Origin of the sequence: Methylobacterium nodulans ORS 2060, assembly GCF_000022085.1 — a bacterium.
GTDB lineage: Bacteria > Pseudomonadota > Alphaproteobacteria > Rhizobiales > Beijerinckiaceae > Methylobacterium > Methylobacterium nodulans.
In genome coordinates this window covers 326643-438693 of sequence record NC_011894.1, presented here as the reverse complement: position 1 = coordinate 438693, position 112051 = coordinate 326643, and the positions used below count along the sequence as shown (strand labels likewise).

103 protein-coding genes and 2 pseudogenes (2 of these 105 only partly in view) are annotated in these 112051 nt (G+C 70.7%); 34 read left to right on the top strand and 71 right to left on the bottom strand.

Annotated features, from left to right (window positions below; all coding sequences use genetic code 11):
• The 3 genes from MNOD_RS01930 to ileS all read right to left on the bottom strand — a co-directional run.
• A protein-coding gene (locus MNOD_RS01930; RefSeq protein WP_015927146.1) for a hypothetical protein crosses the window boundary here: on the bottom strand, positions 1–425 show its 5' portion. Its footprint begins 238 nt before the window's first position; 425 of the gene's 663 nt are visible here — the first part of the coding sequence; its start codon is at positions 423–425; its stop codon lies beyond the left edge, outside the window.
• Between the two features lie 141 nt (positions 426–566).
• Complete coding sequence (gene lspA, locus MNOD_RS01925; RefSeq protein ID WP_015927145.1) at positions 567–1064, bottom strand: signal peptidase II; 498 nt, start codon at positions 1062–1064, stop codon at positions 567–569.
• Between the two features lie 71 nt (positions 1065–1135).
• Entirely contained in the window at positions 1136–4105 is a 2970-nt protein-coding gene (ileS, locus tag MNOD_RS01920; RefSeq protein WP_015927144.1) for an isoleucine--tRNA ligase, read from the bottom strand.
• 332 nt (positions 4106–4437) lie between these two features.
• Here ileS and MNOD_RS01915 point away from each other — a divergent pair, with 332 nt between their 5' ends.
• The gene (locus MNOD_RS01915; protein WP_015927143.1) at positions 4438–4713 is read left to right on the top strand and encodes a hypothetical protein; all 276 of its coding nucleotides are present in this window, start codon (positions 4438–4440) and stop codon (positions 4711–4713) included.
• A gap of 152 nt (positions 4714–4865) precedes the next feature.
• On the opposite strand, the gene MNOD_RS01910 is transcribed toward MNOD_RS01915, so the two are convergent.
• Positions 4866–5882 carry a bifunctional riboflavin kinase/FAD synthetase gene (locus MNOD_RS01910; RefSeq protein ID WP_015927142.1) on the bottom strand — a complete coding sequence of 339 codons (1017 nt, stop codon included), beginning with the start codon at positions 5880–5882 and terminating at the stop codon, positions 4866–4868.
• A 443-nt stretch (positions 5883–6325) separates the two neighbouring features.
• Between MNOD_RS01910 and MNOD_RS01905 the strand changes: the two genes are divergently transcribed.
• Both MNOD_RS01905 and MNOD_RS01900 read left to right on the top strand, forming a co-directional pair.
• On the top strand, positions 6326–6709 hold the full coding sequence (locus MNOD_RS01905; RefSeq protein ID WP_015927141.1) for a response regulator: 384 nt from the start codon (positions 6326–6328) through the stop codon (positions 6707–6709).
• Positions 6710–6850: 141 nt separating this feature from the next.
• The gene (locus MNOD_RS01900; protein WP_015927140.1) at positions 6851–7441 is read left to right on the top strand and encodes a protein phosphatase CheZ; all 591 of its coding nucleotides are present in this window, start codon (positions 6851–6853) and stop codon (positions 7439–7441) included.
• On the opposite strand, the gene MNOD_RS01895 is transcribed toward MNOD_RS01900, so the two are convergent.
• The 5 genes from MNOD_RS01895 to fabA form a co-directional block, all read right to left on the bottom strand.
• Positions 7442–8347 carry a TIGR01459 family HAD-type hydrolase gene (locus MNOD_RS01895; protein WP_015927139.1) on the bottom strand — a complete coding sequence of 302 codons (906 nt, stop codon included), beginning with the start codon at positions 8345–8347 and terminating at the stop codon, positions 7442–7444.
• Between the two features lie 103 nt (positions 8348–8450).
• Entirely contained in the window at positions 8451–10148 is a 1698-nt protein-coding gene (gene ade / locus MNOD_RS01890) for an adenine deaminase (RefSeq protein WP_015927138.1), read from the bottom strand.
• A 374-nt stretch (positions 10149–10522) separates the two neighbouring features.
• Positions 10523–11350 (bottom strand): enoyl-ACP reductase FabI, encoded by an 828-nt coding sequence (fabI, locus tag MNOD_RS01885; protein ID WP_015927137.1) that lies wholly within the window; start codon positions 11348–11350, stop codon positions 10523–10525.
• 39 nt (positions 11351–11389) lie between these two features.
• On the bottom strand, positions 11390–12616 hold the full coding sequence (gene fabB / locus MNOD_RS01880) for a beta-ketoacyl-ACP synthase I (protein ID WP_015927136.1): 1227 nt from the start codon (positions 12614–12616) through the stop codon (positions 11390–11392).
• A 72-nt stretch (positions 12617–12688) separates the two neighbouring features.
• Entirely contained in the window at positions 12689–13240 is a 552-nt protein-coding gene (gene fabA / locus MNOD_RS01875) for a 3-hydroxyacyl-[acyl-carrier-protein] dehydratase FabA (RefSeq protein WP_015927135.1), read from the bottom strand.
• 238 nt (positions 13241–13478) lie between these two features.
• Between fabA and irrA the strand changes: the two genes are divergently transcribed.
• Complete coding sequence (gene irrA, locus MNOD_RS01870; RefSeq protein WP_015927134.1) at positions 13479–13973, top strand: iron response transcriptional regulator IrrA; 495 nt, start codon at positions 13479–13481, stop codon at positions 13971–13973.
• Positions 13974–14064: 91 nt separating this feature from the next.
• Here the strand turns inward: irrA and MNOD_RS01865 are convergent, their stop codons facing one another.
• Together MNOD_RS01865 and MNOD_RS01860 are read right to left on the bottom strand one after the other, a co-directional pair.
• Entirely contained in the window at positions 14065–14490 is a 426-nt protein-coding gene (locus tag MNOD_RS01865) for a DUF2267 domain-containing protein (RefSeq protein WP_015927133.1), read from the bottom strand.
• Positions 14491–14507: 17 nt separating this feature from the next.
• Positions 14508–15071, bottom strand: coding sequence for an SH3 domain-containing protein (locus MNOD_RS01860; protein ID WP_015927132.1), 564 nt, complete (start codon positions 15069–15071; stop codon positions 14508–14510).
• A gap of 289 nt (positions 15072–15360) precedes the next feature.
• Between MNOD_RS01860 and MNOD_RS01855 the strand changes: the two genes are divergently transcribed.
• Positions 15361–16365, top strand: coding sequence for a 2-hydroxyacid dehydrogenase (locus MNOD_RS01855; protein ID WP_015927131.1), 1005 nt, complete (start codon positions 15361–15363; stop codon positions 16363–16365).
• A 168-nt stretch (positions 16366–16533) separates the two neighbouring features.
• On the opposite strand, the gene MNOD_RS01850 is transcribed toward MNOD_RS01855, so the two are convergent.
• Genes MNOD_RS01850 through MNOD_RS01840 form a run of 3 tightly spaced genes read right to left on the bottom strand, consistent with a single transcriptional unit; the run spans position 16534 to position 20248 of the window.
• Positions 16534–17907 carry a flavin monoamine oxidase family protein gene (locus MNOD_RS01850; protein WP_015927130.1) on the bottom strand — a complete coding sequence of 458 codons (1374 nt, stop codon included), beginning with the start codon at positions 17905–17907 and terminating at the stop codon, positions 16534–16536.
• Positions 17904–18437 (bottom strand): DUF1499 domain-containing protein, encoded by a 534-nt coding sequence (locus tag MNOD_RS01845; protein WP_015927129.1) that lies wholly within the window; start codon positions 18435–18437, stop codon positions 17904–17906. The genes MNOD_RS01850 and MNOD_RS01845 overlap by 4 nt, the downstream gene beginning before the upstream one ends.
• Positions 18434–20248: a hypothetical protein gene (locus MNOD_RS01840; protein ID WP_015927128.1), complete on the bottom strand. Its 1815-nt coding sequence runs from the start codon at positions 20246–20248 to the stop codon at positions 18434–18436. The genes MNOD_RS01845 and MNOD_RS01840 overlap by 4 nt, the downstream gene beginning before the upstream one ends.
• 148 nt (positions 20249–20396) lie before the next feature.
• Here MNOD_RS01840 and MNOD_RS01835 point away from each other — a divergent pair, with 148 nt between their 5' ends.
• On the top strand, positions 20397–21899 hold the full coding sequence (locus MNOD_RS01835; RefSeq protein WP_015927127.1) for an NAD(P)/FAD-dependent oxidoreductase: 1503 nt from the start codon (positions 20397–20399) through the stop codon (positions 21897–21899).
• Between the two features lie 491 nt (positions 21900–22390).
• Here the strand turns inward: MNOD_RS01835 and MNOD_RS01825 are convergent, their stop codons facing one another.
• On the bottom strand, positions 22391–23437 hold the full coding sequence (locus MNOD_RS01825) for an IS110-like element ISMno22 family transposase (protein WP_015927379.1): 1047 nt from the start codon (positions 23435–23437) through the stop codon (positions 22391–22393).
• 380 nt (positions 23438–23817) lie between these two features.
• On the opposite strand from MNOD_RS01825, the gene MNOD_RS01820 reads away from it, so the two are divergent.
• The 3 genes from MNOD_RS01820 (at position 23818) to MNOD_RS01810 (ending at position 27088) form a co-directional block, all read left to right on the top strand.
• A complete protein-coding gene (locus tag MNOD_RS01820) occupies positions 23818–25119 on the top strand; it encodes a DUF2157 domain-containing protein (RefSeq protein ID WP_043750150.1) in 1302 nt (433 codons plus the stop codon).
• Entirely contained in the window at positions 25116–25751 is a 636-nt protein-coding gene (locus tag MNOD_RS01815) for a GDYXXLXY domain-containing protein (RefSeq protein ID WP_015927124.1), read from the top strand. Before MNOD_RS01820 ends, MNOD_RS01815 begins: the two co-directional genes overlap by 4 nt.
• A gap of 191 nt (positions 25752–25942) precedes the next feature.
• Positions 25943–27088, top strand: a complete 1146-nt coding sequence (locus MNOD_RS01810; RefSeq protein ID WP_015927123.1) for a complex I NDUFA9 subunit family protein — start codon at positions 25943–25945, stop codon at positions 27086–27088.
• Positions 27089–27103: 15 nt separating this feature from the next.
• On the opposite strand, the gene MNOD_RS01805 is transcribed toward MNOD_RS01810, so the two are convergent.
• Positions 27104–27820, bottom strand: coding sequence for a sulfate transporter family protein (locus MNOD_RS01805; protein WP_015927122.1), 717 nt, complete (start codon positions 27818–27820; stop codon positions 27104–27106).
• A gap of 123 nt (positions 27821–27943) precedes the next feature.
• On the opposite strand from MNOD_RS01805, the gene MNOD_RS01800 reads away from it, so the two are divergent.
• Positions 27944–28333 (top strand): DUF3775 domain-containing protein, encoded by a 390-nt coding sequence (locus MNOD_RS01800; protein ID WP_015927121.1) that lies wholly within the window; start codon positions 27944–27946, stop codon positions 28331–28333.
• 297 nt (positions 28334–28630) lie between these two features.
• On the opposite strand, the gene MNOD_RS01795 is transcribed toward MNOD_RS01800, so the two are convergent.
• Positions 28631–29764: a carboxylate-amine ligase gene (locus MNOD_RS01795; RefSeq protein WP_015927120.1), complete on the bottom strand. Its 1134-nt coding sequence runs from the start codon at positions 29762–29764 to the stop codon at positions 28631–28633.
• 82 nt (positions 29765–29846) lie between these two features.
• Entirely contained in the window at positions 29847–30650 is an 804-nt protein-coding gene (locus MNOD_RS01790) for a 16S rRNA (uracil(1498)-N(3))-methyltransferase (RefSeq protein WP_015927119.1), read from the bottom strand.
• Positions 30651–30877: 227 nt separating this feature from the next.
• Here MNOD_RS01790 and MNOD_RS01785 point away from each other — a divergent pair, with 227 nt between their 5' ends.
• Entirely contained in the window at positions 30878–31348 is a 471-nt protein-coding gene (locus MNOD_RS01785) for a hypothetical protein (protein WP_043747839.1), read from the top strand.
• On the top strand, positions 31345–32319 hold the full coding sequence (gene ubiA, locus MNOD_RS01780) for a 4-hydroxybenzoate octaprenyltransferase (protein WP_015927117.1): 975 nt from the start codon (positions 31345–31347) through the stop codon (positions 32317–32319). Before MNOD_RS01785 ends, ubiA begins: the two co-directional genes overlap by 4 nt.
• Positions 32320–32324: 5 nt before the next feature.
• Here ubiA and MNOD_RS01775 read toward each other — a convergent pair whose 3' ends face one another.
• On the bottom strand, positions 32325–32846 hold the full coding sequence (locus MNOD_RS01775) for a DUF6101 family protein (protein WP_015927116.1): 522 nt from the start codon (positions 32844–32846) through the stop codon (positions 32325–32327).
• A 358-nt stretch (positions 32847–33204) separates the two neighbouring features.
• Here MNOD_RS01775 and MNOD_RS01770 point away from each other — a divergent pair, with 358 nt between their 5' ends.
• Positions 33205–34017 carry an inositol monophosphatase family protein gene (locus MNOD_RS01770; RefSeq protein ID WP_015927115.1) on the top strand — a complete coding sequence of 271 codons (813 nt, stop codon included), beginning with the start codon at positions 33205–33207 and terminating at the stop codon, positions 34015–34017.
• 202 nt (positions 34018–34219) lie between these two features.
• On the top strand, positions 34220–34966 hold the full coding sequence (locus MNOD_RS01765) for a hypothetical protein (protein ID WP_015927114.1): 747 nt from the start codon (positions 34220–34222) through the stop codon (positions 34964–34966).
• 115 nt (positions 34967–35081) lie between these two features.
• Here MNOD_RS01765 and rpsD read toward each other — a convergent pair whose 3' ends face one another.
• The 3 genes from rpsD to murI form a co-directional block, all read right to left on the bottom strand.
• Positions 35082–35699, bottom strand: a complete 618-nt coding sequence (gene rpsD, locus MNOD_RS01760; RefSeq protein ID WP_015927113.1) for a 30S ribosomal protein S4 — start codon at positions 35697–35699, stop codon at positions 35082–35084.
• 177 nt (positions 35700–35876) lie between these two features.
• Entirely contained in the window at positions 35877–36689 is an 813-nt protein-coding gene (locus MNOD_RS01755) for an alpha/beta hydrolase (protein WP_015927112.1), read from the bottom strand.
• Between the two features lie 11 nt (positions 36690–36700).
• Positions 36701–37576 carry a glutamate racemase gene (gene murI / locus MNOD_RS01750; protein ID WP_043750138.1) on the bottom strand — a complete coding sequence of 292 codons (876 nt, stop codon included), beginning with the start codon at positions 37574–37576 and terminating at the stop codon, positions 36701–36703.
• Positions 37577–37816: 240 nt separating this feature from the next.
• Between murI and egtB the strand changes: the two genes are divergently transcribed.
• From egtB to MNOD_RS01730, 4 genes are read left to right on the top strand one after another with little or no spacing between them, the layout of a single operon-like run.
• Positions 37817–39073, top strand: a complete 1257-nt coding sequence (egtB, locus tag MNOD_RS01745; protein ID WP_015927110.1) for an ergothioneine biosynthesis protein EgtB — start codon at positions 37817–37819, stop codon at positions 39071–39073.
• A 41-nt stretch (positions 39074–39114) separates the two neighbouring features.
• Positions 39115–40107: an L-histidine N(alpha)-methyltransferase gene (gene egtD / locus MNOD_RS01740; protein WP_015927109.1), complete on the top strand. Its 993-nt coding sequence runs from the start codon at positions 39115–39117 to the stop codon at positions 40105–40107.
• A gap of 15 nt (positions 40108–40122) precedes the next feature.
• Positions 40123–40824 carry a vWA domain-containing protein gene (locus MNOD_RS01735; RefSeq protein ID WP_015927108.1) on the top strand — a complete coding sequence of 234 codons (702 nt, stop codon included), beginning with the start codon at positions 40123–40125 and terminating at the stop codon, positions 40822–40824.
• 45 nt (positions 40825–40869) lie between these two features.
• A complete protein-coding gene (locus MNOD_RS01730; RefSeq protein WP_015927107.1) occupies positions 40870–41595 on the top strand; it encodes a DnaJ domain-containing protein in 726 nt (241 codons plus the stop codon).
• Positions 41596–41776: 181 nt separating this feature from the next.
• Here MNOD_RS01730 and MNOD_RS01725 read toward each other — a convergent pair whose 3' ends face one another.
• Positions 41777–43273, bottom strand: a complete 1497-nt coding sequence (locus MNOD_RS01725; RefSeq protein ID WP_015927106.1) for an SPOR domain-containing protein — start codon at positions 43271–43273, stop codon at positions 41777–41779.
• Between the two features lie 291 nt (positions 43274–43564).
• Here MNOD_RS01725 and MNOD_RS01720 point away from each other — a divergent pair, with 291 nt between their 5' ends.
• The 4 genes from MNOD_RS01720 to MNOD_RS01705 all read left to right on the top strand — a co-directional run bounded on the left by MNOD_RS01720 (position 43565) and on the right by MNOD_RS01705 (position 47543).
• A complete protein-coding gene (locus MNOD_RS01720) occupies positions 43565–43903 on the top strand; it encodes a phasin family protein (RefSeq protein WP_015927105.1) in 339 nt (112 codons plus the stop codon).
• 321 nt (positions 43904–44224) lie between these two features.
• Complete coding sequence (clpS, locus tag MNOD_RS01715) at positions 44225–44632, top strand: ATP-dependent Clp protease adapter ClpS (RefSeq protein ID WP_015927104.1); 408 nt, start codon at positions 44225–44227, stop codon at positions 44630–44632.
• A gap of 21 nt (positions 44633–44653) precedes the next feature.
• Positions 44654–47107, top strand: coding sequence for an ATP-dependent Clp protease ATP-binding subunit ClpA (gene clpA, locus MNOD_RS01710; protein ID WP_015927103.1), 2454 nt, complete (start codon positions 44654–44656; stop codon positions 47105–47107).
• 166 nt (positions 47108–47273) lie between these two features.
• On the top strand, positions 47274–47543 hold the full coding sequence (locus tag MNOD_RS01705; protein WP_015927102.1) for a hypothetical protein: 270 nt from the start codon (positions 47274–47276) through the stop codon (positions 47541–47543).
• Here the strand turns inward: MNOD_RS01705 and MNOD_RS42555 are convergent.
• Both MNOD_RS42555 and MNOD_RS49845 read right to left on the bottom strand, forming a co-directional pair.
• On the bottom strand, positions 47509–47811 hold the full coding sequence (locus tag MNOD_RS42555; protein ID WP_015927101.1) for a hypothetical protein: 303 nt from the start codon (positions 47809–47811) through the stop codon (positions 47509–47511). The genes MNOD_RS01705 and MNOD_RS42555 overlap by 35 nt on opposite strands.
• Before the next feature lie 8 nt (positions 47812–47819).
• On the bottom strand, positions 47820–48548 hold the full coding sequence (locus MNOD_RS49845; RefSeq protein ID WP_015927100.1) for a cold-shock protein: 729 nt from the start codon (positions 48546–48548) through the stop codon (positions 47820–47822).
• A gap of 298 nt (positions 48549–48846) precedes the next feature.
• Here MNOD_RS49845 and MNOD_RS01695 point away from each other — a divergent pair, with 298 nt between their 5' ends.
• Positions 48847–49533, top strand: a complete 687-nt coding sequence (locus tag MNOD_RS01695; protein ID WP_015927099.1) for a nitroreductase — start codon at positions 48847–48849, stop codon at positions 49531–49533.
• A gap of 69 nt (positions 49534–49602) precedes the next feature.
• Entirely contained in the window at positions 49603–51042 is a 1440-nt protein-coding gene (locus tag MNOD_RS01690) for a protein adenylyltransferase SelO (RefSeq protein WP_015927098.1), read from the top strand.
• Between the two features lie 296 nt (positions 51043–51338).
• Here MNOD_RS01690 and typA read toward each other — a convergent pair whose 3' ends face one another.
• The 4 genes from typA to MNOD_RS01670 form a co-directional block, all read right to left on the bottom strand.
• Entirely contained in the window at positions 51339–53162 is a 1824-nt protein-coding gene (gene typA / locus MNOD_RS01685; protein ID WP_015927097.1) for a translational GTPase TypA, read from the bottom strand.
• Positions 53163–53347: 185 nt separating this feature from the next.
• Positions 53348–54619, bottom strand: coding sequence for a TAXI family TRAP transporter solute-binding subunit (locus MNOD_RS01680; protein WP_015927096.1), 1272 nt, complete (start codon positions 54617–54619; stop codon positions 53348–53350).
• 46 nt (positions 54620–54665) lie between these two features.
• Positions 54666–54863 carry a hypothetical protein gene (locus MNOD_RS01675; protein WP_015927095.1) on the bottom strand — a complete coding sequence of 66 codons (198 nt, stop codon included), beginning with the start codon at positions 54861–54863 and terminating at the stop codon, positions 54666–54668.
• Between the two features lie 448 nt (positions 54864–55311).
• On the bottom strand, positions 55312–55611 hold the full coding sequence (locus MNOD_RS01670) for a hypothetical protein (RefSeq protein ID WP_050783263.1): 300 nt from the start codon (positions 55609–55611) through the stop codon (positions 55312–55314).
• A 595-nt stretch (positions 55612–56206) separates the two neighbouring features.
• Between MNOD_RS01670 and MNOD_RS48680 the strand changes: the two genes are divergently transcribed.
• Both MNOD_RS48680 and MNOD_RS48675 read left to right on the top strand, forming a co-directional pair.
• Positions 56207–57364, top strand: coding sequence for a recombinase family protein (locus MNOD_RS48680; protein WP_015927093.1), 1158 nt, complete (start codon positions 56207–56209; stop codon positions 57362–57364).
• Positions 57321–58265 (top strand): hypothetical protein, encoded by a 945-nt coding sequence (locus MNOD_RS48675; protein WP_244424549.1) that lies wholly within the window; start codon positions 57321–57323, stop codon positions 58263–58265. The genes MNOD_RS48680 and MNOD_RS48675 overlap by 44 nt, the downstream gene beginning before the upstream one ends.
• A 77-nt stretch (positions 58266–58342) precedes the next feature.
• Here the strand turns inward: MNOD_RS48675 and MNOD_RS42550 are convergent.
• The 7 genes and pseudogenes from MNOD_RS42550 to MNOD_RS01630 all read right to left on the bottom strand — a co-directional run.
• Positions 58343–59137, bottom strand: a pseudogene (locus tag MNOD_RS42550) (IS481 family transposase); the annotation flags it as partial.
• A 138-nt stretch (positions 59138–59275) separates the two neighbouring features.
• Positions 59276–60025, bottom strand: a complete 750-nt coding sequence (locus MNOD_RS01655) for an ABC transporter ATP-binding protein (RefSeq protein WP_015927090.1) — start codon at positions 60023–60025, stop codon at positions 59276–59278.
• Complete coding sequence (locus MNOD_RS01650; protein ID WP_015927089.1) at positions 60022–60822, bottom strand: ABC transporter ATP-binding protein; 801 nt, start codon at positions 60820–60822, stop codon at positions 60022–60024. Before MNOD_RS01650 ends, MNOD_RS01655 begins: the two co-directional genes overlap by 4 nt.
• A complete protein-coding gene (locus MNOD_RS01645) occupies positions 60819–61664 on the bottom strand; it encodes a branched-chain amino acid ABC transporter permease (protein ID WP_015927088.1) in 846 nt (281 codons plus the stop codon). The genes MNOD_RS01650 and MNOD_RS01645 overlap by 4 nt, the downstream gene beginning before the upstream one ends.
• Positions 61665–61669: 5 nt before the next feature.
• Positions 61670–62551, bottom strand: coding sequence for a branched-chain amino acid ABC transporter permease (locus tag MNOD_RS01640; RefSeq protein ID WP_015927087.1), 882 nt, complete (start codon positions 62549–62551; stop codon positions 61670–61672).
• Between the two features lie 222 nt (positions 62552–62773).
• Positions 62774–63907 (bottom strand): ABC transporter substrate-binding protein, encoded by a 1134-nt coding sequence (locus tag MNOD_RS01635; protein WP_015927086.1) that lies wholly within the window; start codon positions 63905–63907, stop codon positions 62774–62776.
• 252 nt (positions 63908–64159) lie between these two features.
• On the bottom strand, positions 64160–64633 hold the full coding sequence (locus tag MNOD_RS01630; RefSeq protein ID WP_425277494.1) for an META domain-containing protein: 474 nt from the start codon (positions 64631–64633) through the stop codon (positions 64160–64162).
• A 286-nt stretch (positions 64634–64919) separates the two neighbouring features.
• On the opposite strand from MNOD_RS01630, the gene MNOD_RS01625 reads away from it, so the two are divergent.
• Entirely contained in the window at positions 64920–65222 is a 303-nt protein-coding gene (locus tag MNOD_RS01625) for a helix-turn-helix domain-containing protein (protein ID WP_015927084.1), read from the top strand.
• Positions 65223–65229: 7 nt separating this feature from the next.
• Here the strand turns inward: MNOD_RS01625 and MNOD_RS01620 are convergent, their stop codons facing one another.
• From MNOD_RS01620 to MNOD_RS01575, 10 genes are all read right to left on the bottom strand, one after another.
• Complete coding sequence (locus MNOD_RS01620; protein ID WP_015927083.1) at positions 65230–66453, bottom strand: NAD(P)/FAD-dependent oxidoreductase; 1224 nt, start codon at positions 66451–66453, stop codon at positions 65230–65232.
• A gap of 140 nt (positions 66454–66593) precedes the next feature.
• A complete protein-coding gene (locus MNOD_RS01615) occupies positions 66594–67388 on the bottom strand; it encodes an ABC transporter ATP-binding protein (RefSeq protein ID WP_015927082.1) in 795 nt (264 codons plus the stop codon).
• 11 nt (positions 67389–67399) lie between these two features.
• Complete coding sequence (locus MNOD_RS01610) at positions 67400–68173, bottom strand: ABC transporter permease (RefSeq protein ID WP_015927081.1); 774 nt, start codon at positions 68171–68173, stop codon at positions 67400–67402.
• A gap of 5 nt (positions 68174–68178) precedes the next feature.
• Positions 68179–69120, bottom strand: a complete 942-nt coding sequence (locus tag MNOD_RS01605; RefSeq protein ID WP_015927080.1) for an ABC transporter substrate-binding protein — start codon at positions 69118–69120, stop codon at positions 68179–68181.
• A gap of 182 nt (positions 69121–69302) precedes the next feature.
• Positions 69303–70499 carry a sensor histidine kinase gene (locus MNOD_RS01600; RefSeq protein WP_015927079.1) on the bottom strand — a complete coding sequence of 399 codons (1197 nt, stop codon included), beginning with the start codon at positions 70497–70499 and terminating at the stop codon, positions 69303–69305.
• A 41-nt stretch (positions 70500–70540) separates the two neighbouring features.
• Positions 70541–71317, bottom strand: coding sequence for an HAD-IA family hydrolase (locus tag MNOD_RS01595; protein WP_015927078.1), 777 nt, complete (start codon positions 71315–71317; stop codon positions 70541–70543).
• 94 nt (positions 71318–71411) lie between these two features.
• Positions 71412–72251 (bottom strand): methyltransferase domain-containing protein, encoded by an 840-nt coding sequence (locus MNOD_RS01590; protein ID WP_198157574.1) that lies wholly within the window; start codon positions 72249–72251, stop codon positions 71412–71414.
• A 46-nt stretch (positions 72252–72297) separates the two neighbouring features.
• On the bottom strand, positions 72298–73110 hold the full coding sequence (locus MNOD_RS01585) for an AraC family transcriptional regulator (RefSeq protein WP_244424642.1): 813 nt from the start codon (positions 73108–73110) through the stop codon (positions 72298–72300).
• 57 nt (positions 73111–73167) lie between these two features.
• Positions 73168–74028: a phosphoribulokinase gene (locus MNOD_RS01580; RefSeq protein WP_015927075.1), complete on the bottom strand. Its 861-nt coding sequence runs from the start codon at positions 74026–74028 to the stop codon at positions 73168–73170.
• Between the two features lie 92 nt (positions 74029–74120).
• Positions 74121–75113 carry an FIG domain-containing protein gene (locus MNOD_RS01575; protein ID WP_015927074.1) on the bottom strand — a complete coding sequence of 331 codons (993 nt, stop codon included), beginning with the start codon at positions 75111–75113 and terminating at the stop codon, positions 74121–74123.
• A gap of 200 nt (positions 75114–75313) precedes the next feature.
• Between MNOD_RS01575 and MNOD_RS01570 the strand changes: the two genes are divergently transcribed.
• Entirely contained in the window at positions 75314–76270 is a 957-nt protein-coding gene (locus MNOD_RS01570; RefSeq protein WP_015927073.1) for a LysR family transcriptional regulator, read from the top strand.
• 63 nt (positions 76271–76333) lie between these two features.
• Here MNOD_RS01570 and MNOD_RS01565 read toward each other — a convergent pair whose 3' ends face one another.
• Complete coding sequence (locus MNOD_RS01565) at positions 76334–77506, bottom strand: class I SAM-dependent methyltransferase (protein ID WP_015927072.1); 1173 nt, start codon at positions 77504–77506, stop codon at positions 76334–76336.
• Positions 77507–77912: 406 nt separating this feature from the next.
• Here MNOD_RS01565 and MNOD_RS01560 point away from each other — a divergent pair, with 406 nt between their 5' ends.
• The gene (locus tag MNOD_RS01560; RefSeq protein WP_015927071.1) at positions 77913–79031 is read left to right on the top strand and encodes a transglycosylase SLT domain-containing protein; all 1119 of its coding nucleotides are present in this window, start codon (positions 77913–77915) and stop codon (positions 79029–79031) included.
• A gap of 115 nt (positions 79032–79146) precedes the next feature.
• Here MNOD_RS01560 and MNOD_RS01555 read toward each other — a convergent pair whose 3' ends face one another.
• The 4 genes from MNOD_RS01555 to MNOD_RS01540 form a co-directional block, all read right to left on the bottom strand.
• Positions 79147–80877 (bottom strand): adenylate/guanylate cyclase domain-containing protein, encoded by a 1731-nt coding sequence (locus MNOD_RS01555; RefSeq protein ID WP_244424641.1) that lies wholly within the window; start codon positions 80875–80877, stop codon positions 79147–79149.
• Positions 80878–80999: 122 nt separating this feature from the next.
• The gene (locus tag MNOD_RS01550; RefSeq protein WP_015927069.1) at positions 81000–81947 is read right to left on the bottom strand and encodes a cation diffusion facilitator family transporter; all 948 of its coding nucleotides are present in this window, start codon (positions 81945–81947) and stop codon (positions 81000–81002) included.
• A gap of 77 nt (positions 81948–82024) precedes the next feature.
• A complete protein-coding gene (locus tag MNOD_RS01545) occupies positions 82025–83620 on the bottom strand; it encodes a DHA2 family efflux MFS transporter permease subunit (protein ID WP_015927068.1) in 1596 nt (531 codons plus the stop codon).
• The gene (locus MNOD_RS01540; RefSeq protein WP_015927067.1) at positions 83617–84819 is read right to left on the bottom strand and encodes an HlyD family secretion protein; all 1203 of its coding nucleotides are present in this window, start codon (positions 84817–84819) and stop codon (positions 83617–83619) included. Before MNOD_RS01540 ends, MNOD_RS01545 begins: the two co-directional genes overlap by 4 nt.
• A 214-nt stretch (positions 84820–85033) precedes the next feature.
• Between MNOD_RS01540 and MNOD_RS01535 the strand changes: the two genes are divergently transcribed.
• Positions 85034–85657, top strand: a complete 624-nt coding sequence (locus MNOD_RS01535; protein WP_015927066.1) for an HdeD family acid-resistance protein — start codon at positions 85034–85036, stop codon at positions 85655–85657.
• Between the two features lie 24 nt (positions 85658–85681).
• Here MNOD_RS01535 and MNOD_RS01530 read toward each other — a convergent pair whose 3' ends face one another.
• Positions 85682–86605, bottom strand: coding sequence for an ROK family protein (locus MNOD_RS01530; RefSeq protein ID WP_015927065.1), 924 nt, complete (start codon positions 86603–86605; stop codon positions 85682–85684).
• Positions 86602–87963 carry a dicarboxylate/amino acid:cation symporter gene (locus tag MNOD_RS01525; protein WP_015927064.1) on the bottom strand — a complete coding sequence of 454 codons (1362 nt, stop codon included), beginning with the start codon at positions 87961–87963 and terminating at the stop codon, positions 86602–86604. The genes MNOD_RS01530 and MNOD_RS01525 overlap by 4 nt, the downstream gene beginning before the upstream one ends.
• A 379-nt stretch (positions 87964–88342) precedes the next feature.
• Between MNOD_RS01525 and MNOD_RS01520 the strand changes: the two genes are divergently transcribed.
• Complete coding sequence (locus tag MNOD_RS01520) at positions 88343–89677, top strand: IS1182-like element ISMno8 family transposase (protein WP_012631188.1); 1335 nt, start codon at positions 88343–88345, stop codon at positions 89675–89677.
• 545 nt (positions 89678–90222) lie between these two features.
• On the opposite strand, the gene MNOD_RS01515 is transcribed toward MNOD_RS01520, so the two are convergent.
• Both MNOD_RS01515 and MNOD_RS01510 read right to left on the bottom strand, forming a co-directional pair.
• Positions 90223–91029 carry a CYTH domain-containing protein gene (locus MNOD_RS01515; protein ID WP_015927063.1) on the bottom strand — a complete coding sequence of 269 codons (807 nt, stop codon included), beginning with the start codon at positions 91027–91029 and terminating at the stop codon, positions 90223–90225.
• Positions 91030–91231: 202 nt separating this feature from the next.
• Positions 91232–91792 (bottom strand): TetR/AcrR family transcriptional regulator, encoded by a 561-nt coding sequence (locus MNOD_RS01510; RefSeq protein ID WP_015927062.1) that lies wholly within the window; start codon positions 91790–91792, stop codon positions 91232–91234.
• A gap of 124 nt (positions 91793–91916) precedes the next feature.
• Here MNOD_RS01510 and MNOD_RS01505 point away from each other — a divergent pair, with 124 nt between their 5' ends.
• Positions 91917–93215: an MFS transporter gene (locus MNOD_RS01505; RefSeq protein ID WP_015927061.1), complete on the top strand. Its 1299-nt coding sequence runs from the start codon at positions 91917–91919 to the stop codon at positions 93213–93215.
• Between the two features lie 126 nt (positions 93216–93341).
• On the opposite strand, the gene MNOD_RS01500 is transcribed toward MNOD_RS01505, so the two are convergent.
• From MNOD_RS01500 to MNOD_RS01460, 9 genes are all read right to left on the bottom strand, one after another.
• The gene (locus tag MNOD_RS01500; RefSeq protein ID WP_015927060.1) at positions 93342–93602 is read right to left on the bottom strand and encodes a DUF6894 family protein; all 261 of its coding nucleotides are present in this window, start codon (positions 93600–93602) and stop codon (positions 93342–93344) included.
• 252 nt (positions 93603–93854) lie between these two features.
• Positions 93855–94856, bottom strand: a complete 1002-nt coding sequence (locus tag MNOD_RS01495; RefSeq protein WP_015927059.1) for an asparaginase — start codon at positions 94854–94856, stop codon at positions 93855–93857.
• A 284-nt stretch (positions 94857–95140) separates the two neighbouring features.
• Positions 95141–95386, bottom strand: a complete 246-nt coding sequence (locus tag MNOD_RS01490; protein ID WP_015927058.1) for a hypothetical protein — start codon at positions 95384–95386, stop codon at positions 95141–95143.
• Between the two features lie 74 nt (positions 95387–95460).
• Positions 95461–96297 carry an ABC transporter ATP-binding protein gene (locus MNOD_RS01485; RefSeq protein ID WP_015927057.1) on the bottom strand — a complete coding sequence of 279 codons (837 nt, stop codon included), beginning with the start codon at positions 96295–96297 and terminating at the stop codon, positions 95461–95463.
• Positions 96298–96421: 124 nt separating this feature from the next.
• Complete coding sequence (locus tag MNOD_RS01480) at positions 96422–97702, bottom strand: ABC transporter substrate-binding protein (protein WP_015927056.1); 1281 nt, start codon at positions 97700–97702, stop codon at positions 96422–96424.
• A 58-nt stretch (positions 97703–97760) separates the two neighbouring features.
• The gene (locus tag MNOD_RS01475; RefSeq protein ID WP_015927055.1) at positions 97761–98834 is read right to left on the bottom strand and encodes a branched-chain amino acid ABC transporter permease; all 1074 of its coding nucleotides are present in this window, start codon (positions 98832–98834) and stop codon (positions 97761–97763) included.
• Positions 98835–98841: 7 nt separating this feature from the next.
• Entirely contained in the window at positions 98842–99735 is an 894-nt protein-coding gene (locus tag MNOD_RS01470; protein ID WP_015927054.1) for a branched-chain amino acid ABC transporter permease, read from the bottom strand.
• Positions 99736–99747: 12 nt separating this feature from the next.
• A complete protein-coding gene (locus MNOD_RS01465; protein WP_015927053.1) occupies positions 99748–101679 on the bottom strand; it encodes a long-chain fatty acid--CoA ligase in 1932 nt (643 codons plus the stop codon).
• The gene (locus MNOD_RS01460) at positions 101679–102488 is read right to left on the bottom strand and encodes an ABC transporter ATP-binding protein (protein ID WP_015927052.1); all 810 of its coding nucleotides are present in this window, start codon (positions 102486–102488) and stop codon (positions 101679–101681) included. The genes MNOD_RS01465 and MNOD_RS01460 overlap by 1 nt, the downstream gene beginning before the upstream one ends.
• A gap of 195 nt (positions 102489–102683) precedes the next feature.
• Between MNOD_RS01460 and MNOD_RS01455 the strand changes: the two genes are divergently transcribed.
• Positions 102684–103346 carry a TetR/AcrR family transcriptional regulator gene (locus MNOD_RS01455; RefSeq protein WP_015927051.1) on the top strand — a complete coding sequence of 221 codons (663 nt, stop codon included), beginning with the start codon at positions 102684–102686 and terminating at the stop codon, positions 103344–103346.
• Here the strand turns inward: MNOD_RS01455 and MNOD_RS01450 are convergent.
• The 7 genes and pseudogenes from MNOD_RS01450 to MNOD_RS01425 all read right to left on the bottom strand — a co-directional run bounded on the left by MNOD_RS01450 (position 103318) and on the right by MNOD_RS01425 (position 111030).
• Complete coding sequence (locus tag MNOD_RS01450) at positions 103318–104550, bottom strand: phenylacetate--CoA ligase family protein (RefSeq protein WP_015927050.1); 1233 nt, start codon at positions 104548–104550, stop codon at positions 103318–103320. The genes MNOD_RS01455 and MNOD_RS01450 overlap by 29 nt on opposite strands.
• 66 nt (positions 104551–104616) lie before the next feature.
• The gene (locus MNOD_RS01445; RefSeq protein WP_015927049.1) at positions 104617–105492 is read right to left on the bottom strand and encodes an HpcH/HpaI aldolase/citrate lyase family protein; all 876 of its coding nucleotides are present in this window, start codon (positions 105490–105492) and stop codon (positions 104617–104619) included.
• Positions 105492–105992, bottom strand: coding sequence for a MaoC family dehydratase (locus MNOD_RS01440; protein ID WP_015927048.1), 501 nt, complete (start codon positions 105990–105992; stop codon positions 105492–105494). The genes MNOD_RS01445 and MNOD_RS01440 overlap by 1 nt, the downstream gene beginning before the upstream one ends.
• Positions 105989–106195: an acyl-CoA carboxylase biotin carboxyl carrier protein subunit gene (locus MNOD_RS48670; RefSeq protein ID WP_244424640.1), complete on the bottom strand. Its 207-nt coding sequence runs from the start codon at positions 106193–106195 to the stop codon at positions 105989–105991. The genes MNOD_RS01440 and MNOD_RS48670 overlap by 4 nt, the downstream gene beginning before the upstream one ends.
• A gap of 148 nt (positions 106196–106343) precedes the next feature.
• A pseudogene (locus MNOD_RS01435) lies at positions 106344–107945 on the bottom strand (acetyl-CoA carboxylase biotin carboxylase subunit); the annotation flags it as partial.
• Between the two features lie 292 nt (positions 107946–108237).
• Positions 108238–109845: a carboxyl transferase domain-containing protein gene (locus tag MNOD_RS01430; protein ID WP_015927046.1), complete on the bottom strand. Its 1608-nt coding sequence runs from the start codon at positions 109843–109845 to the stop codon at positions 108238–108240.
• A 9-nt stretch (positions 109846–109854) separates the two neighbouring features.
• Positions 109855–111030 (bottom strand): isovaleryl-CoA dehydrogenase, encoded by a 1176-nt coding sequence (locus MNOD_RS01425; RefSeq protein WP_015927045.1) that lies wholly within the window; start codon positions 111028–111030, stop codon positions 109855–109857.
• A 177-nt stretch (positions 111031–111207) separates the two neighbouring features.
• On the opposite strand from MNOD_RS01425, the gene MNOD_RS01420 reads away from it, so the two are divergent.
• Positions 111208–112051, top strand: partial view of an AMP-binding protein gene (locus tag MNOD_RS01420; RefSeq protein WP_015927044.1) — the 5' portion only. The gene runs 851 nt beyond the window's last position; only the first 844 of its 1695 coding nucleotides appear in the window; the start codon lies at positions 111208–111210; the stop codon falls past the right edge of the window.

Below are 112051 nucleotides of genomic sequence, written 5' to 3'. Positions count from 1 at the left end.
TCGCCCGGCTTGTAGACCGGCTCCTTCGGGATGCCGGCGCCCTCGCGGCGGCCTCCCCGCATCTCGTGGATCGACAGCGTGGTGTTGTTGTCGCTCATGCGGCCCTGCTCGCCGCGCATGCCCCGCGGCTTGCGGTCGTCCTCGGCCCGGCGCGCGCGGGCGACGGCCTCGGGATCGGTCGGCCATTGCGGGGCCACCTCCCGCACGGCGCTGCGCGGCACCGGCGGCGGCAGCGCGGCCTTGTCCATCTTCGGCGGCAGCACGAGGGGGGCCCGCTCGCGGTAGGTGATGGTCGGCCGCTCCGGCTCGATCAGCCCGATGGACGACAGCGCCTTCTTCATGAACACGCCGTCCTCCGCCTGGGCGCCCGGCGCCGCGCCGCAGAGGATCGCCGTGAGGGCGAGGATCGTGCGCTGGTTTCTCATGCTGTCTCCCCGAAACCCGCCGGCTCGACGGTCGGTCCGGCCTGGGCGCGGTTTCGGGCGAAGGTATGGCGCCGCAGGTGTGTGACGCAACGGCGCGCCGGCCCTGTGTCGGGCGAAACACACAAACGTTCGCGCCTGCGCTCAGGCGTCGGAGCGGATCTCCCGGGCGTTCCGCCTCTCGGCCCGGACCGCGTCGTAGAGCAGCCCGGCGACGCCGAGGACGATGCCCGCATCCGCGACGTTGAACACGTACCAGGACCAGCCGCCCGCATGCAGGTGGACGAAGTCGAACACCGCCCCGTAGGCGATGCGGTCGATGGCGTTGCCGATCGCCCCGCCGACGATCAGACCGAGCGCGCCGGCGAGGAGCCGCGTGCCCGTCCGCGCCATCCAGGCCGTGAGGGCCACGGCGGCGAGGACCGAGACCGCCACGAGCAGCCAGCGCCCGAGTTCGGTGTGCTGCTGGAAGAGGCCGTAGGACACCCCGCGATTCCAGACCACGACGAGCTGCGCGAAGGGAGCGAGCACGATCGGCTGGCGGATCGGGAGGTCAGTGAGGAACAGGAGGCCGAGCTTCGTCGCCTGGTCGAGGACGAGCGTCGCCGCCGCGACGAGAAGGCCGAAGGGAAGGGGGCGCATTCAGCGGGGATCCGGATGCCCGGCGGGGCCCCGCTCCCGCTCGGGAGAGAGGCCCCGCCTCGGAAATGAGGTCATTCCGCGGCCTTGGCGTGCAGGGCATCCCACTCGCGCAGGGCCTGCGCGTCGCGGGGCGTCACGTCCGGATAGTCCGGATCGCTGCCGACGCTCGGCAGCACCTTCCACGAGCGGGCGCATTTGCGGCCCTCGGCCAGGGCCGGGACCACGGCGACGCCGCCGACGTCGTCGAGCCGGAAGGCGTCCTGCGGGCCCTCGCCCGCCTCGATCCGGATATCCGAGGTGATGCAGATCTCCGCGAAGTCGATGCCGTCGAGCGCCGCCTGCAGATCGGGATCCGCCAAGTAGACGATTGGGGCCGCCTCCAGGCTCGCACCGATGCGCTTCTTCGCGCGCTCGATCTCCAGCGCCCCGGTCACCACCCGGCGCACGCGCCGGATCCTCGCCCAGCGGGCCGCCAGCGCCTCGTCGCGCCAGTCCGACGGCGTGTCCGGCAGGGTCTGCAGATGGACCGAGCCGTCCTCGGAGGGATAGCGCGACAGCCACGCCTCCTCGGCCGTGAAGGCGAGGACGGGGGCGAGCCAGACCACCACGCGCCGGAAGGTCTCGTCCACCACCGTGAGCGCGGCCCGGCGCACTGTGCTGGAGAGCGGATCGCAGTAGAGCGCGTCCTTGCGCACGTCGAAGTAGAACGAGGAGAGATCGCCGGTCATGAAGCCGTTGAGGAGCGCCACGACCCGCTTGAAATCGTAGGTCCGGTAGGCCTCGCGGATCTCCCCGTCGAGCTCGGCGAGCCGGTGCAGGATGAAGCGCTCCAGCTCCGGCATGGCCTGCGGCGCGACGCGGTCCTCCGGCCGGTGATGGGCGAGCGTGCCGAGCATCCAGCGTAAGGAATTGCGCAGCTTCCGGTAGGTCTCCGAGAAGGTCTTGATGATCGGCGGGCCGATGCGCAGGTCGTCCGTGTAGTCGGAGGCGGCCACCCACAGGCGCAGGATGTCGGCGCCCGAGGCCGCGATCACGTCCTGCGGGGCGACCACGTTGCCGCGCGACTTCGACATCTTCTCGCCCTTGGGGTCGAGGACGAAGCCGTGGGTGAGCACCACGTCGTAGGGCGCGCGGCCGCGGGTGCCGCAGGATTCGAGCAGCGAGGAATGGAACCAGCCGCGGTGCTGGTCCGAGCCCTCCAGGTACATCACCGTGTCGTCGCCGCCGTCGCGGCGGCGGCGGATGCCGGCGAGCCCCGGGAAGGCGACCGGATCCTCCAGCGTGAAGGCATGGGTCGAGCCCGAATCGAACCAGACGTCGAGGACGTCCGTGACCTTCTCGTAGGCGGCCGGGTCGTGGTCGGGGGCGAGGAAGCGGGCGCCGTCCGGATCGGCGAACCATGCATCCGCGCCCTCTTCCGCGAAGGCCGCGACGATGCGGGCATTGACCCGCTCGTCGCGCAGGATCTCGCTCGTGCCCTTCTTCACGAAGACCGTGATCGGCACGCCCCAGGCGCGCTGGCGGGACACCACCCAGTCCGGCCGGTTGGCGATCATGCCGGTGATGCGGTTCTGCCCCTGCGGCGGCACCCATTCGGTGGCGGCGATCTCGCGCAGAGCCACCTCGCGCAGGGTCTTCGACCCGAGCGACGCCACGGGGGCGTCGAGGGCGATGAACCATTGCGGCGTGTTGCGGAAGATGACGCGCTTCTTCGAGCGCCAGGAATGCGGGTAGCTGTGCTTCAGCGTGCCGCGCGCGACAAGCGTGCCGGCCTCGGCGAGGGCCGCGATCACCGCCTTGTTGGCATCGCCCTTCTCGCCCTTCTCGGTCAGCACCCGCCGGCCGGTGAAGCCCGGCGCCTCGACGGTCAGCACGCCGTCCGCGTCGACCGTGTAGGGGATCCTGACATCGATGCCGCGCTCGCGCAGGGCGCGGCTGTTCGCCATCCAGACCTCGAAGTCCTCGCGGCCGTGGCTCGGCGCCGTGTGGACGAAGCCCGTGCCGGCCTCGTCGGTCACGTGCTCGCCCTCCAGCATCGGCACCGGGAAGCGGTAGCCCTCGTTCCACCCGCCGAGCGGATGCGCGAGCGTCAGCCCCGCCAGCGCCTCGGGCGCCACGTCGGCCAAGCGCTCCACAGCATCGACCCGAGCAGCCTTGAAGACGTCGCCCGCGAGTTCGTCAGCAACAATGCAACGAAAATCAGGTTGGACCCAGTTCTCTTCAGGAGCGGCGGAAACACGATAAAGTCCGTACGAAATCTTGCGGGAATAGGCCACGGCCCGGTTGGCCGGGATGGTCCAAGGGGTGGTGGTCCAGATGACGACGTGGGCGCCGGCGAGGGCCGGGTCGGCGGAGGTCACGACCGGGAAGGCGGCCCAGATCGCGTCACTGACGATGTCCTCGTACTCGACCTCGGCCTCGGCGAGCGCGGTCTTCTCGACCACCGACCACATCACCGGCTTGGAGCCGCGATAGAGCTGGCCGGTCATCGCGAAGGTCATCAGCTCGCGGGCGATCTGCGCCTCGGCCGGATAGGCCATGGTCGAGTAGGGATGGTCCCAGTCGCCGGTGACGCCGAGCCGCTTGAACTCCTCGCGCTGCACCGACAGCCAATGCTCCGCGAAGGCGCGGCACTCGCGGCGGAACTCGATGACCGGCACCTCGTCCTTGTTGCGCCCCTTGGCCCGGTACTGCTCCTCGATCTTCCACTCGATCGGCAGGCCGTGGCAGTCCCAGCCCGGGACGTAGTTGGCGTCGGTGCCGAGCAGGCCGGCGGCCCGCACCACCACGTCCTTCAGGATCTTGTTCAGCGCCGTGCCGATATGGATGTGGCCGTTGGCGTAGGGCGGCCCGTCGTGCAGGACGAATTTCGGGCGCCCCGCCGCGGCGGCGCGGATGCGGCCGTAGAGGTCGATCGCCTGCCAGCGCTTCAGGATCTCCGGCTCGCGCTCGGGCAGGCCGGCCCGCATCGGGAAGTCGGTGCGGGGCAGGAACAGCGTCTCGGAATAGTCGCGCCCGGAGGCGGGCTTGGTCTCGGTCATGGTCGAGGGCTCGTGTGGCGGGCGCCGCGGGCTTCAAGGCCGGGGCCCTTGTCGTGCAATCGGTCAGCGAACGGCATCCCGACCCCCGCAGGGCCGCCGTCGCGGCCCTCAGGCGGAAGCCGGGCTCGTAATTCGCCGCAGAGGGCTCGGCCGGTGACGCGATTCGGACATCCGACCCTCTTAGCAGGGGCGGGGCGGCGGGGGAAGCGCTCCCGCCATCCGGCGCATGCGCAGGCCGCGTCGCGGCCTGCCGTCCCGGGCGCACCGGGGAACGCCGGCCGGTCTCGCGACTTGACGCTGCGGAGGCTCCATTCGGACCGAAGGAGGCCGTCATGCGCACCCTCGTCCCCATCCTCGTCCTCGCGGTGTCACTGAGCGCCCCGGCGCTCGCCGCCGAGGCCAGGGGCTCGGCCGTGCAGCCGCGGGCCGCAGCGCCCTATAGCGGATCGCCCCAGGTCGGAACGCCCTACGACGACATCGACGCCACCGGCAGCGTGGGACCGACCGACCCGATCCTGATCCCGGATTACGACGGGCCCGAGATCGATGTCGACCGGCCGCGCCGCGACGAGACCGAGCGGGCGCTGCGCGAGTTCATTCCGGAATAGGGAGCGGACATGATCCCAACGGCCCAGGCTGCTGACGCAACAGGCGCTGACGCATCGGGCCGTTGACCCACCTCGAATTGTCGATATCAAGCCACAGGCTTGGCGACAATGCGAGAGCGGAACCAACGGTCACATGAAAATGACCGTTGGTATTAGCCGAGCATCGACGGAACCTCGTCGCGCGCCAGCAGGGCACGGGCCTGCGCCGCGTCCTCGTGCATCTGCGCAACCAGCGCCTCGGCGCTATCGAAGCGGGCCTCGCCGCGGAGGAAGCCGACGAACTCCACGGCGATCCTCTGCCCGTAGAGGTCGCCCGAGAAGTCGAACAGGGTCGTCTCGAGGAGGGGAGCACCGTTGTCGAAGGTCGGGCGCCGCCCGTAGCTTGCCACACCCTCGCGCAGGGCGCCGTCCGCGAGGCGCACCCGCACCGCATAGATGCCGTGGGCCAGGCCGCAGGCCGGCAGCGCCACGTTGGCGGTCGGGAAGCCGAGGGTGCGCCCGCGCTTGTCGCCGTGGCGCACCACCCCCTGCACGAACCAGCGGAAGCCGAGCAGACGGTTGGCCCCGGCCACGTCGCCCGCCTCCAGGGCCGCCCGGATGGCGCTCGACGAGACCGGCACCTCGCCGCACTCGGCCGCGACCGGCTCGATCACCCGGCAGGTGAGGCCATGCTCCGCGCAGAGGGCCTGCAGCACCGCGGGCGTTCCCTCCCGCCCCCGCCCGAAGTGGAAGTCGTGCCCGATCACCACTCCGGTGAGGCCGAGCTCGTCCTTGAGGAGCCGCCCCACGAAAGCGGCCGCGCTGGTGCCGGCGAGCGCCGCGTCGAAGCGGCGCACGAAGACGCCGTCGATGCCGAGCCGCGCCAGCACGGCGAGTTTCGCGCCCTCGTCGGTCAGCCGGAACATGCCGACGTCGGGCGCGAAGAACTCGCGCGGATGCGGCTCGAAGGTCAGCACGGCGCTCGGGCGGCCGGCGGCAGCGGCGATCTCCCGCACGGCCGCAATCAGGGCGCGATGCCCCCGATGCAGGCCGTCGAAATTGCCGATCGCCGCGACCGCGCCGCGCAGGCCCTCGGGCACCGGTTCGCCGTCTCGGTTGACGATCAGCACGGAACGCGGCGGGGCGGACGCCGCGGAACCTGTCGCGGCGGTCTCGTCGCTCGGCGGCATGGGGATCCGATCGTGTCTGCGCGGCAGTTGCGGTCACTCCGCGGCCGGAGGCCGGGACGCCTCGGGCCGAGGCGGCGCGACCCTGTCGAAAAGCGCCCGACGGGTCAAGCCGGCGCAAGCCCGCCCGCCACGGATCGCCGGGAGGCACGCGGCGTCCTCCGGCTGGGCGGCTGCGTGCAGCGGCCGGCGGCCGCAGAGTCACTCTCGGACAGATCGCCTCAAGGGTCCGGCCAAGCGGTGCACCGCATTGAGCGGCCAGTGATTCCGCACAACGGCAGGGAGGCCACCGACCGGGTTCGATTGGTCGGATACCCGATTAACCGCTTCGCAACGGGGCGGGACTACACGTAGAGGTCAGAAGCGCCGCCCGGTGCTTCCCCTCATCATCGCTGCGGGCCCCGGTGTGCGCCGAATGCGCCTTGCCCGCCAATGGAGCCGGACTGATGGCCCTCGACCTCAGCATGCCGATCCTCGTGGTAGACGACTACCAGACGATGGTCCGCATCATCCGCAACCTGCTCAAGCAGCTCGGTTTCGAGGAAGTCGACGATGCGTCCGACGGCACCGGCGCGCTCGCGAAGCTGAAGCAGAAGAAATACGGCCTCGTGATCTCCGACTGGAACATGGAGCCGATGACGGGCTACGAGCTGCTGCGGCACGTGCGGGCCGACGACGCGCTGCGCACGACGCCCTTCATCATGGTGACGGCGGAATCGAAGACCGAGAACGTCATCGCGGCCAAGAAGGCCGGGGTGAACAACTACATCGTCAAGCCGTTCAACGCGCAGACGCTGAAGACCAAGATCGAGGCGGTTTGCGGCGCCTGACCGGCGGCGCTGATCGCCGCTCCGCGGCCCGGGCCGCGGGGGATGCCTCACACCCCGTTTCGGCTCAGCGGCGCGATGCAACAGCTCGACGTCGCCTCGCTCCGGGATCGGAGCGCGGCGGGCCGGAGAGGGAGCCGTGCCTTGCTCGGGGACAGAATGGTCCGGCTGGTCACCATGCTGATGCGAAAGAGGACCGACGGGCCATCCGCGTCGGCGGCGCCCACGGCCGACACCATCGATGCCGGCACGATCGTGCAGGATCTCATCGAGATCGCGGATTACATCAAGCGGCTCAAGCAGGCGATCGCCCACCTGCGGGCGAACGAGCTGCGTTGCGACCGCCTGCCCATGGCGCATGACGAACTCGGCAGCGTCGTTTCCGCCACCGCGAGCGCGACCAACCGCATCATGGAGGTTGCGGAAGGCATCCTGTCGATCGAGGACGACACGCTCGAGGGCTACCGCGCCAAGGTCGAGGCGGGGATCTTCCAGATCTTCGAGGCCTGCACCTTCCAGGACATCACCGGGCAGCGCATCGCCAAGGTCGTCGACGCGCTGGGTCAGGTCGAGGAGCGCCTGACCCACTTCGCGTCTGTCGTGAAGGTCAGCGACGGCGAGGTCGACCCGGAGGAGGCCCGTCGCAAGGCGCGGCGCGAGGAACTCCTCCTGAATGGCCCGCAGCTCAAGGGGCCCGAGACGCCGCAGGACGCGATCGACGCACTCTTCGCCTGATCACCAGCGCAGCACCTCGATGACCGCATCCGGGTGCACCGGCTGGGCTTCCAGCCAATGCGCCACCTCGGCGAGCGGGGCGCCGGCCGCGCAGCCGAGCTCTTCGGCGTGGATGCCCCGCGCCACCAGCACGGAGGCGATACCGAAGCCATGGGCTCCGGCGATATCGGTGCGGATCGCGTCGCCGATGGCGAGCACCCGCCCGGACGGTGCCGGCGGCAGCCCGTCGAGGGCGGCCGCGGCCTCGACGGCCGCCTCATAGACCGGCCTGTGCGGCTTGCCGGCATAGATCACCTCGCCGCCCATCGCCTCGTAGAGGCTCGCGATCGCCCCCGCGCAGGGAATGAGCCGCGCCCCGCGCTCGACCACGAGGTCGGGATTGGCGCAGATCATCGGCAGCCCGCGCTCCTTCAGGGGAGCCAGGGAGGGGCGGTAATCCTCCGCCGTCTCGACGTCGTCGTCGAACAGCCCGGTGCAGACCACGTGCTCGGCCTCATCGGGCGGCACGCGCCGCGCCGGCAGCCCCTCGAAGATCGGCAGGTCCCGGTCGGGGCCGAGATGGTAGAGCGGCGCGTCGCCCCTGGCGGCGATCAGGGCGCGGGTGAGGTCGCCGGAGGTCACGATGGCATCGTAGGCCGAGCGCGGCAGGCCGAACCCGTCGAGCTGCACCTGGATGGCCGAGCCCGGCCGCGGTGCGTTCGAGACCAGTACCACCCGCCGCGGGCGCTCGCCGGGCAGAGCACGGAACCGCGTCAGCGCGTCGCCCGCGGCCGCGTGGGCGCGCACGCCGTCATGCAGCACGCCCCAGACGTCGCAGAGAATCACGTCGAAGCGCGGCGCGAGATCGGCGATGCCATCGAGGATCGGGACCTCGTCCGGCCTGGGCTTCACGCGCGTATCCGCCATCGCTCCCACCTCTCATGCTGCGCCGCAGCAATGCCTGGCAGCCCCGAGTTAGAAGGGCGGACGCCAAAAGGCAACGGCCTTTCCCCGAGGTTCAGCGCAAGGGTCAGCCCAGCAGCCTCATGCGGTCGACGTCGACGAGGCCGCGATCGGTGATCTTCAGGTGCGGGATCACCGGGAGCGGAAGGAACGCCACCTGGAGGAAGGGCTCCGGCAGCGTGCAGCCGAGGGTGCGGGCGGCCTCCCGCAGGGGATGGAGGGCGTCGCGCACCGCCTCGAAGGGCAGGTCGCTCATCAGCCCGGCGATGGGCAGCGCCAGCTCGGCGAGCACGGTGCCGCCCGCCGCCACCACGAAGCCGCCCTGGAGGGCGATCAGCCGGTTGATCGCCACTGCCATGTCGGCATCGTCCGCCCCGACCACGCAGAGATTGTGGCTGTCATGGCCGACCGACGAGGCGATGGCGCCGCGCCGCAGCCCGAAGCCCTGCACGAAGCCGCGCCCCATTCCCGGCCTGCCGTGCCGGGCGATCACCGCGACCTTCACCACGTCCTGGTCGAGGTCGCAGCCCGCGCATCCGTTCGCGGCCGGGAGCTCCAGACGGCGGTGCTCGGTGATGATGCGCCCCGGCACGACGCCGATCACCGAGGTCTCGGCCCCATCGGCGCCGGGGATGCGGAAGTCCTCCGCGGCGACCGGAGCGGCCTTGACGCTGCCGCGGCCAGGCGCGGGGGTGCGGGCGCGGCCGGCGAAGAGCGCCTCCTCGACCGCTCGCCCGCCCGCGATCACGCGGGCGACCGCGCAGGCTTCGAGATCGTCGAGGAGCACGATATCCGCCCGCCGCCCGGGAGCGATCATGCCCCGGTCGGTGAGGCCGAAGGCCGTCGCGGCGCTGAGCGAGGCCGCCCGGTAGGCCGCGAGCGGCGGAACGCCGAGCCTGATCGCCGTGCGGATGAGGTGGTCGAGATGGCCCTCCTCGGCGATGTCGAGCGGGTTGCGGTCATCGGTGCAGAAGGCGAGGAAGGGCGAGGTCGCGACCGTGAGGAGGGGCGCCAGCGCCGCCAGGTCTTTCGAGACCGACCCTTCCCGGATCAGTACCGTCATGCCCTTGCGGATCTTCTCCAGCGCCTCCGCGGCGCCGGTGGCCTCGTGGTCGGTGCGGATGCCCGCCGCCGCATAGGCGTTGAGGCCGGATCCGGAGAGCAGCGGCGCGTGGCCGTCGACATGGCGGCCGGCGAAGGCCGCGAGCTTGGCGAGGCAGCCGGGATCGGCTTGGACCACGCCCGGGAAATTCATGAATTCGGCGATCCCCAGCGAGCGCGGATGGTCCCGGTAGGGGAGGAGGTCCGCGGCCTCGATCCGGGCGCCGGCGCTCTCGAGATCCGTGGCGGGCACGCAGGAGGAGAGCTGCACCCGGATGTCCATGGCCGTCTCGGTCGAAGCCTGGAGGGCGTAGTCGAAAGCCGCCGTGCCGAGCACGTTGGCGAGCTCGTGCGGATCCCAGATCGCCGTCGTGACCCCGTGCGGCAGCACGCACCGGTCGAATTCGTGCGGCGTGATGAGCGATGATTCGATGTGGAGATGGGTGTCGATGAAGCCCGGCACCGCGATCCGGCTCGCCGCCTCGATCACCCGCGCGCCCTCGTACTCCCCGTAGGTGCCGACGACGACCTCGCCGCAGACGGCGATGTCGGTCGGCACGAGTTCGCCGGTGACGAGATCGAGGAGGCGCGCTCCGCGGATCACGAGGTCGGCCGGTTCGCGGCCGGCGCCCTGTGCGATCCGGCGGGCGATCTCAGCGGGCATGGGCGGGCTCCTGGCGCTGGCAGAGCGCCAGCTTCGCAGAGCCGCCGGAGCGGCGCCAGATCAATCAGTTGCCACTGGCCGGGCCGCCCCTGGGGGATGAAACCGGCTGACTGAGCGCTCCCGCTCACGGCAGCCAACCCCGGCCCTCATGCTGAGGTGCTGCGTAGCAGCCTCGAAGCACGCCTGACCGCTGGTCCAAGGCTCTGGTGGATGGGAGCACCGGTCCGGCGTGCGTGCCGGCTGATGCCGGCCAGAGGCTCGCTCCGGTGCGATCTTCGATCGCCAGCACCTCGGCATGAGGAGCGGGGCGGCTGCCACCCAGGTCAGTTTCTAGCTAGATCGGCGCCACGTTCAGGCGCCGGCCTGCCGGCGGTTCAGTCGCCCACCACCCCGGCATCGTCCTGGGCCTTCAGCACGGCGGGGCGCGGCATCGCGATGATGTTGAAGCCGCAATCCACGAAGTGGACCTCGCCGGTGACGCCGCTCGACAGGTCGGACAGGAGGTAGAGCGCCGCCCCGCCGATCTCCTCGATGGTGGCGTTGCGGCGCAGCGGGGCATGGGCGCGCTGGTGGTTGAACATCAGGCGCGCATCCGTGATGCCCGCCCCCGCGAGGGTGCGCACGGGCCCGGCCGAGATCGCGTTCACCCGGATGCCGTCCGGGCCGAGATCGGAGGCGAGATAGCGCACCGAGGCCTCCAGGGCAGCCTTGGCGAGGCCCATCACGTTGTAGTTCGGCATAACCCGGGTGGCGCCCCCGAAGGTCAGCGTGAGCAGCGCGCCGCCCGGCCGCAGGCGCTTGGCCGCCCGCTGCGCCACCTCCGTGAAGGAGAAGCAGGAGATCACCATCGTGCGGGAAAAGTTCTCGCGCGTGGTCGCGTCGACGTAGCGTCCCTTGAGCTGTGTCTTGTCGGAATAGCCGATGGCGTGGACCACGAAGTCGAAGCCGTCCGGCCAAGCGTCGCCCAGCGCCGTGAAGACCGCATCGACGCTTCCCAGATCCTCCACGTCGCAGGGCAGCACGATCCGCGAGCCGAGCGAGGCGGCGAGCGGCGTCACCCGGCGCCCCAGTGCCTCGCCCTGATAGGTGAAGGCCAGCTCGGCCCCCTGGGCCGCGAGGGCCTTGGCGACGCCCCAGGCGATGGAATGGTCGTTCGCGACCCCCATGATGAGGCCGCGCTTGCCTGCCATCAGACCCGTCACGCCCGCTCTCCCCGTCCTATCCGTGCCGTCTCGGTCCCGTCAGGCGTCGACGTGCTTCAGGATCAATGTCGCATTGGTGCCGCCGAAGCCGAAGGAATTCGACAGCACATGGCCGAGCCGGGCGTCGTCCACGCGGCGGCGCAGGATCGGCATGTCCGCGAAGGCCGGGTCGAGCTCGTCGATATGGGCGCTCTCGCAGATGAAGCCGTTGTTCATCATCAGGAGCGAGTAGATCGCCTCCTGCACGCCGGTGGCCCCGAGCGAGTGGCCGGTGAGGGACTTGGTGGCGGAGATCGGCGGGCAGGAATCGCCGGTGCCGAACACCTCGCGGATCGCCTCGATCTCCTTGTCGTCGCCGACCGGCGTCGAGGTGGCGTGCGGGTTGATGTAGTCGATCGTCACGCCCTTGAGGCCGGCGAGCGCCTGGCGCATGCAGCGCACCGCGCCCTCGCCCGAGGGCGCCACCATGTCGTGCCCGTCCGAGGTCGCCCCGTAGCCGGCGATCTCGCCGTAGATCCGCGCGCCGCGCGCCTTGGCGTGCTCCAACTCCTCGAGCACCAGCACGCCCGCGCCGCCCGCGATCACGAAGCCGTCGCGGCCCGCGTCGTAGGCCCGCGAGGCCCGGGCCGGGGTGTCGTTGTACTTGGCCGACATGGCGCCCATCGCGTCGAACAGGACCGAGAGGGTCCAGTCGAGTTCCTCGCAGCCGCCCGCGAAGATGATGTCCTGCCGGCCCGCCTGGATGATCTCGGCGGCGTTGCCGATGCAATGGTTCGAGGTCGCGCAGGCGGAGGAGATCGAGTAGTTCACGCCCTTGATCTTGAACCACGTGGCGAGCGTGGCCGAGGCCGTCGAGCACATCGCCTTCGGCACCGCGAAGGGGCCGACGCGCTTCGGGCCCTTGGCGCGGGCGATGTCCGCGGCTTCGACGATGGCGCGGGTCGAGGGCCCGCCCGAGCCCATGATGATGCCGGTGCGCTCGTGCGAGACCTCGCGCTCCTCGAGGCCGGCATCGCGGATCGCCTGCTCCATCGCCACGTGATTCCAGGCGGTGCCGCCGCCGTGGAAGCGCATGGCGCGCCGGTCGACCACGCTCTCCGGGTCGAGGGTCGGCGCCCCCTGCACCTGACAGCGGAAGCCGTGGGCCGCGAAGGACTCGGCATGGGTGATGCCGGATCGTGCCTCGCGCAGGCTCGCCAGCACTTCCTGCGTGTTGTTGCCGATGGACGAGACGATGCCCATCCCGGTGATCGCGACGCGCCTCATGACGATCGCAGCCCTCCTGCGCGGCGTGTGAAGCGCCGTCTCGTTGTCACCTAGGACCGTGTCGGCCCGATCTCAACCGCCCGCGGGGGCGGCAGCCTGGAACAGGCCCACCCGCAGGTCCTGGGCTTCGTAGATGCGGCGGCCATCCGCCTCAAGCCAGCCATCCGCGATCCCGAGCACGAGCCGGCCCTGGCGTACGCGCTTGAGGTCGACGCCGTAGACCACCTTGCGGACGCTCGGCAGCACCTGGTCGGTGAACTTCACCTCGCCGACGCCGAGCGCCCGGCCGCGGCCCGGAGAGCCGAGCCAGCCGAGGAAGAACCCGACCATCTGCCAGAGCGCGTCGAGCCCGAGGCAGCCCGGCATCACCGGATCGCCCTGGAAATGGCAGGGAAAGAACCAGAGGTCCGGCCGCACGTCGAGTTCCGCCCGCACATGCCCCTTGCCGTGGGCGCCGCCGTCCCGGCCGATCGAGACGATGCGGTCGAACATCAGCATGGGCGGGAGCGGAAGCTGCGCGTTTCCGGGGCCGAACATCTCGCCGCGCCCGCAGGCGAGCAGATCCTCGTAGGAGAACTGCGAGGGCCGGGTCTGGGCGTCGGTGGCGGGCGTGTCGGCGGACATGGAGACGGCGCAATCCTCGTCGGCTGGCGGTTCGGGATGGGCACATGGCCCGCAGAGCGGCGCCTGTAGCATAGCGCGCCCAGGGGTTCAAAGCCGTCCGGAAGGCCGAAGGGCCAGACGTGAACTATAACATTTCTGATCTACGCTGCATCGCCCCGTTCGGGTTGCAGCGCTGCGGCGCAATCCCTATAACCGGAAGGGATCAAGCTTTCGCTCCTCACGCTGATAAGTCTGGCCGATGAACGACCTGTCGCCTCTGCATGCCGTGCTCAGCGCACGCACCCCGGCCATCCACGCCGATGGTGCGGCGGGGCAGCGCCGCGGCTGCCCGCTGTCGGAGCTGCGTGACCGGCTGCGCCGCGCCGGGCTGCGCCCGACCCGCCAGCGCCTCTCCCTCGGCTGGCTGCTGTTCGGCAAGGGAGACCGGCACCTGACCGCCGAAATGCTCTACGACGAGGCGATGCGGGCCAAGGTCCCGGTGTCGCTGGCGACCGTCTACAACACGCTCCACCAGTTCACCGAGGCCGGGCTCCTGCGCCAGCTCGCCCTCGACGGCTCCAAGGCCTATTTCGACACCAACCCGAGCGAGCACCACCATTTCTTCCTGGAGGAGGAGGGGCAGGTGCTCGACATGCCCGATTGCGGCATCACGGTCGACGCGCTGCCGCAGCCGCCCGAGGGCATGGAGATCGCGGGCGTCGAGGTGATCGTGCGGCTCCGCCGGCGGACCTGACGCCCGAACTCCGGATCTGAAGAGAGCCGCCGTCGCGAGACGGCGGCTTTTTTGCGGGCGGGGTGCCTGTGCTCCTGCGCCGCGAGCGCCCTCACATGGCGTCGCGCCAGTAGTCCCGGGCCGGCTCGGGCAGGGTGGCGAGCACCCGGTCGTAGGCTTCCTGGTCGACATGGTCGCGGAGCACCCGCGCCACGACCGCGATGGCATCGGCCGGGGAGACGTTATGGTTTCCCCGCACGCTCAGCATCTCGGCCGTGAGGGTCTCGCGATCCGCGAAGTCCCGGACCGGCTCCGCCGGATCCCAGTCGGAAACGAAGATGGCCCGCAGCACGGGCGGCAGCACGGTGGCGAACCGGAGCCCGTCGCGCACGCTCACGTGCCGGCGGAAGACGAGGAGCACGCTGTAGATTGTCGCGTAGGTCCGATGGGTCGTCGCGTGGCCGAGCGCATCGCGGGCGGCCAGCAGGAAGCGCTCGAAGTCGCGGGACGCCTGCACGTATTCCTGCGGGACCGTCATCGCTCTCGCCTCCGCGCCTACTCCACCTTCTCGTTCGGGTAGACGCCCCACAGGCGATCCTGGCGCAGGTAGCCGTCCACGTCGCCCCGCTTCTGCGGCAGGGCGACGATGAGGCGGCACCACGTTCCGCTGCAGGACTTGATGCTGCCGATCACCCCCGCCTGGAGCTGGGCCACGACGCCGCCGCGGCCCTCCGGCTCCGCGTAGAGCGGGACCGGCGCCGCCTTGTCCCCCTGCGCCAGCACCACGGCCGTGCGCCGGCCGGAGAGCAGGGAGTGCAGCACCCAGCCCTCGGTGCCCTCCGAGTCGCGGATGCGCCGCCAGGTCTCGAATTCCGACACGATCTCGACCGGCAGCCCCGCCCGCTGGAACACCCAGAGGGTCCGGTGATCCTTGGAGGGGCCCTCGCGCAGGTTCACGCGGTCGGTCTTGAGGCTGACGTAGCGGGGCATCGGCAGCCCGCTCACCGGCCCGAGACCGGTCTCCGGCAGCTTCGGGGCGGCGGATGCGGGCAGGCTGGCCAGAGCCGCCCAGGCAGCCATGAGCGCGATCAGGAGGGCACCGGCGCGCGCAAGGGGCATCGGATCTCGTCTCCATCATCAAGATTCGGGACGCATCGCTTTCTCGAGGCGAGGCGGTAGCCACTGCCGCGATTGATGCGTAGAGAAACCGGCGGTTGTCGCTCGGCCCCGTGCCCGGCTCGGCTTCTCGCCTTCGTGTGTGGCCGAAAGAGGGTTAACGGAGTGTAGCGCGGACGGTCCGAGGTGGGGCTTCCCGCCGGGGCGCGCCATCGCCTATCGTGAGGCTTGAGCAGGCTGGGACAAGGGCTGCCGGGCGTGCATCGGCGCGGGTCGGGGAGGGGAAGAGTAGATGTCGTCGTTGAAGCGCAAGCCGCTCGTGGTGGTGACCCGGCGCCTGCCGGACGTGGTGGAGACGCGCATGCGCGAGCTCTTCGACACGCGCCTCAACCACGACGACAAGCCCCTCTCGCCCGCCGCCCTCGTGCAGGCCGTGCAGGAGGCGGACGTGCTCGTCCCCACCCTGACGGACGAGATCGACGCCTCCCTGCTGGCCCAGGCCGGCCCGCAGCTCCGGCTGATCGCCAATTTCGGCAACGGCGTCGATCACATCGACGTCGACAGCGCCCTCCAGCGCGGCATCACGGTCACGAACACGCCGGGCGTGCTGACCGAGGACACGGCCGACATGACGATGGCGCTGATCCTCGCGGTGGCCCGCCGGATCACCGAGGGCGCGCGAATCATCCCGGAGGAGTCCTGGACCACCGGCTGGTCGCCGACCTGGATGCTGGGGCGGCGGATCACCGGCAAGCGCCTCGGCATCGTCGGCATGGGCCGCATCGGCCAAGCGCTGGCGCGCCGCGCCAGGGCCTTCGGACTCTCGATTCACTATCACAACCGTCGCCGCGTCTCGGCCCGCACCGAGGCCGAGCTCGAAGCGACCTACTGGGAATCCCTCGACCAGATGCTCGCGCGGGTCGACATCGTGTCGGTGAACTGCCCGCATACGCCCGCGACCTACCATCTGCTCTCGGCGCGCCGCCTCAAGCTCCTCAAGCCCGAGGCGGTGGTGGTGAACACCGCCCGCGGCGAGGTGATCGACGAGACCGCGCTCGCGCGCCTCATCGAGGTCGGGGACATCGCGGGGGCGGGTCTCGACGTGTTCGAGCAGGAGCCGGCGGTGAGCCCGCGCCTGGTGAAGCTCGCCAAGGCCGGCAAGGTGGTGCTGCTGCCGCATATGGGCTCGGCCACGCACGAGAGCCGCATCGACATGGGCGAGAAGGTCATCATCAACATCAAGACCTTCATGGACGGGCACCGGCCGCCGGACCGGGTGCTGCCGAGCATGCTCTGATACATCTTCCGGTTGATCTGTTCGGAGACGAGTTCGCGCGGGGATCCCCTCTCCCGCACGGGAGAGGGGCAGGGGTGAGGGCCCAGGTGGTTCGGCAAGAAGACTGAACCGGGCCGCTGCCAGCACCGCCGTCTTGGTTTTATTCTAAAGGGTCCGGGACCCTCACCCCTACCCCTCTCCCGCACGGGAGAGGGGATCCCGCGGTTCCCGCGCCCTCTTCGCCTCTCCGGCCCGGCTCCCGGCCAGGGCCGCGGCGATCGCCTCGGCGGCCCGCTCGCCCTCCTCGTAGGCGCCGCCCGCCGTGCCCCATTGCCGACGCGACAGGGCCTCGCCGGCAAACCAGATCCGCTCGCCCACCGGCTCCTTGAGGGCGTCGCGCGCGGGGGCGTGGCCCGGCGGCACCACGGCCCAGGACCCGCGCGACCAGGGATCGAGGCGCCACTCGCTGACGGCCGGGATGGCGAGGTCGCCGAGGCGGCCGGAGCCGACATGATCGGTCAGGACGGCGCGGGTGAGGCGTCGCGCGCCGTCCGGCCCCGCCCCGGCCGCATCGAGCGCCGCAGTCATCGGCCGGTCGAGCTCGAAATAGTGGAAGGCCGTGCCGTCGACGCGGGTGAGGAGGCCCGGGGGCTGGCGCCGCCCGCCCGTGAGGCCCGCGAGCCGATCGCGCCCGCGGAAGGGCGCCGAGGGCCAATGCAGCACCACGTGCTCGTAGATGCCGGGCAGGAAACCGTCGATCGCCGCTCGGATGCCCGGTGGCAGGGGAGGGGAGAAGCGGAAGGCGGCCTCGTCCTGCAGCACCATCATGGGCGCCGTGACGAGGACGGCGCGCGCCCGGATCCGGCCCCGGCCGCCAACATCCACCGCGACCCCGGCTCCCGACCAGTCGATGACCCGGACGGGCGCGCCAAGCGTGATCGGAAGCGCCCGGGCCAGGCGCGCCAGATAGGCGCCGTAGCCACCCGCGATGAAGAAATTGTCCCCGTACTCCATGCTGGGGAAGTCGTGCAGGCTCACCTCCGCGAGCGGCCGGCCCGAGACGAGCCCGTGCACCAGGGCAACGCGCCGTCCCCACGGCCCGAGACCCGGCGGCAGGGCGAAGGCGGCGGGGCGATCGGGGCCGTCCCGTCCGGCGCCGCCCGTCATGGCCCGGTCGGCCAGCGCGAAGGCCCTCCCGTAGGCCGCCGCCTCGTCGGGCCGCCCCTTGCGCCGCCCCACCATCAGGTGGCTCTCCTGGGCGGCGCGCCGCAGCGGCTCGCCCCGCGCGACGCCGAACGCCACCAGGGGATTGATCGGCCCGGCATGGAGCCAATGGGCGCCGAGATCGACCGCGTGCCCGCGCAGGGTCGTGGTGAAGGTTCGCCCGCCGACGCGGTCGCGGGCCTCCAGCACGGCGACCGAAAGGCCGCGCGCGCGCAGCCGCCGCGCCGCCGCAATGCCCGCGGCGCCCGCCCCCACCACCACCACGTCGGGCTCGCGCGGCAGCGGGGCCAGCGGCGGGACGGTGTGCGGGCGAAACCGCGCGTGATCCGGTGCTCTCATCGTGCCGCATCCTTCACGCCGTCCAGCCAGCGGGCAAGGCGGGCGCGGTTGTCGCTGAACAGGCCGGCGCCGATCTGGCTGCGGGAATAGAGCGCGAGGGTGGAGGCGCCCTCGCCGCGCCCGACGATCTCGACCGTCACCGTATCGGGAAATCGCATGATTCGGGATCGCGCCACGTAGCGGTCCTGCTCCCCCCAGCGGTCCGAGAAGACCAGGACGGTGTCCGGCTCGCCCTGGGCGACGCGGCGCACGATCTCGCGCAGGCGCGCGCCCGCGATGGGTAAGGTCGGCGGCACGATATCCGCGTGTGCGCCGGGGCAGATGTCCGGGGGACAGGCGAGGCCGTCGGCGCCGGAGCGGCGCAGGTGTTCGAAATCGACCGGCCCGAGATCGGGCGCGCCGAACAGCAGCATCCAGGCCTCCTCGATGCCGCCGGGCTCCGCCCCCCTCGCCACGACGAGCCCGCCCAGCGCCAGGAGGGTGAGGCCGAGCGCGGCCAGAAGGATGGCGATCGGCGCCCGCTGCCTCACGGCTGCGGGCGGACGCGCCAGATCTTGAGGGGGGAGTCAGGCATCGGGATCGGCTCCAGCCAGGACGGCGCAACCTTGCGGCGGGCAAGGTCGCCGATGAGCGGCGCGCCGCCATCCGCACCCTCGGATGGCGGGCAGACCGCGATGTAGGCGACCTGCCGCTCCGCTGCCACCCGGCGCAGCGCCGCCGCGTCGCGAAATCCCTCGAGCGCCGCCGCGAGCCCGACGGTGTTGCGATGGTACGGGGCTGCCACGACGCCGTGCGGCGTGTGGAGCAGGAGGAACGGGCCGAGATCGATCGGCGCCAGCACGGTTCCGGGCGGCTGCGCGGCCAAGGCCGCCATGGCGGAGCGGCCGGTGCAGTGCGACCAGGTGGACTCGCCATTCCCCGCTTGGGGCTTGGTGGGGCTCGGGAGGCTCGGCACGGCGGCGCCCGCGAGCCAGAGCTTGCCGATCAGCCCCAATCCTGCGGCCAGGGTCGCGGCCCGCGCGGCGTGACCCGCTCCCGGCGTCCGCAGCATCGCCAGCCCCCGATCCAGCACCGCGCCGGCGGCGAGCGCGACGAAGCCTGAGGCAACGTAGAGGCCGCGGAACTGCAGGGTGCCGAGACCCACGCCGAGCCAGAGCGCCGCCGCCAGGATCCCTTGAGGCCGGCGCTGCGCGGCCGGTCCGCGCAGGGCGAGGACGGTCGCGGCCAGCGCCCCGACGAGGAGCGGCATGAAGGCGGACAGGATCTCGCCCGGGAACTCGGGCAGGTTCCGCCACAGCGGCAGCATCTCGCGGACTTTGAGGAGCCAGCCCTGGCGGATTGTCTCGGGCATGCCCGCGAAGGGGCCGTCGAGACAGGCCGGGGCGATCGCGGCGAATCCGCCCGCGATCGCAAGGCCGCCGAGGGCGGCCAGGGCGAGCCGGGTCTCCGGGCGGAGAAGGCGCCGGCGCAGCCCCGCGGCCGCAAGCGCCGTGGCGCCGGCGCTGCCGGCGACCCAGAGCCAGGGCGGCGACAGCGCATCGCAGGCCGGCGCGCCCCAATGGGCCGGCGTCGTCCCGAGCCCGAACAGGGCGGCGCTGCCGGCCGCCAGCGCGGCCGCGAAGCCCAGGAACGCCCCGAGAGCGCGCTCCCCGGACAGGATCCAGGCCCCGGTGACGAGCAATCCCGCCGCGGCGATGAACGGCAGCGTCTCCAGACCGACCGCCAGGGAGAGCGCGGCGAGCGCACCCGCGGCGGCGCCCTCGCGCCAGCCCGGAGCCGGGCGCATCAGGCAGAGGGCGAGGCCGAGCACGGCGCAGACCTGCACGTTGTGGTGGTCGATGCGGCCCGGCGCGAACAGGGAGGTCAGCAGCGGGGTCTGGGTGGCGGCGAACAGGGCGAGGAGGGCAGCCCGCTCGCCGGACAGCCGGCGCGCGCCGACGAACAGCATGGCGGAGTAGAGGCCGAACAGGAGGGGCGGCCAGAGCGCGGCCGCGACGGCATCCGCCTGTGCCCCGGCGAATGGCCGCAGGATGAGGATCAGCGCGGCGATGGGCAGATCGACGAGGCGGGACCAGTGCATCGAGGACCCGCCGGGGGGCAGCAGGCGGTGCTGGCCGACATCGAACCACGATTGCCCGGCGAGGAGATCGCGCACCTGCACGAGGCGCATGGCGTCGTCGGTGTCGGGCAGGACGAGGTCGCGCAGCACCGGCAGCATGTGCGACAGCCCGAAGGCCCCGGCGAGCCCCAAAGCCACCAGGCCCCATAGCACCGGCCGGCTCTCGAACAGGGAGCGCGGGGCAGGACTTGGCCCCGCGGCGAGGAGGGCAGTGCTCGGCATCGTGGCGTCCCCGGGACAGCTCGTCCCGGAATCGCATGCCGGCCTTACCCCACGGTTACGGCGCCGGACGACGGTGCCGGGGTGAAGGGTTGTTTACCCTTCTCTCAGTAATGTCGCCCGCATGGAGCGCGCACCGGAGCCCGACCTGATGAGCCTGCACACCGAGACGCTGATCATCGGCGCCGGACCGGCTGGTTTGACTGCCGCCTATCTCTTGGCAAAGGCCGGGCGTCAGGTCACCGTGTTGGAACGTGATCCGCTGCGCGTCGGCGGTATCAGCCGCACGGTCGAATACAACGGCTATCTCTTCGACATCGGCGGTCACCGTTTCTTCTCGAAATCGAAGGAAGTGGTGGACCTCTGGAACGAGATCCTGCCGGACGACTTCATCGAGCGGCCGCGCCTGTCCCGGATCTACTACAAGGGCCGGTACTACGCCTATCCGCTCAAGGCGTTCGAGGCTCTGCGCAACCTCGGCCTGTGGCAGAGCGCGGCCTGCATCGCCTCCTACCTCTACGCCCGCGCCCGGCCTGTGCGGGAGCCGAGGAGCTTCCACGACTGGGTGCGCAACCAGTTCGGCGAGCGCCTGTTCTCGATCTTCTTCAAGACCTACACCGAGAAGGTGTGGGGCCTATCCTGCGATGCGATCTCGGCCGATTGGGCGGCCCAGCGCATCAAGGGCCTCGATCTCGGTGCCGCGATCCGCGATGCGCTGACCCGCTCGCTCGGTCTGCGCGGTAGGCCGAAGGCCGGCGAGCCGGTGATCAAGACCCTCATCGAATCCTTCCGCTATCCGCGGCGGGGCCCCGGCATGATGTGGGAGGCCGCCGCGGCGGCGGTGCGCGACGGCGGCGGCCGGGTGCTCCTCGGCCTAGGGGTCGAGAGCCTGTCCTTCGACCCTGGCTGCGGCCTCTGGACCATCGGCGCCCGCCGGCAGGACGGCTCCCGGGAGACCTTCACGGCCCGCCATGTCGTCTCCTCGGCGGCGATCCAGGATCTGGTGGCGGCCCTCCGGCCCGCCCCGCTCAGCACCTTCCACGCCCGCGCCCTCGGCTACCGGGATTTCATCACCGTGGCGCTCATCGCCCGCGGCGCCGAGGATTTCCTCGACAACTGGATCTACATCCACGATCCGAGCGTGAAGGTGGGGCGGGTGCAGAACTTCCGCTCCTGGTCGCCCGAGATGGTGCCGGACCCGACCTATACCTGCCTCGGGCTGGAATATTTCTGCTTCGAGGGCGACGGGCTGTGGAATGCGGCGGATTCCGAGCTCGTCGACCTCGCCAAGCGCGAGATCGCGCAGATCGGGCTGATCCGGCCGGAGGATGTGGTCGATGCCTGCGTGGTGCGCCAGCCCAAGGCCTATCCGGTCTATGACGAGGCCTACCGGGACAACGTGGCGGCGATCCGCCGCGACCTGGAGACCACCTACCCGACGCTCCACCTCGTCGGCCGCAACGGCATGCACAAGTACAACAACCAGGACCACGCCATGATGACCGCGATGCTCACCGTGCGGAACATCCTGGCGGGCCAGCGCCTCTACGACGTCTGGAGCGTGAACGAGGACGCCGAATACGCCGAGGCGGGCCTGTCGGGGGCGCGCGAGGCGCTCCGGAGCGAGCGGCTGGTGCCGCGCAAGGTGGCGTAGCTCCCAGGTCCGTCCAGGAGAAGCGGGCGTCTCTTCTCCGGCCGGGCTGCCTCTGACGGATGAAACCAGCCGCATGGACGCCCCCTCCGATGGCAGCCGCCAAGGCCCTCATGCTGAGGTGCTGGCGATCACAGATCGCCAGCACCTCAGCATGAGGGCCTTGGCGGCTGCCACGCAGGTCAGGTTCTATTTCGGCTGAGAGTCTTCTCTTCTCTGATTGGGGTCGTTTAGGTCAAGCTGCTCGTTGTGGTTTCTCCGGCTTGTGTCGCCCCGTGGGTCACACGCTTCTCTTCGCGGTCGGCGCTTGGCCGCCGCATGATGGGGTCAGGAGGGCGAGGCGTCTCAATCTGTTTCACGACCTTGCGGGTTTGCACCCGCAGGTTCTGGACTCTCAACGAGATCGCCAGGCCCATCGTCCCCACGGGAACGATCCGGTTCACCCTTTCGGGTTCATGCGTGGTGTTTTGCCCTCCTGTTTCGCGGTGACGGCGTCATCCTGCGAGCGTGGCACCCTCTGCGGGCTCCTTACCCCAGCGGAACGCGGTGCCGTCGCTCCACATGCGATGGAGGATGACGGCGAGCTTGCGGGCGACCGCGACGCGGGCGCGGGCCATGCCGCGACGCCTGGCGATCTTCATCCCCCAGGCGCGCAGGCTCGACCATTTCTGGCTCCGCACCAGCAGCGTATGCGCCGCCTCGTAGAGCGCGGTGCGCGCGAGTTCGTCGCCGCAACGGCTGATCTTGCCCTGGATGTCGGTCTCGCCGGACTGGTAGCGCGCCGGCGTCAGACCGAGATGGGCGCCGACGTCGCGCGAGCGCCTGAACCGGTCGGGCCGGTCGATCGTCGCCCGGAAGGCAAGCGCGGTGATGGGGCCGACGCCCGGCACGCTCATCAGCCGCTGGCAGACCGCCTCTTTCTTGACGAGATCCATGACCTGCTTCGTCAAGCCGGCGAGTGCGGTCAGCATGCTGGCCAGCACCTCCAGGAGCGGTTCGACGAGCTGCGTCATCAGGGGCACGCCCTCGGCCAGTTCGCGTACGCGGCCGGCGAAGGCTGCACGGCCAGGCGTGCCGAGCTTGAGCCCGGCTTCGCGCAGGATCCCCCGCACCACGTTCTCGATCGAACGCATCTCGTTGAGCACCGTGCGGCGCGCCACCAGCAGCGAACGCCACAGCCGGCACTGACGGCTCTTGACATGGACCTGCCGGAACCAGCCCGTCCGCATGATCTGCGCCAGGGCGCGTGCGTCGTTGCGGTCGGTCTTGTTGGGCATCGTCTTCATCGCGGCATTGGCCTGGCGCGTCTCGATGCAGATCGCCGGCAAGCCCGCCTCGCGCAGGCCGTCGTGCAGCCAGGCCGTCAGCGAGCACGCTTCCAGGCCGATGCGCTCCAGGGGCAGGCCGATCTGGTTCAGCGCCTGCACCAGCGCGCCAGGCTCACTCGCCGCCCGCGCCTCCCGCACGATCCGACCCGTATCGTCGACAACGCAGATCGCGGTCTCTTCCAGCGAAACGTCCAGTCCGGCATAATACTTCACGGCTGCTCCTTCCCGATGCTTGTGGCCGCTCAACACGGACCACGTTCCAACATCCCGAACGGAGCAGCCACCCTCGGCTAAGACCCCAATCACCCCATCTGTCGGGTGCTGCTAAGTGCAGGCGGCCCCGATGCGCCGCCGCTACGGAAGGAACGGCCCCGGCACGCCGAACACGTCGGTCGTGCGGTGGACGATCCCGTCCCGCCGCGCGTGGTCCAGGGCTCCGCGCGAGGTGATCGGGTCCCAGCTCTTTCGCATGTGGTGACATTGCGGCATCTGGTGCAGAACGATCCCATTGAGGAAGCCGGCGATCGTCGGCCTGCGCGGCGCCGGGTGGCCCCCTCCGGCCTGCCTCGGAGCGAGGGACTTCAGTGACCGACATGCCGTTCAGCTATCGCGAGCGCGTCCTGCGGGACATCCGGTCCTGGGCGGCCCGGGGGCTGATCGACCTCGCCCAGCAGCGCCGCCTGGAGGAGGAGGTGCGGCGCGGCTCGGATCTCGGGGGCCTTCAGGTGGCGCTCGGCATCGCTGCCGCGCTCCTCGTCGGCACAGCCGCGCTCGCCTTCGTGGCCTCGAACTGGGCGGCGATGCCGCCCTTCGCACGGCTCCTGCTGCTGATCGCGGCCGACGCGCTGGTGGTCGGGCTCGCCGGCTTGGCGGCTTTCCGCCAGCGGGCCAGCGGCGATCCGACCCTGCGCCACATCGCCGATGCCCTCGCGGCGCTCTCGGTCGCGGTCTCGGCGGCCGCGCTCGCGCTGATGGGCCAGACCTTCCACCTGCCCGCGGACCTCTCCGGCTTCGCGCTCACGGTGGCGGTGGTCGGCACGGTGACTGCCCTCGTCGCCCGCTCGGGCGGCGCGGCGGGGATCGCCGCCGCGGCCCTGGTGGTCACGGCCTGGCCCGATCTCGACGAATTCGGACCGGCCCGCGCCGTCTCCTGGCCCGGCTGGGCCTGCCTGGGGCTTCTCGCCGCCGGGCAGCTCTCCGGCTGGATCCCCGCCCGGAGCGCGGGCTTCCTCGTCCTGCTGATCCCGGTCGCGACCGAGATCGCGGTGGTGGGCGACGGCGAGCCGAGGGTCGATGCCGGCCGGCTCGTGCTCCTCGCCTTCGGGGTGATCGCGCTGGCGCAGGTCCTCCGGCTCGTGCCGGCCCTGCCCGACCGGGTCGCGAGCCGCCTTAGCCGCCTCGCAGGCGCCGCAGCCGGGCTGCTGCTCATCGGGCTGCTGATCCGCGCCGCCGGCGTGACGGGATGGCCCTCCGCGACCGCCACCCCCTCGGCACCCCGCCTGCTCCTCATGGCGGTGTGGATCGGGCTCGTCCTGCTGCCGCCGCGGTTGCGTGGCGAGCCCCTGCCGGTCGGCCTCCTGATCCTCGCGGCGGCGGCGCTCGTCCCGTTGTGCCTCGGCGGCCCGGCGCCGCCCATCCTCGGCGAGGCCGGCTGGGCGGTCTGGACCGTGCTGCTGCCGATCCTCGCGGTCGCGGTGGCGGCCCGGCTCGATCATCGGCGGACCCTCTATGCCGGCAGCCTCGCGGCCTGCCTGGTCATCGCCCTCGCGCTGATGATGCTCGCCGACAACCTGATCGGCGTGTCGCTCCATCTCCTCGTCGCGGGCGCTCTCGCGGCGCTCGCCGTGGCGGCGATCCGCCGTCTCCCGCGCCATGCTGCCCCGAGCTGGCCATGACCCGCCTCGCCCTCCCTCGTGCCGGCGGCGCCCTGGCCGCCGTGGCCTTCGCCCTCCTGTTCGTCGTGCAGGCGGCCCCCGCGGTGAAAGTCGCGCTCGACCAGTCGAGGCGGCTCGAAGCCGGCCGCGCCGTGCTCCTCGCGGCTGCCACCCGAGACCCCCGGGATCTGTTTCGCGGCGAGTACAGCGTGCTGAGCTACGAGGCGGGTCAGCCCGCGGGCCTTTCGGCCTCCGAGGATCTCGCCCGGGCCTGCGGGCCGGAGCCGGGATGCCGTCTGCCCGGCGGCATGACGGTCTATGTCACGCTCACTGAGGGGGCGGACGGCCTGCACCATGCCGCGGCGATCGCCGCCACCAAGCCCACCGGGACCAACCCGTTCCTGCGCGGCACCGTCCGGTTCGGGAGCCTGACCCGCGACGGTGGGCGCTCGCCCTGCGCCGGCCTCTGCTTCTCCGGCGCTGTCGATTACGGCCTGGAGCGCTGGTACGGGCCGCAGGGTGTGCCGGCCGATCTCGACCGGCTCGACCGCGGCCGGATCCGCATCCGGGCCCGGGTGGATGGCGAGGGGACGGCTATCCTCGACGCACTCCTCGTCGACGGCCGCGAGGTCGCTCGCACGCCGCGGCTCTAAGCAGGCTTGCATTGGCGTGCCAACGCAAGCCTGCTAAGGGTTTTGGTCTGCCGCAGGTTTTTGCCGGAAAACCGCGAGGCACTTGTCCGAAACCTGCTTAGACCGGGCCGGCCGCAAGGCCCCGCGGGAGCTTCACAGCTCCGGCGCCTTTGACTAAGGAGCCGGAACGCGTTCCGCACAGGATTCCGATCATGCCCGACCCCGTCGGCCCGACCCGGCCCGCTTCGCAGCTCGTGACCGTGTTCGGCGGCTCCGGCTTCCTGGGACGCCACGTGGTGCGGGCGCTCGCCAAGCGCGGCTACCGCATCCGGGTCGCGGTGCGCCGGCCCGACCTCGCGCAGTTCCTCCAGCCCCTCGGGCGCGTCGGCCAGATCGTCGCCGTGCAGGCGAACCTGCGCGACGCTGCCTCGGTCACCCGCGCGGTCGAGCATGCGGATGTCGTCATCAACCTCGTGGGCATCCTGCAGGAGAGCGGGAACCAGAGCTTCCAACGCCTCCAGGCGGACGGGGCGGGGCTGGTCGCGCGCGCGGCGACGGCCATCGGGGCCCGGATGATCCATGTCTCGGCGATCGGCGCCGATCCCGAGTCGCCCTCCGCCTATGCGCGCACGAAGGCGGCCGGCGAGGCGAAGGTCCTGGCCGCCTGCCCGGAGGCGGTGATCTTCCGCCCGTCGATCATCTTCGGCCCGGGCGACAGCTTCTTCAACCGCTTCGCCGGACTGGCGCGCCTGATGCCGGTGCTGCCGCTCGCCGGGGCCGGGACCCGCATGCAGCCCGTCTTCGTCGGCGACGTCGCGGAGGCGATCGCTCGCACGGTCGACGGCAAGGCGAAGCCGGGCACGATCTACGAACTCGGCGGCCCCGAGATCCTGACCCTGCAGCAGCTCGTCGAGTACACGCTGCAGGTCACGAAGCGCCGGCGCATCGTCCTGCCTCTGCCCGGTCCGGCGGCACGCCTCCAGGCACGGGCGCTCGAGATCGCCGACACGCTCACCCTCGGGCTCCTGCCCGACAGCCTCAAGCTCACCCGCGACCAGGTGATCCTCCTGGAGCGCGACAACGTCGTCTCCGAGGCGGCGAAGGCGGAGGGGCGCAGCTTCGAGGCGCTCGGGCTTGTGCCGACGGCCGTCGAGGCCGTGGTGCCCGGCTATCTCTGGCGCTTCCGCAAGGCGGGCCAGTTCTCCACCGGGCGCGGCAGCCCCGGCATGGCCGCCGTGCCCGACGTCATCGCACCGAACCCGATGGACGAGCACTCGGCCCACCATCCGGACGAGGCGGGCGGCCCGGCGGTCGGCCAGAAGGGTGCGGGCACCGATCAGGCGCCCGGCATGCATTAGGGGCTGTCAGGCGCTTCAGCGGATCGGTGGCCGCGCCTGCGGGGCCGCGAGCAGCCGCTCGCGGCTCAGACCCTTGTGGACATGCACCATGAGGGCGATGCCGAAGAGCGGCGTGAGCAGGTTCAGCACCGGCACCACCATCAGGCCGGCGAGCAGCGCGCCCGCGGCCATCACGGTTGCGGAATAGTGGCGGCGCATGGCCTGCGCCTCCGGCAGCGGCCGGAAGCGCGCGGCAGCCATCTCGAAATACTCCCGGCCGAGCAGGTAGGTGTTGGCGCCGAAGAAGGCGATCAGGTTCACGCCCGGCACGAAGAAGAGCGCCAGCGCCACGAGGTTCACGACGAGCGCGAGCCCGGCGAAGCGCAGCGAGTAGAGGAGCGCTTGGCCGAGCGCCATGGCCCGCCCCGGCACCTCATCCGGAAAGTCGGTGCGCTCGACCACCTCCGCGGCATCATCGAGGAAGTAGCCCGCCACCAGGATCGAGACCGGCGGCAGGATGTAGGCCAGCGCCACGAACAGCCCGGCGCCCGCCAGGAAGAACGCGAAGCTGTTGACGATCGGGTATTGCGCCGAGATCGGGTGGCCGATCAGGAGGGTGTCGATCAGCCGGGTGAGGGCGAACCAGACCAGCACCAGAAGCCCGACGGTCAGGCCGAGCGACTTCCACAGGATGCGCCGCAGGGGCGGGGAGAGCACCTGCCGCAGGGCCGCGAAGGCGGCGGAGATGAGCATCGTGACCTCGCGTGATGGGACAAGCCGCTTCGGGACCGGGAACCCGGGTGGACCCGACCTGCGCCTCGCGGGTTGAAGGGGCAGCCGCCGATGGGAAGCGGTGCTGCGAGGCAGGAGATACGCATGGACATCGCCGTCGAGAAGGTCTGTGAATTCATCCTGCGGGTGCGGGCGCTCGACGTGAAGGAAGGCCCCACCGACCCGGATTCGGGCTCGAACCCGACCGACGACGGCTCCCGCGACGTCCTGAACGAGGATCCGGACGACGCGACCGAGGACGAGCTGCGCGAGGTGATCGCCGGGCTCAATGACGACGAGCGGGCGGAGCTCGTCGCGCTCCTCTATGTCGGTCGCGGCGACATGGAGCCCGGAGAGTTCGCGGATGCCGTGCGCCTCGCCCGCGAGCGCGAGGCAGCGGGCACGAGCACGGCCGATTACCTCCTCGGCATCCCGAATGTCGGCGATCTCCTCGCGGAGGGGCTGGAGGCGATGGGATTGCGGTGCGAGGTGTGAGACCGTCTCCGAACTGATCATCCGGAGACGATCTCATCGAGCCCGCGCGACGCCGTCCGCCCGACGCGTTCGGAGACGATCGAGGATCGGCTCGCCGGCCTTCCTGTCGCCCGCTCCCCCCTTGCACTGAGTCGGCTCCTCAAACATGCAAGGGGGTGGAGAATCCGGGAAAGGACGGAGCAGAGCTCCGCGCCCACCCGAGTGAAACCGACATCCGCCTGGCGAAGCCGCCGATCGGATCTCGGAAGAGCCTTCGGACCGGGTCCGGCGAACGCGATCGTCGACAGCGGCATCCGCTCAGTGCCGGGTCGGGGCTGCGCCGACCGTCTCGGCGGAGAGCCAGTCGACCACGGTGCAGAGCGCCTCGCGCTGCGTCAGGCCGCGCCCCTGCGCCTCCGTGAACAGGGCGAGCTGCCGGTCGGCGCTGGTGCCGCGGGCGACGATCCAGCGGGCGAGGTCGAGTTCGGCCGTGCAGCCGAGGGCGGCGGCGTCCTCGGCCAGGAGCGCCAGGGTGCGGGCGAGCACCTCCTTCACGGGCATGGCCGCCTCCTCCTCGGCCATGAAGCTGCCATGGATGCCGTAGCGCTGCGCCCGCCAGCAATTCTCGGCGGTGATCGCATGGGTGGCGCCCGTGAGGTCCCGGTTGAGGGCCGGATCGCGCGCGAGCCGCCTCACGAGGCAGCGGGTGAGCGCCGCGATGGCGAGCGTGTCGTCGAGGCGCGTGCAGCTATCCGCGATCCGCAGGTCGAGGGCGTTCCCCTGCGGGGCCGGCCGGATCACCCACCAGACATGCCCGAGGTCGTCGATCGCGCCCGCCCGCATCAGCGCGTCGAGATAGCGGGCGTGATCGGCCTCATCCGCGAAATAGGGTGGCAGGCCGCTGCGGGGCAGCTCGCGCGAGGCCGCGAGCCGGTAGCCGAGCAGGCCCGTGCGCTGCGCCTGCCAGAAGGGCGAGGAGGTGGACAGGGCAAGGAGGAGCGGGAGGAAGGGCTGGATCCGGTTCATCACGTCGATGCGCGACACGCCGTCGGGCAGTCCGACGCGGATCGAGAGCCCGCACACCACCGTGCGGCTCCCCACCATCTGCAGGTCGCGCTGCACGCGGTCGCGCGCGCCCGTATCCCGCGGGCGCACCCTGCTCCAGAGCGCGATCGGATGGGTCCCCGCCGCCATCACGGCGAGGCCCTGCGTGGCGGCGAGCGCCCCGATTCCGCCCCGCAGCTCCGCGAGCACCCGGCGCGCCTGCGCGAGATCGGCGAGCGGCGGCGTCGTCCAGATCAGGCGGGGCTCGATCAGGTCGTGGCGGGCCGCCGGGAAGTCGCGGCGGCAGACCGCGAGGAAGTCCCGCACGCGGGCGCGGGCGGCGTCGCGCTTCTGGGCGTCGTTGAGAAAGACATCCTCTTCGATGCAGAATGCGAAATCCGCATGCATGCGCGTCTCTCCGGGATGCCGGGCCGCGCGGGGCCCGCATCGCTGTGATTCTGTCGGATGGATGGGGGCGTTTTAGGGCGCCTCAGGCGACCGGCGCCGTGATGTCGCGGCCATCGGCCCCGCTGCCGCGGCCGTCGCCGAGGACGGCCTGCACCAGCGCGAGAACGGCGACCGCAGCCGTGTCGGCGCGCAGGATCCGCGGGCCGAGGGAGAGGCGGACGGTGTTGGGGCGATCCAGGATGAGGGCGCGCTCCTCCGGCGTGAAACCCCCCTCGGGCCCGATCACAACGGCGAGCGGCAGCCCCCCGTTCCCCTCCCGGCCCGCGCCCGCCTGCCGCAGGGTCATGATCGGATCCGCCACGGGCGCATCCTCGTCGCAGAAGACGAGCAGGCGCTCCGCCTCCAGCGCCGACAGGGCGGCGGGGAGCGGCGCGGCCTCGGCGATCTCCGGGATCGTCAGGATGCCGCATTGCTCGGCGGCCTCGATGGCGTTGGCGCGGAGCCGGTCGAGCTTGATGCGGTCGCCCTGCGTGCGGCGGGTGATGACGGGCCGGATCAGGCTCGCCCCCATCTCCACCGCCTTCTGGGCCACGTAGTCGAGGCGGGCCGCTTTGAGGGGGGCGAAGAGGTAGTGGAGGTTGCCGGGCGGCGTCTGGGGCCGGGTCTGCTCGCGCAGGATGAGGTCGCCGGCCTTGCGCCCGGTCGGCTGGATCTCCGCCCGCCACTCGCCGTCCCGCCCGTTGAACACGAGAACCCCGTCGCCCTCGCCCCGGCGCAGCACGCCGAGCAGGTAGTTCGCCTGGGCACGGTCGAGGCTGTGCCGCATGCCCTCCCGCATCGGCAGGTCGAGGAACAGGCGCGGAGCGCTGAAGTCGTAGGCCGCCATGCGCCCTGCTCGCCGAGCAAGGCCGTGCCTGTCAATTCCCCGGGATGGCCGGGCTTTGAGTCGCGGCCGGCCGCACGAAAGCCGCCACAATCCTGTGCAGAACCGGCGCAATGGCCGCTTGCGGCAAGGATCTGTTTGGGGACGGTCGGGTCCGACCCGGCCGCCGCGTCTCGCGCTGCCCGGGCGGTGATGATAGAGCCGGCGAGGGGATTCAGGGAATGGTTCGCATGAACAAGCGCGCCGTGGCGGTGCTGGCCGCAGGCTTGGTGGGAGCCGTGTCGATCGGTGGGGCTGCCCGGGCCCAGAGCACGGATTGCACCGCGATCCAGAAGACCCTGACCGAACGCAAGGACATCGTCGCGAAGGTCAACTCGGCCTCGAAGAGCAAGAACAAGCTCACCCCGGCCCAGGCCTGCTCGCTCTTCACGAGGCTTCAGGCGAACGGCGCCGAGGGCCTCAAGTGGATCTCGGCCAACAAGGATTGGTGCTCGATCCCGGATTCCTTCGCCGAGGGGTTCAAGGCCGACCACACGAAGGTGATCGGCCTGCGCGGCAAGATCTGTCATGCGGCTCAGCAGCAGGCCGTGCTGGAGAAGCGCGCCCGCGCGCAGGCCCAGAATGGCGGCGGTGGCGGTGGCGGTCTCCTCGGCGGGCCCGGCCTGTCCGGCAGCTACAAGCTGCCGCAGGGAGCCCTGTGAGGATCCTGCCCAAAGCGACGGGTAGGAAGGCGACGGGAGGGCCCGATCGGCCGGTCGCCGACGCGGTGAGCGGCCATTGGGTCGACCGGCATGCGCCGGCGAGCTGGCGCCCCTACCTGCGCCTCGCGCGGATCGAGCGTCCGATCGGCTGGTGGCTCCTGCTCCTGCCCTGCTGGTGGTCGGCCTCCCTCGCCGCCATCGCGGCGGGCCGGGTCGGGCCCGATCTCTGGCATCTCGGCCTGTTCCTGATCGGCGCGGTGGCCATGCGCGGCGCCGGCTCGACCTACAACGACATCGCCGACCGCGATCTCGACGCCCGCGTCGAGCGCACGCGCCTGCGCCCGCTCCCCTCCGGACGTCTGCGGGTGCGCCACGCCCTCGCCTTCCTGGTGGCCCAGGCCCTGATCGGACTGGCGGTGCTGCTGCAGTTCAACCGCTTCGCGGTCGTGGTCGGGCTGTTTTCGCTCGCGCCGGTGGCGATCTACCCCTTCATGAAGCGGGTGATGCCGGTGCCGCAGCTCGTCCTGGGGCTCGCCTTCGCCTGGGGGGCGCTGATGGGCTGGGCGGCCCTGATCGGCCGCCTCGATGCGCCGGCCCTGTGGCTCTATGCGGGCGCCATCGCCTGGGTGATCGGCTACGACACGATCTACGCCGTGCAGGACATCGAGGACGATGAGATCGCCGGCATCAAATCCTCGGCCCGCTTCTTCGGATCCCAGGTCCGCGGGGCGGTGGCCGCCTGTTTCGTGGCGGCCGTCGGGTGCATCGCCATCGCGCTGGCTCTGGCGGGGGCAGGACTCCCGGGTTTCCTGGGCCTTGCCCTGTTCGGCGCGCATCTCGGCTGGCAGGTGCGCCGCCTCGATCCCCGCAACGGGGCCGCGGCCCTGCGCCTGTTCCGGTCGAACCGGGATGCCGGCCTGATCCTGTTCGCCGGCCTCGCCCTCGACGCGCTCTGGCAGGGCCTCGCCTGAGGGCGTCAGAGGCCGTGGTCGGTCAGCGGGTCCTCGTCCCGGTGCACGGCCGGGCGCAGCGGCAGCCGGCCGGTCTTGCGGCGGCAGAGGAAGCGCGGCCGGCGTCCGCTGAGGAGCCCGTGCCGACGGCGGATGCGCACGGCGCCGAGCTTGACCCGCCCGAGCTGCGCGCCCAACGGGGTGACCGCGCCGTCCTCCTGGATCACCAGAAGCGGCAGGCCGGTCTCGGCCCCGAGGCGCCGCCAGACGGCCACGACGTCGGCATCCCCGTAGGTGCCGAGCTGCATCAGCGGGTCGCCGTCCTTGTCGAGGAGCAGGAGCGCGAAGCGGTCCTCGCCGGCCGCGTCGCTCGCCTCGGCATCGAGGCAGAGCGCCACGCTGGCTGCGCGGCCCGCGCCCGGCATCCGGCCGACGATCGGCAGCGGGGACGGCTCGACCTGGACGGGACCGCGGTGGAGGATGGGCAGCAGGCCGTCACCCTTGCGTGAGTCGGTCTGCCGATTCGTGCTGTGAATTCTCGTGACCATGGTTCTGCTCGACGCCCTGTCCGCGTGAGGCGGCGGCCTCTGACGGGCCGTCCGCTGTTGGGGGCAGAATGCCTCTCGCCGGCTCAGAACGCCTTAAGGCGCAGCGTTAAGCGATGGTTCGCGGCTGCTTCCTGCTCCGGATGCTCAATATTTCCTTGTCCGGACCGACGTCATTTTGTCTTCATCATCACGGCGATCGCGGGATCACGGCGATCGCGGGCGATCGCGACGATCGGCGGGGCCATCCTTGTGGGGCCGCAAAGCCGGGCCTACAACGGGGCCCGCGTTCCGTACGCTCCCCTCCGGGCCCGGTCGGCGCGGGCTGCCCCCTGTCCCAACCATACGGTCCCCGTCGGTCATGCCCTCCTCCGTCGACGCGCGAGCGCTGCTTCCCCAGGTCCGTGCCACGGTCCGCGAGGCGGCCCTGCTCGCTCTGCCCTTCTTCAATGTGGGCGAGCGCACGAGCGCCCGGGTCTGGAGCAAGTCCGGCGGCTCTCCGGTGACCGAGGCGGATGTCGCGGTCGACACCTTCCTGAAGATCCGCCTCAGCGAACTCGCGCCGGGGGCGGCGTGGCTCTCGGAGGAGACCCGCGACGATCCCGTGCGGCTCGACCACGACCTCGTCTGGATCGTGGATCCGATCGACGGCACGCGGGCCTTCCTGTCGGGCGATCCCGACTGGTCGATCGCCATCGCGCTCCTGTCCGGGGGAGAGCCGGTGCTCGGCATCGTGGCCGCCCCGGTGACGGGCCTCGTCTACGAGGCGGTGGTCGGGCAGGGCGCGCGCAAGAACGGGGAGCCGATCCGGGTCACCGCGCCGGAGAGCCTGGCGGGTGCCCGCGTTGCCGGGCCCAAGCCGATGGTCGACCATCTGGAGCGGAATCTCGGCCTCGGCGGCACCCCCGACGCGCTGATCCGGCTGCGGCGGATTCCGTCCCTGGCGCTGCGGGTCGCCCGCGTCGCCGAAGGTCTGGTCGATGTGGGGCTGATCTCGTCCGACGCGCGGGACTGGGATCTCGCCGGCGCCGACCTCATCCTGCGCGAGGCGGGCGGCGTGGTGCTCGACCTCGCCGGCCGTGCCCCGGCCTATAACCGCCGGGAGCCGGTCCACGGCGAACTCGTCGCCGCCCCGCGCGCCGTGCAGGAGACCCTGCTTGCGGCGATGCGCTGAGGGCCTGTCCCGTAGACGCAGCACCTCAGCATGAGGAGCGTGGCGGCTTGCCCTTACGTCAGATTGAGGCCAGGATGGCTGTGATTCCCGAAGAGGCTGACGCCTGACCCGGGGTGAGAGGCGCAACACGGCCAGTCTGAGGATCGCCCCCTTCGCCGCACCTCCGCCGGACGTTCGGAGCACCTGTTTCGGAGTAGCCAAGATGGGCAAGGCGCAATCGTGGCTTTTGCGGGGACTGGGCGTCCTTGGTCTGCTGATGATGTGCGCTGCCGGCGCTTTGGCCCTGACGCAGCCTGCCATCGCAGCGCTGGCCTGCCCGGGCTGCTACGGCTTCGAGCACTTGGCTGGCCGCGTCTACGTGGATCCGGCGATGCCGGCCGAGACCCGGGCGGCGCTCCTCGAGGCCGTTGCCGAAGCACCGCGTCGGCTCGCGCATTTTTATGGCAGCCCGGTCTCCGCGCCGCGGGTCCTCGCCTGCTCGGACGAGGCCTGCCAGCAGCGGATCGGTGCCGGTGGCGCGCGCGGGGTCGCCTACGGCTCCTACGGGCTGCGGCTCTCCCCGCGCGGGCTGGACCGGGTGACCGTGCTGCACGAGCTATCCCACGCCGAAATGGTGGCGCAGCTCGGGCTCATCCGTAGCCTATCCAACGATATGCCGGCTTGGTTCGACGAGGGCGTGGCCGTGCTCGTCTCGAACGACCCGCGCGACCTGTTGCCTGAAGGCACGGCCGTCTCGCGCTGCCGGGTCGAGCCGGGCGGGCCGCTCCCCGCCGACGGCCGGGACTGGCGCCATTCCGGGGCGGTGGACAACACCATCTACGCCCGTGCGGCCTGCCGCGTGCTGCGCTGGACGGAGGCGAATGGCGGCGCGTCAGCCGTGGGCCGTCTGGTCGAGGCGATGGCGAAGGGAAGGCGCTTCCCGGACCTGTATCGGACGCTGCCGGAATAACGGAGCATGAGCGCCGAGCCCCGGGAAGGGGCGAGCCGGCGGAGGGATGACCGGCACAAAAAAGGCGGGCGCCTGCAAGCGCCCGCCTTGGTTCCGCGAATTCTCTCGCCTGCGATCAGCGCGAATAGAACTCGATGACCTGGTTCGGCTCCATGTGCACCGGATAGGGCACCTCGGAGAGGGTCGGCACGCGGGTGAAGCGCGCGGTCATCTTGCCGTGATCGACCTCGATGTAGTCCGGCACGTCGCGCTCGGCGAGCTGGGAGGCCACGACCACGATCTCGAGCTGCTTGGAGGATTCCTTGACCTCGATCACGTCGCCCGGCTTGACGAGGAAGCTCGGGATATTGACCCGCTGGCCGTTCACCTTGATGTGGCCGTGGTTCACGAACTGGCGCGCCGCGAAGGGGGTCGCCACGAACTTCGCCCGGTAGATGACGGCGTCCAGGCGGCGCTCCAAGAGGCCGATCAGGTTCTCGCCGGAATCGCCGCGCAGGCGGATCGCCTCGGCGTAGTAGCGGCGGAACTGCTTCTCGGTGATGTTGGCGTAGTAGCCCTTCAGCTTCTGCTTCGCGCGCAGCTGCGTGCCGAAGTCGGACAGCTTGCCCTTGCGGCGCTGTCCGTGCTGTCCGGGGCCGTATTCGCGGCGGTTGACGGGGCTCTTCGGGCGGCCCCAGATGTTCTGGCCCATGCGGCGATCGAGCTTGTGCTTCGCCTGGATGCGTTTCGACATCGCGTGTCCTCAGGAAACCGATCGACTTTGCGAGGAACGCGCCCTCCTCCTCCCTTGCGGGATGACAGACCGGCCGGGTAAGCCGTTCACGGGTGCGCTGAAAAAGCCGCGGGGCCCCGAAGGACCCCGCAAGCCGGGCGCTGGTACGCGGGAATGGGGACGGCGTCAAGCCTTTCCTCAGCCGGCGACGCAACCCGCCGGGAGCTTGGCCCGGAACAGCGCCTCCGCCTCCGCGTCCTTCCGCCCGAGCAGCGTGACGTGGTCGCCCTCCACCACCTCGAATCGCGTGCCGGCGGGCGCGGCCCGCGCGAGACGGAGGCCGAACTTCGTCGGGATCACCGGATCGTCGTCGCCGTGGACGATCACGATCGGGCCCGTCACCGCGCCGATGCGCCGGTCCGAGCGGTAGGGATCGCGCAGGAGCGCCGTGGGCAGGAACGGGAAGCGCATCCGCGCCATCGCGGTCATGGAATCGAAGGGTGCTTCGAGATAGAGGCCGAGCGGCGGGTGCTCGGCGGCCACCGCGACCGCCACCGCCGTGCCGAGGGAATGCCCGTGCAGCAGCGCGGGCGTGCCGGGGGCGCGGCGCCCGGCTTCCGCGAGGGCCGCGAGCCCGTCGGCGATGAGCCCGCTCTCGCTCGGGCGGCCGGTCGAGCCCGGATAGCCGCGATACGCGATGGCGATGAGGCCCCAGCCATGGGCCGCCCAGGGGTCGCGCACGAAGCGCTCGGCATGCATCTCCGGCATCGAGGCATTGCCGTGGAAGCTCACGACGATGCCGCATCCCGGCGCGGGCGCCCGCCAGAGGGCGCGCAGCGTCTCGCCATCCGCCGTGCGGATGCTGATCGTCTCGACGCCGGGCGGCGGATCCCGGCGCCCGTGCAGGAGGCCGCGCGCGCCCGGATAGATGAGGTCGCGCTGCAGCGCCCAGAGCGCCGCCCCGACCGCGCCATAGAGCGCGACCGGAGCGAGCAGGAGGCCCAGCAGCACGCGGCGCGCCCTCACTGCCGGGCGAGCGGCATCGCCTCGACCGCGATGGACCCCATCCCCCGTGCGGCGAGCGCGTCGCGTAAGGACGGCGTGATGCGCTCGCCGCCGGTGAACACCGCCGCCACCGGCGCCGCATCCTCCGGCGGCGCCGGGTGCGGCGCCGGGCCGAGAAGCTGGGCCATCCGCCGGGCGATGGCCGGGGCGGGGTCGATCCAGGTGACGGGCCAGGGGACGAGCCGCTCGAAGCGCCGCAGCAGCAACGGATAATGCGTGCAGCCGAGCACCACCACGTCGGTGCGGCTCTCGCCCGCGCCGACGAAGCAGGGGGCGATCTCCTCCCGCAGAAGGTCGTCGCCCACCGGCGTGCCGGCCAGTTCCGCCTCCGCGAAGGCGGCAAGCCGCGTCGCCCCGACGAGGGTGACGGCGTAGGCACCCGCATAGGCGTCGATCAGCTCGCGGGTATAGTCGCGCCGCACCGTGCCCGGGGTGGCGAGGACGCTGATCAGCCCCGAGCGCGTCGCGGCGGCGGCCGGCTTGATCGCCGGAACCGTGCCGACGAACGGAATCGCAAAGCGCGCCCGCAGGGCAGGCAGCACCAGCGTCGTCGCGGTGTTGCAGGCGACCACCACGAGGTCGGGGGCGTGCAGGGCGATCAGGCGCTCCATCACGGCGACCACCCGCGCCACCAGGGCCGGCTCCGACAGGTCGCCATACGGGAAGGCCGCGTCGTCGGCCGCATAGACGACCCGCGCGTCGGGTCGGGCCCGCCGCACCTCCGCCAGCACCGTGAGGCCGCCGAGGCCGGAATCGAACACCAGCACGGCCGGCGCCCGCATGGCGGGCGCGAGCGGCGCCGCGCCGGCACCGGCCAGAAGATCGAATCGCATGCGCATCAACTCGTTGGGGCGGGCGCGCCCGTGCTGCTGCACGGGCATTCCCTCGAACCGCACCGCTGAAAATCTCCGGCCGATCGTTAAGGCGCGGTCACTGGGGCGGCAAAAAGGCCGCGCCAATCCGCAGGGCCCCGCGAGATGTAAAACCTGCGCCGCGCCGTCGCGGTGGAGAAACGAATTCCATCCGGCCGCGTTGTCGGTGCGCAATAAATCTATGCGCAAGGGACCCTCGTGATGGCAGCGACTGCGACCGCGCAGGCGACGGACATGCGCCCCGCCTTTCCGCCCCCGGACGTCTCGGCCCGGCCCGTCGATCGGTCCGCCTGGATCGCTGCTTTCCGGCACGTACGCGATGAGACCGAGCGCCGCGCCGCCCCGCTCTCCCCCGAGGACCAGCAGATCCAGTCCATGCCGGACGCGAGCCCGACCAAGTGGCACCGCGCCCATACGACCTGGTTCTTCGAGCAGTTCCTGCTGAAGGACCGCGCGCACGGCTACCGGATCTTCGACGAGCGGTTCCTCTACCTGTTCAATTCCTACTACGTGGCGGCCGGGCCGCGGGCGCCACGGGTCAGCCGCGGCCTCGTCACCCGTCCGACCTGCGAGGAGGTCGCGGCCTATCGGGACCATGTCGACGGCGCCGTCTGCACGCTCATCGAGACCGCTCCCGACGCGGCGCTGGCGGAGGTGCTCGCCATCCTGGAGATCGGCCTCCACCACGAGCAGCAGCACCAGGAACTCCTGCTCACCGACATCCTGCATGCCTTCGCGCAGAACCCGCTGTCGCCCGCCTACGATTCCGGTTGGCGCTTCCCCGCGCCGCCGGCCGGGGGGACGCTGTGGCTCGACGGCGGGATCGTCCCGATCGGGCATGCGGGCGGCGGCTTCAGCTTCGACAACGAACTGCCCCGCCACGAGGTCCTGCTGCAGCCCGTCGCCCTCGACCGGGCTCTCGTGACGAACGGCGAGTGGCTCGACTTCATGCAGGATGGCGGCTACGCGCGGCCGGAACTCTGGCTCTCGGACGGCTGGGCCACGGCGCAGACCGAAGGCTGGGAAGCGCCCGGCTACTGGCGGCAGGCCGGGGATGGCGTCTGGTCCGGCATGACGCTCGCGGGGCTGAAAGCCATCGATCCCGCGCTGCCGGTCACGCATGTGAGCTACTACGAGGCCGATGCCTTCGCCCGCTGGGCGGGATGCGACCTGCCGACCGAGGCGGAATGGGAGGCGGCCGCCCGGGCCGGGCTCGACGGAGCCTTCGGGCATGTCTGGCAATGGACCCGCAGCAGCTACTCCGCCTATCCGGGCTACCGCCCGGTGCCCGGCGCGCTCGGCGAGTACAATGGCAAGTTCATGGTCAATCAGTTCGTGCTGCGCGGCTCGTCGGTGGCGACGCCGGCCGGCCATAGCCGCGCGACCTACCGGAACTTCTTCTATCCCCACCAGCGCTGGCAGTTCACGGGCCTCAGACTATCTCACGGTCGAGCCTGAGGCGACTTGCGATCCACCGCGTCGACGCCCCGGAGTTGCCCGTGACCGCACCGCGTCCCCACCTGCCCCCCGCCGCGCCGCCCGCCGAGCCGGCGAGCCGGCGCTTCGCCGAGGATGTGCTCGCGGGCCTCACGGCGCCGCGCAAGCACCTTGCCGCGAAGTACTTCTACGACCAGCAGGGATCCGCCCTGTTCGAGGCGATCACGCGCCTGCCGGAATATTATCCGACCCGCACCGAGCTCGGCATCCTCGCCCGCCACGGGGCCGAGATCGCCTCCGCCCTGCCGCCCGGTGCCGCCCTGGTCGAGTTCGGCAGCGGCTCGACCCAGAAGCTGCGCCGCCTGCTGCCGCATCTGCGCGACCTCGCCGCCTACGTGCCGGTCGACGTCTCGGAGGAGTTCCTGCGCAGCGAGGCGGAGGATCTCGGCCGCGACTTCCCGGCGCTCCGCGTGGCGCCGGTGGCGGCGGATTTCACGCAGCTCTTCGCCCTGCCGCCGGAAGCCTTAGGCGCGGCGGCGCGGGCGGGCTTCTTTCCCGGCTCCACTATCGGCAATTTCGAGCCCGAGGCCGCCGCCGCCTTGCTGCGGCACTTCGGGGCGACGCTCGGGCCGCAGGCGACGCTGATCGTCGGTGTCGATCTCGTGAAGGACAAGGCGGTGCTCGATGCCGCCTATGACGACGCGGCCGGCGTCACGGCGGCCTTCAACCTGAACCTGCTCGCCCGGATCAACCGCGAGGTCGGGGCGGATTTCGACCTCGCCGCCTTCGCGCATCGCGCCTTCTTCGACACCGCTTTGTCCCGGATCGAGATGCACCTCGTCAGCCGGCAAGCCCAGCGCGTCACGGTGGCCAATGTGCCGATCACCTTCGCGGCCGGCGAGACAATCCACACGGAGAACAGCTATAAGTTCACCGTCGAGGGCTTCCGCGCCCTGGCCCGATCCGCCGGCTGGGAGGGGAGGGCGGTCTGGACCGATCCGGACGGGCTGTTCTCCATCCACGCGCTCACCGCCACCTCGATCCGGCGCCACTGAGGCCGAGGAGGGGCCATGGGCGAGCGCTCCGTTCCTCCCGTCCCGACCGGCGAGGCCGCCGTCGCGGCCTTCCTCGGCGAGGCGCGGCGGCTCGCGCCCGCCACCCCGGCCGCCCCGCGGCTGATCTTCGCCCTCGACGCGACGATGAGCCGGCAGCCGACCTGGGACCTCGCCTGCCGGCTCCAGGCGGAGATGTTCGCGGCGACGGCGGATCTCGGCGGCCTCGCCGTCCAGCTCGTCTATTTCCGCGGCTTCTCCGAGTGCCGCGCCTCGCGCTTCGTCGCCGATCCGCGGGCGCTCACCGGTCTGATGACCGGGATCCACTGCCGCGGCGGCCTGACCCAGATCGGCCGCGTCCTGCGGCACGCTCGCGCGGAGGCCGGCAAGGGGCCGGTGAAAGCCCTCGTCCTCGTCGGCGACGCCGTCGAGGAGGATCTCGACGGGCTCTGCGCGGTCGCGGGCGAATTGAGGCTGCTCGGGGTTCCGGCCTTCTGCTTCCAGGAGGGTGGAGAGCCGCAGGCGGCGACGGGCTTCGCCGAGATCGCCCGGCTGTCGGGCGGCGCCCATGCGCGCTTCGACCGCGATGCCCCCGCGACGCTGGCCGGGCTGCTGCGGGCCGCGGCCGTCTACGCCGCGCGGGGACTCGACGGGCTGCGCCTCGCTGCGCGAGAAGATGCGGTGGCGCGCCGGCTCCTCGGCGCCATGACGCCGCGGTGACGCTTCGCCCTCTGATTTCTCGCCCTCTGATTTCTCTTGGGCCCCATGATTGCTCTCGGTCTCGGCGTGCTGGTCCTGGTCGGCCTGTGGTGGCTCGGCCGTCAGGCGACGAACGCCAATCCGACCCTCCTGGCGCGGGTGCTGCGGCGCCTCGGCGGCTGGCTCGCGCTCGCGGTGGCGGCCGTGCTGTTCCTGCGCGGGCGCTTCGACATGGCGATTGCCCTTGGGCTGATCGGCGGCTGGCTCCTCGGCTGGAGCCAGATGCCCGCGCTGCCCTTCGGCCTGGGGCAGCAGGGACCCGCGCCGCGCAGCCCCGGCAGCACCTCCCGGGTGCGCTCGATGATGATCGAGATGGAGCTCGATCACGAGACCGGGGCGATGCGGGGTCGCGTTCTCGCCGGACCGCGAGCCGGGCAGGCGCTCGACGCCCTGCCGCTGCCGGACCTGCTCGCCCTCCTCGCCACCTGCCGCGCCGGCGATCCGGACGGAGCGCGGCTCCTAGAGGCTTATCTGGATCGCCGGTTTGCCGGCTGGCGTGAACACGCTGAGGGCGATGCGGACGCGCGGCCGGGCGCTGCGCCGCAGCCAGGGGCGATGACGGAGGAGGAGGCCTATCAGATCCTGGGGCTTGAGCGCGGGGCGTCCGTGGAGGACGTGCGCCGGGCGCACCGGACCCTCATGAAACGGCTGCACCCGGACCAGGGGGGATCGGACTACCTCGCGGCGCGCGTCAACGCGGCCAAGGACCGGCTTCTCAACCGACATCGCTGATACTCCACGCGCGTGTCGACTCGAACCGCGGGGCTTAAGACCCGCGAAACACGGAAGGCTCATCGCTGCCCCTAGAACAGAGGCCGTTCCACCGTGAACGGCTTCTGTTCTAGGTCTTTGAATTTGCCGCATTGTCTGCGACGAACCGGGATCCACTTCGTCGGGAAATGCTCCAGCGCCCTCAGCTCCGCGTCGCGAAGCAGGTGAATCCGTTGCGCTTGAGGGCCCGGCAGGCATCCTGCGCGCTCTCGGCCTCCGAGAAGCCGGAGAAGCGGGCGCGATAGAGCGTGGTGCCGCCATGGGTGACGCGCTCGGTGAAGGGCGCGGCCTTGGCGAGCATGCCGCCGCTGCGCTGGCGCGCCTCGGCCAGCATCGACTTCGCCTTCGCCTCGTCGTCCATGGCGCCGAGCTGGATGACCCAGGGGGTGACCGAGACGGGTTTGGGCGCGGGCGCCTCCGTGCGCGCCGGCGGCGCCGGGGCCCGGACCTCGCCGGGCTCGGTCGAGGGCAGGCGCGACCCGTACTTGCCGCCCGGCGCCGGGAAGGACGTGTCGGGGGTCGCCGCATAGGCCTGGGCATTGGCCGGAAGGCCGGAGCCGCTGCGCCAGCGGCCGCCGCTCGGCGTCGCCGTCTGCCGCGAGGGATTGAGGTCGAGGGGCTGGCCCGGGCGGCCCGTCGAGGCGGTCGTCTCGATGGACTCGTCCTCTCCGTCCGCCGCGGCGACGAGCGTGCGCGTGGCGACCGGCTTCTCGGCGACCACCGCGGGGCGGGGCCGCTCGGCCACCTCCACCACAGGCGCGGTCGTGCGCGCTCCCGCATAGGCCTTCGGCAGGTTCGCTTCGACGAGCCGCGTCATGATCGCGTCGCGGCTCGCCACGGACTTGCCGCCCAGGACGACCGCGACGATGTGCCGGTCGTTGATCCGCGCCGAGGTCATCAGGTTGAAGCCGGAATCGCGCGTGTAGCCGGTCTTGATCCCGTCGACCCCCTCGACCCGCCCGAGCAGGTGGTTGTGGTTGCCGATGACCCGGCCCCGGAAGGCGAAGGAGCGGGTCTGGAAGTAGCGGTAGTAGCGCGGGAAGCGGTCCTGGATCGCCCGGGCCAGGATCGTCAGGTCGCGCGCCGTGGTGATCTGGTCGGAATCGGGCAGGCCCGACGCATTGGCGTAGTGCGTCCGGGTCATGCCGAGCGCATGCGCCTTGCGGGTCATCATCTCGGCGAAGGCGCCCTCCGAACCCGCGATGTTCTCGCCGATGGCGCAGGCCACGTCGTTGGCGGATTTCGTCACCAGCGCCTTGATCGCCTCCTCGACGGTGATCGTCGCGCCGGGGCGCAGGCCGAGCTTGGAGGGCGCCTGCCGCGCCGCGTTGGCGGAGATCTCGAGCGGCGTGTCGAGGGACATCCTGCCCCGCTCCAGCTGCTCGAACAGCAGGTAGAGCGTCATCACCTTGGTGATCGAGGCGGGGTGGCGCAGCGCGTCCTCGTTGACCGCGTGCAGGATGCGGCCGCTCTTCACGTCCACCACCATCGCCGCGAACGGGGGATTGTATCCGCCGCCCCCGCCATGGTGATGCCCTCGCCTGCGGGCATCCGCAGGGTTCGTCATGGCGGTGAGGATCGCTGCGGCTGCGATCAGGGCCGGAACTGCACGACCAGAGGTGCCGCGAACGCCACGCATCACGAACTCATCCCACGCCTAGCCGCGTCGGGCGCGCCAGCAACGGCTGGCCCCGAGCCGCGCCGCGCCACGGAATCGCCCCGTCGCCACGGCATCACTGTCAATCAGGCTAGGTTCGCGCGGTTACGCCCGGGTTAATGCAATCAGAAGGACGCATTGTGCACCGCACAAAAATCCTTGACGCCCATTGTGCAATGCACATAATGGCCGCCGGGGGGTGATGCGCGGACGCCTCCGCATCCGAGTCAGGAACCGCGCCAGGGGGCGGCGCCGGGTGCGCCGTGCATCGTGATGAATCAGCAATTCGAGACGGCTCAGAAGTACGGCAAGGAGAGCATGGACTCCCTGCTGCGCAGCTTCGGCACGCTGTCGAAGGGCAGCCAGGCCATCGCGGTCGAGGCGGCCGATTTCGTCAAGCAGTCCATCGAGCAGACCACCGCGACGCTTGAGAAGCTCGCCGGCGTGCGCTCGCTCGACAAGGCGATCGAGATCCAGACCGAGTACCTGAAGACCTCCTACGAGCGCTTCCTGGCCCAGTCGACGAAGATGGCCGAGCTCTATGGCAACCTCGCCAAGGAGATGGTGAAGCCGCTCGAGTCCTTCGCCGCCAAGGTTCCGGCCGCGGCGTAATACCGACGGGCCGTTGGTATAGGGCATCCGGCGCGGCGCGCTGCGAGCCTCTGGCTCCCGGAGGAGGGGCGCGGCGTCGACATGCGAGTGGGGACAGGCGGTGCGGGCCGGCACGGTCCGCGCCGCCTTTTTGCGTCGCACCGACCGCAACGGATCCGCGGCATGACAAGAGGGCGCAGCCGTCTGGCGTCGGCCGCCCTCGGCCTATAGATTAGGCTCGGATCCGGCACGGGGCGTGCTACGTTGTTGCCGGTCTGCAGCGCCCATGGGTCTCCGCCCGATCCTCGGCGCCACCGAAAGGGTGAGGTCGGTACGATCCCAATGTCTCAAGTCCCGCGGCAGGACATCGTCGTCATCAAAAGGGCCGCTGCGGCCGAGATCGTCGCGGCGTCGCCTCGCGCCCCCGGCAATGGCGGCAATGGCGGGGACGGCCGCTCGGGAACCGCCGTCATCACGCGCACCCGGCCGATCACCAAGCGGCCGAACCTCTACCGCGTGCTCCTGCTCAACGACGACTACACGCCCATGGAGTTCGTCGTCCACGTGGTGGAGCGCTTCTTCAACAAGTCGCGCGAGGACGCGACCCGTATCATGCTGCACGTTCATCAGAACGGCGTCGGCGAATGCGGCGTGTTCACGTACGAGGTGGCGGAGACCAAGGTGACGCAGGTGATGGACTTTGCCCGCAAACACCAACATCCTCTGCAATGCGTCATGGAAAAGAAATAGGCACCAGCTCAGAGGCCCGCTTTGCCCAGCTTCTCACGCAGCCTTGAACAAGCACTCCACCGCGCCCTGGCGCTCGCTGGCGAGCGTCGCCACGAATACGCCACGCTCGAACATCTCCTGCTGGCCCTGGTGGATGACCAGGACGCGGCTGCGGTCATGCGGGCCTGCAACGTCGATGTCGAGCTTCTGAAGCGCAATCTCATCGAGTATATCGACACCGAACTCGCCAACCTGACGGGTGACGGCCGCCAGGACGCCAAGCCGACGGCCGGGTTCCAGCGCGTGATCCAGCGCGCGGTGATCCACGTGCAATCCTCGGGCCGCGAGGAGGTCACGGGGGCGAATGTCCTCGTCGCCATCTTCGCCGAGCGCGAGAGCCACGCCGCCTATTTCCTGCAAGAGCAGGACATGACCCGCTACGACGCGGTCAATTACATCAGCCACGGCATCGCCAAGCGGCCCGGCCTGTCGGAGGCCAAGCCCGTGCGCGGCGCCGAGGAGGAGGGCGGCTCCGAGCGGCCCTCGGGCGGCGAGGACGAGCGCGGCCCGAAGAAGAAGGGCGACGCCCTCGACGCCTATTGCGTGAACCTCAACAAGAAGGCGCGCGAGGGTAAGATCGACCCGCTGATCGGCCGCGAGGCCGAGGTGCAGCGCACCATCCAGGTGCTGTGCCGGCGCCAGAAGAACAACCCGCTGCTCGTCGGCGATCCCGGCGTCGGCAAGACCGCGATCGCCGAAGGGCTGGCGCGCAAGATCATCCAGCACGAGGTGCCGGAGGTTCTGGCCGACGCCACGGTCTTCTCCCTCGACATGGGCACGCTGCTCGCGGGCACCCGCTACCGGGGCGATTTCGAGGAGCGCCTCAAGCAGGTGATGAAGGAGATCGAGGCGCATCCCAACGCCATCATGTTCATCGACGAGATCCACACGGTGATCGGCGCCGGTGCGACCTCGGGCGGCGCGATGGATGCCTCGAACCTGCTCAAGCCGGCCTTGGCCTCGGGCACGCTGCGCTGCATCGGCTCGACGACCTACAAGGAGTACCGCCAGTACTTCGAGAAGGACCGCGCCCTGGTCCGCCGCTTCCAGAAGATCGACGTCAACGAGCCGTCGATCCCCGACGCGATCGAGATCCTCAAGGGTCTGCGGCCGTATTTCGAGGAGTTCCACAAGCTCAAGTATACGACCGACGCCGTGAAGGCGGCGGTCGAGCTGTCGGCCCGCTACATCAGCGACCGCAAGCTGCCGGACAAGGCGATCGACGTGATCGACGAGACGGGCGCCTCGCAGATGCTGGTGCCGGAGAGCCGGCGCAAGCGGACGATCGGCGTGAAGGAGGTCGAGGCGACCATCGCCACCATGGCCCGCATCCCGCCGAAGACCGTGTCGAAGGACGACGCGGTGGTGCTGGCCAATCTCACCGACAGCCTCAAGCGCGTCGTCTACGGCCAGGACAGCGCCATCGAGGCGCTCACCGCCTCGATCAAGCTCGCCCGCGCGGGCTTGCGCGACCCCGACAAGCCGATCGGCTCCTATCTGTTCGCCGGCCCCACGGGCGTCGGCAAGACCGAGGTCGCCAAGCAGCTCGCCGTCGCGCTCGGGGTCGAGATGCTGCGCTTCGACATGTCGGAATACATGGAGCGCCACACGGTCTCGCGGCTGATCGGCGCGCCGCCCGGCTATGTCGGCTTCGACCAGGGCGGCCTGCTCACCGACGGCGTCGACCAGCACCCGCATTGCGTCCTGCTGCTCGACGAGATCGAGAAGGCGCATCCGGACCTGTTCAACATCCTGCTGCAGGTCATGGATCACGGGAAGCTGACCGACCATAACGGGAAGCAGGTCGATTTCCGCAACGTCATCATCATCATGACGTCGAATGCGGGCGCCCAGGACCTCGCCCGGGCGGCCTTCGGCTTCACGCAGAGCAAGCGCACCGGGGACGACCAGGAGGCCATCAACCGCCTGTTCGCTCCGGAATTCCGCAACCGGCTCGATGCGATCGTGTCCTTCGGTCACCTGCCCAGGGAGGTGGTCTCGAAGGTGGTCGACAAGTTCGTGCTCCAGCTCGAGGCGCAGCTCGCCGACCGCAACGTCACGATCGAGCTCTCGGACGAGGCGCGCGAGTGGCTGGTCGAGAACGGCTACGACGAGACCATGGGTGCCCGCCCGATGGCTCGCCTGATCCAGTCGACCATCAAGACGCCGCTCGCGGACGAAGTGCTATTCGGCAAGCTCAAGGACGGCGGCGCGGTGCGGGTGGTCGTGAAGCGGCCGGAGACCGGCAAGCCGTCGCTCGGCTTCGAGTTCCCGGCCGGCCCGGTGACGCCGAAGCCCGAGAAGGATGTGACGAACGCGGCCAAGAAGAAGCGCTCCCGTCCGCGCGCGGCGCCGAAAAAGCCGAAGGACAATGGCGGTCCGGGCGGCAGCGGGGGCGTGCGGACGGTGCCGAAGGTGCCGCTCGTGCGGGCCTGACGGCCCTCTGGACCCGCAGAGACTCGATCCCGGCGGTCGCATCGTCTATGACCGTCGCCATGCCACAGGCATCCCGGCGAGGACCATCGCCGGGATGCGTCTTTTCAGGAGAGGGTCGCGGCTCCGCTCGCTGGGGCCGGCCCGGGCCAGCGACGAGAGCTGCTTCATGACCGGCGATCTCAACGAGGAGCCCCTCGCTCCGGCGACCGCGGTCGCGCCGCCGCCCAAGCTCACCCGCCGCGAGATGCGGCGCCAGCGCCGCCGCCGCCGCATCATTGGCGAGGAGATCCTGGCCTGGATCCTCGTGCCCCTGATCCTGATCGCCGGTTACTGGGCGTTGAGCGGCGGGCTGGCCTTCTTCGGCACCACGCCGAGCGCCGTGTTCGACCAGCTCCTTCAGGTCAAGGACGCGCTCCAGAAGAAGCAGAAATCGTAGGCCCGCGCCCGCGCGGCCGCAGGGCCGGGTTGCCGGTCGCCGCCCGGGCCGCGCTCGGCGGCAGGGCGGTCGCGTCGCCCGCAGGGGAGGGGAGAGCGCCGGGCCGCGTCATCCGCCCGTCCCCGTCGCCCAGGCTCCGCCCGTATCCGACATTCACCCCGGCATAGAAGCCCGTGAAGTCCTCGGCGCGCGCCGCACCCGCGGCGAGGCCCAGAACGCACGAAGCGGCGGCTCCGAGGAACCGCCGCTTCGCGAAAAGTTTCGACACCGAGCGGATCACTCCGCGACGGAGATGCTCTGCGCCTCGCGGCCTTTCTGGCCCTCGACCACGTCCATCGTCACCTGCTGGCCCTCGGCCAGGGAGTCGAGGCCGGCCCGGGCGAGGGCGGAGCGATGGACGAACACGTCCTTGCCGCCGTCCTTCACCGAGACGAAGCCGAAGCCCTTGGCGGGATCGTACCACTTCACGGTCCCGCTCATCTCGGTCGCGGGGCCGCTGGCGAAGCGCCCACCGCCACCACCGCCGCCACCGCCGCCGTAGCCGCCGCCGCCACCGAAGCCGCCCGCGCGGGGCGGGCGCGGCCCGCGGGCCGCCGGGGCCTCGGCCGTGCTGGTGTCGACGCTGGTGATGTTGGTCACCTGCGGGCCCTTCTGCCCCTGGGCCGTCTGAACGGTCAGGCGCGTGCCGGGCAGGAGGTCGGTATGACCGGCCGCCTCGACGGCGCGGATATGGAGGAAGGCATCGCCCGAACCGTCACCCAGCTCGACGAACCCGAAGCCTTTCTCCTTGTTGAACCACTTGACCGTCGCATCACGCTCCGGCCCGGAGGGAATGCTGCTGCGCGACGGGCCGCGGTCGAAACCGCCACCGAAACCGCCGCCGTAGCCACCGCCACCGCCACCGTATCCCCCCCCGGATGGCGCCTGATCCGGCCACCGCGGCTCAGGAGCACCATCATCGAAGCCGCGACGACGCGGCTCCCGAAAATCACGACCACGTCCCATTTAGAAGCTCGCCAAAACGTAACCCGCCGACCCCACTCGTACCGCGCCCCGCTGCATCTCTCAGTCGGCCTCGCGGCACATCTCCATTCCCGGTTGCGGTGACCAAGAAGTCCGCCACAGTCCTGACGCAACTCAGACCGTACCGCAAGGCGGATCTGCCCGGCGTGGCGACGACCCGCGCACTCTCTCACGAACCGGCACGGATTGACAGACCGAATCAGCACGCAGCTGTGTGCGAGTGGCGGCCGTCGACGCGTCGTTGTGGCGCGGCCCACCCGCCGACCGACGGAATTTTTTCATGGCCGATGATTCTTTCGATTCCGTGGCGACGGCGATCCGGACCCGCCGGGCGGTGCGGGCCTTCCGGTCGGATCCCGTGCCGCGCGAGACGGTGACGGCGCTGCTCGACCTCGCCGCCCAGGCGCCGAGCGGCAGCAACATGCAGCCCTGGCGGGCCTATGCGGTGGCCGGGAAGGCGCGCGCGCGGCTCTGCGAGGCCGTGGTGGCGGCCTATCTGGCCGGCGAGAAGGGCGAGCCCGCCGCCCGCTACTATCCGGAGGAGTTCTTCGAGCCCTATCGCACGCGGCGGCGCCGTGTCGGCCTCGGGCTCTACGCGCTCGTCGGCATCCCGAAGGGCGACGCGGCCCGAATGCAGGCGCAGCACGCCCGCAATTTCCGCTTCTTCGACGCGCCGGTGGGGCTGATCTTCACCATCGACCGCCGCCTCGCCACGGGCAGCTGGCTCGATTACGGGGGCTTCCTGCAGACGCTGATGATCGCCGCCCGGGCTCGGGGGCTCGACACCTGCCCGCAGGCCGCTTTCGCCCCGTTCGATGCGGTGATCCGGCGCCATCTGCCGCTCGGACCCGACGAGGCCGTCGTCTGCGGCATGGCGCTGGGCTATGCCGATCCGCAGGCGCCCGAGAACCGGCTGGTGCCCGAGCGCGAGCCCGCCGCGGGTTTCGCCACGCTGCTCGGCTTCTGAGGGACCCCGCCGAGTCTCCGGCGCGTTGCCAAGGCGCGTCACCAAGGCGCGCTGCATCCCCGAGAATCCATGCCCGCCCGACCGTCCCGCCGCCACGCCGAACTCGGCCCCGATTTCTACGACGTGGTCGCGCCGGCCCGCTTCCCGCAGGCGATCATCCGCCACCGCAACCAGGCCTGGGCCGCCCGCGTCGGCCTCGGCGGGCTCACGGACGAGGAATGGATCGCGCATTTCGCCCGGTTCGAGCCCATGGAGGGCAGTTTCCCGGAGCCGCTGGCGCTGCGCTATCACGGCCACCAGTTCCGCTCCTACAACCCGGATCTCGGCGACGGCCGCGGCTTCCTGTTCGCGCAACTGCACGACCTGAGGGATGGGCGCCTCCTCGACCTCGGCACCAAGGGCAGCGGGCAGACGCCCTATTCGCGCTTCGCCGACGGCCGCCTGACCCTGAAGGGTGGCTTGCGCGAGGTTTTGGCCACCACCATGCTGGAGGCGCTCGGCGTCGACACCTCGAAATCCTTCAGCCTGATCGAGACCGGCGAGAGCCTCGAGCGCAGCGACGAGCCCTCGCCGACGCGCGCCTCGGTGCTGGTGCGTCTCAGCCACTCGCATATCCGCATCGGCAGCTTCCAGCGTCCGCGGGCGCTTGGCCGCACGGAGGAGATCCGCCGGCTCCTCGACCACACGATCCGCACCTACATGCCGGGGCTCTGGCACGAGGATGTCGGCACGCGCGCGGCCTCCTTCCTGGCGGAGGTCTGCCGTCTTGTGGTGCGCACGGGCGCGCAGTGGATGGCGGCGGGCTTCGTGCACGGCGTGCTCAACACCGACAACATCAACGTGACGGGCGAGAGCTTCGATTATGGGCCCTGGCGCTTCGCGCCCGTGAACGATCCGGGTTTCACCGCGGCCTATTTCGACGAGTTCGGCCTCTACGCCTTCGGCCGCCAGCCCGAGGCGCTGGCCTGGAATCTCGGGCGCCTCGCCGAGTGCCTGCTGCCGCTCTCCGACATCGACCGCCTGGGGGCGGCCCTCGATGTCATCGGCCCATCCCTGCAGGATTCCTTCGCGGAGGCGATCCTGCGGCGCCTCGGCCTCGCCAGGCCGGAGGACGAGGATCGGCTGCATGCGCTGGTGGGCGCCTTCTGGGCCTTCCTGCGCGAGAGCCGCGCCCCCTTCGAGCAGGTGTTCTTCGACTGGTACGGCGGCTCCTTGAGCACGGCGCGCGCGGCCCGCAGCCCCGCGGCGGAGCATTATGCGGGCGAGACCTTCGCGCGGGTGCGCGACCTGTTGCCGGCCTTCGCGCCGGCACCGGACATCCGGCTCGACCATCCGTATTTCGCACGGTCCACGCCCTGTACGATGCTGATCGACGAGGTCGAGGCTGTATGGGCGCCGATCGCGGAACGCGACGACTGGTCGGCCTATGAGGCGAAGATGCGGGCCATCGCCGAGATGGCCGAGGCCTACGGGACGGCGCCGCAGGCCGTCGGTGACCCTGCCGCATGAGACGACGCGCAGGGAACTGAACCCGTCGCAACGTCCGGCGACTCCGCCTTCGCGGCTTCTGTCTCTCGCGCAGCCTGTTTTCCGGACGAGTGCAGCGTGAGCGGAAGGAAATCCGGAATCCAGCAAGAGAATTGCCGCGAAGCGGCTCCGCATGCCGGCACTGTGGCCGACAAGCAGTCGCTTCGCGGCTTTCCGCGCTGGATCCCGGGTCGCATTCCGCTCACGCTTCATGCGCCCGGGACAGGAATCTGGCCGCTATGCTGCGGCGATCCGACGACGGCCCTTGAGTTGCGGAATCAGGCGCTCAGCGCCTCCTTCGAGCGCTCGGCCCGCTTGCGGTCGTTCGGATCGAGCACGGTCTTGCGCAGGCGGATGGATTTCGGCGTGACCTCGACGAGCTCGTCGTCCTGGATCCAGGCGAGCGAGCGTTCCAGCGTCATGCGGATCGGCGGCGTCAGCCGCACCGCCTCGTCCTTCGAGGTGGTGCGGATGTTCGTGAGCTTCTTGCCCTTGAGCACGTTCACCTCGAGGTCGTTCTCGCGGTTGTGCTCGCCCACGATCATGCCCTGGTAGACCTTCCAGCCGGGCTCGATCATCATCGGGCCGCGATCCTCCAGGTTCCAGAGCGCGTAGGCCACGGCCTCGCCCTGGTCGTTCGAGATCAGCACGCCGTTGCGCCGGCCCGGGATCTCGCCCTTGAAGGGCTCGTAGGCCTTGAACAGCCGGTTCATGATCGCGGTGCCGCGGGTGTCGGTCAGAAGCTCGCTCTGATAGCCGATGAGGCCGCGGGTCGGGGCATGGAAGACGAGGCGCAGGCGGTTGCCGCCCGAGGGCCGCATCTCCAGCATGTCGCCCTTGCGCTCCGACATCTTCTGCACGACGACGCCGGAATGCTCCTCGTCGACGTCGATCACCACCTCCTCGATCGGCTCCAGGAGGTTGCCGGCCTCGTCCTTCTCGAACACCACGCGCGGACGCGACACGGCGAGTTCGAAGCCCTCGCGGCGCATGGTCTCGATCAGGATCGAGAGCTGCAGCTCGCCGCGGCCCGAGACGTGGAACGAATCCTTGTCCGCCGCCTCCTCGATCTTGAGGGTGATGTTGCCCTCCGCCTCCTTGAACAGGCGGTCGCGGATCATGCGGCTCGTGACCTTGTCGCCCTCGGTGCCGGCGAGCGGCGAATCGTTCACGATGAAGGACATCGTCACGGTCGGCGGATCGATCGGCTGAGCCTGGATCGGCGTCTCGACGGAGGGATCGCAGAAGGTGTCGGACACGGTGCCCTTGGTAAGGCCCGCGACCGACACGATGTCGCCCGCCTCGCCGACCTCGATCGGCTGGCGCTCCAGGCCGCGGAAGGCGAGGATCTTCGAGACCCGGCCCGTCTCCACCACCTTGCCGGTGCGGTCGAGGACCTTGATGGTCTGGTTCGGCTTGACGCTGCCCGAGGCGATGCGCCCGGTGACGATCCGGCCGAGGAACGGGTTGGCTTCGAGCAGCGTGCCCAGCATGCGGAAGGCGCCGTCCTCGGTCTTCGCCGGAGGCACGTGGTCGAGGACGAGGTCGAAGAGCGGCGCCATGCCGTCCTGCGGGCCGTCCGGCGAGGTCGCCATCCAGCCGTTGCGGCCCGAGCCGTAGAGGATCGGGAAGTCGAGCTGCTCGTCGGTGGCGTCGAGGGCCGCGAAGAGATCGAAGACCTCGTTGACCACCTCGTCGATGCGGGCATCCGGCCGGTCGACCTTGTTGATGGCGACGATGGGCCTGAGGCCGATTTTGAGGGCCTTCGAGACCACGAACTTGGTCTGCGGCATCGGCCCCTCGGCCGCGTCGACGAGCACGATCACGCCGTCGACCATCGAGAGGATGCGCTCGACCTCGCCGCCGAAATCCGCGTGGCCGGGGGTGTCGACGATGTTGACCCGGGTGTCCTTCCAGACCACGGAGGTCACCTTGGCCAGGATGGTGATGCCGCGCTCCTTCTCCAGGTCGTTCGAGTCCATCACGCGCTCCTCGACGCGCTGGTTCTCGCGGAAGGACCCCGATTGCTGAAGGAGCTTGTCGACCAGGGTGGTCTTCCCGTGGTCGACGTGGGCGATGATGGCGATGTTGCGCAGCTTCATAGGGGGTCCGAAGCAAAAATCGCCCACCCTGACGCGGGCCGCGAATCGCGACCGGACAGGACGGGCGGGGGAAAGCTGTTGCGTCGCAATATAATGTGCGGCGCCCGACCGCAATAGGGGTCGGGCGTCCTATTCCGCGGCCCATCTGTCCGGGGGGCCGGCCGGATGGGCGTGGCCGGACTGGATCAGAATGCGGCGCTCGGCGATAGCCCGCCGGCCTGGTCGAGGCCGAGCGTGAAGGCGGCGACGCCCGCATTGTCGATCGCCCCGGTGCCGGCCCGCGCGAGCGCCGCCGCCAGGATCTCGTCGGCCTTGTGCTCCAGCCCGAACAGGTCGTCCTCGTTCTCCACGTCCCGGCTCGCCCGCACGATGGCGAGGAGTTCTCGCAGCAATTCCATGTCGCGGGCGCGCGAGCGGTTCGCCGCCCGGGAGACCAGGGTCGCGGCGGCCGAGCCCAGGATCGAGAGGCACATCACGATCAGGTAGAACCAGTCGCCGTAGCGCTCGAAGAAGGTCTCGATCTCCCCATCGAAATAGGCTTCGGCGCCCGGATGCAGGGGCAGGGAGGCGCCCTTGTCCGTCTCCGGGGCCTCGATCTGGTTGGCGAGCGGCACCTCGCCGACGATGGCCGGCCGGGTCACGAAGAGAAGGCGCGTCAGTTCCGAGACGATGGCGTCGGGGAGCTTCGCCTGCGCCACTAGGCGGTGGCTGACCCCGAGCGTGGTGAAGGCCTCGGCCGGCCGCGAGGGCGTCCCGCCGAAGGTGCCGCGTCCGACCTCCACGGCTTCGAGGGCGGGGGAGCGCCGGACGATGGCCGCCGCCTCGCCCACCGGAATGAAGGTGAGGTGCAGTCCCGCCCGCACGATGCTGGCGACCGCCTCCGTCATGGTCGACCCCGTGACGGGCGCGACCACGAACACGGCATCGACCCGCCCCTCCTGCAGCGCCCGGCCCGCCTCGTCGCCGTGGGCGAGGGGCACCGTCTCGACGCTGCCGGGCGGGACCTCGTATTGTTCGAGGATAGTGGCGAGGAGCTTCGCGTTCCCGACCTGCTGGCGCACCACACCGACCCGGCGGTCCTTCAGGTCCGGCACGGCGGCGAGGGCCGGATCGGCGGTCATCAGCACCGCGGCGTCGCGGTGGAGGATGGCGACGGTCTGGGTCGAGGCCGGAATGCCGATATCGGAGCGCACCACCGCGAGGTCGGCCTTCTCGCGCCCGGCCACGGCCGCGCTCTCGGCGACGCCGCTCGTCGGCATGACCCGCAGGCGCACATCCTCGTGGCCGCGGGCGAGCGACTGCGCGACGGCCCCGATCATCCGCGCATCCTCGCCGCCCGGGGGACCGACCGCGACGCGCAGCGTCGTCGGCAGCCACGCCCATTGGTAGACAAGGAGCCCCGCGGCCAGGAGGGCGAGCAGGGTCGCGATGGTGATCGGGACGTGGCGGCGCATCATCGCCGATCAAGGTGCGGCGAGGCCCCGCTCCTGACAAGCCGCCGGGTCAGAGCGCCGCGCGGGCGGCGAGGCCGATCAGGGCGAGAAGACCGGTTCCGAACGCGGCTCCGAGGGACGCTGCCATCAGCGCCGTGCGGTCGAAGGCCGGAGCGGCCGCGTAGCGCCCGTGGACGAGCCCGTGTGGTCTGAGGAGCGGCGGCGCGTCCCCCCGCGCCGCCGCTCCAGGCGTCCGACCCTGTTGCATGCCGCCATCCCTGCCCGCGTGATGGGCCGAAGCGGCCGCCGCGGATCCCCGTTTCTGACCGGCTCATCAGAAGCCGAGACGGTGAAAGGGCGGTGAATCGCACAATCGAGGCTGCCGACGTCGTAAACAGAGTGTTGATGGAGGCTGCGCCCGGATCGGGAAAGCAAATCGATGCTAGGGCTTTACGCAGATTCCGGCTGGATGACCTGCGGGATCTTGACGGTCTGATACGGTTTTCGGTCTCTCCCTTCCGAGACGAGTCAGCGCGGGGAACCCCTCTCCCGTGCGGGAGAGGGGCAGGCGATCGAAGATCGCGCGTGAGGGTCCAGGTGGTTCCGTTGAGACCCTGAACCGTCCCGCTGCCAGCACCACGCTCAGTGATTCATGGCGGCACGGTCCGGGACCCTCACCCCTACCCCTCTCCCGCTGTACGGACCGGAGACAAGGGTTACAGGTGTTCGGAGACATGGGTGACAGGTTGCACCCTGAGTGTTGGCTGTGTCAGGTCGATCTGCCCCACCCTGTGGGTGATGAACACAAGGTCGACCCGACCATCGGTCTGAGTGGGCCGCAGGGCCAGCGGCTGGCCGACGAACGCCTTGGGCACTCGCACGAGCTGGCCGCGCACGCTGATCCAGCCGTCCCGCTGCACGCGCCGCACCTGATCGGTCGGATCGTACTCGATCGCCGGCAGCTCGGCCGGATAAGCGCGCCGGCTGATCTGGTAGCGGCTGGCCGGCACCGCCAAGCCTAAGGCCTCGTGCGGGCGCTCGCTGTTGTACAACCTCTCACCACAAGACCCATAGTACCGGCGCGGGCGACGAGGTCGTCGTGGTCTACGCGTGGCACCCGTGGGCCGGGCGCGCCGTCTGCGTCCACGAGGTGATCGAGCGCACGACCGGCGCGGCGGCGCGCTGCTCGCTCGCGGACGCGCCCATCGTCCGCCCTCAGGAACTCCCGGTCTGGATGCTCGATCCCGTTGCGTGCCGCACGATGCAGGCGACGGCGCAGCCGGTCGCGGCCATGTCCGCGCTGATGAGCTTGCACGCCCTCCTCGCCGCTGCGACGGGCGGCCAGCACCGCGCCCCGAGCCGAGCCCGGCTAGCATCGCCCGAGTCCCCGGGAGATCGTCATGCCTCATCCTCCGCGCCGACCGCGCCGGTCGGACCCGCAACTCGAACTCGGTTTAACGAGCGGGCCATCGACCCCGACAGCGCCGCCGGCCTGAGGCGACCTGCCGGAGGCGACCCAGCAGACCCTCACCCGTCTCCTGACCCACCTGCTCGTCGCGCACGCCCGCGGCGCCGATCCGCAGCCGGGCGCCCGAGCCGGAGGCAGCCCCGATGAGCGCTGAGAAGATCGGCCCGCAGCACCGGGCCCGCAAAGCCGTGCTCTACGTCCGCCAGTCCTCGGCGCATCAGGTCCAGCACAACCGTGAGAGCCAGGCGCTGCAGTACGCCATGCGCGAGCGGCTTGCGGGGCTCGGCTTTGCTGAGATCGAGGTGATCGACGAGGACCTCGGCTGCTCGGCCGCCGGCGGGACGCCCCGCGCCGGCTTCGAGCGCATGGTCGCCGAGGTGTGCCTGGGCAAGGTCGGCGCGGTCGCCGCCCGTGAGGTCTCGCGCTTTGCCCGCAACAGCCGCGACTGGCAGCAGCTCGTGGAGATGTGCCGCGTCGTCGATACCCTGCTTGTTGATCAGGAGACGATCTACGCGCCTCGCCTCGGCAACGACCGCCTGCTCCTGGGGCTCAAGGGCAGCCTCAACGAGTACGAGCTCGACCTTCTGCGCCAGCGCTCGCTGGCGGCGCGCTACGAGAAGGCCCACCGCGGCGAGCTCGTGGTCGCGGCCCCCGTGGGCTTCATCAAGGTCGGAGCCCGGCTCGAGATGGATCCTGATCGGCGCGTGCAGGCGGCGATCCGGCTTGCCATCGACAAGGTGGCCGAACTCGGCAGCGTGCGTCAGGCGCTGCTCTGGTTCCTGGAGCACGGGCTCGATCTGCCGACCCGCGTCAACGCCGGTCCGGTCGTCTGGCGCCGCCCCCGCTACTCGACGCTTCGCGCGTTCATTGCCAATCCCGCCTATGGCGGCGCCTACGCCTACGGTCGCAGCCGCGTCACCGCCAGCTACGACGCGGCCGGAGCCAAGGCGCGGGCGCGGCGCACGCCTCGTTCGGAATGGCTGGCGTTGAAGCCTGGCGCGCATGAAGGTTACGTGGCGTGGGAGCGGGCGGAGGCGATCCGGGCGATGGTGAGCGAGAACGTCCCGGCAAGTTCCCGCGGCGCGCCCAAGCTCGGCGCGGCGCTGCTCTCGGGGCTGCGGCCGCTGCGGGCGCAAGCTGAACGTGCAGTACACGGGGGCCAAGGGACAGATCCCGCGCTACGCCTGCGTGCGCGGGCGGATCGACTACGGCGAGCCGAACTGCATCGCCTTTGGGGGCCTGCGCGTCGACGACGTGGTGGAGTCAGCGCTCCTGTCTGTCGTGCAGCCGGCCGCGGTTGAGGCGGCGCGAGCGGCCGAGGCACAGGCGAACACGCGGCGCGACGAGGCCCGCGCGGCCATGGTGCGCGACCTGGAGGCGGCACGCTTCGCGGCCGACCGCGCCTTCCGGCAGTACGATGCCGCTGATCCCGAGAACCGCCTGGTGACCGGCGAACTCGAGGCGCGTTGGAACCGGGCTCTGGCCCGAGTGGGCGCTTGCGAGGCGCGCATCGCCGAGCACGAAGCGGCCACTCCGCGGCCCGCCCTCGCTCCTGCGGCGCTCGAGACGCTGGCCGCGGACCTGCGCGGTATCTGGTCGGCACCGACAACGGATGCCCGGCTCAAGAAGCGGATCGTGCGCACTGTCCTCCACGAGGCCGTTGCTGACCTCGACGAGGCGCGGGCCGAGATCGTGCTGACGCTGCACTGGGTGGGCGGCGCCCACACCGAGCACCGCCTGCCACGCCGCCGGCGCGGCCAGCGCACCAGCACGCCCGCCGACGTGGTTGAGGCCGTGCGCGCGCTGGCGCTGATCGCGCGTGACGACGTGATCGCGGGCGTGCTCAATCGCAACGGCGTGAGGACAGGGCACGGCAACCGCTTCACGCGCGAGCGCGTCACGGCGCTGCGCTCGCACTACCGCATTCCGGTGTTCCGCGCGGGCGCAGAGGGAGAGGAGCCCTGGCTGAACCTGAGCCAGGCAGCCGCCCTCGTCGGGGTGGCCGCGCGCACGCTTCGTCTGGCGGCGGAACGGGGCGAGGTCGATGCGGTGCATCCTCTCGCAGACGGACCCTGGGTGTTCAGCCGAGCCGCTCTCGACAGCCCGGCCGCCCGGGCCCTCGCGCAGGGGACGCTGAACCGCAGCAAACACCCCGCGGTACCGGATCCGGCGCAGCAAAGCCTCTTCGCATCAACAGCATAGCGAGATGTGCGTTCTGATGAGCAATTGTAGATCAGCCGGAAGCGATCGAACGCCCGCTGGCAGGCCGCCAGGCTGGCGTAGAACGCGCCATGCAGCACGTCGCGCTTGAGGGTGCGATGGAAGCCCTCGTCCTTGCCGTTGGTCTGCGGATGGTAGGGCCGGCTGTGGCTGATGTGGATGCCCAGCCGCAGCAGCCACACGGTGAGAGGCGTGTAGCGCTGGCCCGGTCCGTTGCCCCAGGGGCTGCCGTTGTCCAGGTTGATCCGCTCGGGCAGGCCGTAGCGCCGGAACGTGGCACTCAGCTGCCCCTGCACGGTCGCGGTGACCTCGTCGGCACAGGCCGCCAGGCAGAGCGCGTAGCGGCTGTGGTCGTCCAGCACGGTGAGAGGGTGGCAGCGGCCGCCGGCATGGGCGAAGTGGCCCTTGAAGTCCATCTGCCAGAGAGCGTTGGGCCGGGGGTGCTCGAAGCGGGTGAACGGGATGCTGGGGGCATCGGGTTGGCCCAGCCGGGCGTGGCGCGCCAGCACGGCGGTGATCGTCGAGGCGGCCGGGACCACCTCCTGGCCCTGATCCTGCAGCCGTCGGCGCAGCTTGCGCCCACCCCAACTCGGATGAGCCGTGCGCAGTTCCAGCACCGCCTCCTCCATCTCGGGGGACGTGCGGGCCGGGCTGGCGTGCGGGCGCCGCGAGCGGTCGTCCAAGCCCGCGCCACTCCGCGCCCGGCCCAGCCACTTGTAGCCAGTCTTGCGGCTGATCCCGAAGCGGCGGCACAGCGCCGCCACGTTCGCCGCCTCCTGCTGGGCCAGACCCACGAACTCGGCGCGGTTGTCTATGACTGACACCTCTTGCCAAGGCACGACACGCTCCCGCATCGATTGCTCTTGGCCATTGTGTCACCCATGTCTCCGAACACCTGTAACCCTTGTCTCCGGTCTATACACCCGCACGGGAGAGGGGATCCCGCGGTTCCCACGCGTACTCGTTTCCGAACGGATCAACCGGAAGCCGTATCAAAGGCCCAGATAGGCCGCCGCCACCTCCGGATTGCGGGCCACCTCGGCGGCCGGGCCCTGGAGGCGGATGCGGCCGGTCTCCAGCACATAGGCGTCGTCCGCGATGGCGAGCGCGGCGCCGGCATTCTGCTCCACGAGCAGGATCGTGCGGCCCTCGGCCCGCAGCGCCGCGATGATGGAAAAAATCTCATCCACGATGAGCGGAGCGAGGCCCATCGAGGGCTCGTCGAGGAGAAGGAGCTTAGGCTCGGCCATCAGGGCGCGGCCCATGGCGAGCATCTGCTGCTCGCCGCCCGACAGATAGCCGGCCTGCTGGGAGAGCCGCTCGCCGAGCCGGGGAAATCGCGCCACCACGGCCTGCTGCCGCCGCGCAGCCTCGGCATGACTCGCCCGATAGGCGCCGAGCCGCAGGTTCTCGGCCACCGTCATGTTGGCGAAGACCTGCCGACCTTCCGGCACCTGCACGATGCCGCGGCGGGCGATGCGGTGGGCGGGCTCGCCCGCCAGGTCCAGGCCCGGGAGGTTCCCGCCCGAAGTACCCTCGCCCGCTTGGCCGCCCCAACGGATCTCGCCCGCGCGGGGCTTCAGGAGCCCCGAGAGGCCGCGCAGGATCGTGGTCTTGCCCGCTCCGTTCGAGCCGATCAGCGAGACGATCCGGCCCTCAGTGACCGTGAGGTCGAGCCCGTGCACCACGTCGGCCCGGCCGTAGCCGAGGCGCAGGCCGGTCACGCTGAGGAGCGCGCTCACGAGGCCGCTCCCTGCGGGATCGCCGCCTTGGTGCCGAGATAGGCCTCGATCACGGCCGGGTGGGCGCGCACTTCCGCGGGCGTCCCGTCCGCGATGCGGCGGCCGAAATTCAGCACGGTGAGGCGGTCGCACAGGCTCATGACCAGGGGCATGTCGTGCTCGACGAGGAGCAGGGTGAGGCCGCGCTCGTCGCGCAGCCGCCGCAGCAGGCCGAGGAGCGCATGCGTATCGGCCGGGTTCATGCCCGCTGCCGGCTCGTCGAGGAGGACGAGGCGCGGCTCGCAGGCGAGCGCCCGGGCGATCTCCAGCCGCCGCTGGTCGCCGTAGGGCAGGCTGCCGGCGCGCCGCTCCGCCGCCTCGGCGAGGCCCACGAAGGCGAGAAGCTCGCGGGCGCGCGCCTTGGCGGCCCGCTCCTCCGCCCGGAAGCCGGGGCTGCGCAGGAGGATGCCGAGCCCGGACGACAGCCGCGCATGCATGCCGGTCATCACGTTCTCCAGCACCGTCATCTCGGTGAAGATGCGGATGTTCTGGAAGGTGCGGGCGAGCCCGAGGGCCGTGCGCCGGTAGGGCGGCAGGCCGTCGAGGGCGCGCCCGTCGAGGCGCACGCTGCCGGCCGTGGGGGCGAGCACCCCCGAGAGCAGGTTGAACAGGGTGGTCTTGCCCGCTCCGTTCGGGCCGATCAGGCCATGGACATTGCCCTCGCGCACCGCGAGATCCACGCCATCGACGGCGACGAGGCCCTGGAAGCGGCGGGTCAGGCCCTCGGCCACCAGCAGGGAAGGGGCCGGCATGCTCATCGGGCCCCCGTCCGGGCGATGCGCCAGGGCAGGATGCCCCGCGGCATGAACAGCACGGCGATCACGATGATGAGGCCGTTCACCATGAGGCGGAAATCCGCGAGCGGGCGCAGCACCTCGGGCAGCAGGGTGAGGATCGCGGCGCCGAGGACCGGCGCCACGGGCGAGCCGATGCCGCCGAGGAGGGCGTAGCTGAGGATGGTCACGGCGGTCTCGAACCCGTACTCGTTCGGGCCGATGAAGGAGGAGACATGGGCCGAGAGGCAGCCCGCGATGCCGGCGAGGGCGGAGGAGACCACGAGGGCGGTCATGCGGTAGCGCGGCAGGTTCACGCCCATCACGCCGGCTGCCGCCTCGTCCTCGCGCATCGCCTCCATGGCCCGCCCGACGCGCGAGCGCGCGACCAGGATGAGGCCGACGAGCACGACCGCGAGCGTGCCGTAGATCGCCCCGACCCCGCCCCTCTCGGGGATGCCGGAGAGCCCGAGCGCCCCGCCCGCGTAATCCCAGTTGAGGAAGACGATGCGGGTGATCTCGCCGAGCCCGATCGTCGCAATGGCGAGGTAGACGCCGGTGAGCCGCAGGGTCGGGCCGCCGACCACGAGGGCGATCAACGCCGGCACCGCCGCGGCGGCGGCCATCGAGACCGCGAAGGGCGTGCCGAACTTCACGGTCAGCAGCGCCCCCGTATAGGCGCCGACGCCCATGAAGGCCGCCTGCCCGAGCGAGAGCTGGCCCACCGCCAGCACCACGTAGATCGAGAGCGCCAGGAGCCCGTTCACCCCGATGCCGTGGATGAGGCTCTGATAGGTCCAGTAGAAATCGTCGAGGGCCTCCCACATGGCGGTCAGGCCCGCTTGGCGGCCGCGCGGCCGAACAGGCCCATGGGCCGGAACCACAGGGTCGCCACCAGGAGCGCGAAGGCGGTGAGGTCCTTGAAGGTCGAGGACAGATAGGCGGCGGTCAGCACCTCGGCAAAGCCGAGGAGCAGGCCGGCCACCAGGGCCCCGCGCAGGTCCCCGAGGCCGCCCACGATGATCACCGCGAAGCCCCGCAGCATCATGTGCTCGCCCATGAAGGGCTGGATGGCGTTGAAGTTGAGGCCGACGAGCACGCCCGCTGCGCCTCCGATGGCGCCCGACAGGAAGGACACGACGCGCAGCATCAGCCCGCCATTGATGCCCATCAGCGCGGCCGCGTCCGGGTTCTCGGCGACGGCCCGGATGGCGAGGCCGAGGCGCGAGCCGCGCACCAGCGCCATCAGGGCGATCACGAAGGCGATAGCGGCGCCGACGATCAGGATCTGGGTGGTGCCGATGCGGATGCTGCCGAGGCTGTAGGCGCCGCCCTCGAAGATTGCGGCGGGAAAGCGCCGGATCTCGGTGCCGAGCCACGCGGCAAGGCCCGCATAGAGGAAGAGCGTGGCGCCGAGGGTCACCATCAGGGAGGCGAGTTCCGGCGCCTTGGCCTTGCGCAGCCGGGTGAGGAGCGCCGTGTCGATCGCCACCGCGATCAGGCCCGCGACCAGGGCTCCGACCGGCAGGGCGGCGGCGATGCCGAGGTTCAGGCTCTGCGTCGACCACAGGGCCGCGAAGGCGCCGATCGCGAAATAGACGCCGTAGGTCAGGTTGATGACGCCCATCACGCCGAACATCAGCGTGAAGCCGATGGCGAAGAGGGCGTAGGTCGCCCCGAGGACGACGCCGTTGACGAGCTGCTGCTCAAGCATGGGGAAGAGATGATTCGGTGGTGCGGGCGACGACCTGGAGGGACCCACGGGAAGAACCCCTCTCCCGTTTGGGAGAGGGGCAGGGGTGAGGGTGGAGACGGTGCAGCAAAGACCCTGAACCGTGCCGCTGCCAGCGCGACGCTCAGTGTTTTATTCGAAACCGTGCCACCCTCACCCCCTGCCCCTCTCCCACCCGGGAGAGGGGATCCCCGCGCTTCGGGCTCACTCCAGCAGCTGGAACTTGCCGCCCTTCATGGTGAGCACCACCACGCCGGACGTGTCCGCCGGATCGCGGCTCTCCGAGAACGAGAACGGACCCATCACGCCGGTATGCTTCACCTTGATCAGCGCATCCTTGATCTTCTCGGATTCGGGCGCCCCGGCGGCGTCGATGGCCTTCGCTACGATGAACAGCGTGTCGTAGGCCTGGGCGGCGAACTGGTCGGGGCTGTCGCCGTACTTCTCCCGGAAGGAGGCCACGAAGGCCTGATTCGCCGGGTCCTTCTTGCCGATGAACCAGGGGCTTCCGACGATGGTGCCGTCGGCCGCCGCGCCCGCGATCTCGCCGAGCTTGGGCGAGTTCAGGCCGTTGCCGCCGATGATGAACACCTTCGGGTCGATGCCGAGCTGCCGGGCCTGGAGGGCGATGCCGGAGGCCGCCTCGACCAGCGCCGACAGCACGATCGCGTCGGGGTTCAGGCCCTTGATCTTGGTGAGCTGGGCCGAGAAGTCGGTGTCCTTGGAGCCGAAGGTCTCGGTGGTCAGCACCTCGATGCCGAGCTTGTCCAGCGCGCCCTTCATCACGTCGTAGGCCGACTTGGTGAAGGCGTCGTCGTTGCCGTACATCACGGCGACGCGCTTGATGCCGAACTTCTCCTTCGCGGTGCGGAGCGTCACCGGGATGACGTCCGCCTCCGGCAGCGAGGTGCGGAACACGTAGGGGCCGATCGCCGTGATGCCGTTCGCGGTGGTGGAGGTGCCGACGATCGGGACCTTGCGCTCGTTGGCGACCGGGCCTGCGGCGAACATCTCGTTCGAAAGGGTGGGGCCGAGGATCAGCGGAACCTTGTCCCGGCCGATGAGCTTGCGGGCGGCGTTGAGTGCCTGCTCCTTGGCGCCGGCCGAATCCTCGTAGACGAGCGCGAGCGGCCGACCGCCCAGCACGCCGCCACCCTTGTTGATCTCGGCCGCGGCGAGATCGAAGCCGCGCTGGATCGCGATCCCGTAGCGGCTGTTGGGACCGGTCAGGATCTCGATGGCGCCGAGCTTCACCGGCGTCTTGTCCTGAGCCGCAGCTCCCGTCACGGCCCCGGCCAGCAGGGCCGCGGCCACCAATCCTCTCATCAGCACACGCATTCGTGCCTCCCTCGCACCGTCCGGCCGCGCGCCGCCTCCCGCCGCGAGCCGCACCGCGGACAGGGCGCCGGTCTTCTTGGAAAGATCGGCTGCTGCCTTAGAGCAGCCGCGGGCGGGGGACAATCGGCGTTCCACGTGCCGACCCGGCGGATTCATGCCGAGAGCGGCGATCGGCGCGGCTCGCGCCGCACTTCACGCGAAAAAGCGGACCCGCAGGGCGGATCCGCTTGCCGGCCGGGCCGGAGCGATCGGTCAGAGCGCGCGGTCGAAGCGCAGCTCGCCGGCCTGGGACTTGATGACCAGCTGCGAGCCGACGATGTCCCACTGCGCGGAGGTGCGGAACGCCGTGAAGAACTGCATCTCGGCGGCGCTCACGGCCTTGTCGCAGGACTTCTTGGTGATGGCGAGCGGGCCCACCGCGAGGTGCTGCTCCTTGAGCGGGAAGGCCGTCGCCGCGAAGGTGTTGCAGCCGCCGAAACCGCGCGCGCGGTACTGCTTGTCGATGATGAAGCTCGGACGATCCGCCCCCGCGAACGGCCTGCCGTTCAGGCTCACGGCTGTCCAGGTGGAATCCAGCGGGAAGATCTTCTCCTGCGCCTTGGCAGGCGGGATGTACTGCTTCTGATCCGGCTTGTCGCGGTTCTTCTGCCCGTATCCCAGGATCGCCTGCGCCGACGCCTGAGTGGCAAACGCCACGAGCGCGACGGCACCGGCGGCAGCCGCCATCCGCATCGCCATCATTGGTTGCCCCATCGAGCCTTGCTGTTGCGGCGGACTCTAGTGAGGCGAGCGGAGCCGTGCAACCCGTCGGCGGGGCCGCGCATTCGCGCGGCCGGGGGACAGTCGAGTCTTTCGCAAGACTGTTGCAATTTTGCCGCAAGCTTGGCTGTACGATCGGGTGATTCGAGCAAAGCTTGGCCGTACGGAAACGAATGGCCAACCGAACCGTTAGCGTGAGTGACGAGCCTTGGGCGAGGCGACTCAGCCCCGGGCCGAACCGAAGAGGTGGGCAGTGAACGGCGGGAACGACATCACGGCGGGACAGGTGCGGCGGGCGAGGGACCTGCTCGGATGGTCGGAGGCGGATCTCGCCCTGCATGCCAATGTCGACGCGGCGGTGATCCGCCACTTCGAGACGGGCACCTATCCTCCGTCGCGCGGACAGCGGGACGCGCTCCGGGGTGCCCTGGTCGCGGCCGGCGTGACGTTCACCGACACCGGCGACCCCGGCGCGCGCCTGCGCGGCAGCGGTCCGGTGAATGACGGCATCCACCCGCGCGAGCTCACCACCGAGAACGACGACGGGACGAGCTGAGCCGCTGTCAGGCGGAGGTGAGCGCGAAGGCCTTCAGGTCGAAGCCGGGATCGGCCGCCTGCTCGGGGCTGAGGCTCGTGCCGGCCTGGAGCAGGCGCCGCGCGATCATGTGGTCGGCGGGGCGGTTGAGGGACTCGACGCAGACCAGGCGGCCCTCCCGGTAGCGGAAGACCGAGAAGCTCGCCCCCGGCGCGCCGCGGGTCACGGCCGCATCGGCGGGCGTGCTCAAGCCGGCGATCTGGAGCTTCAGGGGGCCCTGGTCGCTCCAGAACCAGGGCACCGCCGTATAGGCGGCCGGCCGGCCGGTGAGCCGGGCCGCCACGCAGCGGGCGCCGTCGACTGCGTTCTGCACCGATTCGAGGCGCACCCGGGCGCCGTCCGCATGGGGCGAGGGATGGGAGGCGCAGTCGCCGATCGCCGAGACCGCGGGGTCGGCGGTCGAGAGCATCGCGTCGACCTCGATGCCGTTCCCCATCGGCAGGCCGGCGGCCTCGGCGAGATCCTGGTTCGGCAGCACCCCGATGCCGATGAGGACGAGGTCGGCCTCCACCGTCCCGCCGCCCCGGATGACGACGCCCGTCGCCCGCTCGCGCCCCGCGATCGCCTCCACCTGCGCCCCGAACAGGAGGCGCGCGCCCGCCGCCTCGTGCGAGGCCGTGATGGCGCCCGCCATGATGGGCGAGACCGCCCGGGCAAGCGCCCGGTCCAGCCCCTCGATCACCGTGACGGACAGCCCCTTGCTGGAGCAGACGGCCGCGAATTCGAGCCCGATGAAGCCGGCGCCAACGACGGCCACCCGGGTGACCCCGGCGAGGGCGGCCTTGAGCGCGTCGGCCTCCGCGAGGCTGCGCAGCTGATGCACGCCGGGGAGGTCGGCGCCCGGCACGGGCAGCGGGCGGTTGCGCGCGCCCGTCGCGAGGACGAGATGGTCGAAGGGCAGCCGCTCGCCCGAGGCGAGCTCGACCCGCTGCGCCGCACGGTCGAGCGCCGCCACCCGCTCGCCGGACCGGATCGTGAGCCCGTGCTCGGCATAATAGCCGGGTGCCCGCAGCAGCAGGCCGGCCGCATCGGTCTTCCCCATCAGGTAGGCCTTGGAGAGCGGCGGGCGTCCGTAGGGCAGGCCCGGCTCGTCGCCGATGAGCGTCACGGGTCCCTGGTATCCGCCCTCGCGCAGGGAGGCGCCGAGCTGGAAGCCGCCCTGGCCGGTGCCCACCACGACGATGCCTCCCATGCCGACCTCCCAGAATCATACCAACGGCCCAAGATGCTGACGCATCGGGCTGTTGACCATCTCGAAGTGTCGACACCAAGCCAAAGGCTTGGCGACACTTCGAGAGCGGAACCAACGGTCATTGGAAATGATCGTTGGTATCAGTGCTCCAGCGCGGCCAGCACGGCCTCGCTGCGGATCTCCTCCGTCAGCCGGGCCTTGAGGTCCGAGAAGGCGGGGCTCGTCTTCACGGTGTAGTGGCGCGGATGCGCGAGGTCGACCGGGACGTCGGCCTTGATGCGGCCGGGACGGGCGGTCATCACCACCACCCGCGAGGCCATGAACACCGCCTCCTCGATGTCATGGGTGACGAAGATCACCGTCTTGCGCTCGCGCTCCCAGATCCCGAGGAGCAGCTCCTGCATCAGGCCGCGGGTCTGGTTGTCGAGGGCGCCGAAGGGCTCGTCGAGCAGGAGGATCGCCGGATCGTTGGCGAGCGCGCGGGCGATCGCGGTGCGCTGCTGCATGCCGCCGGAGAGCTGCTTGGGGTAGTGGCCCTCGAAGCCGCGCAGGCCCACCTTGTCGATATAGGCCGCGACGATCTCGCGGCGCTCGCTCATCGGCACGCCGCGCTCGCGCAGGCCGAAGGCGATGTTCTCCGCGACGGTGAGCCAGGGAAACAGGGTGTAGGACTGGAACACCATGCCCCGGTCCGGCCCCGCCCGGCGCACCTCCCGCCCGCCGACGAGGACGCGGCCCGAACTCGGGAGATCGAGCCCGGCGACGATGCGCAGGAGGGTCGATTTCCCGCAACCCGAAGGGCCCAGGATGGTGATGAAGTCGTTGGCCGCGACCGTGAGGTCGGTGGGGTCGAGGGCGCGTAAGGGGGCCCGCCCGCCCATCCCGGGAAAGACCCGCGACACGCCCTCGATCGCGACGGCGGCGGGCGCGCTCATGCGGGCCTCCCTCACGCGAGCTTCCACCGGAAGACCTGCCGGTTGACCGCCTTGAACAGGAAGTCCGAGGCGAGGCCGATCAGGCCGATGACGATGATGCCGAAGATGATCTGGCCCGTCGCCAGCAGCGCCTGGCTCTCGATGATCATGTGTCCGATGCCCGAGGAGGAGCCGATCAGCTCGGCGACGATGACGTAGGTCCAGGCCCAGCCGAGCACGAGGCGCAAGATTTCGGCGATGTCGGGGGCGGTGGCCGGGATCAGGACCCGGCGGATGATGCCGGTGTCGCTGGCGCCGAGCGTGTAGGCCGCCTCCACGAGGTCGCGCCGCACCTGCCCCACCGAGACCGCCACCATCAGGACGATCTGGAACACCGAGCCGATGAAGATGACGAGGAGCTTCTGCATCTCGCCGATCCCGGCCCAGAGGATCAGCAGCGGCACGAAGGCGGAGGCCGGCAGGTAGCGGGCGAAGGACACGAAGGGCTCGAAGAAGGCTTCGACCGGCTTGTAGGCGCCCATCAGGATGCCGAGGGGCACCGCAACGACAGCCGCGAGCAGGAAGCCGCCGACCACCCGCCAGACGGTGACGCCGATATCCGACAGGAAGCCGAACCGCGTCAGCAGGAGCCAGCCGTCCTGCAGCATGGTCAGCGGGTCGGCGAGGAACGTCACCGGCACGAAGCCGCCGAGGGTGGCGACAGCCCAGGCCAGCACGAACAGGACGAAGAAGCCGACGCCGAGGACAGCGCGCGGGACGCGGCCGACCGGCTGGAGCGGACGCATCCCGCTCACTGGATGAAGCGGGCGTCCGCGAGGCTGTCGATGTCCGGCTTCTGCTTGATGATGCCGATCTCGAGCAGCAGGTCGGCCGCTTCGGCTGAGAACTTCTGCAGCCCACCGGAGAAGAAGGCCTTGTTGGCGGCCCGGTCCTGCCAGCGCAGGAATTTCGCCGAGGCGGCGAAGGCCTCTCCGGTCTGCTTCACGTCGGCGCCCATGATCTCGAAGGACTTGGCCTGATCCTTGGCGATGAGGTCGAGGGCCTCGAAGTAGCTGTCGGCGAGCGCCTTGGCGGCCTTCGGGTTCTGGTTCAGGAAATCCGGCGTGCAGCCGAACGTATCCATGATCATCGGGTAGTCGAGGGTCGTGGCGATGATCTTGCCGGCCTGCGGCGCGGCGCGAACGGAGGAGAGATAGGGCTCGTAGGTCACCGCCGCGTCGTTCTGGCCGGCGATGAAGGCCTGGGCGGCGGGGCCCGGCTCCAGGTTGACCACCTTCACATCCTTCAGGGACAGGCCGTTCTGCTTCAGCATCCAGGCGAGGGTGAAGTAGGGCGCGGTGCCCGGAACCGAGGCCGCGACCGTCTTGCCCTTGAGGTCCTTGATCGCCGCGATGTCGTTGCGCACGACCAGCCCGTCGGCGCCGTAGGACTTGTCGAGCTGGAAGATCTGCTTCGCCGGCACGCCGTTGGCGTTCCAGACCACCCAGGTCTCGACGGTCGTCGCGGCGCATTGCACGTCGCCCGAGCGGATGGCGAGATGGCGGCTCGCCTGGGGAATCTTCTTGATGGTGACGTCGAGGCCGTTCTTCTGGAAGATCCCGGCCTCCTTGGCGAGGGTGAGCGGAGCGAAGCCCGTCCAGCCGCTCATCCCGATCGTGACCTTGGTCCCTTGCGCGAAAGCCGGAGCCGCCAGCAGCGCGGCAAGGCCCATCCCGATCGCAGCCGCTCTCATCCCGTCCCCCGCTGCCGTTTCGTCACGTGCTCTTTCGTAGCCGCGGCCCCCTCACTTGTATAGACATATTGGCAGGCAGCCTGCCTGCGTGAGAGGCAGCGGGCGGGAGCGACGCATCAGCTCAGCCCAGGGGCGTGGCGGTTGCCACCAAGGTCCTCCGGGACCGGCATGCTGCAGCCCGATCAGCCGAGCGGCATCTCCAGCACGAATCGCGCGCCCGGATTGTTCGGCTCGGCCGACAGCCGGCCGTCGAGCTGGCGGGTGAGGTTGTTGATGATCTTGAGCCCGAGGCTGCGCTGGCGGGAATGCACGTCGAAGCCGGGAGGCAGGCCGACGCCGTGATCCGACACGTCGACACGCAGCCGATTGCCCTGCACCGCCACGGTGACCTCGACCGGGCCGGTGCCGCCCGGATAGGCGTATTTGACGGCGTTGGTGACGAGTTCGTTGACCATGAGGCCGATCGGAATCGCCTGATCGGCGGCGATCACCCGCGGGTCGGCCTCGCATCGGAGCGGATGGCCCGGCGCGGCCTCCTGCAGCTTGCTCACCAACTCGCGGACGAAGCCCGAGACCTCCACGGTGCCGACATGCAGCCCCCGCCAGAGATGGTCGTGCACCTGCGCCACCGTGGCGATGCGGGCGCCCGCATCCTCCAGGGCGTAGCGCACCTCCTCCGAATGGGTATCGCGCGCCTGGAGACGCAGCAGGCCCGCGACCACGCCGAGGCTGTTCTTGACCCGGTGACTCATCTCGCGCGCGAGCAGCGCCTGATGGTCGAGCGCATCGCGCAGGCGCTGATCCGCGTGGGAGCGCTCCACCGCGAGGCCGATCAGCCCCGCGAGGCCCGCGAGGAAGTCCTGATCGGCGCGGTCGAAGCCCGGATCCTCCCGGCCGCAGACCTCCAGCACGCCGTAGGCCCGCCGGCCGTCCTCCCCGAGCACGATCGGCACGTTGACCGCGTGGCGGATGCCCGCTCCCCCGAAAGGGTCGGGCAGGCGGAAGCCCGCGGTGTCGGGCAACCCGTTCGCCAGGACGCCCGCGCCGGTGCGGAAGGCGTAGGCGGCCGGCGCGGCCTCGTCGGCGGCCGGGCAGGTCGCCCCGATGGTGCCCTCCGGCCAGCCGGTCGCGGCCCGGATCAGAAAGTCGTGATCGTGCGGGCGGTATTCGAGAACATGCGCGCAGGGGGCGCCCAGACCTTCGGCGGCGGCGTCGCAGGCCCGCTGCAGGAACGCGCCGAGGTCGCGGCTCTGGAGGAGCATCCGGGTGAGGGATCCGAGGAAACCTTGCTGCCGGAGCCGATAGGGCAGTTCCGCGCGCCCGGATTCCGCCATGTCCCGGTTCGACCACTCACCCGACATCGAGAGGAATCCACACATGTCCCGCCGCCCCGCCGCGGCGGGAGACTTGCCTTTGAGTCTTACGCCATCCCTTCGACAGGACAAGCGGCGGCCTGGCGGGCATGCCACCCGTGCAGGGCGTCGACCGAGACCATGCCTGCGGGCCAGGGATCGCCGGCCAGCAGCCGGTGCGGGAGACCCGGCTCGCCGAGATCGGACACGATGGCCGGCGCCTCGCCGAGATCGTCTACTGGCAGCGCCTGGCTCGGCGTCGCGACGACGGGCAGCCCCGCCGCCCGCGCGGCGCGCACGCCGTTGGTCGAATCCTCGAACGCGACCGCCTCCGTCGCCGCGACGCCGAGCCGGGCGAGGGCGAAGTCGTAGACCGCCGGGGATGGCTTCTTGGCCGTCACCGCGTCGCCCGCCGCCACCAGGTCGAACGGCCCGCGTCCCGTCCGGAACAGGGCGGCGATGAGGGCCGCGACATTGTCGGCATGGCTCGTCGTCGCGATGGCGAGCCGGAGTCCCGCCGCCTTCGCCTCGGCGACGAGCCGCAGGATGCCGGGACGCGGCACGAGCCGCCCGGCCGCCACCAGTTCCACATAGGCCCGGGTCTTGGCGGCGTAGATCTCCGGGAGGAGCGGAAAGATGCCCTCGACACCCGGCGGGCGGTAATGGGCGAGGTAGTGCAGCAGCCGCTCCTTGCCGCCCGTCACCTGGAGGAGATCCGCATAGAGCGCCTCGTCCCAGGAGAAGGGCAGGCCGAACCGCGCGAAGGCGCGGTTGAACGATTCCCGGTGTACCGGCTCGGTCTCGGCCAGCGTGCCGTCCACGTCGAAGATCAGAGCCTTGAGCACCGCGCTTTCATCCTTCGGACCTTGGTCTATAGCGCGGCTCGGCGCGGGCGGGGAGCCGGTCCCGCATCTGCCCGGCTGGGTGGGCCTGCGCTGGTCACGCTTTCCGGCCAACGGCCTTGAAGAAGGTGTAGCAGAAAACGCCGTCGGCTTCGGATGTCCGGAGGAGCGCTCTGATCCCGGAGTCGAATGTGGCGCCGTCGATCAGGTTCGCAGCGGTTGCGGGGCTGCGGATACCCGCGATCATGGCCGTGAACGTCTTCCGGACGAAGCCTTCGGCGAGGTTTGGGCGACTTGCATCCACGTAGACGAGGCGTGGCGAGACGCGGACGGCATCGAAGCCGGATTGCGCCAGCAACGGAAAGAGACGCCGGCCGATCAGCGCATCCCCGCCCGCCGCCCGCTGGAGATCCACTTGGCATCGGATGACCGCTCGGGCGTCGCTGTCATCGGGATGGAAGAATGTGGAGCCGTGGTCACCCTCGATGACCGTGATGGTGCCATTCGGCTTCACCACGCGCCGCAACTCGGCCAGCGCCCTGGCCGGCCGAGCGAGATGCTCGAGGACGAAGCAGACGAAGACGTGATCGAAGGACGCCTCACTGAAAGGCAGCGCGTGAAGGTCGGCCTGGCGGAAATCCGGACGAGGAAGGCCCGCCGCTGCCACATGCGCTTCCGCCGTCATGAGAGATCGCGCCGAGACATCGACGCAGGTGATCTTCACGCCCGGGTTTCTCCGAGCCAACGCAACAGTCTGGGCGCCCACGCCGCAGCCCGCTTCGAGGATCGTGCTGCCGCCCGGGTAGGCGGTGTCGCCGTGAAGCAGGTCCTCCAGCGTGCTCGCCTGATCGTGCAGGCGCAGGCTCTCCACGCCGTCGTACCCGTGAACATAGTGCTGATCCATGTGACCCCGGCCTTTCCTGAACGGGCCGATCATCCGGTCGGGGCGGATCTCGCGTCTTGAACGGGATTGCCTGGAGCGCTCAGGCCACGGCGGACCGATACCGGGCGGGGGTGACGCCGAACTGGCGAACGAAGGCGCGGGTCATGTGACTCTGATCGGCGAAGCCGGCCGCGATCGCCGCCTCGGCGGGGCGCTGTCCCGCAGCCAGAAGCTGCCGAGCGAGGCGGACCCGCCGCTGGATGAGGTAGGAATGCGGCGTCGTGCCGACCTCGCGGGAGAAGCCGCGCAGGAGCTGGAACCGGCTCACCCCCGACAGGGCGGCCAGCTCGCCGAGCGTGACCGGGATCTCGGGAGCCTCGTTCAGGCGCCGGAGCGCGCGGGCGACCGGAGGCGATGCTTCGCGAACCGGCGGGAACCGGTTCGCGTACCGGCGCAGAAGGAGCATCAGCGTCCGCAGCAATCGCTCTTCGAGGGCGAGAAGGTCCGGCTTCGGTGCGATCATCCCGGCGAACAGGCGCGTGAGGCTATCGGCCAGCCCCGGATCGGAAACGGCCGGCCGGGTGATCTCGAAGGGGCCGGGTGTCTCGTCCCGCATCTCTCGGGCCATGAGACCGGGGTCGAGATAGAGCATCGTCCAGCCCCGTCCCCGATCATCCACCGGGTGGCCGTCGTGCATCTCCCCGGGATTGACCGTGATCACGTCCCCGGCACCCGCCTCCACGGGCCCGATGCCGCTCCAGGACCGGTGCGCGCCGAATCGCATTACGCCGATTCCGAAGTGATCATGCGCATGGCGGGGGAAGTGACGCCTGGAGGCCAGCGCAACCGCCTCGATCCCCGTAACGGCCGATCGGAACTGCTCGGCCCGGTGCATCGGCCCCGGCATGGTCATGCGAGTCTCGGCTTCATCGTCATCGGTCCCGTCCGGCTGCGTCAGTGAAGCGCCATCTCAGAGCAGGCGCCGCCGCCGCTCCACGAGCTGCAGGATCATCGGCGTCAGAATGAGCTGCATCGCGAGGTCGAGCTTGCCGCCGGGGATGACCACCGAATTGGCGCGCGACATGAAGCTGCCGGCGATCATCGAGATCAGGTAGGGGAAATCGATGCCCTTCGGGTCGCGGAAGCGGATCACCACCATGGATTCGTCGGCGGTCGGGATCCAGCGGGCGATGAACGGGTTCGAGGTGTCGACCGTCGGGATGCGCTGGAAGTTGATGTCCGTGTTGGTGAATTGCGGGCAGATGACGTTCACGTAGTCGGGCATCCGGCGCAGGATCACGTCGGTGACCGCCTCGGTCGAGTAGCCGCGCGTGGCCCGGTCCCGGTGCAGCTTCTGGATCCATTCGAGGTTGATCACCGGCACGACGCCGATCTTGAGGTCGGCATATTGCGCGATGTTGATGCGCTCGTTGTGCACCGCGCCGTGCAGGCCCTCGTAGAAGAGGAGGTCGGATTCCGCGTCGAACTCCTCCCATTCCGAGAAGGTGCCGGGCTCGCCGCCCCAGCGCTCGGCATCGTTGCGGTCGTGGATGTAGTGGCGGGTGCGGCCGCGGCCGGATTCCGCGTAAGCGCGGAAGACCGCTTCGAGTTCGGGCAGCAGGTTCGCCCGCTCGCCGAAATGGCTCAGCGTCGGCTCCGCGGCCATGGCCTTGCGCATCGTGGCGCGGTCCATGGAGTGGAAGGCGTCGCCCTCGATGTAGACCGCCGTGACGCTCTCGCGGCGGAAGATCTGCTCGAAGGTGTTGCGCACCGAGGTGGTGCCGGCTCCCGAGGAGCCCGTCACCGAGATGATCGGGTGGAGGGCGGACATCGCGCGGCCAGTCCCGTTGCTCTAGTTCCCGATCCTATGGATGCCGGTTCGGCGCGCAAAGCGCGACCGCACCAAAGGCCGAGAGCCCGGTCTCAGGCGCGCAGAAGGCCCCGTTGACCGAAGAGCGGCGAGCGGGCGCCGGTATGGCGGCGGCCGTCATGATACTTGCCGACGCAGGCCACCTCTTCGGCGGAGCCGAACACGAAGGGGGTGCGCTGGTGCAGGTCCAGGGCCTTGAGGTCGAGGATCGGGCCATCGCGCCCGTCCGTCGCGGCGCCCCCCGCCGCCTCCATGACGAGCGCGATCGCGGCCGCCTCGTGCACGAGGCGGGTCTGGCCGTTGGCGCAGCCGCGGCGGGTCTCGCCCGGCATCAGCTGCACGCCGCCGCGCGCCAGGATGTGGTGCGCGCCGGCGGCGAGCGAGGTGCTCCAGCCCATGGCGAAATCCTGTCCCCGCGGCCCCTCGGAGCCGCGCAGGCAATCGTCCACGAAGGCGCGCACCGGCGCCTCCCAGAAGCGGGCATTGGCGGCATCGACGGCGTAGAGCGGGCTCGTCGGCGGGATCGTCACCGCGTCGCGGGTGAGATGGAACGCGCCCGAGGCCGGATCGAGGGTGAAGATGCGGACGCCCCGGCCCCAGGTCAGCGCGAGGTCGGTCCGCGGCCCGTAGGTGACGAAGCCGGCCGCGACCTGCGACCGGCCCGGCTGACGGAAGGGGGCCCCGTCGCCGGCCGGGCGCAGGGAGAAGATCGTTCCGGCGGGCAGGTTGCCGGCGAGATTGTCGGCCCCGTCAAGCGGCGAGAGGGCGACCGCGAGGGAGGCCGCCGGGTCGAGCACCTCGTCGTGCTCCGCCTCCCGCAGGGCGAGGAGCGCCGTCGGCGCATCGCGCAGGGCGGCCGTGAACCGCGACCGCACCGCGCCTTCGAGGCCGTTCGGGCCGGGGCCGGAATCGTGGCCGCCATTCCGGAGGAGGGTGCTCGTCTCGGCGGCCGCGAGGGCCAGAGCCGTCAGCACGGACGCCACCGCACGATCGCCGCCAGCCCCCTCGCTGGCGAGGCAGGCCTCGAGGCGAGTCCCGACCACCATCACACCATCCCTTCCGTGCACGGCGCTTCCCGCTGCACATCCGGGTCCGATCCCGGGAGCCCGCGCCGGAAGCGGAAGCCTCAAGCCCGTGGGTCCGCCTTGATATCAACTATGGGGGCCGAGGTTCCCGGGGGCAAATGTGAAAAAACTTGCCTCCATGTTCAAAAAAAATGAGCATGGGGCGAACACGGCAGGATGTGATGCGTAACCTCTCCCTCAAGCAGCTTCAGGCCGTTGCGGCGATCGCCCGGCTCGGGACGATGACCCGCGCCGCACAGGAGCTGAACGTCACCCCGGCGGCTCTCACCGCCCGCATCAAGGCCCTGGAGGACGAGGCGGGCCTGCTGCTGTTCGACCGCACCAGCGCGGGTCTGAAGCCCACGGACGCCGGGCGCGAGATGCTGTGGGCGATCGACAGCATCAACACGGTGCTGGAGACCTGCGCGGAACGCCTGAAGGCCCTGCGCGGCGGCAGCGGCGGCCGGGTCGCGGTCGGCGTCGTCTCGACCGCCAAGTACTTTGCGCCGCAGATCATCAGCGGCTTCGTGCACCAGCACCCGTCCATCGAGATCGACCTCGTGGTCGGCAACCGGGGGGCGACGCTCGAATCGATCCGGGACTACAAGGTCGACCTTGCCGTCATGGGACGGCCGCCGCGGGACTTTCCGATCTCGGCGGAGTCGTTCGGGCCGCACCCGCTGGTGGTGATCGCCGCGCCCGGGCACCGCTTCGCCGGCCGTGTCGGCATCACCAGGGCGGAACTCGCCGAGGAGCCGTTCCTGGTGCGCGAGTACGGCTCGGGCACCCGGACGGTGTTCGAGGAGTTCATGACGGGCGTGATGATCAAGCGCGCCCGGTTCGGCATCGACAGCGGCTCGAACGAGACCATCAAGCAGACCGTGATGGCGGGTCTCGGGATCGCGCTGATCTCGGGCCACACGGTCGCCGCCGAGGTGGCGAGCCGCCGCTTGATCATCCTCGACGTCGAGGGCCTGCCGATCCGCCGCGAGTGGTTCGTGGTGCGGCGCGCCGACAAGGTGCTGAGCCCGGCTGCGCGCTCCCTGTGGGACTACATCGTCACGGAGGGGGCGTCCTGGCTGCCCACGCTGCCGCTGCGGCCTCCGGGCGCGCCGGCCGGAGCGACCGCGGCCGCATAGGCCCGTCGTCCGGACGGGCGCCGGAGCCAACGCCGCCCCGGCCTGCTGGCCGTGAGGATGCCGTCACCAGCGCTCCGGCAGGGACGCGAATTCGCGCCGCCGCGCTCGCTCGGCGGTGTCCGGGCCGGCCACGATCGTCTCGGGGCCGGGCGAGCGCATCGGGTAGGTCGCGAACGGGCCGTATTCCGCCGCGTAGCGCTCGGAGGGCCACGCGATGGCGTAGTCGCCCTCCGGCATCGGCCGGTAGAGGGGGTTGAGCCGAAGCTGCGTGCCGTCCGGCGGCAGGGTCAGCCCGTCGACGAGCGCGCGCGGAGCCGGGCGCATGCCGGGGCCGCACACGACCGAGAAGGCCTCGACCGCGCCGAGCGCCGAGGGCTCCGCGGGCGCCGGGGCGCGGGCCTCGACGAGGGCGTGCGTGAGCTCGGCGTCGTCGTAGACGAGCCCATCCGGAAACAGCTCCTCGATCTCGGCCGCCGAGACGGCGTGGCCTGCCGAGAACCCGGCCCGGGCGCTGTTGTGGATGTGGCTGAGCGCGAGCCAGCCCTCCTCGCCGGCCGTCCTGCGCAGGCAGTCGAGGATGCAGCTCTTGTCCTTCAGAAGGGAGAAGGCGTCGTTGCAGAGCACGAGGTCGACGGGGGTGCCCTCGATCGGCCAGTGGGGCGAGCCGGCATCGAAGCAGAGGAGCTGCGCGCGCTGGCCCACCACCCAGTGCCGGGCGACCCAGAGCTTGGCGAAGACCACGTCCGCCCCGGAGGTGCGCACGCCCCGGCCCTGCAGCTCGCGCAGATAATGCCCGATGCCGCAGGCGAGCTCGAAGACGCAGAGCGGCGCGTTCCAATGCGCTTCGAGGAGGGCGAGGCCGGCGAGGAAGGTCGGGTCCGTCCAGCGATGCACGAAATAGTCGCCGACCTCGCCCCAGGCGAGCCGCGCCACCGCCTCGCGCAGGGACACGTATTTGAGGTCGCGCACGAGTTCGCGCAGCTGTGCCGGATCGGGCCGCGGCCCGGTCCAGCCGTCGTCCTGGTCGGCGAGCAGCTGTTCGAGGGCGTGGCCGGGGGCCCCCTTGTCGAGATGGCCGAGCGCCTCGCGGACGAGGTCGTCCCGGCCGACGCGCAGATAGGGAATGCCATCGATGACGGGCCAGCGTGGCCCGAGCCGGCCCTCGCGCAGGGAATGGGGCGTGTCGTGGTGCAGCGCTTCGCCGCTCTGCGGCGAGACAAGTCCGAAGGGAATCACGCGGCGGCTCCGACGCTGGGGGTTCAGAGGCCGAAATGCGAGAGCACGGCGCGGGGATCCCGCCCTCCGCACCGGAGAGGGGGCCGGAGCGGCGCTTCGCATCCGCGGCGTCGAAGGCGCGGCCCTCGGCGGGTGGCGTCGCCCGGCCGGTCGGCAGGGCCGCAGGACAGGCGCGAGGAAACCGCTAGTTCGCGAGAGACTAGCGCAAGCTTCAGTGACGCTCGGCCGGCCGTTCCGACCAATTTCGACAAATCTGTGATCAGGCAGGTGCTTACCGCGCCGCAAAATGACCCGGACGTTAACGCTACGCTGTCCCATTCTGGTCACTTCGGCCCTCCAGAGGTGCCTTTCCTGACGAAGCAAGGCACGGCCGCGCGAGTGGCCGGGCGGTAACGAAGGCAAGGACATGGGGGTTTTCCCGGAGCCGGCGCCCTGCGCCGACGACGCGTGCCGACTCGTGCCCGAGACTGGGACGGACGAGGGCGAGGCCGCCGTGCGGTGGCTGATCCCGCAGAGCGCGCAGGGACGGAAATCGCGCAAGGCCAGGGTGGTTCGCACGCTGACGGGCCGGGTGCTGACGGCACTCGGCATCGGGCTCGCGCTCGCGGGCGCTTTGCCGCAGGACGCGCTGGCGCCGGCCGCCGCGGCCCATGACCGGGCCGATCTGCAGGTGCCCCGGCGCTCCGCGCTGCCGCCCATGGGGACGACCGAGTGGCGCGGCCTCGTGCCGGTTCAGGAGAAGCCCAGCACGGCGGAGCTGATCCAGCTCGATCTCGACCGCCTCGCCAGCGAGGCGGGCGAAGACCAGACCGTTGTCTTCGACACCCTGCGGGTGCCCCGCGCTCTCGTCGACACGATCCTGCGCGCCGCCAAGGAGACCGAGGTGGATCCGGTCTACCTGATGGCCCTTGCCGACAAGGAATCGAGCTTCCGGCCGAATGCGCAGGCCGCGACCTCGTCGGCGGAGGGGCTGTTCCAGTTCCTCACCGGCACGTGGCTCGAGCTGGTCCGCAGCTTCGGCGCCCGGCATGGGTTGACCGAGGAGGCGGGCCTGATCCAGCGCCACCGCGGAGGCCTGACCGTGCCGGATGCGGCGGCGCGCCGGAGAATCCTGGCGCTGCGCCGCGACCCCTATGTGGCGAGCCTGATGGCGGGCGAGATGATGAAGCGCGACCGGGCGCGGATCGAGCAGCGCCTGGGCCGCGACCTGAAGCAGACCGAATGCTACGTCGCCCATCTCCTCGGGGTGGCGAGCGCCAGCCGCTTCATGCAGCTCACCCAGGAAAAGCCGGACCAGCCGGCCCAGACCGCGTTCCGGGCCGCCGCGCGGGCAAACCGAAGCCTTTTTTTTGAACGCCAGGGCAAGAAGACACGCAGCCTCACGGTGGCCGAAGTCTACGAGAGACTCGACCTCATGATCGACCGGCGCCTCGACCGCTTCCAATCGGCCGCGGCTCTGGCGGATCGCATCGACACCCGTCGTCCGGGCGATGCGATTCCCGCGGAAGCAACGCTGGTTCCGTGAGACCCTGACGAAGCTGTCTCGCGGACCATCGCCCCGCGCGGCGGTATGGCACGCGGAGGCTGCATCCGAAGAACCCGGCAGGCTGCCGCCGGTTCCGGGGTGCCGCGAGAAATTTTCAGGCGGCCGGCAGGCGCCCGGCGAGGTCGCCGGCCCGCTCGACCGAGACCACCTCCAGGGCCTGCTCGCTGCCGCGGATCGCCACGGTCTCGACGCGCAGGCCATCGAGGGGGATCCCGGCCCGGCGGGCGGCGGCGGCCGAGGCGGCCAGCTGCACCTCGTGGGCCTTGGCATGCGTTTCGAGACGGCTCGCGATGTTCACCGCCGGGCCGATCGCCGACATCGGACGGCTCTCGCCGTAGCCGAGGCGCCCAAGGACCAGGGGGCCGGCATGTAGGCCCATGGCGATGCGCAGCGGCGCCGGTAGTTCGGCGGCGATCTGCCGGTTGAGCGCCTGCACGGCCCGATCGATGTCGGCGGCTGCCGCAAAGGCCGCCCGGCAGGCGGCGTCGATCCCGTCCGGATGGGTGAACAGGGCAAGCAGACCATCGCCCGCATAGCCGCCGATCCAGCCGCCATGCTTAACGACCGGCTCCCCGGCTGCCTCGAAGAACCGGTTGAGGATGTAGACGACGTCGAAGGCGAATTTGCGCTCGGCGAGCGGGGTGAAGCCGCGCACATCCACGAACAGGATCGCGACCTCGCGCTCGACCCCCGCGAGATCCGGATCGCCGAGGCGGTCGCCGGTACGGTCGCGGGTGCCAGGACGCAGGATCCGCATCAGGGTGACCTCGCCGCGCGGCCGCGCCTGGCAGGCGAGCCGCACGCCGGGCGGCGCCCCGATCGCGGTCAGCGTCGCGGTCTCCTGGGCGCTGGGCGGCGAGAGGTTGTGGGTGCCCCGGGTGACCAGCACGCGGCAGGTGGAGCAGCGTCCCCGCCCGCCGCAGACCGCCACATGCGGGATGCGGTGGGCGCGGCTCACCTCAAGGAGTGTCATCCCGTCGGCAGCCCGCACGGAGGGCCCGTCCAGATAGGTGACGGCGATGCGCCGGGCCCGCCAGGCCGCCGTCATCCGGACGAGTCCGAGCGCCAGGGCCAGACCGGAAGCGGCGTAGAAGCCAGCGATGATCGGCGTCCCGAGGCCCGTCAGCGCTTCGGGCGGGCGGTACTGCGGCCAGCGCTGCGCGAGATCCGCCGCGTCGAACCGCGCCGCGGCCGCGAGGTCGCGCTCCATCAGCTCGCCCTGCATGGCGATGCCGAGCATGGCCGCGAGCGGCAGGATCAGCGCCGCGACGCCGAGCCAGGGGGCGGCGCGCCGGTAGCCCGGCGAGAGCCGCAGCCAATGGTGCAGCCCGAGGCAGCCATGGGCCCAGACCAGAGTGAGCAGGAGGGTCTGGCGCGGGATGGCGTCCGGCCAGAGATGGGCGATCACCGTCGGGTAGGAGGTGTTGAGGCCGTAGAGCAGGTTCGCCACCCGGGTGCCGAGGATGTGCGGCACCAGCAGGAACGGGATCGCGAGACCGAGGACGATCTGAGCCGCCTCCCAGGCGGGCAGGCGCAGGCTGCGCCGCGCCGCGAGCTTTCTCAGCGCCAGCCCGGCATGCACGAGGAGCGCGCCCGCGAGCAGCGCCGTGCCGGGGACGGAGCGAGTGACCGTGGCGCGCCAGCGCTCGAAGGCCAGCATGGCCTCGATGCCGAAGAGTCCGAGCGCATGGTTGAGGAAATGCGTCGCCGCGAAAGCGAACAGGATCAGCCCCGAGACGAGGCGCAGACGCTGCGCCACGGAGCCGCGCCACAGCCGGACGGTCGATCCGGACGGCGCGTGGCCGGCGGCGCGCGCGGCAGGCATGACGAGAGCCATCGTGAGGCGAACTCGGCGGGAGGAACAGCGACGCTGCTCCAAGTGGTGACGGGCGCGCGGGACGGTAGGCCCTTCACGCGGGATTGTCCCGTCGCGCGGGAGCGGAGCCTCTACGGGCGGGCCGGGATCGCGCCCCGGTCGGATGACGCCACGGCCTCCGCCTCGCGGAGTTCCAGCAGCAGCTCCACCCCCGGCAGGCCGTGCCGGATCGCCCCGCGCAGGTCGCCGACGGCGTGCCGGATGCCCTCGGCGCTCAGGTCGCGGTCGAGGTCGAGGGAGGCGGCCAGCAGCACGGTCGTCGGTCCCAGATGGAGGCTGCGCAGACGCGGCACGCCGAGGACCCGCGGGTCGGACCGCAGGATGGCGGTGGCCTGCTCGATCAGGCGGGGCGAGGCGCTCTCGCCGGTCAGCAGGCTGCGGGTCTCGCGAAACAGCACCATGGCGGTCGCGACGAGCAGCAGGCCGATCGCCACCGAGGCCACGCCGTCGCTCTGCGGCCGGCCGAGCCACGTGCTCCCGACGATGCCCGCCAGCGCGAAGCCGAGGCCGATCAGGGCCGCACCGTCCTCCAGCACCACCGCGAAGGTGCTCGGGTCCTTGCTGCGCGCGACCGCGCGCCAGAGCGGCAGCCGCGCGAAGCGGTGGCGCATCTCCCGCCACGCGGCGAGGAAGGACAGGCCCTCGAAGACCAGGGCGGTGCCGATCACCGCGACGTTGACCCAGGCCGCCTCGATCGGGTGGGGGTGGCGGATCTTCTCGATGCCCTCGTAGATCGCGTAGGCGCCGCCGAGCGCGAAGATCATCAGGGCGACGACGAAGGACCAGAAGTAGAGTTCGAGCCCATGCCCGAAATTGTGGCTGTCGTCCGCCGGCCGCGCGGCCCGGTGCAGGCCATAGAGCAGCAGCCCCTGGTTGCCCGTATCGACGAAGGAATGTACGGCCTCGGTGAACATCGCGCTCGACCCGGTGTAGAGGGCGGCCATGAGCTTGGTCGCCGCGATGGCGAGGTTGCCGGCCAGGGCGGCGTAGATGACGAAACGCGATCCGGACTGGTTCACGGGCGGTCCTCCACCGCGCCAACGCTCCCGCCGGGCTCCAGTGCCCGGCACCGGGCCCGAACGCCCGGCACCGGGCCTCAATGCCCGGTGGCGGGCGCGCCGCCCCGGCGCTTCACCGATGTCAGGATCATCGCCAGCGGAATGGTGGCGGCCGACACCATGGCCAGCGTCCAGAACACGTCGATATAGGCCAGGAAGGCCGATTGGGTCTGCACCTGCTGGCCGATCCAGGCGAAGGCCTGGCTCTGCGCGTCGACCGTCGAGGCGCCGTGCGTGGCGAAGTAGTCGGTGGCGTGCCGCAGCGTCTCCTGGTAGGCGGGCTCGGAGGGCACGACGTGCTCCACGAGCCGGCTGGTATGGAATTGCTGCCGGTAGGCGAGCATGTTCTGGGCGAGCGACACGCCCATCGAGCCGCCGACATTGCGGGCGACGTTGATGAGCGCCGAGGCCTGGTCGGTCTGCGCCGGGGCGATTCCCTCGTAGGAGGCGGCGGTGATCGACAGGAAGATCATCGGCAGGCCGATGCCGATCGCGATGCGCGACCAGACGAAGAATCCGAAATCGAGGTCGCCGTAGAGGTTGGTGAGATCGACCATCGCGACGGCGATGATCGCGGCCCCGCCGGCGATGAGGTATTTCGGCTGCACGACGCTCGCGATGCGACCGATCACGAACATCATCAGGCAGGTGACGAGGCCGCCGGGGGAGAGGGCGAGGCCGGCCCAGGTGGCGGTGTAGCCGAAATGATCCTGGAGCAGCTGCGGCAGGAACTGCGTGGTGGCGATCAGGATGGCGCCCGTCGCCATCATCACGAGGAAGCAGGAGCCGAACTGGCGGCGGCCGAGCAGCCGCAGGTCGACGACCGGGTTCCTGCGGGTGAGCTCCCACGGGATTATCGCCGCGAAGGCGATCCCCATGAACACCGCGAAGGTGACGATGAGGTTCGAGCCGAACCAGTCCTTCCGCTGCCCCTGGTCGAGCACGACTTCGAGCGAGCCGAGGAAGGTCGCGACCAGCACGAAGCCGACGAGATCGAAATCGACGCCCTCGCGGCGCAGGCGCTCGCGTTCCTCGATCGCCGATTTCGGATCCTGGACCAGGAGATGGATCAACCCGAGGGCGATCACGCCGACCGGCGCGTTGATCAGGAAGCACCAGTGCCAGGAATAGGTGTCGGAGAGCCAGCCGCCCAGCGTCGGCCCGACCACCGGCGCCACCACGATGGCGATTCCGTAGAGCGCGAAGGCCTGCCCGCGCTTCTCCGGCGGGAAGGAATCCGCCAGGATCGACTGTGCGAGCGGCGCCATGCCGCCGCCGCCGAGCCCCTGCAGCACCCGGAAGACCAGCAGGGATTCGAGGCTCCAGGCGAATCCGCACAGGATGGAGGAGACCGTGAACAGCGCGATCGCCGCCATGAAGAACGCCTTGCGCCCGTAGCGCTTGGCGACGAAGCTCGAGGCGGTGAGCACGATGGCGTTGGCGACGAGGTAGCTCGTCACCACCCAGGCGGCCTCGTCGGGCCCCACCGCGAGGCCGCCCGAGATGTAGCGCAGCGCCACATTGGCGATCGTGGTGTCGAGCACCTCCATGAAGGTTGCGATCGCCACCACCACGGCGACGAGCCAGGGATTGTGCCCGCCCGCGGCGCTGTCGGCGGGGTCGGGAGCGCTCACCGCACCCGCACCGTCGGCACGACGGACAGGCCGGGCCCGATCGCGACGTCCTCCGGCCAGTGGTCGACCACGATCTTCACCGGCACGCGCTGCACCACCTTCACGAAGTTGCCCGTGGCGTTCTCGGCCGGGAGCAGGCTGAAAGCGGTTCCCGAGCCCGGCTGCACGGACTCGACGCGGCCCTTGATCGTGCGATCCGGGTAGGCGTCGATCTCGACATCGACGTCCTGGCCCGGCCGCATGTCGGTGATCTGGGTTTCCTTGAAGTTCGCGGTGATCCAGATGTCGTCGGGCACGAACATGCCGAGCGCCTGGCCGGCCTGCGCGTATTGGCCGACCGCTCCGGTGAGGCGGACCACCCGGCCGGCCTGGGCCGCCGTCACGGTCGTATAGCCGAGGTTGAGCCTCGCCTGCTCCTCCTGGGCGCGCGCCTGGGCGAGGCTCGCCTCGGCGCCGGCCCGCTGGGCCTGCAGCGAGCCGACCTGCTTCTGCGCCACGGTCACGGCGGCGCGGGCGCGGGACAGGTTGGCCTGCTGCTGCTGCAGGTTCGAGGTCGATTGCTGGGATTGCTGGATGCTGCCCGCGCCGCGCTGGGCGAGGTCCTGGTAGCGGGCAGCCTCCTGGCGGGCGAAGGCGAGGGCGGCATCGGCCTGCTCGACCTGCGCCTCGGCCTCCGCGATGCTGCCCCTCTGGGCCTCGATCTGCGCGTCGATGTTGCGGATCGCGGCCTCGGCCGAGGCGACCTGCGCCTGCGCCTCCCGGAGGGCGGCCGCGTAGTCGCGCCGGTCGATCTGGAACAGGACGCTGCCGGCCTCGACGTGCTGGTTGTCGGTGACCGGCACGGCCACGACGTAGCCCGAGACCTTCGGGGCGACCGAGAACTGGCGGGCGGCCACGAAGGCGTCGTCCGTGGACTCGTAGGGGTGCACGAAGACGAGCCAGTACCAGAAGCCCGCCGCCCCCGTGGCGACGAGCAGGATCGCGCCGAGGGCGAACCAGACCGGGTGGCGGCGGATCGGCGACGGCGTCTTCTCGCCCCGGCCGCCTCGGCCGTCCCGGGACGAACCCGTCCGCTCCGGCTCCCGGTCCGGGGAGGGGGTCGCGTCGTGGGAGCGAGGCAGGTCGGCCCGGTTCCTCGCCGCCGGCGCATCGGGACTCCGCCCGTCGCGGTGCTCCGCGCCGGATTGATCGTCCAGCATACTCGACATCCACGGTCCGGCCGCCTCTGCGGCCGTCGCACGGCGCCCGCCTCGGCCAGTGAATTCCGCCGCCCGCGGCCGGGTTCCCCAAGTGACGGTTTCGCGCGGAGTTTCATCCCGACCCGGCGACGGAACGTAGCGCTGTGCGCCGCGTTCAGCGAGCAGGCCGGCCGCAGCCGAGCTTCACGCCGTCCTCGCAGTTCCGGAGATTCCCATGAGCACCGGACCGTCCGTTCCTTCCGCCGGCACGCCGCCCGACCGGCTGACCGCCATGAGCGCCGTGCTCGCCCGCAACTGGTGGCTGGTCGCCCTGCGGGGCGTCTTCGCGATCCTGTTCGGGATCATCGCCCTGGTCTCGCCCATCGCGACGCTCTACACGCTGGTGATCTTCTTCGCCGCCTACATGCTGGTCGACGGGATCGCCGACATCGTCGCGGCGGTGCGGGCCGCGGAGCGGCACGAGCGCTGGGGTCTCCTCCTGGCGGAGGGGATTCTCGACATCCTGGTCGGCATCGTGGCCTTCCTGGTGCCGGGCAGCGCGCTCCTGGCCTTCGTCTATCTCACGGCGGCCTGGGCGCTGGTCACGGGCGCGCTGATGATCGCGGCGGCCTTCCGGCTGCACCTCGACCATGGGCGCTGGTGGCTGGTGCTCGGGGGCGTCTGCTCGGTGCTGTTCGGCATCGCGCTCTTGATCAATCCCGGCGTATCCCTGCTCGTGCTCACCTACTGGCTGGCCGGCTACGCCATCGCGTTCGGCGTCCTGATGCTGATCCTCGCCTTCCGCCTGCGCAGCCGGCATGCCGAGGCCCTGCCGCCAAGCGCCGCGCGGCCGGCCTGATTCCCCGGACGCGGTGGCGAGGTGTCAGTCCGTCGCATCCTTCCACAGCCAAGCCGCTCCGCGCACGCCGGAGGCGTCGCCGTAGCGGCTTTTCACGATGGGCGTCGTCACCACGTCCGAGATGACATGCGGGGCCGCCTCCTCGATGAGGCCCGGATAGACCTCGTCGATGGTCGAGAGGCCGCCGCCCAGCACGATCACGTCCGGATCGAGGATATTGATCACCGAGGCGAGGCTGCGGGCGAGCCGTTCGCGCCAGCGCGCGAAGGTCGCCCGCGCGACGGCATCCCCGGCCCGCATCGCCGCGACGATCGCCTCGCCGCTTAAGGTCTCGCCCGTGACCCGGGCGTGATCGGCGGTCAGCGCCGGTCCGGAGAGCCAGGCCTCAATGCAGCCGCGGCGGCCGCAATAGCAGGGCGGCCCCGGGTGCTCGTCCTCGCGCGGAGCGGGCAGGGGATTGTGGCCCCATTCCCCGGCGATGCGGTTGCGGCCGGAGAGCGCGCGGGCCTCGACGGCGATCCCTGAGCCGACGCCGGTGCCGAGGATCACCGCCCAGACGAGACTCGCTCCCGCCCCGGCGCCGTCGACCGCCTCAGAGACCGCGAGGCAATTGGCGTCGTTCTCGATCCGCACCGGGCGGCCGAGCCTCTGCTCCAGGTCGGACTTGAAGGGCCGGCCGATGAGCCAGGTGGAATTGGCGTTCTTGATGAGGCCGGTCGCGGGCGAGACCGCGCCCGGGATGCCGAGCCCGACCGTGCCGGTGCCGCCGGCCGCGGCTTCCAGCGCCGCGACGAGATCGGTCATTGCCCGCAGCGATCCCTCGTAATCGCCCCGTGGCGTGGGAGCGCGGCGCTCGGCCAGGACCCGGCCGTCCGGGCCAAGCGCGATGCCGGCGATCTTGGTGCCGCCGACATCGAGGCCGATCAGGAGGGGAGGGCGCGTGCTCAAGGCGTGATCGGCTCCGGCGTCTCGTCCGAGATCTCGGTCCCGATCGCCACCGGGTGGGCCATCACCTCGCGCAGCTTGACCGGATCGAGCTCGCCCTCCCAGCGGCTCACCACGATGGTGGCGACGCCGTTGCCCACCAGGTTGGTGAGCGCGCGGCATTCCGACATGAACTTGTCGACGCCGAGGATGAGCGCCATCGCGGCGACCGGGACGGGGTTGCCCGGGATCGCCGCGAGGGTCGCGGCGAGAGTCACGAAGCCGGCGCCGGTGACGCCGGAGGCGCCCTTCGAGGTCAGCATCGCCACCAGGATGATGGTGGCGTATTGGCCGAAGCTCAGATCCGCGCCGACCGCCTGTGCCAGGAACAGCGTCGCCAGCGTCATGTAGATGTTGGTGCCGTCGAGGTTGAACGAGTAGCCGGTCGGGATGACGAGGCCGACCACCGAGTCCGATGCGCCGAGCCGCTTCATCTTCTGCATCATGTGCGGCAGCACGCTCTCCGACGAGGAGGTGCCGAGCACGATGAGCAACTCATCCTTGATGTAGGCGAGGAACTTCAGGATCGAGAAGCCCGCGAAGCGCGCGATCAGGCCGAGCACCACCAGCACGAAGAACAGGCTCGTGAGATAGAAGGTGGCGACGAGGCCGGCGAGATTGCCGAGCTTGCCGATGCCGAACTGGCCGATGGTGAAGGCCATCGCCCCGAAGGCGCCGAGCGGCGCGAGCTTCACGATCATCCCGATGATGCGGAAAAAAATCTCGGCCGCGACGTCGATCGCGTGGGTGACGCCCTTGGCGCGCTCGCCGAGCCCCGTGACCACGACGCCGGTGAGGATGGCGATCAGCAGCACCTGCAGCAGGTCGCCGGTGGCGAGGGCGTCGAAGAAGCTTTTTGGGATGATCGCCATCAGGTGGCCGATGGTCGATTCGCCGGCTGCCTTCTGGGCATAGCCGGCCACCGCACTCGCATCGAGCTTGGCGGGGTCCGCCCCGAAGCCGGCGCCCGGCCGGATCAGCTCGCCGACGATCACCCCGACGAGGAGCGCGAGGGTCGACACGGCCTCGAAATACACCAGCGCCTTGAGGCCCACGCGGCCGACCTTCTTCAGGTCGCCGATCGACGCGATGCCGTGCACGATGGTGCAGAAGATGATGGGCGCGATCATCATCTTGATGAGCGCGATGAAGGCATCGCCGAGCGGCTTCATCGACTTGGCGGTGTCCGGGGCCAGATAGCCGAGCAGCACGCCGAGCGCGATCGCGATCAGCACCTGGATGTAGAGAACCCTGTACCAGGGGTGATGCGGCGCGGCGGGCGCGGTGGGCGCGGCGGCGGTTGGGGCGGCAGTAGGCTGCATCGGGCCTCTCTCCCTCAATGATCGTCCGACGGCGGTGTCGAGCGTCGGCGATATTTCTGTGAATTCAAAGACATGGCGCGCGTACCGGTGCCGGGGGCGACCCGCGCTGCGTCACGTGCGGCCACCGCAGGACCGGTGCGGACAGCCGAACCTGACGGAGTTCCGTCACGGGGCGATCAGCCTGCGTAATCGATCACACAACTTCCCCGCGGAAAAGCGCCGTGAGGGCAAAACGGTTGCGTCTTCTCCGGCCGCGCGGGCCCGGCGGTCGTTTCGAGCGGTCGTGCCACCCTGCAGGGAGCCTGCTCCCTGTCTTGAGCTAGGAGCCTGTCCGAGTAAGCGTCTCGACGGCGGGGCGCGGAGGTGATTCACTCGGCCCATGGCCAAGGTGTTTCGCTCCTGGGATGTCGATCAAGGCTGGCTGCTGCCGCCCTCGTTGCATGAGTTCGTGCCGCCCGGGCATATGGCGCATTTCGTGCGCGACACGGTGCGCGAGGCGCTCGATCTGTCAGCCATCCTCGACACCTATACCGAGGAGCGCGGCTATCCACCCTACCATCCCGGCATGATGGTGGCGCTCCTGCTCTACGGCTACAGCCGCGGCCTGTACTCCTCGCGCCAACTCGCCCGCGCCTGCGAGGAGCGGGTCGACGTTATGGCGGTGACCGGCCTGAACCGGCCCGACTTCCGCACCATCGCCGAGTTCCGCAAGCGTCATCTCGCGGCGCTGTCGGACCTGTTCGTGCAGGTGCTGCGGCTGTGCCAGGCGGCCGGGCTGGTGGGCTTTGCTCATGTGGCGGTGGACGGGACCAAGCTGAAGGCCAATGCCTCGCGCCACAAAGCGATGAGCTACGGCCGGATGAAGACGACCGAAGCGGCCTTGGCGGCCGAGGTCGAGGCGTGGCTTGCCCAAGCTGCCGAGATGGATGCCGCTGAGGACCGCGCGCACGGAATGGATCGGCGCGGCGACGAGACGCCGGACTGGATGGCCGACAAGCAGCGGCGGCTTGCTGCGATCCGCGCCGCCAAGGCCGCCCTGGAAGCCGAGGCCGCCGATCCGCCCGCCCCTGAGGACGAGAGCGGGCCGGGCGCCTCGTCGGGCATGCGTTGGCAGGGGCGGCCCCTGCGCGGCGAGGACGGCGGCCCACCCGACCGGGCACAGCGCAACTTCACCGAGCCGGACAGCCGGATCCTGCCCACCCGCGACGGGTTCGTGCAGGGCTACAATGGCCAGATCGCGGTCGATGCGGCGCATCAGGTGATCGTGGCGCAGCGGCTCGTGACCAACGCAGCCGACTATCGTGCCCTGGTGCCGCTGATCGACGACGTCTCTGCTCATCTCGGACGCAAGCCGCGCGAGGTCTCGGGCGATGCCGGTTTTGCCACCGAGGCGAACCTGACGGCGCTCCAGGCGCGTCGGATCCGGGGCTACCTGCCGCCCGGCCGAGCGCGTCACGGCGAGGCCCATGCGGCTGGACGGCGCAAGCTGACGAAGATGCCGCTGATGAGCGCGATGGCTCAGCGGCTGAAGCGGGCTGGGCGCCGGAGCCGCTACCGCCTGAGAAAGCAGGTGGTCGAGCCGGTCTTCGGGCAGATGAAGCAGGCCAGAGGTTTTCGGCAGTTCCTGCTGCGCGGTCTTGAGCAGGTCCGAGGCGAGTGGGCGATGATCTGCACCGCCCATAACCTCCTGAAGCTGGCGCAGGCCGCGCGCTAAGCCTGTGGCGCGGAATCCATCCGCCCAGATCTCAACCTCAATCCCAACGCATCAACCCGTTACTCGGACGGGCTCCTAGATAGAAACCGACCTGCGTGGCAGCCGCCCCGCTCCTCATGCTGAGCCAGCATCGATTGAGGGCCGGGGTTGGCTGCCCCCGGCGGGAGCGTTCGGACGGCATGGCTTGGCTTAAGGGGCGCGACGACACGGTCTCCGAACGGAGCGTTCGCGGACCGGATCACAGGATCACAGGGTCTCCGCCCCTTCGCACTCCCTCCTTCCCGGATATCCTTCCGCTGCCGCTGCATGCGCTCGGGACAGAGGGAGCGGGCGAGGTGACGCCGGGCGGGCCGATTGATGATCGTCGCTGGACGCGTCGGGCGGACTCGTCGCGTGATCCGTCAGGGGAGCCCGGCCGGTGGTGAACTGATCCGGCGCTGCGCGCTGCGGCCGAGCGCGTTCGCGGCTCTCCGGGTTCCGGCGCGCCGACCGGCGGCGCGCGGGAGACGATGATGCGGTATCGAGAGACCTCGCCGGCGCGCCGGTCAGGTCGGCTGCGTGCGCCGCGGGCGGACCGTCCAGCGCTCGAAGGCTGCGCCCTCCTCGCGTCCGCCCTCGCCCGGGACGGTGGCGCCGAGCGCCTGGGACAGGCTCTCGATGACGTCGTCGATGCGGGCGTCGCCGGGCTCCTCGCCGGCCTGGGTCTCCGGCTTGGACGCCGGCGCGGCCGCGGCCTCGCCGGGAGGCCGCGTGGCGAGCCGGCGCAGGGCGTTGGTCACCGTATTGGCATCGTCCGTGCGCGGTGCGCCGTAGCGTCCGAAGCCGTAGCGGTGCTCCACGAGATCGAGCACCGCGTCGAGCGCCGCGTTGCTGAGCGGGACCTCGCCCGGCTGCGGCGTCCCCTGCAGGGCGATGCTGGAGCCGAGATAGGCCGTATCCGCCGTCACCTCGGGGCCGAACCAGGCCGGTGGCGCGAAGCCGGAGGCCTCGTCGGCTTCCGCGAAGGCGACCGAGATGAGGTCGAGGGCGCCCGGGGTCGCGTAGCGGTCCACCAGCGCGTCGCGCCCGTTGCCGAGCGCGATGACGGTGCGGTCATAGGCGGCCTTGCCGGCGCAGACGTCGAGGAGCGCGTCCCCGTGGGCGCGCGGCACTTCCGTCCGCTCTTCGCCCGACACGCCGGCCTCGTCCGTCGTCATCAGCACCAGATGGCACTGCGTGCCATCGACGCGCACGAAGGAGGTGCGGCCCGCCTGGGGCTGGAAATAGCCCTCCGTGATGCGGGAAGCGCCGCGTTCCTTCCGGATCAGCCGGACCAGGGATGGCGCCACCAGGAAACGCCGCACGAGGGTCATGGCCGCAACTCCACTCCAATCGCGCCGGCGCGCCGGCACTCCCAGACTATGGTCCTACCCGAACCGGGCGTCCGGTCCAACCTCTACCATCGGGTCGGGGCCCCGGAAGCGTCCGGAGGGCCCGCCGAGGCGCGGCGAATCGCCGGCCGAAACGCCGGAGGCGATGCGGCATCGGGCCCGGAGCGAGCGTCGGTCGCGGCGCTCACGCGGCGCGGCTTGCGGCGATGAGCGCCTCGGCGGCCCGGGTCAGGCTGCGGGCCGGGCCGCCGGGCCCGAAGATCTGCCCGCTCGCGAAGGCTCCCTCGATCAGCAGGAGAAGGCCGTCGGCGAGTCCCTCCGGCTCGCGGGCGCCGAGGTCGCGGGCGATCTCCTCCAGGCGCGCCCGCAGGACCCGCTTGCTCGCGAGCGCCGCCCGGCGGGCCGGATGGTCCGGCTCGGGATGCTCGATCACCGCATTCGACAGGCCGCAGCCGCGGTAGCCCGGCCGGGAGGTGCGGTCGGTCAGATCCGCCAGGAAGGCCATCAGCCCGGCCCGCGCATCTCCGGGATGGGCCGAGAGCGCCGTCTCCAGACGGGCCTGGAAGGCGGCGGCGAAATCCTCCAGGCAGGCCACCGCGAGGGCGTCCTTCGAGGCGAAGCCGCGGTAGAGGCTCGGCTTCGTGACGCCTGCCCGCTCGACGATCTCCTCGACGCCCACGGCCCGGATGCCGCGACGGTAGAACAGATCGCGGGCCGCCGCCCGGATGCGGTCCCCGGCCCGCATGCGCGGGCCCTCCGCTCGGCTCGTCCCGACTGCCTCGCCCGCCATCCGTGCCCCTTGCCTTTCCGCGCAATGATGTTACTGACCGGTACGGAACATCCTATCACGGAATCGGGGGCTGTCCTACATGTCGAACGCCTTCGCCGCGGGGGGCGCGCCCCCGGCTTCGCGCCGGCCGTTCGGCCGGAACTATGCCTTCGTGGTGGTGGGCGTGGTCTTCCTGGCCCTGCTCGCGGCCGCCGGCCTGCGGGCAGCGCCGGGCGTGCTGATCCTGCCGCTGGAGCAGGCCTTCGGCTGGAGCCGCGCCACGATCTCGTTCTCGGCGGGCCTCGGCATCTTTCTGTACGGGCTGGTCGGGCCCTTCGCGGCGGCGCTGATGCAGAGCTTCGGCATCCGCCGGACCCTGCTCTGCGCGCTGGCGCTGATGGCCGCTTCGACGGGCCTTTCCGCATTCATGAGCGAGCCCTGGCACCTCGTCGCCACCTGGGGGCTGCTGTCGGGCCTCGGCAGCGGCTGCGTTGCCATCGTGCTCGGCGCGACCGTGGTGAACCGCTGGTTCGCCGCCCATCGCGGCCTCGTCATGGGCATCCTCACCGCGAGCACGGCGACCGGCACGCTGGTCTTCCTGCCCGGCCTCGCCGCCATCGCGGCGGCGGGCGGCTGGCAGCCGGTGGTGCTGACCGTGGCGGGCGTGATCGCGGCCCTGATCCCGCTGGTGACCTGGCTCCTGCCCGAGCGGCCCGCCGATATCGGCCTTCTGCCCTACGGGGCCGCGCCCGGCGCGGTAGTCGAGCCGCTGCGGCGCGCGAACCCCTTTCGCACCGCCATCGAGGGCCTCGTGCGGGCGAGCCGCAAGTCCGACTTCTGGCTCCTGTTCGGCACCTTCTACATCTGCGGGCTCACCACCAACGGGCTCGTGGGCACGCACATGATCTCCTTCTGCGCCGATATGGGCCTGCCGGAGGTGCGCGCGGCGGGGCTGCTCGCGCTGATGGGCATCTTCGACCTGATCGGCACCACCGGCTCCGGCTGGCTCACCGACCGGTACGACCCGCGCAAGCTGCTCTTCGTCTATTACGGCCTGCGCGGCCTGTCGCTGATGGCGCTGCCCTTCACGGACTTCTCGTTCTACAGCCTGTCGATCTTCGCGGTCTTCTACGGGCTCGACTGGATCGCGACGGTGCCGCCGACCGTTCGGCTGACGAACGAGGTCTTCGGCGAGCGCGACGCGCCGATCGTGTTCGGCTGGATCGCAGCCGGACATCAGGCGGGCGCCGCCACGGCGGCCTTCGGGGCCGGCCTATCGCGTGCCGTCGAGGGCCGCTACCTCGAAGCCTTCCTGGCCGCGGGGCTCACCGGGCTCGTCGCCGCGATGATGTCGCTGATGATCGGCCGCGCCGCCCGCCGGGCGGTGGCGACGGCTTGAGGTCAGGCGCGCGGCTCAAGCCTCAGGGGCTGTCCGGCGCGTCTGGAAGCGCCTGACAGACCTTGAGGCATCGATGTGTCGTCGTCCGGACAGAGAAAAGGTGTCCGGTTCTCCTGGACTTAAACCCTAGGCGGCGGAGGCGTGCTCCGGCTCCGCGACAAACAGATCCGCCTCCGCGAAGGGCAGGTCGATCACCACCTCGCCCGCCTCGTTGGTGACGACGAGGCTCGCCTCCATGAGCGTGTCGCGGGTCCGCGGCTCGCGCATCATCGCGGCGGCGATGGCCTGGGAGGCGTGCCAGGCCTGCTCGGCATCGGGGAGGGGCTCGCCGGCGAGATCGGCCACCAGGACCTCGCCGATCTGGGCATTGAAGTAGAAGCGCTGCATCGCTGAACCTCCGCATCGGGCCCGGCTTCGGACGGCCGCTCTTGGCGGATGACCACGCGCTCTCCCGTGAGGGGATCGAGAACGACCAAGCTCATCGGGTGCTCCTGGACAAGATCACCGCCGCCCTGGGCGATCTCGGCGGTGAGTTGTGGCGGAGATAAGGCAGAAATCGTCTGTTTAACAAAGGATAAGCCGGTCTTCACCGCCGAATGGCAGTGAAGACCGGCTCTCTGCTTGAATCGATGGCGCTGTTCAGTAGGTCGCGAAGATCTCGGCGACGGCCCGCGGATCCGACGTGACGGTGAGGGCGAGCGCGAGGAGGATGCGCGCCTTCTGCGGCGTGAGATTGTCGGCGCTGAGGATGCCGCGCTGGTGCAGGCGCGTCGTCAGAGGCACGATTCCGCTCCCGGCCCGGGTCGACTGCACGACCAGGATCCCCGCCTGCGCGGCCGTCTCGAGCGCGTCGGCCTCGGCCGGCGGCGTCATGCCGGGGGCGAGGCCCGCCGAGACGATGCCGCGGGCCCCTGCCGCCACGAAGGCCCGCACCGCGGTGCCATCCGCATCGGCGTAGCCGTAGGAGATGTCGACCCGCGGCAGCGCCGGCAGGGCACGGATGTCGAATTCGGTGTCCGGCGCATAGCGGCGCTCGCTGCGGCGGTAGTAGGTGACGGAGGGGCCGTCCACCTGCCCCAGGATGCCGAAATCCGCCGTGCGGAAGGTCTGCATCCGGGCGACCGACGTCTTGGTCACGTCGCGGGCGGCCTGGATCTCGTCGTTGAGGACGACGAGCACGCCCCGGCCGCGGGATTGCGGGGCGGCGGCGGTGCGGATCGCGTTGACGAGGTTGAGGGGCGCGTCGCTCGACAGGGCGCTGATCGGCCGCTGGGAGCCCACGAGCACCACCGGCACCTCGACCGTGAGGGTGAGGGAGAGCGCATAGGCGGTTTCCTCCAGAGTGGCGGTGCCGTGGCCGATGACGATGCCGGCGAGGTCGGGATGCGCCGCGACCTGCTGCTCGCAGAGCCGGACGAGGTCGCGCCACACGCCGAATCCGATGGCCGGACTTGTCACCGCCCGGAACCGGACCGGGATCACCTCCGCGACCGCGCGCGCTTCCGGCACGGCGTCGAGGATCGCATCCGCCTCGAGCCGCTTGTCGGTCGCCGTGTAGTCGAGGAGGTCGAGTCTGTCCCGGCCGATGGACGACATCGTCCCGCCCGTACCGATGAAAGCCACCTTCGGCCGCTGCGCCATTCCTGTGTCCTCCGGCTCGTCCGATGCGATCGGCGCGACAGAGGCGAGAATCGGGCCGCGACGCAAGGGCCGGAACGTCAGGGACGAATGTCCGGTCGGGCCCTCAAGAGAACCTGACCTGCGTGGCAGCCGCCCCAGGAGGGCGCGCTCAGTCAGCCGCGGTGTCATCCCTCAAGGTCGGCCCGGCCGGTGGTGAACTGATCGGGGTGGCGCGACAGCGATGACGAGGGGAGGCGTCCCGGGACGGTGGCGGCTTCCTGGCTGCTCGTGGGGCGCGCGACCGCCTATTGCAGCTCGACGGGGACGGCGCCCTGGAGCACATGCGGCGCCGGAATCGCGGCCGCGGGGAGGGCGGCGAGGTCGGCCGCAGGGAGAGGCGAGAGGCTCTGCCCGTAGCAGAGCCGGATGGCGTGCCAGAACGCGGCCTGCTCCTCTGCCAGATGGCGGCGAAGGCACAGCTTCAGCGCCTCCTCGCCGGCCCTGGCATAGGCTTCGACTTCGTCCGGCGTGAGGTAGGTGGCGTTCGGCATCCGCGTCCGCTCCTCTGTGGGACGCCGGACAACGCGCGAGGGCCGGAAATGTGCCGTCGCGCCCGCAGGGCCGGTCAGAGCCAGCGCTTGCGGCGCTTGAAGCTCTTCAGGTTCTTGAAGGTCTTGCGCTGGTCGCCGGCCCCGCCGAGATAGAATTCCTTCACGTCCTCGTTGGCGCGCAGCTCCTCGACCGTGCCGTCGAGCACGACCTTGCCCTGTTCCATGATGTAGCCGCGGTCGGCGACGGCGAGCGCCGCGCGGGCGTTCTGCTCCACGAGCAGGATGGTGACGCCGAGATCCCGGTTGATCTGCCGGATGATGGAAAAAACCTCTTTCACCAGGAGCGGCGAGAGGCCCATCGAGGGCTCGTCCATCAGGATCAGGCGGGGCCTGGCCATGAGCGCGCGGCCGATCGCCAGCATCTGCTGCTCGCCGCCCGACAGATAGCCCGCCGCGCCGGTGCGCTCCTTCAGCCGCGGGAAATAGGTGAGCACCCGCTCCAGGTCCTCCGCGACGGCGCGGTCGCGCCGCGAGAAGGCGCCGAGCCGCAGATTCTCCATCGGGGTCATGTCGGCGATGATCCGCCGGCCCTCCATCACCTGGAAGATGCCGCGGCGCACGATCAGGTCGGGCTCGATCCCGTCGATGCGCTCACCGTCGAACAGCACTTCGCCGCGGGTGACCTCGCCGTTCTCCGAGCGCAGGAGCCCCGAGATGGCCTTCAGCGTCGTCGACTTGCCCGCCCCGTTGGCCCCGAGCAGGGCCGTGATCGAGCCGGCCGGCACGTCGAGGCTGAGGCCCCGCAGCACCAGGATGACGTCGTCGTACACGACCTCGACGTTGCGCAGCGCCAGGAGCGGGGCGCTCGCCGCCTCCGCGGCGGGGCGCTCCAGGGTTGTGATCTGGGGCATGGGTGGCTCCACGATGGTGACGCACTGCACGGCTGCCGGATGTATCGCGGGGATCCCCTCTCCCGAGTGGGAGAGGGGATCCCCCCCGCGCGGCCCGCGCCTCGTCCGAGGATGGCGTCGTCGCCTACCAGCCGAGCCAGTCCGGCTTGCGGGGCAGTTCCACGGTCTTCACCGGCTCGAGCTTCACGGTCCCGGCCCGGATCAGGTCGGCGAGGGCGCCGTCGGTGGCGCCCGAGACCTTCGCCCGATAGATGTTCACCACCATCATCCCGCGGTGATCGGTCTCGGACCAGGTGGAGGGCACGCAGACGCCCTCCAGGCCGGCCGGCACCCAGTTCTTCTTCTGGTAGAAGCCCTTGCGGACGTTCGGGCCGCTGATGCCGCCATTGTCCTTGGCCCAGCCGATCGCCTCGCTCATGTAGAGCGCCGCGCAGACCCCCGCGAGATAATGCACCGGCCGGTAGGCCGTGCCCGCAGGATCCGATTCCTTCGAGATCTCCGCGATCGTCTTGAGGCCGGGCGCGCTGCCGCCCGTCACCGTGGCGGTGCGCACCGGGAAGACCACGCCGTTGGCGGCCTCGCCCGCGGCCTTGGCGGCGTTCTCGTCCATGCCCCAGACATTGCCCATGAACTGGATATCGGCGCCCACCGCCTTGCAGGACTTGAGCAGCGAGATGTTCGAGCCGCCGGTATTGCCAAGATAAGCGTAGTTCGCCCCGGCATTCTTCGCCGTCAGGCACTGGGCCGTGTAGTCGCCCGGCGCCAGGGCGAAGACGATGGCCGGCAGCACCTCGAAGCCGAGTTCCTTCGCCATCGCCTCGCCCGCCTCCTTGGGCGAGTTCGGGTAGGGGTGGTTGCCGCCCATATGGACGTATTTGGGCTTGCCGGCCTTGCCCTTGCTCTTCCAGTCCTCGGCCGCCCAGATCAGCATGGCGCGCAGCGCGTCCGAATAGGTCGGCCCGTAGAAGAAGTTGTAGGGCGCGGCCTTGGCCTTGCCGCTGGAGCCGGTCGGGTCGCTCACCTGCGCGGCGTAGGAGCCCGAGATGTAGGGGATCTCGTCCTTGGCGACGAAGGCCGAGAGCGCCTCGGTATCGGCGGTGCCCCAGCCCTGGATCGCCGCGACCCGGTCGCGCCCGCTCGTCCACTTCTTGTATTGGGCGACCGCGCGCGGGACTTGATAGCCGTAATCGACCGTCTCGACGGCGAGCTTCTGGCCGCCGACGCCGCCCTTGCGGTTGATCCAGGCGAGGGCATCCGCGACGCCCTGGGCATAGGGCACGCCGACATCCGAGGTGGCGCCGCTCTGGTCGGCAAGGTGGCCGATCGGCACGTCGGCGGCGCGGGCGGGCAGGCCGAGCGCGAGCCCGAGGGCGAGCGCGGGGACCAGGGTGATGGGACGAAGCATCCTCAGGGTTTCCTCCGGTGGGATCACGGCCGTTCGGCCTGTTCTGGTTCTCGTCGCATCAGTGCGAGAACGGGTAGAGTTTCCAGTACGCCTTGATCTGGCGCCAGCGATGGGCGAGGCCGTCCGGCTCGAAGATCAGGAACAGGACGATCACGAGGCCGATCGCCATCTCGCGCAGGAAGGAGAGGTTGTCCTTGAGGGCGAGCGCCCGGTCGAGGGCGGAGCCGCGCACCGCGTCGGTGATCCAGCCCATCGCTTCCGGCACCAGCACCATGAAGGCGGTGCCCATCAGGGTCCCCATGATCGAGCCGAGGCCCCCGATGATGATCATGCCGAGGAACTGGATCGACAGCAGGATCCCGAAGCCCTCGACCGAGACGAATTGCAGGTAATGGGCATAGAGCGCGCCGCCGACCCCGGCGAAGAAGGCCGAGAGCCCGAAGGACAGGGTGCGGTAGCGCGTGAGGTTGATCCCCATCATCTCGGCCGAGAGATAATGGTCGCGCACCGCCACCAGGGCGCGGCCGTCGCGGCTGTGCATCAGGTTGGAGGCGAGCACGAAGGTCAGCACCAGATAGGCGAGGACCACGTAGAAGTAGCGCTGGTCGGTGTCGAAGGCGAAGCCGAGGATCGAGAAGGCCTCGGCCGGCGTGCCGGCGACGCCGCCCGTGAACCAGTTCGCCCGGGCGAAGAAGTCCTGCAGGATGTACTGCGCGGCGAGCGTCGCGATGGCGAGGTAGAGGCCCTTGAGGCGGGCCGCCGGCAGGCCGAAGACGAGCCCGACCGCGGTGGTGACTATGCCTGAGAGCGGGATCGCGAAGAAGACCGGGATCGCGAGATTGTTCGACAGCCACGCGGAGGCGAAGGCGCCGAAGCCGAAGAAGGCGGCATGCCCGATCGAGATCTGCCCGGTGAAGCCGACCAGGATGTTGAGGCCGAGCGCCGCCACCGCGAAATAGCCGATCTGGATGAGCAGGCTCAGCCAGTAGCGGTCGAGGATCAGCGGCGCGAGGCAGAGGAGCGCGAGGCCGGCCCAGACCGCATAGCGGCTGCCCGCGGTCGGGAAGAGGGTGGTGTCGGCCGCGTAGCTGGTGCGGAAGTCGCCGGCCGGGATCAGGCTTTGGGTCGCCATCGTGTCCTCAGACGCGCTCGATGTCGCGGGTGCCGAACAGGCCGTAGGGTTTGATCATCAGGATCACGACCAGCACGTAGAAGGGCACGATCTCATAGAGGTTGCCCCAGTGCAGGTACTGCCCGTCGACATACTGGGCGATGTTTTCCAGGAGCCCGATGACGAGGCCGCCGATCACCGCGCCGACGACGGAATCGAGCCCGCCCAGGATGACCGCCGGGAAGACCTTGATGCCGTAGAGCGACAGGGCCGAGGACACCCCGTTGACGATGCCGACCACGATGCCGGCGACCGAGGACACCACCGCCGAGATCGCCCAGGCCATCGCGAAGACGTTGCGCACCGGGATGCCGAGCGACTGCGCCACCTGCTGGTCGAAGGCGGTGGCCCGCATGGCGAGGCCGTGCCGGGAGAAGCGGAAGAACCACGCGAAGGCCGCCATCATGGCGACCGAGATGCCGAGGCTCATCAGATAGACGGTCTGGATCTCCAGGCCGAGGATCGACACCGATTGCGTCGCGAAGATCGGCGGGAAGGGCTGGGCGAACACCCCGAACAGCCACTTGCACAGGGCCTGGAAGAAGATCGAGAGGCCGATCGTCACCATGATGACCGAGATGATCGGCTCGCCGATCAGCGGGCGCAGCACCACGACCTGCAGCGCGATGCCGAAGACCAGCATGAACGCGAAGGTGACGAGCATGCCGACGACGAACGGCAGCTGGTAGGTGGTCAGCAGCCACCAGCAGATCCAGGCGCCGATCAGCAGGAATTCGCCCTGCGCGAAGTTCACGACCTGGCTCGCCTTGTAGATCAGGACGAAGCTCATGGCGACGACGCCGTAGAGTGCGCCGACGATGAGCCCGTTCAGGACGAGTTGGACGAGGAGATGGGAGGTCATGGGCGGCGAAGCCTATTCGGCGGCGGCAAGGACCGGCACAGCCCGGCGCAGGTCGGTCACCGGCAGCGTGGTGCGGATGCGCTGCGTGCTGCCATCCTGGAAGCGGATCACGGTGTCGACCCGGTAGCTCGGCTGGCCCGCATAGATCGCCGCGATCAGGTCGGCGTATTTCTCGTTGATCACGCCGCGGCGGACCTTGCGGGTGCGCGTGAGCTCGCCGTCGTCGGCGTCGAGTTCCTTGTAGAGGAGCACGAATCTGGCGATGCGCTGCGTCTCCGGGAGGCTGGCGTTGACGCGCTCGACCTCCGCCTTGAGGAGCGCGATGACCTCGGGCTTGGCGGCGAGGTCGCTGTAGGTGGTGAAGGCGATGCGGTTCTTCTCCGCCCATTTCGCCACGACCGAGAAGCGGATGCAGATCACCGCCGCCAGATCGTCGCGCCCGGCCCCGAGGATCACGGCCTCCGCCACGTAGGGCGAGAACTTGAGCTTGTTCTCCAGGTATTGCGGCGAGAAGCGCTCGCCGCGGGCATTGAGCGCGAGATCCTTGACCCGGTCGATGACGACGAGCTCGCCCTTGGCGTCGAGATAGCCGGCATCGCCCGTGTGCATCCAGCCGTCGACCACGTCGCCCGTGCCCTCCGGCGCCTTGTAGTAGCCGAGGAACATGTTGTCGTGGCGGGCCCAGATCTCGCCGATGCCGTTGCGGTCCGGATCGACGATGCGCACCGTGATGCTGTCGTCGAAGGGCATGCCCACCGTGTCGAAATCGACCCTGTCGCCGCGGTGGAGCGTGTAGGCGCCCATGGCCTCGGTCTGCCCGTAGAGCTGGCGCAGCGGCACGCCGAGCGCCCGGAAGAACCGGAACGTGTCGGGGCCGAGGGCCGCGCCGCCGGTCGCCGCGGAGCGCAGGCGGGTGAAGCCGAGCCGGTCGCGGAGCGCCCGGAACAGGACGGCCTCGGCGACGGGCGAGCGCCGCCCGGCCTCGAGGGCCCGGAGGCCCCGCGCCATGCCGCGCTCGTACAGCCATCGCTTGAGGGGCGAGGCGTCCATCATCCGGGCGCGCACATCCGCCGCGATGGCCTCCCAGACCCGCGGGGCGAACAGCACGAAGGTCGGGGCGATCTCCCGGAAGTCGTGCATCAGGGTATCGGCTTCCTCGACGAAGTTCACCGTCATCCGCGAGAGCAGCGCCTGACCGAGCGCGTAGATCTGCTCCATGATCCAGGGCAGGGGGAGAACCGAGACGTAGTCGTCCTCCGGGCCCTTCGGGTCGGCAGCGAGATAGCTCGCGCAGTGGCGCAGCACCCGGCCTGCGCTCAGCATCGCGAGCTTCGGGCGCGCGGTCGTGCCCGAGGTGGTGCAGAGGATCGCCACCGCCTCGCCGTCCGTGGCCTCGACCAGCCGCTCGTAGAGGCCGGGCTCGGCCGCCTCCAGCGCCGCGCCGCGCCTGGCCAGCGCCTCGGCCGAGATCAGGCGGCGGTCGTCGTATTTCCGCATGCCGCGCGGGTCGGAATAGACGATGTGGCGCAGGCTCGGCACGCGGTCGGCGAGGCCGATGAGCTTGTCGACCTGCTCCTCGTCCTCGGCGAAGACCACGCGGGCCTCGCCGTAGTCGAGCAGATAGTGGACCTCGTCCTCCAGCGCGTCGCGGTAGAGGCCGAGCGTGAGGGCGCCGAGCGCGTGGGCGGCGATCTCGCCCGCCACCCAGTCCGGCCGGTTGTCGCCGATCAGCCCGACGACGTCGCCCTCGCCGATGCCGAGATCGCGCAGGCCCAGCGCGAAGGCGCGCACGCGGTCCTGATACTGGCTCCAGGTCGTCGGGCGCCACAGCCCGAGATCCTTCTCGCGCAGGGCGACCGCGTGCGGGTGTTCGCGGGCGTTGAGCGCCAGGAGCTTCGGGAAGGTGTCGGCCTTGGCCGCGCGGGCCGCGAAGTCGGTTCCCATCACGACACCGCCCGGATCGGAGCCTGCGCGTCCTCGGCCTCGTCCTCCTCGCCCAGATAGGCGCGGCGGACATGCGGATCGGCCAGCACCGCCTCGGGGCGCCCGAGCGCGATGCGGCGGCCGAAATCCAGCACCATGACCCGGTGCGAGATGTCCATGACCACGCCCATGTCGTGCTCGATCATCACCACCGTCATCCCGAACTCCTCGTTCAGGTCGACGATGTAGCGGGCCATGTCCTCCTTCTCCTCGAGGTTCATGCCGGCCATCGGCTCGTCGAGGAGGATCAGCCTGGGTTCCAGCGCCATGGCGCGGGCGAGCTCGACCCGCTTGCGCAACCCGTAGGACAGGGTGCCGGCCGTCGCCTTCCGGTAGGCCTGGAGGTCGAGGAAGTCGATGATCTCCTCCACGCGCCGCCGATGTGCGAGCTCCTCGCTCCGCACGCCCGGCAGCCAGTAGAGCGAGCCTGTCAGGAAGTTGTTGCGCAGGAGATGGTGGCGCCCGACCATGATGTTGTCGAGCACGCTCATGTGGTGGAAGAGCGCGAGGTTCTGGAAGGTGCGGCCGATGCCGAGCTTGGGCCGCGCATTCGGGGTCGCCCGGGTGATGTCGCGGCCCTGGAACAGGATCTGCCCCTCGGTCGGCCGGTAGCGGCCCGAGATGCAGTTCAGCATCGAGGTCTTGCCGGCGCCGTTGGGGCCGATGATCGAGAACAGCTCGCCTTGCTCGACGGTGAAGCCGACATCCGTCAGGGCCTTCACGCCGCCGAAGCGCAACGAGACATGGCGAACCTCAAGGGCCTCCGCCACCCGCACCTCCCTCGAGCCTGGCGGCCGCCCTCGTCGGCGGGGCGGCTCTGCCGTCGCGGCCTCCGCCCAGCGAAGCGGTGCCATGCAGCTTGAAAATACGTTCGACTGTTTTTTTCCGACCGTCAAGTGATAGACTGGATGCGACGTTCGTCGCACGGACGCGGGACGCGTGCCGACAGGGAGTGCAGGGCAGACATGGCGCGCATCGCAGGCTCATCCGGGCCGAAGACCGAGGAGGCGATCCGCAGGGCGGGCCTGCAACTCCTCTACACGCATGGCTATGCGGCGATGAGCCTGCGCCAGCTCGCCGGGGCGGTCGGCATCCAGCAGGGCTCGCTCTACAACTATTTCCGCAACAAGCAGGAATTCCTGTTCGAGCTGATCCGCAGCCACATGCGGGACCTGCATGCGGCCCTCGATGCGGCCCTGCTTCCGGAGGGGAACGGCGTCGCGCGGCTGACGCGCTTCGTGGAGTTCCACGTCGCCTATCACATCGAGCGGCCGCAGGAGGTCTTCATCTGCTACTCGGAGCTGCGTAGCCTCGAGCCCGAGAATTTTTCCGCGATCGTCGCCATGCGGCGCGACTACGAGGACAAGCTGATCGAGATCCTCGAATTCGGGCGCGCCACCGGCGAGTTCCGTCTCGCCGACACCAGGATGGCCGCCTATGCCATCCTGGCGATGCTGTCGGGCATCTGCACGTGGTACCGTCCGGGCGGACGCCTCTCGAAGGACGAGGTGCGCGAGACCTTCCTCGGCATGGTGCTCTCGCTGGTGAGCGGGGTCGGGATGGAAGAGAGCCTTCCCGAACCACCGCGGCTCGCCGAGGTCAGCCGGTCGGGCGCTCGTCGGCGATGACCTTGCCGTCGTTCGGCAGGCTGCCGGGCGCGACGAGCTCGACGGCGCCGCGCAGCTTCGTCACCGCCTGCAGGCTTTCGGCGACCGCATCCGCGAGCGCCCGACCGGGCTCGGCCGTCTCGGCCTTCAGCGTCATGGCGTCGGTCTCGTCGGCACGGGTCACGACGAGGCGCAGGCGCTTCAGTTCCGGGTGGCGGCGGGCCAGCTCGGCCACCTGCTCTGGACGCACGAACATCCCCTTCACCTTGGCGGCCTGATCGGCGCGGCCCATCCAGCCGCGGATGCGCGGGGCGGTGCGCCCGCAGGAACTCGCGTGCCCCAAGGCCGCCGTGAGGTCGCCGAGCGCGTAGCGGATCAGCGGCCGGTCCGGATCGAGGACCGTGACCACGATCTCGCCGACCTCGCCCTCGGGCACCGGGTCGCCCGTGCCGGGCCGCACGATCTCCAGGATCAGGTCCTCGTTGACCACGAGCCCGTCGCGGGCGGAGGTCTCGTAGGCGATGAAGCCCACATCGGCCGTGGCGTAGGCCTGATAGGCCGCGATGCCGAAGCCGGCCACGATCTCCTGCAGGGATTTCGGGAAGGCCGCGCCCGAGACGACGGAGCGCCGGAGCGAGGAGATATTTCGGCCGGCGGCGCGGCCGGCCTCGACCAGGATCCGCAGAAAATCCGGCGTGCCGCAATAGCCGGTGGGCCGGTAGGCCTCGATCAGGTCGAGCTGCTGCTCGGTGTTGCCGGGGCCGGCCGGGATCACCGCGCAGCCGAGGGCCCGGGCCGCCGTGTCGAAGATGAAGCCGCCCGGGGTCAGGTGATAGCCGAAGGTGTTCAGCACCACGTCGCCCGGCCTGAACCCCGCCGCGAACAGGCAGCGCGCCCCGCCCCAGGGATCCTCGCCGGAGCGCTGCGGCTCGAAGATCGGCCCCGGCGAGGTGAAGAGCCGGGGGAAGCGCCCGGGCTCTCCCGGCACGAATCCGCCGAACGGGAGGGCGCCCCGCTGCTTCTCCGGCATCTCGCTCTTGCGCAGCACGGGCAGGCGGGCCAGCGCCGTGCGATCGGTGATGGCGGCCGGGTCGATCTCCCCGAGATGGGCCGCGTAGCCGGGGCTGCGCAGGGCGGCGGCGAGAATATCCGGCAGGCGGGCGAACAGGGCCGCGTCGCGGGCGGCCGGGCTCTCGGTCTCGCGGGCGTCGTAGTGTTCGGGCACGGGGGCCTCCCTCTCGTCTTATCGTTGCCGAGCTTCACGCGATGACGATCTGCCGCCGAAGCCGTATCACACGCCTCCACCCACCCGTGCCAGCAGCCGCTCCGCCCGCCGCAGATGCGGCCGGTCGAGCATCTGGCCCTCGACCCCGACCACGCCGGTGCCGGGCGCCTGCGCGAAGGCGGCCACCACGGCCCGCGCCCGGGCGAGTTCCGCCTCCGAGGGCGTGAAGGCGGCGTTGATCACCGGCACCTGCGCCGGATGGATCGCCATCTTGCCGACGAAGCCGTCCCGCCGGGCTTCGCGGCACTCGCGGGCGAGGCCGTCGAGGTCGCGGAAGGCCGCATTGATCGTATCGATCGCGTCGACCTCGGCGGCGGCGGCGGCGAGCAGGGCGAGGTTGCGGGCGAGCCGGAACGGGGCACTCCAGCCGCCGTCCTCGCCCCGGTTCGTCTCCGCCCCGAGATCGGCCGAGAGATCCTCCGCGCCCCAGGTCACCCCGGCGAGCCGCGGGCTCGATCCCGCGAGCGTGCCGAGCGCGAAGACCGCCTGTGCGGTCTCGGTGGCGATCGGCAGAATGCGGGTCGCGCAGTCGGCAAGGCCCGCCTCGGCCTCGTGCACGGCGAGCCGGGCACCAAGCGCCGCCACGTCGGGGCCGCCCGCCGCCTTCGGCAGCACGATCCCGTCTGGAGAAGCCGGCATCACGGCCGCGAGATCGTCGTCGGCAAGGCCGGTCTCCAGGGCGTTGATGCGCACATAGAGGCGCGGGCGGGCGGGCAGATCGCGCGCGCGGGCAAGGAAACCCGCCGTGGCGGCCCGCGCCGCCGGCTTCTCGGCCATTGCCACCGAATCCTCCAGATCGAGGATCAGGGCATCGGCACCGGAATCCAGCGCCTTGTCGAGCTTGCGGGCCGAATCGCCCGGCACGAACAGGAGCGAGCGCATCAGGCCGTCTCTGCGGGGGGATGCCGCCGCATGAGGGCCTGCCGGCGGCATTCGGCGACCAGCGTCCCGTCCTGCTTGTAGGCCCGGTGGATGAACTCGACGAGCCCGGCATTGGGCCGCGAGCGCGACTCGCGCTTGCCCGCCACCTCGGTCTCGACCCGGATCGTGTCGCCCTCGAACAGGGGCGCGGGGAAGCGCACATCCGTCATGCCGAGATTGCCGATCGTGGTGCCGACCGTAGTGTCGTTGACGGAGATCCCGATCATCAGCCCGAGGGTGAAGAGCGAGTTCATCAGCGGCCGGCCCCACTCGGTCTCGGTCGCGCAGAAATGCGCGTCGATATGGAGCGGCTGCGGATTGAGGGTCATGGTGGAGAACAGCATGTTGTCCATCTGCGTCACCGTGCGGGTGAGCCGATGGCGCAGCACGCGTCCGACCTCGAAATCCTCGAAATAGAGGCCGCCGCGGGGATGGGTGGAGACGGGAAGCGGGTTCGTCATGCGTCATCCTCCGTGCGGATGGTGATCAGGCGCGCGCCCTCGGCAACCTGCGCGCCGGCCTCCGCCGCCACCTCCGTGACCTCGCCGTCGGCGGGGGCGGTGAGGGCGTGCTCCATCTTCATCGCCTCGACGATGGCGAGGCGCTGGCCGCGCGTCACCCGCTCGCCCGGGGCGACGAGGATGGCGACGAGGCGGCCATGCATCGGTGCCTTGACGCTCCCGCCCATATCGATGTGGTCGAGATCGACATCGAAGGGATCGGGCGGCTCCACCGCCACCTGCCGGCCGCCCGCCACGACGAGCATGCCGCGTTCGGTCGGCACCACGTGGACGGGGGCGGGGGGCGCGGGCCGCTTCGCCGGCCTCGATCGCCATGGCCCCGCCGCCCTCGGGCCAGGCCAGCGTCACCGCGCGGGCCTCGCCCTCGACGAGGACGGGCCAGGCCTGCCGGCGCCCGGCCCCGAGCTGGAACCCGTCCGCGACCTCCCAGGGCGAGGTGGGGGCACCCGGCACCCCTTGCGCGCGGGCGATCAGGGCGGCGACGCCCTGCCGGATCGCCTCGGGATCGATCCCGGCGGCGCGGCCGGTGAGCGCATCGAGATGGCGGTCGATGAAGCCGGTGTCGAAGCGCCCGGCCCGGAACTCCTCCGCCTCGGCCAGCGCCTTGAGGAAGGCGACGTTCGCTCGGGGGCCGGCGACGAGGGTGCGCTCGAGAGCCTGCGCCAGCCGGTCGAGGGCCTGCCCCCGCGTCTCCCCGTGGGCAATGACCTTGGCGATCATCGGATCGTAGAAGGGCGAGACCAGATCGCCCGCGCGCACGCCGGTATCGACGCGGATTCCGTCGCCCGTCGGCAAGTCGAGGGCGCGCAGCCGCCCGGTCGAGGGCAGGAAATCCGCCGCCGGATCCTCCGCGTAGAGCCGCGCCTCGACGGCGTGCCCGCGGATGGCGAGGTCGTCCTGACCGCATGGCAGGGGCTCGCCCGCCGCCACCCGGAACTGCCATTCCACCAGATCGACCCCGGTGATCGCCTCGGTGACCGGGTGCTCGACCTGCAGCCGCGTGTTCATCTCCATGAACCAGAAGCCGTCGGTCGTGAGGCCCTCGCGGCCGTCGGCGATGAACTCGACGGTGCCGGCGCCGACATAGCCGACCGCCCGTGCCGCCTCGACGGCGGCCCGGCCCATGGCGGCGCGGACCGCCGGCGACATGCCCGGGGCGGGCGCCTCCTCGATCACCTTCTGGTGGCGGCGCTGGAGCGAGCAGTCGCGCTCGAACAGGTGCACGGCATGGCCATGCGCGTCGCAGAAGACCTGGATCTCCACGTGGCGCGGGGCGAGGACGTATTTCTCCACCAGCACCCGCGGATCGCCGAAGGCGGCCAGCGCCTCGCGTTGCGCGCCTTCGAGGGCGGCGGCGAAATCCTCCGAGCGCTCGACCCGCCGCATGCCCTTGCCGCCGCCGCCGGCCACCGCCTTGATGAGGACCGGATAGCCGATCGCCGCGGCCTCGGCGGCGAGGAAGTCGGGCTCCTGGCGGGCACCGTGGTAGCCCGGCACCACCGGCACGCCGGCCTTGGCGACCAGGGCCTTGGCGGCGTCCTTGAGGCCCATGGCGCAGATCGCCGGGGCCGGCGGCCCGACGAAGACGAGCCCGGCCGCCGCGCAGGCCTCGGCGAAGTCGGGGCGCTCGGACAGGAAGCCGTAGCCCGGATGGATGCAGTCGGCGCCGGCCTGCGCCGCCGCCTCGAGGATGCGGTCGATGCGCAGATAGGATTCGGCGGCCGGCGCCGGGCCGATGAGATGCGCCTCGTCGGCCATGGCGACGTGCAGGGCGGAGCGATCCGCCTCGGAATGGACCGCGATGGTGCGCAGGCCGAGCCGCTTGGCGGTGCGGATCACCCGGCAGGCGATCTCGCCCCGGTTGGCGATCAGGACGGAGCGGAGCCCGGTCATGCGGTCTTCCTCCGACGACGATACCAGGCTTCCGGACTTGGCGCGGGGAACCCCTCTCCCGTGCGGGAGAGGGGCAGGCGATCGAAGATCGCGCGTGAGGGCCCAGGTAGTTCAGCAAGTATCCTGAACCGGGCCGCTGCCAGCACCACGCTCAGTGATTCATGGCGGCACGGTCCGGGGCCCTCACCCCTACCCCTCTCCCGCACGGGAGAGGGGTTCCCGCGCGTCCCGCGCCATCTCGTTCTGCGTTGCTGCATGTCGTCACCCGTTCGCAGGAGGAGGCTCATCGCCGTCACATCCGGAACAGCCCGAACCGCGTCTCCGGCACCGGCGCGTTGAGGCAGGCCGAGAGGGCGAGCCCGAGCACCCGGCGGGTTTCCTCCGGCAGGATGATGCCGTCGTCCCACAGCCGCGCGGTGGCGTAATAGGGCGAGCCCTCGGCCTCGAACTGCTCGCGGATCGGGGCCTTGAAAGCCTCCTCCTCCTCGGCGCTCCAGGTCTCGCCGGCGGCTTCGAGGTTGTCGCGGCGCACGGTGGCGAGCACGCTCGCGGCCTGCTCGGCGCCCATCACCGAGATGCGCGAGTTCGGCCACGCGAACAGGAAGCGCGGGCCGTAGGCGCGCCCGCACATGCCGTAATTGCCCGCGCCGTAAGAGCCGCCGACCAGAACGGTCAGCTTCGGCACCGCCGCGGTCGCGACGGCGGTCACCAGCTTGGCGCCGTTCCTGGCGATGCCGCCGGCTTCCACCTCGCGCCCGACCATGAAGCCGGCGATGTTCTGGAGGAACAGGAGCGGCACCCGGCGCTGGCAGCACAGCTCGATGAAATGCGCGCCCTTGAGCGCGCTCTCCGAGTAGAGGATGCCGTTATTCGCCAGGATCCCGACCGGCATGCCCCACAGGCGGGCGAAGCCCGTCACCAGCGTGGTGCCGTAGAGCCGCTTGAACTCGTCGAACTCGGAGCCGTCGACGAGCCGGGCGATGATCTCGCGGGAATCGTACTGCTTGCGCAGGTCGACCGGCACCACGGCGTCGAGGTCGGCGGCATCGTGGAGCGGATCGCACGAGGCTGTGAGGTCGAGGTCGGGCCGCTTGACGCTGTTCAGCGTGCCGACGATGCGGCGCAGGATCGCCAGGGCATGCGCGTCATCGGTGGCGTAGTGGTCGGCAACGCCCGAGAGCCGGGCATGCACGTCGGCCCCGCCGAGATCCTCGGCGCTGACGACCTCGCCGGTCGCCGCCTTCACGAGAGGCGGGCCGCCGAGGAAGATCGTGCCCTGGCGGCGCACGATCACGCTTTCGTCCGACATGGCGGGCACGTAGGCGCCGCCCGCCGTGCAGGAGCCCATCACGCAGGCGATCTGCGGGATGCCCGCCGCCGAGAGCTGGGCCTGGTTGTAGAAGATGCGCCCGAAATGCTCGCGGTCGGGAAACACCTCGGTCTGCTGGGGCAGGTTGGCGCCGCCCGAATCCACCAGGTAGAGGCAGGGCAGGCGGTTCTCGCGGGCGATCTCCTGCGCGCGCAGGTGCTTCTTCACCGTGACCGGGAAATAGGTGCCGCCTTTGATCGTCGCGTCGTTGCAGACGATCATGACCTCCCGGCCCGCGACCCGTCCGATGCCGGCGATCAGGCCGGCCGCGTGGATCGCGTCGTCGTACATCCCGTAGGCTGCGAGCGCGCCGATCTCCAGGAAGGGCGAGCCCGGATCGAGGAGGCGCAGCACCCGGTCGCGGGGCAGGAGCTTGCCGCGGGCGCGGTGGCGCTCGCGCGCCCGCGGCGGACCGCCGGCCGCGGCCTCGGCGCGGCGCGCCTTCAGGGTGGTGCGCAGCTCTGACCAGGCGGCGCGGTTGCGTCCGGCCTCCGCGGAGGCGAGATCGGCGGTGGTCGGCAGGACCGGCATGGCTAAGGCTCAAGCCGAGGATTTCGCGAAGAGCTCGCGGCCGATCAGCATGCGGCGGATCTCGCTCGTGCCCGCGCCGATCTCGTAGAGCTTGGCGTCGCGCAACAGGCGCCCGGTCGGGTAGTCGTTGATGTAGCCGTTGCCGCCGAGGAGCTGGATCGCGTCGAGGGCGCATTGCGTCGCCCGCTCGGCCGCGTAGAGGATCGCGCCCGCCGCGTCCTCACGGGTGGTCTCGCCCCGGTCGCAGGCCTGCGCCACGGCGTAGACATAGGCCTTGGCGGCGTTGGTGGCCACGTACATGTCGGCGAGCTTGCCCTGGACGAGCTGGAACTCGCCGATCGGCTGGCCGAACTGCTTGCGTTCGTGGACATAGGGCAGGACCACGTCGAGGCAGGCCTGCATGATGCCGAGCGGCCCCGCCGCCAGCACGGCGCGCTCGTAGTCGAGGCCCGACATCAGGACGTTCACGCCGCGCCCGACCTCGCCGAGCACGTTCTCCTCCGGCACCTCGCATTCCTCGAACACGAGCTCGCAGGTGTCCGAGCCCCGCATGCCGAGCTTGTCGAGCTTCTGGGCGGTGGAGAAGCCCTTCATGCCCTTCTCGATGAGGAAGGCGGTGATCCCCCGCGGCCCCGCGGCCGGGTCGGTCTTGGCATAGACCACCAGCGTCTCGGCCTCCGGGCCGTTGGTGATCCACATCTTGGAGCCGGTGAGCACATAGCGGTCGCCGCGCTTCTCGGCGCGGGTGCGCATCGAGACCACGTCCGAACCGGAGCCCGGCTCCGACATGGCGAGCGCGCCGACCTCATCGCCGGAGATGAGCTTGGGCAGGTAGCGGCGCTTCTGCGCGTCCGAGCCGTTGCGGCGGATCTGGTTGATGCAGAGGTTCGAATGCGCCCCGTAGGACAGGCCGACCGAGGCGGAGGCGCGCGACACCTCCTCCATGGCCACGCAATGCTCCAGATAGCCGAGGCCGAGGCCGCCATACTCCTCCTCGACCGTGATCCCGTGGAGGCCGAGCGCCCCCATCTCGGGCCAGAGGTCGCGCGGGAAGGTGTTGGTGCGGTCGATCTCCTCGGCCCGCGGCGCGATCCGGTCCCGCGCGAAGTCGCGCACGCTCTCGCGGATCGCGTCGGCCGTCTCGCCGAGGCCGAAATTGAACTCGCGTGCGGCGTTCGGGATCATGGGCGTCCTCCGGGCGTTTCGACTATCTATACGAACGATCGTTTTTAAAACAAGATGGATTCGCGGATCGGGTGAGGACCCGGATGCGAAGAGCGGCGCGGGCACCCCTCTCCCGCATGCGAGAGGGGTGCCCGCGCCGCTCTTGATGCCGAACTGCCAAGAACCAGGAGGAACGCCATGACCCACCCTCGGGCGAGCTACGTCCATGGCGCCTGCGAGGTCCCGCTCCTCGGCCGGACCATCGGCCAGGCGCTGAGCGCGGCCGCGGAAGCATGGCCCGACCACCCGGCCCTGATCGCGCCGGCCGGCGAAGTGCGCTGGAGCTGGGCCGAGCTGAACGCGCGGGCCGAGGCTTTCGCGGCGGGTCTCCTGGCGCTCGGGCTCGAGCGGGGCGACCGGATCGGGATCTGGTCGCTCAACAACGCCGAATGGGCGCTCACCCAGTTCGCCGCCGCCAAGGCCGGGCTGATCCTCGTCACGGTCAATCCGGCCTACCGGCTGGCGGAGCTCGAATTCGCGCTCAACAAGGTCGGGTGCAAGGCCCTCGTCACCGCCCGCGCCTTCAAGAGCAGCGATTATATCGGCATGCTGACGTCGCTTGCCCCCGAGCTGCGCGAGGCGGCGCCGGGGCGCCTGCGGGCCGCGCGGCTCCCGGCGCTTCGCACCGTGATCGAGATCGGCGGCGGGGAATCGCCGGGCACGCTGCCCTTCGCGGCCGTGGCGGAGCGGGCGGGCGCGACCGAGCGCGACCGCATCTCCGCCCATGCCGGCGCGCTGCAGTTCGACGATCCGGTCAACATCCAGTTCACGAGCGGGACAACCGGCAGTCCGAAGGGCGTGACCCTCACCCACCACAACATCCTCAACAACGGCTATTTCGTCGGCCGCGCCATGCGCCTGTCGCCGGAGGACCGGATCTGCATTCCGGTGCCGCTCTATCACTGCTTCGGCATGGTGATGGGCAATCTCGCGGCGGTGAGTTCGGGCGCCGCCATGGTCTATCCGGGCGAGGGCTTCGATC

Excerpts from the sequence above, each read along its gene's own strand:
- MNOD_RS01515 (WP_015927063.1), bottom strand. The coding sequence starts at position 91,029 with ATGACCCTCGTGCGGCGTTTCCTGGTGGCGCCATCCCTGGTCCGGCTG.
- MNOD_RS49845 (WP_015927100.1), bottom strand. The coding sequence starts at position 48,548 with ATGGGACGTGGTCGTGATTTTCGGGAGCCGCGTCGTCGCGGCTTCGAT.
- MNOD_RS01470 (WP_015927054.1), bottom strand. The coding sequence starts at position 99,735 with ATGACCTCCCATCTCCTCGTCCAACTCGTCCTGAACGGGCTCATCGTC.
- MNOD_RS01675 (WP_015927095.1), bottom strand. The coding sequence starts at position 54,863 with ATGCAACAGGGTCGGACGCCTGGAGCGGCGGCGCGGGGGGACGCGCCG.
- MNOD_RS01640 (WP_015927087.1), bottom strand. The coding sequence starts at position 62,551 with ATGCTTGAGCAGCAGCTCGTCAACGGCGTCGTCCTCGGGGCGACCTAC.
- MNOD_RS01480 (WP_015927056.1), bottom strand. The coding sequence starts at position 97,702 with ATGCTTCGTCCCATCACCCTGGTCCCCGCGCTCGCCCTCGGGCTCGCG.
- MNOD_RS01775 (WP_015927116.1), bottom strand. The coding sequence starts at position 32,846 with ATGGTCACGAGAATTCACAGCACGAATCGGCAGACCGACTCACGCAAG.
- MNOD_RS01720 (WP_015927105.1), top strand. The coding sequence starts at position 43,565 with ATGAATCAGCAATTCGAGACGGCTCAGAAGTACGGCAAGGAGAGCATG.
- MNOD_RS01770 (WP_015927115.1), top strand. The coding sequence starts at position 33,205 with ATGCCCTCCTCCGTCGACGCGCGAGCGCTGCTTCCCCAGGTCCGTGCC.
- MNOD_RS01430 (WP_015927046.1), bottom strand. The coding sequence starts at position 109,845 with ATGCCGGTCCTGCCGACCACCGCCGATCTCGCCTCCGCGGAGGCCGGA.
- MNOD_RS01865 (WP_015927133.1), bottom strand. The coding sequence starts at position 14,490 with ATGACGGTCCCGCAGGAATACGTGCAGGCGTCCCGCGACTTCGAGCGC.
- MNOD_RS01505 (WP_015927061.1), top strand. The coding sequence starts at position 91,917 with ATGTCGAACGCCTTCGCCGCGGGGGGCGCGCCCCCGGCTTCGCGCCGG.
- MNOD_RS01690 (WP_015927098.1), top strand. The coding sequence starts at position 49,603 with ATGCCCGCCCGACCGTCCCGCCGCCACGCCGAACTCGGCCCCGATTTC.
- clpS (WP_015927104.1), top strand. The coding sequence starts at position 44,225 with ATGTCTCAAGTCCCGCGGCAGGACATCGTCGTCATCAAAAGGGCCGCT.
- MNOD_RS01615 (WP_015927082.1), bottom strand. The coding sequence starts at position 67,388 with ATGAGCGCGCCCGCCGCCGTCGCGATCGAGGGCGTGTCGCGGGTCTTT.
- MNOD_RS01855 (WP_015927131.1), top strand. The coding sequence starts at position 15,361 with ATGTCGTCGTTGAAGCGCAAGCCGCTCGTGGTGGTGACCCGGCGCCTG.
- MNOD_RS01535 (WP_015927066.1), top strand. The coding sequence starts at position 85,034 with ATGAGCACCGGACCGTCCGTTCCTTCCGCCGGCACGCCGCCCGACCGG.
- MNOD_RS01785 (WP_043747839.1), top strand. The coding sequence starts at position 30,878 with ATGAACAAGCGCGCCGTGGCGGTGCTGGCCGCAGGCTTGGTGGGAGCC.
- MNOD_RS01790 (WP_015927119.1), bottom strand. The coding sequence starts at position 30,650 with ATGGCGGCCTACGACTTCAGCGCTCCGCGCCTGTTCCTCGACCTGCCG.
- egtB (WP_015927110.1), top strand. The coding sequence starts at position 37,817 with ATGGCAGCGACTGCGACCGCGCAGGCGACGGACATGCGCCCCGCCTTT.
- MNOD_RS01810 (WP_015927123.1), top strand. The coding sequence starts at position 25,943 with ATGCCCGACCCCGTCGGCCCGACCCGGCCCGCTTCGCAGCTCGTGACC.
- MNOD_RS01570 (WP_015927073.1), top strand. The coding sequence starts at position 75,314 with ATGCGTAACCTCTCCCTCAAGCAGCTTCAGGCCGTTGCGGCGATCGCC.
- MNOD_RS01805 (WP_015927122.1), bottom strand. The coding sequence starts at position 27,820 with ATGCTCATCTCCGCCGCCTTCGCGGCCCTGCGGCAGGTGCTCTCCCCG.
- MNOD_RS48680 (WP_015927093.1), top strand. The coding sequence starts at position 56,207 with ATGAGCGCTGAGAAGATCGGCCCGCAGCACCGGGCCCGCAAAGCCGTG.
- ileS (WP_015927144.1), bottom strand. The coding sequence starts at position 4,105 with ATGACCGAGACCAAGCCCGCCTCCGGGCGCGACTATTCCGAGACGCTG.
- MNOD_RS01485 (WP_015927057.1), bottom strand. The coding sequence starts at position 96,297 with ATGCCCCAGATCACAACCCTGGAGCGCCCCGCCGCGGAGGCGGCGAGC.
- MNOD_RS01425 (WP_015927045.1), bottom strand. The coding sequence starts at position 111,030 with ATGATCCCGAACGCCGCACGCGAGTTCAATTTCGGCCTCGGCGAGACG.
- fabA (WP_015927135.1), bottom strand. The coding sequence starts at position 13,240 with ATGTCCGCCGACACGCCCGCCACCGACGCCCAGACCCGGCCCTCGCAG.
- MNOD_RS01600 (WP_015927079.1), bottom strand. The coding sequence starts at position 70,499 with ATGTGTGGATTCCTCTCGATGTCGGGTGAGTGGTCGAACCGGGACATG.
- MNOD_RS01820 (WP_043750150.1), top strand. The coding sequence starts at position 23,818 with ATGCCGTTCAGCTATCGCGAGCGCGTCCTGCGGGACATCCGGTCCTGG.
- typA (WP_015927097.1), bottom strand. The coding sequence starts at position 53,162 with ATGAAGCTGCGCAACATCGCCATCATCGCCCACGTCGACCACGGGAAG.
- MNOD_RS01895 (WP_015927139.1), bottom strand. The coding sequence starts at position 8,347 with ATGGCGGATACGCGCGTGAAGCCCAGGCCGGACGAGGTCCCGATCCTC.
- MNOD_RS01605 (WP_015927080.1), bottom strand. The coding sequence starts at position 69,120 with ATGAGAGCGGCTGCGATCGGGATGGGCCTTGCCGCGCTGCTGGCGGCT.
- MNOD_RS01910 (WP_015927142.1), bottom strand. The coding sequence starts at position 5,882 with ATGCCGCCGAGCGACGAGACCGCCGCGACAGGTTCCGCGGCGTCCGCC.
- MNOD_RS01555 (WP_244424641.1), bottom strand. The coding sequence starts at position 80,877 with ATGCCTGCCGCGCGCGCCGCCGGCCACGCGCCGTCCGGATCGACCGTC.
- MNOD_RS01575 (WP_015927074.1), bottom strand. The coding sequence starts at position 75,113 with ATGGTGGTCGGGACTCGCCTCGAGGCCTGCCTCGCCAGCGAGGGGGCT.
- MNOD_RS01915 (WP_015927143.1), top strand. The coding sequence starts at position 4,438 with ATGCGCACCCTCGTCCCCATCCTCGTCCTCGCGGTGTCACTGAGCGCC.
- MNOD_RS01510 (WP_015927062.1), bottom strand. The coding sequence starts at position 91,792 with ATGCGGGCCGGGGACCGCATCCGGGCGGCGGCCCGCGATCTGTTCTAC.
- murI (WP_043750138.1), bottom strand. The coding sequence starts at position 37,576 with ATGCGATTCGATCTTCTGGCCGGTGCCGGCGCGGCGCCGCTCGCGCCC.
- MNOD_RS01795 (WP_015927120.1), bottom strand. The coding sequence starts at position 29,764 with ATGCATGCGGATTTCGCATTCTGCATCGAAGAGGATGTCTTTCTCAAC.
- MNOD_RS01445 (WP_015927049.1), bottom strand. The coding sequence starts at position 105,492 with ATGCGCTCGCTCCTGTTCGTGCCGGGCGATTCGGCCCGCAAGCTCGAC.
- MNOD_RS01455 (WP_015927051.1), top strand. The coding sequence starts at position 102,684 with ATGGCGCGCATCGCAGGCTCATCCGGGCCGAAGACCGAGGAGGCGATC.
- MNOD_RS01490 (WP_015927058.1), bottom strand. The coding sequence starts at position 95,386 with ATGCCGAACGCCACCTACCTCACGCCGGACGAAGTCGAAGCCTATGCC.
- MNOD_RS01475 (WP_015927055.1), bottom strand. The coding sequence starts at position 98,834 with ATGGCGACCCAAAGCCTGATCCCGGCCGGCGACTTCCGCACCAGCTAC.
- irrA (WP_015927134.1), top strand. The coding sequence starts at position 13,479 with ATGAACGACCTGTCGCCTCTGCATGCCGTGCTCAGCGCACGCACCCCG.
- MNOD_RS01630 (WP_425277494.1), bottom strand. The coding sequence starts at position 64,633 with ATGGCGGCTGCCGCCGGTGCCGTCGCGCTCGTGGCGTTTGCCACTCAG.
- MNOD_RS01635 (WP_015927086.1), bottom strand. The coding sequence starts at position 63,907 with ATGCGTGTGCTGATGAGAGGATTGGTGGCCGCGGCCCTGCTGGCCGGG.
- MNOD_RS01815 (WP_015927124.1), top strand. The coding sequence starts at position 25,116 with ATGACCCGCCTCGCCCTCCCTCGTGCCGGCGGCGCCCTGGCCGCCGTG.
- MNOD_RS01525 (WP_015927064.1), bottom strand. The coding sequence starts at position 87,963 with ATGCAGCCTACTGCCGCCCCAACCGCCGCCGCGCCCACCGCGCCCGCC.
- rpsD (WP_015927113.1), bottom strand. The coding sequence starts at position 35,699 with ATGTCGAAACGCATCCAGGCGAAGCACAAGCTCGATCGCCGCATGGGC.
- MNOD_RS01800 (WP_015927121.1), top strand. The coding sequence starts at position 27,944 with ATGGACATCGCCGTCGAGAAGGTCTGTGAATTCATCCTGCGGGTGCGG.
- MNOD_RS01730 (WP_015927107.1), top strand. The coding sequence starts at position 40,870 with ATGATTGCTCTCGGTCTCGGCGTGCTGGTCCTGGTCGGCCTGTGGTGG.
- MNOD_RS48670 (WP_244424640.1), bottom strand. The coding sequence starts at position 106,195 with ATGCATGGCCGCCTCGTCGCCATCCTCGTCGCCCCGGGCGAGCGGGTG.
- ade (WP_015927138.1), bottom strand. The coding sequence starts at position 10,148 with ATGCCCGCTGAGATCGCCCGCCGGATCGCACAGGGCGCCGGCCGCGAA.
- MNOD_RS01835 (WP_015927127.1), top strand. The coding sequence starts at position 20,397 with ATGAGCCTGCACACCGAGACGCTGATCATCGGCGCCGGACCGGCTGGT.
- fabB (WP_015927136.1), bottom strand. The coding sequence starts at position 12,616 with ATGAGGCGCGTCGCGATCACCGGGATGGGCATCGTCTCGTCCATCGGC.
- MNOD_RS01840 (WP_015927128.1), bottom strand. The coding sequence starts at position 20,248 with ATGCCGAGCACTGCCCTCCTCGCCGCGGGGCCAAGTCCTGCCCCGCGC.
- MNOD_RS01560 (WP_015927071.1), top strand. The coding sequence starts at position 77,913 with ATGGGGGTTTTCCCGGAGCCGGCGCCCTGCGCCGACGACGCGTGCCGA.
- MNOD_RS01520 (WP_012631188.1), top strand. The coding sequence starts at position 88,343 with ATGGCCAAGGTGTTTCGCTCCTGGGATGTCGATCAAGGCTGGCTGCTG.
- MNOD_RS01705 (WP_015927102.1), top strand. The coding sequence starts at position 47,274 with ATGACCGGCGATCTCAACGAGGAGCCCCTCGCTCCGGCGACCGCGGTC.
- MNOD_RS01860 (WP_015927132.1), bottom strand. The coding sequence starts at position 15,071 with ATGCCCCTTGCGCGCGCCGGTGCCCTCCTGATCGCGCTCATGGCTGCC.
- MNOD_RS01680 (WP_015927096.1), bottom strand. The coding sequence starts at position 54,619 with ATGATGCGCCGCCACGTCCCGATCACCATCGCGACCCTGCTCGCCCTC.
- MNOD_RS01465 (WP_015927053.1), bottom strand. The coding sequence starts at position 101,679 with ATGGGAACCGACTTCGCGGCCCGCGCGGCCAAGGCCGACACCTTCCCG.
- MNOD_RS01590 (WP_198157574.1), bottom strand. The coding sequence starts at position 72,251 with ATGATCGGCCCGTTCAGGAAAGGCCGGGGTCACATGGATCAGCACTAT.
- MNOD_RS01850 (WP_015927130.1), bottom strand. The coding sequence starts at position 17,907 with ATGAGAGCACCGGATCACGCGCGGTTTCGCCCGCACACCGTCCCGCCG.
- MNOD_RS01440 (WP_015927048.1), bottom strand. The coding sequence starts at position 105,992 with ATGACGAACCCGCTTCCCGTCTCCACCCATCCCCGCGGCGGCCTCTAT.
- MNOD_RS01650 (WP_015927089.1), bottom strand. The coding sequence starts at position 60,822 with ATGAGCATGCCGGCCCCTTCCCTGCTGGTGGCCGAGGGCCTGACCCGC.
- MNOD_RS01645 (WP_015927088.1), bottom strand. The coding sequence starts at position 61,664 with ATGTGGGAGGCCCTCGACGATTTCTACTGGACCTATCAGAGCCTCATC.
- MNOD_RS01580 (WP_015927075.1), bottom strand. The coding sequence starts at position 74,028 with ATGTCCGCCCTCCACCCGATCATCTCGGTGACGGGCTCCTCGGGAGCC.
- MNOD_RS01620 (WP_015927083.1), bottom strand. The coding sequence starts at position 66,453 with ATGGGAGGCATCGTCGTGGTGGGCACCGGCCAGGGCGGCTTCCAGCTC.
- MNOD_RS01725 (WP_015927106.1), bottom strand. The coding sequence starts at position 43,273 with ATGCGTGGCGTTCGCGGCACCTCTGGTCGTGCAGTTCCGGCCCTGATC.
- MNOD_RS01765 (WP_015927114.1), top strand. The coding sequence starts at position 34,220 with ATGGGCAAGGCGCAATCGTGGCTTTTGCGGGGACTGGGCGTCCTTGGT.
- MNOD_RS01905 (WP_015927141.1), top strand. The coding sequence starts at position 6,326 with ATGGCCCTCGACCTCAGCATGCCGATCCTCGTGGTAGACGACTACCAG.
- MNOD_RS01500 (WP_015927060.1), bottom strand. The coding sequence starts at position 93,602 with ATGCAGCGCTTCTACTTCAATGCCCAGATCGGCGAGGTCCTGGTGGCC.
- MNOD_RS01610 (WP_015927081.1), bottom strand. The coding sequence starts at position 68,173 with ATGCGTCCGCTCCAGCCGGTCGGCCGCGTCCCGCGCGCTGTCCTCGGC.
- MNOD_RS01495 (WP_015927059.1), bottom strand. The coding sequence starts at position 94,856 with ATGGCGCAGCGGCCGAAGGTGGCTTTCATCGGTACGGGCGGGACGATG.
- MNOD_RS01540 (WP_015927067.1), bottom strand. The coding sequence starts at position 84,819 with ATGCTGGACGATCAATCCGGCGCGGAGCACCGCGACGGGCGGAGTCCC.
- MNOD_RS01585 (WP_244424642.1), bottom strand. The coding sequence starts at position 73,110 with ATGACCATGCCGGGGCCGATGCACCGGGCCGAGCAGTTCCGATCGGCC.
- lspA (WP_015927145.1), bottom strand. The coding sequence starts at position 1,064 with ATGCGCCCCCTTCCCTTCGGCCTTCTCGTCGCGGCGGCGACGCTCGTC.
- MNOD_RS01735 (WP_015927108.1), top strand. The coding sequence starts at position 40,123 with ATGGGCGAGCGCTCCGTTCCTCCCGTCCCGACCGGCGAGGCCGCCGTC.
- MNOD_RS01695 (WP_015927099.1), top strand. The coding sequence starts at position 48,847 with ATGGCCGATGATTCTTTCGATTCCGTGGCGACGGCGATCCGGACCCGC.